The sequence below is a fragment of the Streptomyces sp. WM6378 genome (genome assembly GCF_001279695.1).
In the GTDB taxonomy this organism is placed as follows: Bacteria; Actinomycetota; Actinomycetes; order Streptomycetales; family Streptomycetaceae; genus Streptomyces.
The window spans coordinates 1-113559 of sequence record NZ_LGDD01000013.1 but is presented as its reverse complement, the minus strand read 5'-3'; the positions used below and the strand labels follow the sequence as shown (position 1 = coordinate 113559).

Sequence of the window (113559 nt, the reverse complement as noted above, 5' to 3'; positions counted from 1 at the left end):
TCCAGAGCCTGGCCGCCCACGACTGGGACCCGGTACGAACCGCCGAGGCGCTGGGCACCGTACCGGAGGAACTGACGAGGCGGATCCGCAATGCGGGCTTCGCGGCACTGCTGCGGCACCCCAGGTAACACCGGGTTCACAAACGGGCAACGGACGGGAAATGCCGGGGTGTGAGGCTGCCGGGCATACAGCAGCGCCCGCAGCGTGGCAGCGCGCAGGCACCCCGCAGCTCCCGCAAAGGATGGCTTCCGTGACGTACAAGGCCGAGTACATCTGGATCGACGGCACCGAGCCGACCGCCAAGCTCCGTTCCAAGACGAAGATCATGGCCGGTTCGCCCGTCGCCGTCGCCGAGCTGCCCATCTGGGGCTTCGACGGGTCCAGCACCAACCAGGCCGAGGGCCACGCCTCGGACCGCGTCCTGAAGCCGGTGTTCTCCTGCCCGGACCCGATCCGCGGCGGCGAGAACCTCCTCGTGCTGTGCGAGGTCCTGAACATCGACGGCACCCCGCACGAGTCCAACACGCGTGCCCTGCTGCGTCCGCTCGCCGAGCGGTTCGCGGGGCAGGAGCCGATCTTCGGCATCGAGCAGGAGTACACGTTCTTCGACGGCGACCGCCCGCTCGGCTTCCCCGTCGGCGGCTTCCCGGCCGCGCAGGGCGGCTACTACTGCGGCGTCGGCGCGGACGAGATCTTCGGCCGCGAGATCGTCGAGAAGCACCTCGACCACTGCCTCGCCGCGGGCCTCGGCATCTCCGGCATCAACGCCGAAGTGATGCCGGGACAGTGGGAGTTCCAGGTCGGCCCGCTCTCCCCGCTGGAGGTCTCCGACCAGCTGTGGATCGCCCGCTGGCTGCTCTACCGCACCGCCGAGGACTTCAACGTCTCCGCCACCCTCGACCCCAAGCCGGTCAAGGGCGACTGGAACGGCGCGGGCGCGCACACCAACTTCTCGACGAAGGCGATGCGCGAGGGCTACGACGCGATCATCACCGCGTGCGAGGCGCTCGGCGAGGGCTCCAAGCCCATGGACCACGTCAAGAACTACGGCGCCGGCATCGACGACCGCCTGACCGGCCTGCACGAGACCGCCCCGTGGGACCAGTACAAGTACGGCGTCTCCGACCGCGGCGCCTCGGTGCGCATCCCGTGGCAGGTCGAGGTGGACCAGAAGGGCTACATCGAGGACCGCCGCCCCAACGCCAACGTCGACCCGTACGTGGTGACCCGCCTCATCGTCGACACCTGCTGCACCGGTCTGGAGAAGGCCGGCCAGGTCTGAGCCGTCCACCCCGGTTTCGAAGGGCGTCTGCCGCTGGTGCGGCGGGCGCCCTTCGGGGTTCCGTCGTGGAGGGGTGGATTCCGGTCACGCTCCGCCAAGGATCCGTATCAGTCCGTGGGAGGGGCTGCTGCGCCGGGCGGATCGTCTGGTTGAATGGGGACATGGCCAGCATCCAGAACCCCGTGACAGGTCGCAGCGACCTTGAGCCGTTCTGGCCGTCCCGTCAGGACCACGACTTCGACCGGGTGTGTTGCCGCGCGACGAACGCGCCGGCCCTCTAACGCCTCGATCCACTCCAGGCCTTCGGCCCGCGCGCAACGACGTACGTCTCCTGCCGACGACTCCCCGCGCGAAAGAGCTGACCCCTCATGGCGAACACCCGTACCCTCCCCTCCGCCGACGCCCACACCCCCCTGCCGCTCGGCCGGCACCGGCTGCGGGCCGTGGACCGCGACGAGGTGGCCCGTCCTGCCCCGTCCCAGGTCATCGACTTCCTTCCGCCGGGCGCCACTTGGCTGCCCGCCCCCCAGCACACCCTGCCCGCGCTGCCGGGCCAGCCGCCGATGGTCGGCTATCTGGTGCTCGTCCCGGCCGACCAGCAGCCCGCGCTGCTCGCCGCGGCGCCCGAGCCCCTGACGCCCGTCCCGGTCGGGCCCGCCCCCTTCGGCGGGGACACGCTCGTGCGGATCGACACCGTGCGGCGCACGGCCGAGGTGGACGGGGCCCTGCTCGACCTCACCTACCTCGAATTCGAGCTGCTGGCCCACCTGGTGGCGCACCCGCACCGGGTGCACACCCGCGACCAGCTCGTCACCACGGTCTGGGGCTACGGCCACGTCGGCGACGGCCGCACGGTCGACGTCCATGTCGCCCGGCTGCGCCGCAAGCTGGGCGCGGAGCATCGCGGAGCGATCCAGACGGTGCGGCGCGTGGGGTACAAGTACGCGCCCTGACAAGGGAGTTGAAAGGCGGGGCGTCGACCGGCGCCCCGCCCCTTTGCGTGCGGCGCCCCCGTCTCCCTTCGTACGGTGCCTCGCCGACCGGGCAGAGCGCGAGGCCAAGGGGTGTTGCCGGCAACACCCCTGAAGCGGGGGCGGAGCCCAGTGACCGGCGGCGGTCGGCCCGGCGACACTGGAGGCCGGGCACTAGGGAGACGGGGAAGCACATGAACGCGGCCAAAGCACGGGACGCGCTGCTCGCGGGGGTTCGGGGCTTCGCGTTGAGCCTCGTTTCGATCGTCGGGTCGATCCTGCTGTTCACGCTCAGCGTCGTCTCCATCGCCCTCATACCCATCGGCGTCGGCGTGCTGGCCACCCCGCTGGCCATCGGGCGGGTGCGGGCCCACGCGAACTTCCGGCGCGAGCTGGCCGCCCGCTGGAGCGGGGTGCGGATCCCGTCGGCGTACCGGCCGTTGCCGCACCGGCGGGGTCTGACCGGCTGGGTCGGGCGGTGCACGGTCATGCTGCGCGACCCGGCGACCTGGCACGACCTGCGCTGGATGGTGGCCGACATGACGGCCGGGTTCCTCACCGCGCTGCTGCCGCCGACGCTGATCCTGTACATGGCGTACGGCTGGGTCCTCGCACTCGGCGTGTGGCGGCCGATCGCGGACGCGGGCGGCGACTGGTTCCTGTTCGTCCACGTCGTCAGCCAGCAGAGCGCGAACGCCGCGGCGGCGCTCGGCACCGCGATGTTCGTGCTCGCCATGTTCGTCAACCCGGCCCTGCTGCGCGGCCACTTCCAGCTGGCCCGGGCGCTGCTCGCCCCGTCCCGCGAGGCCGCGCTGGCGCGGCGCGTCGACCGGCTCACCGAGACCCGGCACGACGCGGTGGACAGCTCGGCGGCCGAACTGCGCCGCATCGAGCGGGACTTGCACGACGGGGCGCAGGCCCGCCTGGTCGCCATGGGCATGCACCTGGGCACCATCGAGGCGCTCGTCGAGACGGACCCGGCGAAGGCCAAGCAGCTCCTCGCGACGGCCCGCGAGTCCTCCGCCGAGGCACTGGCCGAGCTGCGCGACCTGGTGCGCGGCATCCACCCGCCGGTCCTGGCCGAGCGCGGACTCGCGGACGCCGTACGGGCGTTGGCGCTGCGGCTGCCGGTGCCGACCGACGTGTCGGTGAACCTGCCGCCGCGGGCCCGCGCCGGGGCGCCGGTCGAGTCGGCCGCGTACTTCGCGGTCAGCGAGGCGCTCACCAACGCGGTCAAGCACGCGGACGCGGACAGCATCTGGGTGGACCTGTCGTACGAGTCGGGCGCGCTGCGCGTGTCGGTCGGCGACAACGGCAAGGGCGGCGCGAGGACCGGGGCGGGCACCGGCCTGGCCGGGGTCGAGCGCCGGCTCGGTACATTCGACGGCGTCCTGGCCGTCAGCAGCCCCGCGGGCGGTCCCACCCTGGTGACCATGGAGATCCCTTGCGAGTTGTCCTAGCCGAGGACCTGTTCCTGCTCCGCGACGGCCTGGTCAGAATGCTGGAGGCGTTCGACTTCGAGATCCTCGCCGCCGTGGAGAGCGGCCCCGAGCTGACCCGGGCGCTGGCGGAACTGGAGCCGGACGTCGCGATCGTCGACGTCCGGCTTCCGCCGTCGCACACCGACGAGGGCCTCCAGTGCGCGCTCGCCGCCCGCCGCGCCCGGCCCGGCCTGCCGGTCCTGGTCCTGTCCCAGCACGTGGAGCAGCTGTACGCGCGCGAGCTCCTCGCGGACGGCAACGGCGGGGTCGGCTACCTCCTCAAGGACCGGGTGTTCGACGCGGCGCAGTTCGTCGACGCGGTACGCCGGGTCGCGGGCGGCGGCACCGCGATGGACCCGCAGGTCATCCAGCAGCTCCTGTCCCGCCGCGCGCAGGACGAGCCGATGGGCGGGCTCACCCCGCGCGAGCTGGAGGTGATGGAGCTGATGGCGCAGGGCCGCTCCAACGCGGCGATAGCCGAGCGTCTCGTCGTGACCGAGCGGGCCATCGCCAAGCACACGTCCAACATCTTCGCGAAGCTGGGCCTGCCGGTCTCCGACGACGACAACCGCCGGGTCCTCGCGGTGCTCGCCTACCTCGACCGCGGCTGAGGCGGGCGGGGGCCGGGGCCGGGGCCGCGACGCGACTGCGGGGTTCCGCGGCGGTTTCGGGTTAGCCTGGCAAAACAATGAACCGCATGATCACGCCCTGGGGCGAGCACGACCTGACCCGATTCCCCGAAGACCCCCGCGACCCGCTGCGGGCCTGGGACGCCGCCGACGACTATCTGTTGCGGCACCTGGCCGGGATCACGGACCTTGACCTCTCGGGGACCGTCGTCGTCACCGGCGACCGCTGGGGCGCGCTCACCACGGCCCTTGCCGAGCACGGCCCCGTCCAGATCAGCGACTCGTTCCTGGCCCAGGAGGCGACCCGGGCCAATCTGGCGCGGGCGGGCTCCGCGCCGGATTCCGTACGCCTGCTGTCGACGCGGGACGAGGTGCCCGAGCGGGTCGACGTGCTGCTCGTGCGGGTGCCCAAGAGCCTGGGGCTCCTGGAGGACCAGCTGCACCGGATCGCGCCCTCGGTGCACGCGGGCACGGTCGTCGTCGGCACCGGCATGGTCAAGGAGATCCACACCTCGACGCTGAGCCTGTTCGAGCGGATCCTCGGCCCGACGAAGACCTCGCTGGCCGAGAAGAAGGCCCGCCTCATCTTCACCACCCCGGACCCGGCGCTGGCCAGGCCCAAGAACCCGTGGCCGCTGACGTACTCCCTGGAACTGGGCATCGGCCCCGCCTCCGGGCTCGCGGTGACCAATCACGCCGGGGTGTTCTGCGCCGACCGCCTCGACATCGGCACCCGCTTCCTGCTCCAGCACCTGCCCGAGCGCACCGGCCCGGACCACGTGGTGGACCTGGGCTGCGGCAACGGCATCGTGGGTACGGCGGCGGCGCTCGCCAACCCCGAGGCGCGGATCACCTTCGCCGACGAGTCGCACCCCGCGATGGCTTCGGCCGAGGCGACGTTCCGGATGTGCGCGGGGCCCGCGCGCGAGGCCGAGTTCCGGCTGGGCGACGGCCTGGCGGACTTCGAACCCGGCACGGCCGACCTGGTCCTGAACAACCCGCCGTTCCACACCCACCAGGCGACGACGGACCGCACCTCCTCGCGCATGTTCGCGGACGCCCGCACGGCGCTGCGCGAGGGCGGCGAGCTGTGGGTGGTCGGCAACCGGCACCTCGGCTACCACGAGAAGCTCCGCCGCATGTTCGGCAACTGCGAACTCATGGCGTCCGACCCGAAGTTCGTGGTGCTGCGCGCGGTGAAGCAGGCGCGGTAAACCCTGAGGGAGTCTCAACTCCCGTGAATCTCCTGAGGCGTTGAACGCCCCACCCTTCCCATCCGTATGGAACTGCGCGCTTCAAGCGAAGGAGTTCCATGGGACGCATCTCACGCTCACCACGAAAACGGCAGGCCCTCCCCCGCCGGATGATGATGGCCGCGGCCGCACTCATCCTGGGCGGAGGCGGGCTCGTCGCGGTCAATTTCTACGCCTCCGCCAGTGAAGGTGATGCGGGCGGCCAAGGGTCGTCCGGGCACGACATGGCGCAGATGCAGATGTTGTCGACCATCGACTGTCCGGATGTGGGCAATTCCCTGTCCACCGTGCCCGATTCCGCGAAATCGCGCGTAGACCGCCGACTCGCCGACCTCGATACGCAGATCACCGACGCCTATACGAAGTTCGCCGACAACAAGGACCGCATCCAGCGCGATCCCCGCCTCGCGGACACGATGGTGCTCAACCCGCTGAAACGGCAACGCACCGATTCCATCGGCAAGATCGCGGACGCCACCGGTCAGCCGGACCTGAACGACAAGGGGCTCGCCGCCTGCACGATGCGGGCCGCGGACGCCCCGGCGTCCAATGATCAGAACGGCAACCAGGCCAACGGCCAGAACGCCGCCGACAACGTCACCGCCTCCGGCCCCGCACGCAGCGACTTCGTCGACATCCGGTCCGTGCGGCCGAACGTCGCCACCCCGCGGCCCGGGCGCGGCGCCTCCACCGGCACCTTCACCAGCGACTGCGGCCGCAACCAGAACGGAAAACGCAACCCCGACAACGTCATCGTCGCGCCGGGCGTGAGCAATGGCGCCCACCATATGCACGATTACGTCGGAAACCAGGCGACGGATGCCTTCTCCAGCGATGCCGATCTGGCCCGGGGCAACACCAGCTGCCGCAATCAGGGCGACAAGTCCACCTATTACTGGCCGGTCGTACGGATCCTGAACCAGGGCAACGACATCGACGCCAACGCGGACGGCGGCGGCAAGGACAAGAACGTCGGAAAGATTCAGACCCCGGCGCAGGCCACGATCCAATTGGTCGGAAGTCCGGTGAGCAAGGTCACCGCGATGCCCCGGTTCCTGCGGATCATCACGGGTGACGCCAAGGCGTTCACCAACGGCAATGCGAACGCCAATGCCTCCTGGAGCTGCACCGGATTCGAGAACCGCCAGCTCAAGGACAAATATCCGCTGTGCCCGCAGGGCAGCCAGGTGGTCCGTACCTTTAAATTCCAGAGCTGCTGGGACGGAAAGAACACCGACAGCGCCAATCACCGCACCCACGTCGCCTTCGCGGACAAAAGGGGTGCCTGCCCCGCCGGATTCAAAGCGATTCCCCAGCTCGTGCAGCGCATCGTCTACGACGTCCCGGCCAAGGCCGGCGCCTTCGCCGTGGACTCGTTCCCCGAGCAGCTCCACAAGCCCGTCACCGATCACGGTGACTTCATCGACGTCTTCAGCGATCAGCTGATGGGAAAGGCGGTGAACTGCATCAACACCGGGCGCTCCTGCGCCTGACCCCCCTGCGCGCGAGCGCGCGAGGAGGCAACTGCCGCTGCGCGGCCGCCTCGGTCAGTGTCCGGAATGCATGGTCCCGGTCTCGACACTGCCACCGAGCCGGCCGTGCAGTGCCGTGACCACCGGCTGTTCGCCGACCGCCACCCACTTGCGCCCGACCAGATAGACGCCGCCGTAGTCCCGCGCCTCGTTGATCCACTCCCGCTGGCCGCGGTCGGTGGCAAAGGTGGCGAGCACGTAACGGCCGTCCTTGGTCGTGCAGTTGGCCTGCCGCAGCTCGGCCGAATTCGTCGAGACGACGGGCTTGCAGTCGGCCCGGGCGGCCAGCTGCTCCAGGGTTCCGCTCGCGGTCAGGGGCGCGTGGGACGACGTACCGCAGCCGGTCACCACCGCGACGGCCACAACCACCCCAAGGGCCACTCGTGCATTGTTTCGCATCACCCCATCTTGCCTCCAACTCCCGTATAAACAAGGCGACTTGGCGATTCTCAAAACGCGAAGAGGCGGCAGGGTGGTGGCTCCACGGACGCGGGAAATTTCGCGGCACTGGGGCTCGGTCTCGGAGTGGCGGCGGCCGTGGACTACCGTTCGGATCGAAACCGGTAGATTTCACCCGCTCAGGAGCCGCCCGCACATGATCGCGATCCCCGCCACCACCGTCGCCAACCTGCGCGACCTCGGCGACACCCCGCTGTCCGGCGGCCGCACGGTCCGCTCCGGCCTGGTCTTCCGCGCCGGTCAGCTCGACCGCATGGACCCGGCGGCCGATCCGGCGGTGGCCGCGCTCGGGCTGCGTACGATCCTCGACTTCCGCACCGACGCCGAGCGCGCCGACCACCCCGACCGGGTGCCGGCCGGGGCCCGGCTCGTCGTCGCCGACGCGCTGGCCGACAAGATCTCGGCGACCGGCGCGCCCGCCGCCGCCCAGCTCAAGCACATCCTGGCCGACCCGGTCGTGGCCGAGGAGCACCTCGGCGGCGGCAAGGCGCAGGCCCTGTTCGCCGACACCTACCGCTCGCTGGTCTCGTCCCACTCGGCGCGCTCCGCCTACCGCACGCTCCTGACGGAGCTCGCCGCCGACGACGCGGGCCCGCTGCTCTTCCACTGCACGGCGGGCAAGGACCGCACCGGCTGGGCGGCGACGGTGATCCTGACGCTGCTCGGCGCCGACGAGGCGACCGTCGAGCGCGAGTACCTGTCCGTCAACCCGGCCGTGCGCCAGGCCTTCGCCCCGCTCATCGAGGGGTTCACCGCGCAGGGCGGCGACCCGGAGATCGCGCTCGCCATCATCGGCGTCGTACCGGAGTACCTGGCGGCGGCCCTCGACGAGGTCGCCGCGAAGTACGGCTCGATGGAGAAGTACGCCCGCGAGGGGCTCGGGGTGCCGGACGACGCGGTGGCCCGGCTGCGCGAACGGCTCATCGCGTGATCGACTCGCATCGGCGTCAACTCGCCTGAGGGGTCAGCCGGTTGGGTACGGGGTGACCATCTCCACATTCGCTCGTTTTGCTGAACGTGGCCCCAGAGCAGGACATCCTCAACCCACCCGCCCCCTTCGTCGGCGTCGAGCAGGCCGAGGCCGCGCTCGTCGAGCACTATCCGCGACTGGTGCGGCTCGCCTATCTCGTACTTCCGCCATCGCTCGGGCGCAACCGCCGGGTGGTGACCGCGCACGCGATCGTGCAGCGCTCACTGCCGCGCGGCCGGAGCGGCTCCGGCGACGGCCCCGACAACGGGCTGATCCCCGGGGCGCGGCGGGCCGAGGCCGGCGGCGACCCGGGGTATGTGTACGTGCGGCGGCGCGTGGTGCGCCAGGCGCTCGAAGCGGGGCTTCCGCTGCGCCGCAAGGCCTGGCCCAAGCGGGCGCAGTTCCCGCCGCTGCTGCCGCAGGTCTGGGGCCTGAGGCTGTTCCCGCGTTCGGGCGGCGCCGATGAACTCGCCCTGGACCAGCGCCTTTCCGCCCTCTCCGGGCCCGCCCGGGCGGCCTACGTGCTGCGCGGTCTTGAGCGCCTCGGCGACGACGAGGTGTGCGCGGAGCTGAACGCGGCCGGGGTCACCGAGGCGCGCCGGGCGCTGGCCGAGGCCGACACCACCGAGCCGCAGGCCGGGCTGCTGGAATCCGCCGAGTTCGACCCCTGCTCGCTCCAGGCCCGGCCCACCGATCTGATGCGGCGCCGCCAGCACGGCCGTGCCGCGCTCGCCGCCGTGGCCGCGCTCGTGGTGTGCGGGGCGCTCATCGGCCTGCCGGGCGACGGCTGGGGGCCCGACGGCGCGGCCGCGCCGCCCTACGCGCAGAACCCGGCGGCCCAGGCCGCGCTCGACCCCGGCCATCTGCTGCGGGTCGAGCCCACGGCGTGGACGACCGCGACCCGTACGGACTTCTCGGTGTGGCCGGCCCGGGGCGATCTGGTCGGCGACTCGGCGCTGCTGCGGCGGGCGCTCGCGGTGTGGGCGCGGCCGGGCGAGTCCGTGCAGGTCTCGGCGACGCCGGGCACCCCGTCGGGTCCGCCGATGGGCGCGCCCCAACTCCTGTTCGCGGGCGATGTGGACCGGGCCAGGGTCGTGCTGCTCTACGACGGGCTGCGGGTCGCCCGCTACGCCGAGCCGCGCGACGGCACGGCCGGGGCCGCGCTCGACTTCGCGCGCGTGGATGCCGCCGACACCGCGTCCGCGAGCGCGCTCGTGGTGGGCCGGACCGACGGCAACGTGCGCTATCTGACCGCGCCCTGGGTGCGCCAGGCCTCCGTACGCGATCTGCTGGCTCCGGACGCCTCCGCGCGGCCGCTGCACCGGGACAAGGACGGGGTGACCGACCCGGTCGTCTCGCCCGCCCAGGCCCAGCAGTGCACGTCCTGGGAGGCGCTCGAATTCCACGACGACAGCGGGGTGCGGCTCGTCACCGACCTCGGCGAGCTGGCTCCCGCGCGCCTGACGTGGGGGCCGCCCCACGACGCCCGCGACGTCGACGACCGCTCCGCGCGCCAGGGCTGGGCGCGGACCGCGTGCCTGCTGCCCACCGTCCGCTCGCACGGGGTGCGCTCCGTCAACGACTGGCAGTTCGCCCAGCAGGCGCTGCCCGAGAACAACGGCACCGCCGACTGGATCTGCACCCGGGCCGAGACCTGGCGGGGTGCGGGCAGCCGGGTGTTCGCCCAGTTCCAGGCGCCCTCCGCCAAGCTCGCGCCGGGTGCGATCGCGGCCCGCGCCGAGAACTCCGCGGCCTGCGGGGTCCGCGAGGCACGGGTCCTCGCCGGGGTGCTGTGGAAGTCGCGCGGCGGGAACTGGTTCGTGCTCGCGGCGGGCAGCGAGCAGGTGTCGTCGGTGACCCTGTCCGGCGGAATGACCGGCAGCGGACGGGGCAACCTGCTTGCCGTACGGGCCAAGGAGGGTGCGCGCGCCGAGCTCGACGGACGGCTCACGGACGGGACTCCGATCAGCACCCTGCGCTGAGAGCCGGTGCCTGACCGATCCGTCCAACAATCCGGTGCGCACCCCTGTCGCTGCGGCGTACCCGTCAGTACATTGACGCCATGTCTAATACGCCGCAGCCCGCTCCGGTCGCGGAGGAGCGCATCGAGCTCAGGGCCCGGAACGTCTCGTTCGAGTGGGAGAAGACCCCGCTCCACTGGATACCCGGCGACCCGTTCACCGGCCACACCATCAATGTGCTGCACCTGTTGCTGCCGGCCGGTGAGCGCTGGTTCGTGCACGTGTACAAGCAGGTGCTTCCGCACATCACGGACGACCGGCTGCGCGAGGACGTCATCGGCTTCATCGGGCAGGAGGCGATGCACTCCGCCGCGCACGACGACGTGCTCCCCCACCTGAAGAAGCTCGGCCTCGACCCGACGCCGTACACCGCGCAGGTCGACTGGCTCTTCGAGAAACTGCTCGGGGACCGGACGCTGCCGCCCGGCAGGGCGCGCGAGTGGTGGCTGATGGAGCGGGTCGCCACCATCGCGGCGATCGAGCACTACACCGCGTTCCTCGGCAACTGGATCCTCAACGCCGAAACCCTGGACCGGCGCGGCGCCGACCCGATGATGCTGGACCTCTTGCGCTGGCACGGCGCCGAGGAGGTCGAGCACCGCTCGGTGGCCTTCGAGCTGTTCATGCATGTCGACGGCGGGTACCGCCGCAGGGTGCGCACCTGGGCGACCGCGTTCACCGCGCTCGCCTTCCTCTGGCAGCGCGGGGCCCGTTTCTTCATGGCGAACGATCCGACTCTGGCGGAGGGCAGGGCGAGCTTCGGGGAGTTCTACCGGGCCGGCAGGAAGGGCATGCTGCCCTCCACCCCCGCCATGCTCAAGTCCATCCCGCGCTATCTGAGCCGCACCTATCACCCCTCGCAGGAGGGCAGCACGGCCCAGGCCGTGGCCTATCTCGCCGCCTCGCCGGGCGCCAACGGAGGCCGCTGACATGCGCCGTGCCACCACGTTCGCCCTGGCCGCCGGGGCCGCGCTGCTCACCCGGCGGGCGCTGCGCCGCCGCATCGCCGCCTCGCCGCTGTGGCCGATGCCCGCCCTGGAGGAGCCCGTCTCGGGGCGCGGCACCCGGCGTTCCACCATCACCCTGAAGCTGACCGTCACCGAGCGGACCGAGCCCGCCGAAGGCGTCGTACGGCTGCGCCTCGATGCCCTGGACGGGGCCGAGCTGCCCGCCTGGGAGCCCGGCGCGCACCTCGATCTGGTGCTGCCGTCCGGTCTCGTACGGCAGTACTCGCTCTGCGGCGACCCGGCCCACCGCACCTCGTACACCGTCGCCACCCGCCTCGTCGAGGACGGCCGGGGCGGTTCGCGCGAGGTGCACGAGCAGCTCCAGGAGGCGGTCGAGGTGTCGGTGCGCGGGCCGCGCAACCGCTTCCCGCTGGTGCCGAGCGCCTCGTACGTGTTCGTCGCGGGTGGCATCGGGATCACGCCAATGCTCCCCATGCTCAAGGCAGTTGGGGCCTCGGGCGCCGACTGGCGGCTGCTGTACGGCGGCCGTTCGCGGGCCACCATGCCCTTCCTCGACGAGATCGAGAAGCTGGGCGGGCGGGTCACGGTCGTCCCGGAGGACGAGTCCGGGCTGCCGGATCTCGCCTCCTTCCTCGCCAACTCCCCTGCTGACGCGGTCGTTTACTGCTGTGGGCCCGATCCGCTGATGGACGCGGTCACCGCCGCGCTCGGCCCCGGGCGCACCCCGCACCTGGAGCGGTTCGCGGCCGGTGCGGCCACGGCGGGCGCCGCGTTCGAGGTCGAGCTGCGGCGCTCGGGGCGCACGCTGGCCGTCCCGGCGGACAAGTCGCTGCTCGCCGCCCTGCGCGAGGAGCTGCCGGGCGTCTCGTACTCCTGTGAACAGGGCTTCTGCGGGACCTGCCAACAGCGGGTCCTGGAGGGCGAGATCGACCACCGCGACGAGCTGCTCACGGATGCGGAGCGCGACGACTCGATGCTGGTCTGTGTATCGAGGTGCCTCGGCAAGAAGCTGGTGCTCGACCTGTAGGGCCCCGTGGGTACTCTGTTCGCATGACGACCGGGGTACGGCGCAGGATGGGCGTCGACGAGCGCAGGCAGCAGCTGATCGGGGTCGCCCTTGAGCTGTTCAGCCACCGCTCGCCCGACGATGTGTCCATCGACGAGATAGCGGCGGCCGCGGGGATATCGCGGCCGCTGGTGTATCACTACTTCCCCGGCAAGCAGAGCCTGTACGAGGCCGCGCTGCGCCGGGCCGCTGACGAGCTCGCGGGCCGTTTCATGGAGCCGCACGAGGGCCCGCTCGGCGCCCGGCTGCTGCGGGTGATGGGGCGGTTCTTCGACTTCGTCGACGAGCACGGGCCCGGCTTCTCCGCACTGATGCGGGGCGGCCCGGCGGTCGGCTCAAGCACCGCGAACGCCATGATCGACGAGGTGCGCAACGCCGCCTACCTCCAGATCCTGGCGCACCTCGGGGTCCAACACCCGCCCGCCAGACTGGAGTTGGTCGTACGGTCCTGGGTCTCGCTCGCCGAGTCGACGGCGCTGATCTGGCTGGACGGGCGGCGGATTCCGCGCGGCGAGCTGGAGTTGCAGCTGGTCCACGACTTCGCGGCGCTCGCCGCGGTGAGCGCCGCCTACGACCCGGAGATGGCCGCGATCGTGCTGCCCATGCTGGCGGACGAGCCCGCCGACGGCCCGTTCGGCGAGCTGGTGGACCGACTCGCCGCCCTGCTCCCGCTGGTGCCCGCACCGCGCGTGGGCTGAGCCCTGCGGCATGATCAACGGCGGGGCGGCCCGTACCCGGTCACGCTGATGGAGAAAGGCCTCGGTCCGCGTTGAGGCGTAGGGCGAGCAGTGCCACGTCGTCCTCCAGGTCGTTGCCGAATCGGTCGAGCAGGGTGTCGCAGAGTGCCTCGGTGTCGGGCGGGGCCGCGGCCGCGGTGTGCCTGAGGTGTTCCAGTGAGTCCGCGAGGTCGGTGCCGCGGCGCTCGATGAGGCCGTCGGTCAGCATCAACAGGCCGTCGTGGGGGCCGAGTTGGAGGCACGTCGAGGGTGGATGGCGCAGGCCGAGGCCGAGCAGCGGGCCCCGCGTCTCGATGAAAGAGGCCTCGCCCCGGTGGGGCAGGAGCAGCGGCGGCAGGTGCCCGGCGTCGGCGATGCGGGCCTCGCCCGTGTCCGGGTCGATGAGGGCCAGGCACAGGGTCGCGGTCGCCTCGGGGTGGTAGAGCTGGAGCATCCGGTCCAGGCGCCGGACCAGGGCGGCCGGTTCGTGGTGGTCGGTGGCGTACGCGCGCAGGGCATGGCGGAGTTCGACCATCACGGTGGCCGCGTCCAGGGAGTGCCCGACGACGTCGCCGACACCGACCAGGAGGCCCGCGGGCGTGGTGAGCGCGGTGTAGAAGTCGCCGCCGATCTCGGCGCGGCTGGAGGCCGGGACGTAGCGCAGGGCGATGTCGGCGCCGGGCAGCCGGGGTGCGCGCTGCGGCAGGAAGCTGCGTTGCAGGGTGAGCGCGATGTGGCGTTCCTCCGCGTAGGTGCGCAGGGATTCGGCGGCGACGGCGAGGGACCGGGCGAGCCGGGAGAGCAGCGCCTCGGTCTCCTGGCCGTACGGCAGGCGGGCCGGGACGGCGAGGCAGACGGGCGGCTGGTCGGCCTGGCCGCGGGCGAGCACGAGCCGGGCCCCTTCGCTGCCGAAGAGTTCCGGCGGCCACAGCGGGGCCGGGGCGAGCACGGATCGTACGCCGGTGCAGCCCGCCATGGCTCGGCGCAGCAGCACGGCGAGCGCCGGGATCTCGGTGGTGCGGGCCGGGCGTGCGGCGCCGCCCGCGTGGAGGAAGGCGTCGGTTCCGAACACGAAGGCGGTGACCGGGCCCGAGGTGAGCGGCATGGCCGCCGCGGCGGCCGCGTCCGCGAGTTCCTGGGGGCAGCGCGCCCGGTGCAGGGCGGCGGTCGCCTCGGCGAGGTGGTTCAGCCGACCGGCCCGGGCGGCCGATTCGTGGCGCAGCCGGGCGCCGCGCAGCGCGGCCCGGATGACGGCCTGGATCTCCTCGGGCTCGACGGGCACGGTGAGGTAGGCCTCGGCGCCCGCGTCCAGGCCCCGGCTGCGGTCGTGCGGGGTGATGGAGGCCGCCGAGAAGTGCACGACGGGCATGGGCGCGATGCCGGGGTGCGACTTGAGGCGGCGGCACAGTTCGAAGCCGTCCATGTCGGGCAGGCCCACGTCCACGAGGGCGGCGTCGGGCAGCGCTCCCGCGCGCAGCCGCGCGTCGAGTTCGACGAGCGCGGCCGAGGCGGTGCCGAGCGATACGACGCGGTGGCCCGCGCGGCTGAGGACGGCGCCCATCGCACAGCGGTTGGCGTCGACGTCGTCGACCACCAGGACGGTCGTGTCGCGGGTCGTGGGCATCGTCGTACTCACCGCCGATCGTCTCCGAAGGCCCGCCGGTCAAGGGGTGTCGCTCTGCGGCACCGGCCGCCACCCACCGTAGCGCCGCAGCGTGGACAGGGGCGGCCACACGCGGCTTTCGTCAACTCCCGTCCGGCGAGTCACCCTTGAGAGCCAGCGCGAGGCCGTCGTCGAGGCCGGTGGCCACGCCTCGGTCGAAGGCCGAGTCGAACGCCCCGTCGCCGAGCGCGGCGCGCGCCCGGCGCTCGCACTGCTCGCGCACTGCGGTCAGTTCCGGCGCGCCCATCTGCGCCTTGCCGACGGTGCGCCAGCACTCCTGGCCGACGCCGAGGAACAGCGCGCCGTCCTCGCCGTCGCCCTGCGCGGTGACGGCGCAGGCCAGCAGGTCCAGGCCGATCGCGATGCCGAAGCTGTCGTGCAGGAGGCGTTTGCCGGCCAGCATGGCACGGGCGTGGGCGGCGGCCTCGGCCGGCCGGTCCAGGGCGAGCGCGCTGACCGCCAGCATGTAGTCGGCGTACGCCCGCATCCAGCGCTCGCCCCGGGCCGCGCACTCGTCGCGAAGGAGCACGGCTTCGGCGGACGCCTCGGTGTGGCGGGCCAGGTTGGTGAGGGCGTAGATCCGGGCGAGTGCGCACAGCACGCGGCCCGCCGAGAAACCGGTGTCCTGGGCAAGGGCGGGGTCGATGATCGCGAGGGCCCGCTGGGGGTCGCCCGGCATGAGGACGCTGCCGCCGTACAAGTAGGCGGCGCGCAGCCGGAGTTCGGGGTCGGTGGCGGTCCGGGCGCACTCCTCGCCGAGCCGGTGCGCCATGACGAAGTCGCCCTGCAGGAAGGCGCACATGCCGAGCGCCCACACGGCGGTGGCCCGGTACGGCCCGGGGCCCGGGCAGCCGTCCAGGGCGCGTTGCAAATAGCCGCGGCCTTCGCGCAGGCGGCCGCAGCAGAACCAGACGAACCAGAGCGAGCCCGCCATGTCGAGGGCGGCTTCGGGGTCGGTCGCGAGGAGGTGTTCGAGCGCGGTGCGCAGATCGGCGTGCTCGGCCTCCAGTCGTGCGTACCGGTCGAGTTGGCCGGGGCCCATCCAGGCCGCGTCGGCCTCGTGGGCGATCCGGCGGAAGCGTCCGGCGTGCCGGTCGGCGACCTCGGAGCTCTCGCCGAGTTCGTCGAGCCAGCGCAGGCCGTACTCGCGGATGGTGTCCAGCATGCGGTGGCCGAACCGGCCGGAGGGTTCGAGCCGGGTGCGGACGACCGACTTGTCGATGAGGCCGGCCAGGACCTGTTCGACGGCGCACGCGGGCAGCGGGCCGCCCGCGCCGACGTCCTGGGCCGCGGCGAGGTCGAACTCGCCCGCGAACACGGAGAGCCGGGCCCACAGGAGCCGTTCGAGCGGTTCGCACAGCTCGTGGCTCCAGCCGATCGCGGTGCGCATGGTCTGGTGGCGGGGCAGCGCCGCGACCCGGGTGTCGGCGAGCACCTCGAAGCGGGAGCCGAGCCGGGTGGCGAGCTGCTCGACCGACCACAACCGCAGCCGGGCGCCCGCGAGTTCGAGGGCGAGCGGGATCCCGTCGAGGCGGCGGCAGACGTCGGCGGCGGCGGCCGCGCGGGCCGGGTCCTCGAAGCTGAGGTGGGGCACGGCCTCGGTGGCGCGTTCCTTGAACAGCGCCAGCGCCTCCACCGCGACGGGCAGCGGCTCCAGGGGGAAGACACGTTCCTGCGGTCGGCCGAGCGGCTGCCGACTGGTGGCGAGGACGGTGAGCCCCGGCGAGGTCTGCAGGAGCTCGCCGATCAGGTGGCCGCAGGCGCTGATCAGGTGTTCGCAGGTGTCGAGCACCAGGAGCGGGCGTTTGTCGGCGAGCCAGGAGCAGAGTGCCTCGCAGGCGGTGCGCAGGCTCTGGTCGAAGACGTCGAAGGCGTCGGCGACGGTGGCGGCGAGTAAGTTCCGGTCCCGCAGCGGCGACAGCTCCACCCACCAGACCCCGTCGGGGTAGCGGCGCTCGACGCGCCGGACGGTCCGCAGGGCGAGCCGGGATTTTCCGACCCCGCCGGGTCCCGTGACGGTCACGAGCCTGTGCCGCTCCAGGAGGCCGTCCAGGGTGGCCAGTTCGACCGACCGACCGATGAAACTCGTGCTCTCCGCAGGAAGATTCCCCACCACGGGCACAGTCTGGACCACAGTGCGGCCCTTGCCTCAACCCGCGGCGGGGAACAACCGATTCAGGTCACCGAACGACCCGGAATGATCGGTTCAGTGTTGCTTGAAGACCGCAACAGTACGGGCCGGGACTGTGAAGCTCCCCGAACTCTGATCGTATGTGGCCGTCTTCACCACCGGATCGGCCCCGCCCGCCTGGCGCGGGTGCAGCGCGTACGGGGTGCCCGCGAGGGCGGCCACCCGCTGCGTTTGAGCCTGCGGGGTCGCGTTGAAGACGACGACCAGCGGGCCGAGCCGCATGGTGATCACACCCGGGGTCTCGCTCGTGCCGGACAGCGGGAACGAGAGCGCCGACTGGACCTGGTCCGCCGTGGCGAGCCCGAACGCGCTCTCACTGCCCCGGATCGCGAGCAGGTCCTGGTAGGCGGCCGAGGTCGCGTTGATCTGGGCGCAGCCCGGGGTCAGCGAAGGATTCGCCAACAGAGGCTTGGCATAAGGCCACTTGGACTGGTTGTCGGCGGCCATCGGCAGCCCGCGCCCGAATCCGTTGCCCGCCCGGCAGTCCCAGTGCAGCGCGTTGAACCAGTCGCCGCTGTTGAACGAATTGCGGTCGAGCGACTTCGAGCGAAGCAGGTCGCTGCCCGCCTGGGACAGGGCCGGGCCCTGCGAGAGGGCCGCGGTCGCCAGCGCCAGGACCTGCATGCGGGAGCGGTCGGCGGCCGCGGTGCCCGCGGGCAGCTTGTAGGCGAGCGCGTCGTACAGCGACTCGTTGTCGTGGGCGTCCGCGTAGGCCAGCGCGTCGCCCGGGGCGGCCGCGTAGCCCGCCGGGGCCCCGTTGTAGTCGACCTCGGAGCCCTTGACGCTGCGGCCGGAGCTGTCGGTGAAGGTGTACGCGGCGAGGTTGCCGGTCAGGCCCACCTTGAGGAGGTCCTGGTAGTGCAGGAGACGGGCCTTCTGCTCGGCCGAAGTACCGTTCGCCGTCGAGGAGTTGGGGTCGGTGTAGAGCCCGGAGGCGAAGCCCTGGACGCCCGGGTCGGCGTCGAAGGGGCCCCCGCCGCGCACCGCGTCGCGGGCCCGGTCGGAGAACGTCGCGATGCCGGTGCCCGCCATGTTCTTCTGGGTGGCCTGCACGAAGCGGGCGTCGTCGGCGACCTCGCCGAAGTTCCAGCCCTCGCCGTACATGATGATCTTCTTGCCGTCGACGCCGTCCTTCGCGAGGGTCAGCGCGTCGAGCGCCCCCCGCACGGCCAGGATGTTGGCCTTCGGGTGGTGGCCCATGAGGTCGAAGCGGAACCCGTCGACCTTGTACTGCTTGGCCCAGGTCACCACCGAGTCGACGACGAGCTTGCCCATCATGGCGTTCTCGGGTGCGGTGTTGGCGCAGCAGGTGGAGTTGGCGACGCTGCCGTCGGGCATCAGCCGCTGGTAGTAGCCCGGCACGATCTTGTCGAGCACCGAGTCGTCGGCCTGCCCGCTCGCGGCGGTGTGGTTGTAGACGACGTCCATGACGGTGCGAAGGCCGGCGTTGCCAAGACCCTGAACCATCTGCCGGAACTCGACCGTGCGGCGGGTGCCGTCGGGGTCGCTGGCGTAGGAGCCCTCGGGGACGGTGTAGTGCAGCGGGTCGTAGCCCCAGTTGTACGCGTCCTTCGCGGCCGACTTGGCGACGCAGGCCTGCTGCTCCTCCGAGTCGGGCGCGTACACCTTCAAGTCACAGGCGGGTATGGCCTGTTCGGCCTTCTTCTCGGGAATGCCCGCGATGTCGAAGGCGGGCAGCAGATGGACGTAGGACGTGCCGGACCTGGCGAGCTGGGCGAGGTGCTTCATGCCGTCGGATGCGGTGTCGGTGAAGGCCAGGTACTGGCCGGGGTGGTGCGAGGTGGGGTCCGCGATGGAGAAGTCGCGTATGTGCAGCTCCTGGATCTGGGCGTCGCGCAGCGGCACGGCGGCCGGCTTCTTGAGCGTGGCCCAGCCCTTGGGGGCGAGCTTCGGGTCGGCGAGGTCGACGACCAGGCTGCGGGCCGAGTCGGCGGTGAGGGCGGTCGAGTACGGGTCGGTGACCAGGTTGGTGACGACCTTGTGCACGCTCGGCGCCCACACCTTCACGGCGTACCGGTACGGCTTGCCCGACCAGGACGCGGGCCCGGTCACCGACCAGACGCCGGAGGTGTCGTCCCGCCGCATCGCGACCGTGCGCCCGCCGAGTTCGAGGGACACCTGCTGTGCGGTCGGCGCCCACACGGAGAGGGTGGGGCGGCCGTGGTCGAAGACCGGGCCGAGCGAGGCCTTGGCGGCGGCGCCGCTGTACAGGTCGTCGAGGACGCCCTGGGTCTGGACGCCGGTCGCCGCGAGCAGCGCCCCGTTGGCGGCCCGCTGGGTCGCGATGAGCTGCCCCTTGAGGGACTCGCGGATACGGGACCGGTCGCGGGCGTCCACGGTGAACGCCGGATAGTCCTTGAGCTGCGGGAACTTGGCCTTCTGCGCATCGCTCAGCGCGGCGGGGGTGAGCCGCAGCCACTGGCCCTCTGTGGAGAGCGCGCCGTCCTTGACGGTGATGCCGCCGCCCGGCGCGTACACGAGTTGCTCGCTGGTCGCGTCGGTCGCCTTGACCTTCCACACGGCGGTGCTCCGGTCGATCCACTGCGCCTCGGACTTGCCGAGGTCGAGCGAGACGCCGGAATTCGCCTGCGGCAGCAGGTACTTGGGCTGTCCGGCGAGCAGCCACGCCTCGTTGCCGTAGGTGGCGAGGTCGAGGGACTGGTCGTCGGGCAGGTCCTTCTGGTCGCCCTTGTGCAGGATGTAGCTCAGCGAGGTCGCGCCCTTGGCGAGCGGCACCTCGAAGGTCACTCCGTACGCGTCGCGGCCGGTAGGCATCAGCGGCTTGGACCAGTCGGTGGGCGAGGCGGCGCCGGTCCAGGTGTGCAGCCCCCAGCCGTCGTAGTCGCCGTCGGGCCGGGAGTAGTGCAGGACCACCTTGGACTTGTCCTGCGGCGGGTGGGCGCCGGGTGGGGCCTGCTCGGACTGGCCGTCCTTGCCCTGCTCCACCCACACCTCGCCGGTGCGGCCGAGGTCGATGGTGCGCTGCGGCCCGTCGGCGGTGTCGCCCTTGGCGACGGTGTACGCGAGCGAGGAGGCACCCTGCGGGAGCTTGATCCAGGCGAAGGCGCCGTAGGCGTCCCGCCCGGTGAAGGCGGCGCTCAGGCCGTCGGCCTTCAGCTGCCAGCCGTCGTAGTCGCCGGCCGGGCGCCGGTAGTGCACGACGGCGTAGTCGCGCTCGACGGCCGTCGGCTTGGCGGGCGGCGGGTTCTGCCCCGCCGTCGTGGAGGCGAGTGCGCTCGCGGTGCGTCCTGCGCTGTCGACCACAACAGCCTTGTAGCGCACGGGAGTTCCGGCCACCAGGTCCAAGTACTGCGTGACTTTGTACGGGGCGTGGTCGGCGGAGCCGAGCGTCTGCCACTTTCCGTTGCCGCTCTGCGCGGCGAAGACGACCCGGTCGAGCTGTCCGCCAGTCACGTCGGCGGAGATTTCCACCGTGCCGGTGGCGCCGGGAGCGGGGGCCTTCAGGGTGATCGGCGGCTTGGCGGCGGGCGCGGGCAGCGGGGCCGCCGCCTTCAGGACCAGCGAGGACAGCGCGGGCACGGTCACCTCGACGGCGGCGTCCGAGCCACTGCGGGCCGTGCCCGAACCCCCGTACAGCACACCGAAGTCGGCGTCGGCGGAGCCGGTCGGCACGGAGACCGTCTTCGGCTCGGTCGCGTTGTTCACGGCCACGAGGTACTCGGTGCGGGTCCCCGCGTCCGTACGCGAGAAGGCGTAGACGGAGTCCTTGGCGTAGCGCTCGGTCTGGACGCCGTCGCGCAGCGCCGGGTTGGCCTTGGTGAGGCGGGAGAGGTCGGCGATGGTGCGGTAGAGCGGGTGCGTGGGGTCGTAGGCGTCCGAGGCGTGGGTGCGGTCGGTGCCCAGCTCGTCGTCGTCCAGGTAGTCGGGGACCTTCGAGGCGAACATGGTCTGGCGGGCGTCCTTGTCGCCGCCGGCGCCGGTGAAGCCCTGTTCGTCGCCGTAGTAGACGACCGGGTTGCCCCGGCTGAAGAACATCAGCTCATTGGCGAGGCGGTCGCGCTGGAGCAGCTCGGCGTCACTGGCCCCCGGATGGTCCTGCTTGAGGAAGGTGCCGATGCGGCCCATGTCGTGGTTGCCGAGGAAGGTGACCTGCTCGTAGGCGTTCGCCTTGTCGGTGGTGTAGCGGTAGTCGTCGGCGAACAGGGAGGCGAGCTTGGTGGCCGGGGCGCCCTGGGAGGCGTACTGGCGGGCCGCGCCTTGGAAGGGGAAGTCGAGGGTCGCGTCCAGGCGGCCCCGGGTGACGTACGGGGAGGTGACGGCGGGGTCGGCGGAGTAGGTCTCGCCGAACATGAAGAAGTCCGGGCGCCCCCGCTTCTTCGCGTACGCGTCGAGGGCGGTCGCCCACTGGGTCCAGAAGCCCAGGTCGACGTTCTTGACGGTGTCGATGCGGAAGCCGTCCACGGCGAAGTCGTGGACCCACTTCTCGTAGATCCGCTCCATGCCGGAGACGACCTCGGGCCGCTCGGTCCACAGGTCGTCGAGCCCGGAGAAGTCGCCGTACTCGGCGCTCTCACCGGCGAAGGTCGAGTCGCCCCGGTTGTGGTACATCGTCGGGTCGTTGAGCCAGGCCGGGACCTTCTTCTCCTTCACGACGGGCGTGTAGGGGAAGGAGTTCGCGTCGACCTTCTTCATGCCCGCACGGTCGTCGAAGGGGCGACCGCTGGTGTCGAGGTAGGGGTAGGCGCCCTTGGGCCGGTAGCCGTACTGCTTCTCGGCGTAGTCGACGGTGTCGGCGGTGTGGTTGGTGATGACGTCGAAGAAGACCTTCATGCCCTTGGCGTGGGCGCCCGCGATGAGCCCGGCGAGGTCGGCGTTGGTGCCGAAGTGCGGGTCGACCTGAGTGAAGTCGGTGATCCAGTACCCGTGGTAGCCGGCCGAGGCGTCCTTGCCGGTGCCCTGCACGGGCTTGTTCTTGAAGATCGGGGCGAGCCAGATGGCGGTGGTCCCGAGCCCCTTGATGTAGTCGAGCTTCTGGGTGAGCCCCTTGAGGTCGCCGCCCTGGTAGAACCCCTTGTCGGTGGGGTCGTACCCGGTGTCGAGCCGCGAGCCGGTGAGTCCACCGCGATCGTTGGAGGTGTCCCCGTTGGCGAACCGGTCCGGGAGCACGAAGTAGAACTGCTCCCGGGTCGCGTCGTGCCGGGCCGGCTCGGCGGCGAGCCGCGCGTCACTGGGCGGCGCGGGCGGCTTCGGCGCGGCCGTGGCGGGCAGCGCGGGCACGAGCGCCGCACACAGGGCGGCCGCGAGCGCGACGGCCGTTCTTCGCAGGGGGATCACCGGGTGCTCCTCAGTCGTACGGGGTTCTCGGCATTCGGGGTGGAACGGCGGGGCCGCCCGGCACCCGGCGGGGCGGGAGGGGGCGCCGGGCGGCACGGTTCTCGGGGATGGAGCTAGCTCATGGGTTAACTACCGCTGCATGTACGGGAGTTGACCTGAAGGGCGAGGGCCGTGTTGGCGCCGAGCGTGGCGGTGAACTGTCCGGCCGAGTCAACCGTCACGCCCTTTTTGCTCTGCACGTCGCAGTACGCTCCGGCCGGCAGCGAGGTCTGGAAGGTGCGGGTCAGCGCGGACGGCTCGTGGTTGATGGCGACGTACGCCTTGGCACCGCGGCCGAAGGCGATCTGGTTGTTGCCGTTGTCCCACCAGTCGGTGACCGACTGGCCGCGCGCGGTGTTGTGGAAGGCGACCATGCTCTGGATCTCGGGCCACTTGTGCTGGCACTTCCAGCCGTCCGTCCAGCATGCGTTGACGGTGCCGCCGTTCGGCGGGCCCGCGTCGTTGTCGGTGAACTCGTATCCGGAGTGGACGTCGGGCGAGCCGTAGGGCCAGGCCAGCATGAAGACGTTGGCGAGGGTGTAGTTCGCGCCGTCCTTGTAGGTGAGGGTGGAGCCGTTGCGCTCGGTGTCCCAGTTGTCGACGAACACCCCGGCCTGGCTGCTGGGCAGATAGCCCCAGGCCTCGCCGAAGTTCTTGAGGTAGGCGAGCTTCTCGGAGGTGAAGACCCGCTTGAGGTCGCGCCCGTACCGGAACTCCTGGACGTCTCCGTTCGGCAGGTATTCGGTGGGCTGGACCGCCTCGCCCGCGCCGTAGATGACCTCCTGCTTCAAGTAGGCCGAGGGGTTGGTCAGTTGGGCCTTGATGGCGCCGATGTCCTCGGTGGCGATGTGCTTGGCGGCGTCGATGCGCAGCCCGTCCACGCCGAGCGAGAGCAGGTCGTTGAGGTACTGGGCGATGCGGGTGCGGACGTACGGCTCGTTGGTGTCGAGGTCGGCGAGCCCGACGAGCTCGCAGTGCTGCACGTTCCAGCGGTCGCTGTAGTTGCTGACCTGGCTGGTGCAGTCGTCCATGTCCTGGGACTGGTAGATCCCGGGGTAGTTGTACTTGGTGTACGAGGACCCGCCGGTGCCGGTGCCGGAGCCGGCGGCCATGTGGTTGATGACCGCGTCGGCCACGACCTTCACCCCGGCCGCGTGGCAGGCGTCGACCATGTTCTTGAAGGACGTGCGGTCGCCGAGCCGGCCGGCGATCTTGTAGCTGACCGGCTGGTACGAGGTCCACCACTGACTGCCCTGGACGTGCTCGGTGGCGGGCGACACCTCGACGTAGCCGTAACCGGCCGGGCCCAGGGTGTCCTTGCACTCCTTGGCGACCGAGTCGTACTTCCACTCGAAGAGCTCGGCGGTGACGTCCCGGTCACCGGGGGCCGAGGCGACGGCGGTGGGGACGCCGGGCGCGGCAAGGAAGGCCGCCGAGACGGCCGTGACGAAGGCGAGAGTTGCTGCGGTTCTCGATATCCGGTTGGGGGGCTTCATGGGGGGCGGGTCCTCCTGCGGCTCTGAGGGAGGCGATTCAGCGTGGCTTGAATGTTCTTGCAGCAAGACTGAAAGCGCTTCTGAGCAGGTGACCGTAGGAGGGCGTAAGGATCAGGTCAATGGTTTGGGCAGAATCCGGAGCGTGAGATTGCTCGTCTGCAAGGAGTTGCGCGGCACGTGAGCGTGGCGCGATCGGGAGTCAGGCGGGGGCGTAGCCCCGGGCGCGGACGAGGTCCTGGGTGAGCCGGGTGAACTCCCGGGCGGCGGCGCTGCGGTACGCGCTCTCGCGGCGCAGCAGGGCGACCGTGCGGGCGGGCAGGGGCGGATCGAGCGCGACGGGCGCCAGGTACGGGTGGTCGTGCGTGACGGCGTCGGGCAGGACGGTGGCGAGCACGGTGCGGCGCACGATCTCGGTCAGCGCCTGGATGGAGTTGGCCTCGACGGCGATGCTCGGGGTGACGCGATGGTGGCCGAGATAGGCGTCGATGTGACCCCGGGTCGCGAAGTCGCCGCTCAGCAGGGCGAGTTGACGCCCCGCCAGCTCGTGCACGGTGAGCGCTCCCTCCGGGCCCGGGGCTCCGACGACGAGACCGAGGGTCTCGGTGAACAGGGCCGTCGCCTCGATGCCGGGCAGGTGCGGGCCGTCGAAGGCGATGCCGAGGTCGAGTTCGTCGGCGAGCAGCCCGGCCTCGATGCGGTCCTGCGCCAACTCCCTTACGTCCAGGGTGATCGAGGGGTGCCGGGTGTGCAGTTCCGCGACGAGGGGGCCGACCAGGTACGCGGTGAAGGTCGGGGTCACCGCGAGGCGCAGGCTGCCGCGCGAGAGGTCGGCGATGTCCAGGACGGCACGCTCGGCGGCGGCCAGGTCCCGCAGGGCGCGCCGCGCGTAGTGGGCGTAGGTCTCCCCCGCGTCCGTGAGCCGGACCGAGCGGCCGGTGCGGTCGAGGAGCTGGACGCCGACCGCGCGCTCCAGCTGCTTGATCTGCTGGGACAGGGTGGGCTGGGAGATCCGCAGCTCTTCGGCGGCGCGGGTGAAGTTGCCCTGCTCGGCGACGGCGAGCAGGTAGCGCAGATGACGCAGTTCCGGGGCCATGGATTCAACTATAGATGTGGTCGATAGTAGACATCGAAATTGCGTCTTGGACGCTATAGCAGCTGGTCATGCATGGTGGATCTCGTCAGCCCCTCGGGGCCGGCCACCACCGAAGGGAGTGACCATGCAAAACCTCGCCGAGGGCGTCGCACAGTTCCAGCGCGGCGTCTTCCCCGCCAAGGCGGACCTCTTCGCCCACCTCGCCGCCACCCACCGCCCCAAGACGCTGTTCATCAGCTGCTCGGACGCCCGGGTGGTCCCCGAACTGATCACCCAGAGCGAGCCGGGCGAGCTCTTCGTGATCCGCACGGCAGGGAACCTGGTGCCCGCCCACACCCCGGGCCCGGACGGTGTCGCGGCCAGCATCGAGTACGCCGTCGCCGTCCTCGGCGTCAGCGACGTCGTGGTCTGCGGCCACTCCGCCTGCGGCGCGATGACCGCGCTCGCCGAGCACCACGACCTCTCCGGCATGCCCGCCATCGCCGACTGGCTGCGGCACGCGGACGCGGCCCCGGCCCGCGCGGCCGCCGTGGACCTTGCCGCCCTGGTGCGCGGCAACGTACGGGCCCAGCTCGCGAACCTCGCGACGCACCCCTCGGTGGCCCGCGCCCTGACCGAACACCGGCTCACGCTGCACGGCTGGGTCTACGACATCCCGACCGGCACGGTCGAGCGACTCGACGCCTGACCAGCCCCCCCTCAACTGACCTAACCCTCGAAGGAGTTACCCCATGACCCACGCCACGTTCGACACCACCGCCCGTCAGGCCATCGCCACCGCCGCCGTCGAGGCGAAGGTCCGCAAGGACCTGTCGTGGCAGCAGATCGCGGATGTCGCGGGCCTCTCGGTCGCCTTCGTCACCGCGGCCGTGCTCGGCCAGCACCCGCTGCCCACCGAGTCCGCGCGGGCCGTCGCCGCCCTGCTCGACCTCGACGACGACGCGGCGCTGCTCCTGACCACCATCCCGAGCCGCGGCTCGATCCCGGGCGGCATCCCCACCGACCCGACGATCTACCGTTTCTACGAGATGCTCCAGGTGTACGGCACGACGCTGAAGGCCCTGGTGCACGAGCAGTTCGGGGACGGCATCATCAGCGCGATCAACTTCAAGCTGGACGTGAAGAAGGTCGCCGACCCCGAGGGCGGCGAGCGGGCCGTGATCACCCTGGACGGCAAGTACCTGCCGACCAAGCCGTTCTGACCCGGCCCGGGGGTGGCCGCAGGGTCACCCCCGCACCCCCGCCGTGGACCCCCGTACCACCAGCTCCGGCTGGAAGACGAACTCCGTTCGCTGGACGGGGGTTCCGGTGATTTCCTCCAGGAGGGCCGACACCGCGGCCGCCGCCATCGCCTGTACCGGCTGGCGCACCGTGGTCAGCGGCGGGTCCGTGAAGGCAATGAGCTGGGAGTCGTCGAAGCCCACCACCGAGACGTCGCCCGGCACGTCGAGGCCGCGTTCGCGGGCCGCGCGCACCACTCCGAGGGCCATCATGTCGCTGCCGCAGACGATGCCCGTACAGCCCTGGCCGAGCAGCGCGCCCGCGGCGACCTGGCCGCCCTCCACGCTGTAGAGAGTGGGCTTGGTGTAAGCCGCCGCCTCCTCCTCGCGCAGCCCGAGGCGCTCGCCGAGGGCCGCCGCGAATCCCTCGGTCTTGCGGCGGGACGGCGAGTACCGCAGCGGTCCGACCGCGAGCCCGATCCGGGTGTGCCCGAGGTCGGCCAGGTGCCCCACCGCCATCCGGATCGCCGCGTGGTCGTCGAGGGAGACGAAGGGGCCCCGGATCGCCTCGTTGTACCCGTTGACCAGCACGTACGGCACGCCCCGCTCGGCCAGGGCCAGATAGCGGGCCGGGTCGGCGGAGGTGTCCGCGTGCAGGCCGGACAGGAACACGATGCCGTTGACACCGCGCTCCTCCAACTGCTCGACGAGCTCGTCCTCCGTTGCCCCGCCCGGCAGTTGGGTGCACAGCACGGGCGTGTAGCCGTGACCCGCGAGGACCTGTTCCACCGCCTGCGCGAAGGCGGGGAAGATCGGATTGGTCAGCTCCGGGGTGACCAGGCCGATCAGCCCCTCGCTGCGCCGGCGCAGCCGGGCCGGGCGCTCCCAGCCGAGCACGTCCAGGGCCGCGAGCACGCGCTGCCGGGTGGCGTCGGCGACCCCGGGCCTGCCGTTGAGCACGCGGCTGACGGTGGCCTCGCTGACGGCGGCCTGGGCCGCTATCTCCGCGAGGCGCGGCCCGGCCTGCTGCGCGGCATGGCTCACACCGTCCACCACACCGTCGTGTCGGCAGGGAGCTCGAACTGCCCGTCCACTACGGCCAGTTGGGCGCTCGCCAGGACGACGCGGCCGGGCGTCGGCAGCGAGACAGGCTCCCCCGTCAGGTTCACCGTGCACACGAAGCCCTCGCGGGCGAAGGCGAGCACGCCCTCGGGGGCGTCCAGCCACTCCACGTCGTCCCCGGCGCCGAGGCCCGGGTGGGCGCGGCGGGCAGCGATGGCCCTGCGGTAGAGCTCAAGCGTGGAGTCCGCGTCGCCGGTCTGCGCCTCGACGCTGAGCCCACCCCACGAGCCGGGCTGCGGGAGCCAGCTGCCGCCGCTGCCGAACCCGTACGAGCTGCCTTCGACGGTCCACGGGATCGGGACGCGGCAGCCGTCGCGGAAGCCGTCCTGGCCGGCCGCGCGGAAGAACGACGGGTCCTGGCGCACCTCGTCGGGCAGGTCGGTGACGTCGGGAAGCCCGAGCTCCTCGCCCTGGTAGACGTACGCCGAGCCGGGCAGGGCGAGCATCAGGAGGGTGGCCGCGCGGGCCCGGCGCAGGCCGAGCTCGCGGTCGCCCGGGGTGCGCAGCTGGGTGCCGAGGCCCTGCGGGTTGGCGAAGCGGGTGGCGTGCCGGGTGACGTCGTGGTTGGACAGGACCCAGGTGGCCGGGGCACCGACCGGGCGCATCGCGGCGAGCGAGACGTCGATGACCTCGCGCAGTGCCGCCGCGTCCCAAGGGGCGCCCAGGTACTGGAAGTTGAAGGCCTGGTGGAGTTCGTCGGGGCGCACGTAGTTCGCGGTCCGCTCGACCGTGGGCGTCCACGCCTCGGCGACCGCGATGCGCTCGCCGTCGTACTCGTCGAGGATGGTCCGCCACGAGCGGTAGATCTCGTGGACGCCCTCCTGGTCGAAGAACGGCATGATGTCGTTGCCGAGCAGCTTGAGCTGGTCGTGGCCGCCGATGTCGGGCAGCCCTGGCGCCTTGACGAGGCCGTGCGCGACGTCGATGCGGAAGCCGTCGACGCCCATGTCGAGCCAGAAGCGCAGGATGGAGCGGAACTCGTCGGCGACGGCCGGGTGGTCCCAGTTCAGGTCGGGCTGCTCGGGGGCGAAGAGGTGCAGGTACCACTCGCCGTCCTCGGTGCGGGTCCAGGCGGGCCCGCCGAAGATGGACTCCCAGTCGTTGGGCGGGAGTTCGCCGTCCGCGCCCTTGCCGGGGCGGAAGTGGTAGCGGGCCCGCAGCGGCGAGCCCGGGCCGTCCTTGAGGGCGCGCTTGAACCACTCGTGCTGGTCGGAGGAATGGTTCGGTACGAGGTCGACGATGATGCGCAGGCCCAGCTCGTGCGCGTCGCGGATCAGCGCGTCCGCGTCGAGGAGGGTGCCGAACATCGGGTCGATGGCCCGGTAGTCGGCGACGTCGTAGCCGGCGTCGGCCTGCGGGGACGCGTAGAAGGGGGAGAGCCAGACGGCGTCGACGCCGAGGTCGCGCAGGTACGGCAGCCGGCCGCGCACGCCTTCGAGGTCGCCCATGCCGTCGCCGTTGCCGTCGGCGAAGCTGCGCGGATAGACCTGGTAGATCACGGCGTCCCGCCACCACTGCGTGCCGGTCTTCCCGGTGAGGCGGTCGGGGGCGGTGAAGTGCTGGGTCATGTCGTCCTTAAGGGGGGTCTGGGGGCGTAAACCCCCGAGCCTTCGCTGTTCTTCGGGAGCCGGGGCGAGGCCCGGCTCAACCCTTGGTGGCACCCGCGGTCATGCCGGTGACCAGGTGCTTCTGCACGAGGTAGAACACGGCGGAGACGGGGATGGCGATGAGTACGGCGGTGGCGGCCATGTAGTTCCACTGGGCGTCGTGCTGGCTGACGAAGCTGAACAGGCCCACGGCGAGCGTGTACTTGCCGTCGTCGAGCATGAACGTGGAGGCGAACGCCACCTCGCCCCACGCGGTGAGGCAGGTGTAGAAGGCGGCGACCGCCAGGCCCGGGCGTGCCAGCGGCAGGATGAGCCGGAAGAAGGTGCCGAACGGGGTGAGGCCGTCGACCCGGCCCGCCTCGTCGATCTCGATGGGGATCGAGTCGAAGTACCCCTTGAGCATCCACGCGCAGTACGGCACGGCGGTGGAGCAGTACACCAGGATCAGGCCGCCGTAGGTGTCGATGAGGCCGAGGTCGCCGAGGATCTGGTACATCGGCACGATCAGTACGGCGATCGGGAACATCTGGGTGACGAGCAGCACCCACATCAGCTTCTTGTAGCCGGGGAAGCGCATCCGGGACACCGCGTAGCCGGTGGTGGCCGCGAACATCACGCCGATGACGCAGGTCAGGCCGGCGATCAGGGCGGTGTTGCCGAGCCAGGTGAAGAACCTGGTGTGCTCGGTGACGAACGCGTAGTTGGAGAAGGAGAGCTTCGACCAGATCCGGTCGGGGTGCAGGTAGTCGTCCTTGTCCGGGCCGAGCGAGATGAAGACCAGCCAGACGATCGGGAAGAGGGCGACGAGGCCGGCGACGCTCAGCGCCAGGTGCGACAGGACGGCGGTGCGGCGCCGGGCGTGGTCCCGGGAAACGACCTTGGTAGCCATGGGGGCATCAGACCTGTTCATTGCGGGCCAGCCAGCGCCGGTAGAAGGAGGTGAAGACGATCAGGATGGAGAGCAGCAGCACGCCGTAGGTGGCGGACTGCGCGAAGTCGCGGGGCTGCTGTCCGAAGCCGAGCCGGTAGGCCCAGGTGACCAGGATCTGGGCGTCCGGAGCGCCGCCGTTGCCGAAGAGCAGGAAGATGATCACGAACTGGTTGAACGTCCAGATGATGCCGAGCAGTACGACCGTGGCGCTGACCGGACGAAGACCCGGCAGGGTCACGTGGCGGAAGCGCTGCCAGGCGCTCGCGCCGTCCATCTCGGCGGCCTCGTACAGCTCAGCGGGGATCGTCTGGAGGCCGCCGAGCAGCGAGATCATCATGAAGGGCACGCCGACCCAGGTGTTGACGAGGATCGCGGCGAGCTGCTGGAAGTGCGGCTCCTCCAGCCACTGGGGCTGCGGCAGGTGGAGCGTGCCGAGTACGGAGTTCACGATGCCCGAGTCGCTGAGCATCAGGCGCCAGGAGAAGACGGTCACGAAGGTGGGGACCGCCCAGGGCAGGATCAGCACCATCCGGTAGAAGGTGCGGCCGCGCAGCTTCTGGTTGAGCAGCAGCGCGAGCGAGAGCCCGATGACGTAGTGCAGGGTCACACAGGCGACCGTCCACACGATCGTCCAGATGAAGTGCGACCAGAACCGGTCCCAGGCGGTCGGCCCCCACAGGACGTCCGCGTAGTTGTGCAGCCCGACGAACTCGTAGGTGGCGGCGATGTGGTTGGCGCCGATGGTGCGCGCCGAGTTGAGGCTGTTGGCGTCGGTGAGCGTGTAGTAGAAACCCTGGACGAGCGGATAGAGCACGAGCACGCCGAGCACGACGACGATCGGCGCGACCATCGCGTACGCGTACCAGTGCTTCTGCCAGGACTGCCTGAGGCGCTCCAGCGGCCCCCGGCGCGCCTTGGCCGCGCTCTTGGGGGCCGCGCCATCGACGGCAACGGTCATCTCGACACCTTTTCCGGGAAGTTCGGCGGACGTGCGTGCCGCCGGGCCGTCCCCTGGGGGGGAACGGCCCGGCGGCGGGGCTCACTTGGTGAAGTCGGGGACCAGCTTGGCCATGTCCTGCTGGAGGCTCTTGGTGGCGTCGGCCACGGACTCCTTGCCGTCGGCGACCTTCGGCAGCGTGGTGTCCATCGGGGTCCACAGCGAGCTGTACTCGGGCAGCTCGGGGCGCGGCTGGGCGGCGGCCAGGACGCCCTGGAAGCCGGCGATGCCCGGGTCGGCCTTGACCTGCGCGGTGTAGGCGTCCTCGCGGGTGGGCAGCGTGGAGTTCTTCAGCGCGATGGTCTCCTGGCTCTTGGCCGAGGTCATGAAGCCCACGAACTTCATCGCGGCGGCCGCGTGCGCCTTGTCGGAGCCCGCGTACACGGACAGGTTGTGGCCGCCGGTCGGGGCGCCCGCCTTGCCGGCCGAGCCGGCCGGGACGGTGGCGATGCCGAGGTTGGCCTTGTCCTTGAACGCGGAGCCCTTGTAGAAGTTGGTGATCTCCCACGGGCCCTGGACGATGGCGGCGACCTTGCCGTTCACGAAGGCGTCCTGGATGTGGGCGTACGCGTCGGCGGTGACGTCCGCCTTGTGCAGGCCGGGGCCGTCGAACAGGCCCTTCCAGGTCTCAAGTCCCTTGACTGCGGGGGCACTTGCGATGGTGACCTTCTTGGCGGCGGCGTCGACCGTGTCGGTGCCCTCGCCGTACAGGAACGGCTGCGCGTAGTACCCGGCGGTGGAGCCCCAGTAGCCGTCGACGCCGGCCTTCTGCTTGACGAGGGCGGCGTCCGCCTTCAGCTCGTCCCAGGTGGCGGGGGCCTTGGTGATGCCGGCCTGGGCGAAGAGTGCCTTGTTGTAGACGAGGGCCAGGGTGTCGGTGACCAGCGGGACACCGTAGGTCTTGCCGTCGAACTGGGCCTGCTTGATCAGGTTCGGCCGGAACTTGGCCTGGTCGGCGAGGGCCTCGGTGCCGTCCAGCGGCAGGAAGTAGCCCTTCTTGGCGAACGCGGGCGTCCAGCCGACCTCGGCGCGCAGCACGTCCGGGGCGCCCTTGGCGCCGGCGGCGGTGTCGAACTTGTTCTGCGCCTGGTCGAAGGCGACGTTGACGTACTTCACCTTGATCGTCGGGTTCGCCTTCTCGAACTCCGTGACCAGCGCCTGGTACGTGGGCGCCTCGTTCGTGGCGTTCGAGGTGTCCCACCAGGTGATGGTGACGGGGCCGTCCGCCTTGCCGCCGTCACTGTCGCTGCCACCGCAGGCCGTCGCCGCGAGCGCGAGGGTCGCCGCGAGCGCGGTGGCCGCTATGCCACGTCGCATGAGAACTCCTTCACTGGGTGCCGCTCCATCACGGCGCCGGATCGCCAGGAACGTAACAAGGATGAAAGGAGTCCGAAAGACCTTGCGAAGAATTTCTGCAAGGCCGGGTGATCGTTACGTCAGCGTGTCCGCACGGTTGCCGTTGTGCGCCTTGTCAAAGCCGGTGCGCCTGGTCCATGTGCGCCTGCGGAGACGTTGCAAGGGTTCCGCAAGACCTTGCAAGGCTGTTACTTTTCGAGGGCCATCGGCGTTGATCCCGTAGATGCAGGGTTTTCGAGAGGGACCACACATGACGCAGGAACTGACGACGGCCGCCGTCGCCCAGGAGCCCCCCGCCCCCCGGGCCGGCTGGTGGCGCGACGCCGTGATCTACCAGGTGTACGTACGCTCCTTCGCGGACGGCGACGGCGACGGCATCGGCGACCTGCCCGGCATCACCGCCCGCCTCCCCCACGTGAAGGACCTGGGCGCGGACGCGGTCTGGCTCACCCCCTTCTATCTGTCGCCGCAGGCGGACGGCGGCTACGACGTGGCCGACTACCGGACGGTGGACCCGCTCTTCGGCTCGCTGTCCGACGCGGACGACCTGGTGCGCGAGGCCCACCGGCTCGGCCTGCGCGTCATCGTCGACGTCGTCCCCAACCACACCTCCGACCAGCACCCCTGGTTCCGCGCGGCGCTCGCCGGCAGCCCCGAGCGCGCGCGCTACCACTTCCGCCCCGGCAGGGGCGCGGACGGCCAACTCCCGCCCAACGACTGGGAGTCGGTGTTCGGCGGGCCCGCCTGGACGCAGGCCCCCGACGGCGACTGGTACCTGCACCTGTTCGCGCCCGAGCAGCCCGACCTCGACTGGGACCACCCCGAGGTGCGCGCCGAATTCGACTCGGTGCTCCGCTTCTGGCTGGACCTCGGCGTCGACGGCTTCCGCATCGACGTCGCCCACGGCATGGTCAAGGCGGCGGGCCTGCCCGACATCGGCGCGAGCGAGCAGGCCAAGCTCATCGGCAGCCAGGTGCTCCCCTTCTTCGACCAGGACGGCGTCCACGAGATCCACCGCGCCTGGCGCGAGCTGCTCGACGGCTACGACGGCGAGCGCATCGCGGTCGCCGAGGCCTGGGCCCCCTCCCCCGAGCGCCTCGCCCTGTACGTACGCCCCGACGAACTGCACCAGGCCTTCAACTTCCAGTTCCTCAACTGCAGTTGGGACGCGGATCAGATGCGCGAGACGGTCGACGCCTCGCTCGCCGCGACCGGCGCGGTCGGCGCCCCCACGACGTGGGTGCTCTCCAACCATGACGTCGTGCGCCATGTCACCCGCTACGGCGGCGGCGAACAGGGCCTGCGCCGGGCCCGCGCCGCGGCCCTGTTCACCCTGGCCCTGCCGGGCTCCGCCTACCTCTACCAAGGGGAGGAGCTCGGCCTGCCCGAGGTCACCGACCTGCCCGACGAGCTGCGCCAGGACCCCGCCTTCCACCGCGCGGCCGGCCAGGACGGCTTCCGCGACGGCTGCCGCGTCCCGATCCCGTGGACGGCGGACGGACCCAGCTACGGATTCGGCGAGGCGGCGCCCTGGCTCCCGCAGCCCGACTCGTGGCGCGGGCTCAGCGTCGCCTCCCAGTCGGGAGACCCGCACTCGACCCTGGAGCTCTACCGCGCGGCGCTCGCCCTGCGCCGCGAGCTGCCGGGCCTCGGCGACGGCGCGATGGACTGGATCGCGGCGCCACAGGGCGTGCTCGCCTTCGCCCGGCCGGGCTTCGTCTGCACCCTCAACACCCTGGGCCACGAGGTCCAACTCCCGCTCCCCGGGCAGCCGCTGCTCACCAGCGGCGCCGTCGAGTTCGACGGCGCGAACGCCCTGCTGCCGGCCGAATCCGCGGTCTGGTGGGCAATCTGACGTGCGACCGGTACAGTCCAATCCCGTGACCGCACGGCTCGCCGACATCGCAGCCCAGGCGGGGGTCAGCGAAGCCACAGTCAGCCGCGTGCTCAACGGCAAGCCCGGTGTGGCCGCGGGCACCCGTGAATCCGTTCTCGCCGCACTCGACGTGCTGGGCTACGAGCGGCCCGTACGACTGCGCCGCCGCAGCGCGGGGCTCGTCGGCCTGATAACGCCGGAACTGGAAAACCCGATCTTTCCCGCCCTCGCCCAGGTCATCGGCCAGTCGCTGACCCGGCAGGGATACACGCCGGTGCTCGCCACCCAGACGCCCGGCGGATCCACCGAGGACGAGCTCACCGAGATGCTGGTGGACCGGGGCGTCTCCGGGATCATCTTCGTCTCCGGGCTGCACGCGGACACCACCGCCGACATGGAGCGCTACGAGCAGCTGCGTGCCCAGGGCGTCCCGTACGTCCTGGTGGACGGCTTCTCGCCGAAGGTGCAGGCGCCGTTCATCTCCCCCGACGACCGGGCCGCGATGCGCCTCGCGGTCACCCACCTCGCGGCGCTCGGCCACACCCGGATCGGCCTGGCGGTCGGCCCCAAGCGGTTCGTTCCCGTCCTGCGCAAGATCGAGGGCTTCACGGCCGGCATGCAGGACCGGCTCGGGCTGACGACCGCCGAGGCCGAGTCACTGATCCAGCACTCGCTGTACACGCTGGAGGGCGGCCAGGCCGCGGCCTCCGCGCTCATCGCGCAGGGCTGCACCGCGGTGGTGTGCGCCAGCGACATGATGGCGCTCGGCGCGATCAGGGCCGCGCGTCAGGCGGGCCTGGAGGTGCCCCGCGATGTCTCCGTGGTGGGCTTCGACGACTCTCCGCTGATAGCGTTCACCGACCCGCCGCTGACCACCATCCGCAAGCCGGTGACCGCGATGGGTCAGGCAGCCGTCCGCGCCCTCCTCGAAGAGGTCGGGGGCACGCCCGCCCCGCACAGCGAGTTCGTGTTCATGCCCGAGCTCGTCGTACGCGGTTCAACCTCCGGAGCCAGACCCCGAAGCCGACCCTGACGTACGCCGGGAAACGTCGTCCTCAGGGAGTAGCAGGTGCGGAGCGAACCCGACCGGAGGATGATCGGCGGAGGGTATGTGCATCTGGCAGACTCTCTTCTCATGGGTGAAATGACCGTGAAGACTCTGGAAGGCCGGACGGCCGCTCCAACGAACGAGCCGTCGGCCTCACCCAACAGCACCGAACCAGGACGAACCGGATTTTCCGCCCGATTGAGGGGTGTGCGCTCGCCGCGCCGCCCCCGCATCTGGTTCGAAGTGCTTCTGATCGCGGTGAGTTACTGGGTGTACTCACTGATCCGCAACGCGGTGCCGGAACAGAAGGCGCAGGCGCTCAAGAACGCCGACTGGATCTGGAGCGTCGAGCACCACCTCGGCATCGCGGTGGAGCAGTCGGTCAACCACGCCGTGAATTCGGTGACATGGCTCATCGTCGGCATGAACTACTACTACGCGACACTGCACTTCATCATCACCATCGGTGTTCTGGTGTGGCTGTTCCGTAGTCACCCGGGCCGCTACGCGGCGTCACGGCTCGTACTCTTCGCGACGACGGGCGTGGCCCTGGTCGGCTACTACTTCTTCCCGCTCGCACCGCCCCGCCTGATGAACGGCGGGGGCTTCGTCGACACGGTCCTGGTGCACCACACCTGGGGCTCGATGGCCTCGGGCGACCTGAAGAACATGTCGAACCAGTACGCGGCGATGCCGTCCATGCACATCGGGTGGTCGACCTGGTGCGGCCTGACGATCTTCGCGCTGGCGTCCGCGCCCTGGGCGAAGATCCTGGGCCTGCTGTACCCGACGGCCACGCTGGTGGTGATCGTCTCCACGGCGAACCACTTCTGGCTGGACGCGGTGGGCGGCCTGCTCTGCCTGACCTTCGGCTTCCTGGTCTCGCGCACCTGGTACGGCGCCCTGCCGCGTCAGCTGCCCCGGCTGGTGGAGCCCAAGCGAGGGGGCTCTGTTCCTCGGCGCCGGGAACCGAAACCGAGCGCGTCCCGCGTATAAGGGGTCTGGGGGCAGAACCCCCAGCGACCCCGCCGCGCGCTAGAGGTGCGCCCCGTAGAACAACTCCTCCACCACCGCCCGCGCCCTGCGCGTGAGCCGCCGATAGTCCTCCAGCATGTCCCCGACGTGCCCCGGCTCGTACCCCAGGTAACGGCCGACCGCCGCCAGCTCCCGCCCGTCGGAGGGGAACGTGTCCCCGGCCCGGCCCCGCACCAGCATGACGCCGTTGCGCACCCGTGTGGCCAGCACCCACGCCTCGTCCAGTATCGACGCGTCCTCGGTGCCGATGAGCCCGGCCGCGTGCGCGGCGGCCAGGGCCTGTCGGGTACGGGTCGTCCGCAGGCCGGGCTCGTCCCAGCCGTGCCGCATCTGGAGGAGCTGGACCGTCCACTCGACGTCGGACAGGCCGCCCCGGCCGAGCTTGGTGTGCAGGGTGGGGTCGGCGCCGCGCGGCATCCGCTCGGACTCCATGCGGGCCTTGAGGCGGCGGATCTCGCGCACCGCGTCGTCGCCGAGGCCCTCCACCGGGTACCGCAGCGGGTCGATCAGGTCGATGAAGCGCGCCCCGAGGTCGGCGTCGCCCGCCATCACCTCGGCGCGCAGCAGCGCCTGGCTCTCCCAGACCAGCGACCAGCGCCGGTAGTACGCCTCGTACGACTTGAGCGAGCGGACCAGCGGCCCGGACTTGCCCTCCGGCCTCAGGTCGGCGTCGATCAGCAACGGCGGGTCTGCGGTGGGGAGTTGGAGGAGTCGGCGCATCTCAGCGACGACGCGGTTGGCAGCACTCGCGGCCTCCTGCTCGTCGACGCCCTCGCGGGGCTCGTGCACGAACAGGACGTCCGCGTCCGAGCCGTAGCTCAGCTCGTGGCCGCCGAAGCGGCCCATGCCGATGACCGCGAACCGGGTGGGCAGGGTGTCGCCCCACTCGGCCCGCACGGCGGCGCGCAAGGCACCCGCGAGGGTGGCCGCGTTCAGGTCGGTGACCGCGTTGCCGACCCGGTCGACGAGCGCGCCCGGGTCCTCCTCGGCGGGGCTGTCCTCGGTCCCGTACGAGCCGATGAGGTCGCCCGCGGTGGTGCGGAACAGTTCGCGGCGGCGCACCCCGCGGGCGGCGGCGACCGCGCCCTCGGCGGTCTCGGCGCGGCCGACCGCGGCGAGGACCTCCTGCTCCAGGTGGTCCCGGCCGCGCGGTACGAGCCCGTCCGGGTCGCCCAGGATGGCGACCGCCTCGGGGGCGCGGAGCAGCAGGTCGGGGGCGAGCCGGCCGGCCGACAGGACGCGGGCCAGGTTCTCGGCGGCGGCGCCCTCGTCGCGCAGGAGCCGCAGGTACCAGGGGGTCTTGCCGAGCGCGTCGGAGACCTTGCGGAAGCCGAGCAGTCCGGCGTCCGGGTCGGCGGAGTCCGCGAACCAGCCCAACAGGACGGGCAGCAGGGTGCGTTGGATGGCGGCCTTGCGGCTCACCCCGGAGGACAGCGCCTCCAGGTGGCGCAGGGCGGCCGCCGGGTCGGCGTAGCCGAGCGCTTCGAGGCGGTGGGCGGCCGCGCGGGCGCTGAGCCGGGTCTCTCCGGGCGCGAGCTGCGCGACGGCGTCCAGGAGCGGCCGGTAGAAGAGCTTCTCGTGCAGGCGGCGCACGACGGACGCGTGCCGCTTCCACTCCTTGTTGAGGCTGACGACCGGCTCGGTGCGCAGGCCGAGCGAGCGGCCGAGCCGGCGCAGATCGGCCTCGTCCTCGGGCACGAGGTGGGTGCGGCGCAGCCGGTAGAGCTGTATGCGGTGCTCCATGGCGCGCAGGAAGCGGTACGCCTCGTCCATCTGCGCGGCGTCCGCGCGGCCCACATAGCCGCCGGCGGCGAGCGCCGCGAGCGCGTCCAGGGTGGTGCCGCTGTGCAGGGTGGCGTCGCTGCGGCCGTGCACCAACTGGAGGAGCTGGACGGCGAATTCGACGTCGCGAAGGCCGCCGGGGCCGAGCTTGATCTCGCGCTCGACCTGGGCGGCGGGGATGTTGTCGACGACCCGGCGCCGCATCTTCTGCACGTCGGCGACGAAGTTGTCCCGCTCGGCCGCCTGCCACACCAGCGGTGAGACGGCCTCGACGTAGTCCTGGCCGAGCTCGGGGTCGCCCGCGACCGGCCGGGCCTTGAGCAGCGCCTGGAACTCCCAGGTCTTGGCCCAGCGCTGGTAGTAGGCGAGGTGGCTGGAGAGCGTGCGCACCAGTGGGCCGTTGCGGCCCTCGGGGCGCAGGTTGGCGTCGACGGGCCAGATGACGCCCTCGACGGTGGTCTCGGAGCAGATCCGCATGAGGTGGGCGGCGAGCCGGGAGGCGGCCCGCATCGCCTTGCCCTCGTCGACGCCGTTGGCCGGTTCGGCCACGAAGATCACGTCGACGTCGGAGACGTAGTTGAGCTCGTGCCCTCCGCACTTGCCCATCGCGATCACCGCGAGCCGGCACTGGGCGGCGTCGGCGGGGGCCGCGGTGCGGGCGATGGCGAGCGCGGCGCGCAGGGTGGCGGTGGCGAGGTCGGCGAGCTCGGCGGCGGTCTCGGCGATGTCGGTGGTCCCGCACACGTCACGGGCCGCTATGGCGAGCAGGCACCGCCGGTAGGCGACGCGCAGCGTCACGGGGTCGGTGGCCTCGGCCAGGCCCCGCTCGAACTCGGCGACCCCGGGGTGCAGGTCCGCCGCCTCGTAGGTGACCAGGGCGTGCCAGTCGCGGGGGTGGCGGGCCAGGTGGTCGCCGAGCGCCTCGGAGGCGCCGAGCACCCCGAGCAGCCGGTCGCGCAGCGGCTTCGCGGTGACCAGGGTGTCCAGCAGGGCGCGCCGCTCGTCGGCGTCCTGCGCCTCCACGATGCGGACGAGCCCGAGCAGCGCCAGATCGGGGTCTGCGGTGGCGCCGAGCGCGTCCAGGAGCACCGGGTCGGACCGTACGGGGGCGAGCTCTGGGGTCTCCAGTAGCCGCTCGGAGGCCGAGGGGTCGGTGAAGCCATGCCGCAGCAGCCGCGTGAAGGTACTGCTCCTGCGCCCCGGCACCGTCATCTGGCCGCCTCCCACGTGTACGTACGCCCGCACGCCCGGCCGGGGGTTCCCGGAACCGGCCCACCCGATCAAGACCCGGATTCCGAGCCTAGCCGCAGTGGGGCCGCCGAGCCCCGGCGAGGTGGTCCCGGGTGGCCGGACCGGGGCGGCCCGTCGGGGCGGCCCGTCGGGGTCGTCCTCCCGCCCCCGGAAGGGGCGTCCGGCACCGGAGCGAGGGCCGGCGACACAGGACCTTCGGCCCTGACGACCACCCCCAACGTCCCTCACCACAGGTGACGCCCCACCCACATAGGGCAACGTTCCGGACATTTCGCAGGCGAACTGCCCCCTTCTCACACCCAGTTCACGAGGGTATGTGTCGGATTTGATGCGATATAGGGGTAATTCGGGGTGATCAAGGCCACACGATTTGCCATCGAGTCCAAATGAACCCGATTCTTGGACCTTTCGTCTTCCTTGCCGATCAGGTTCTGACCAGCTCTGATCGAGCACTCACGACCGGGCTTTCGGCGAGGCAGTGCTCACGCACCGACCTCGGCCGCCCAGGCCGCCCGCACCGAAAGACCGCACCCATGAAGTCCAGGCTGCCGCTGCGCTCCGCGCTGCTGTCCCGCCGTGGCGCCGTCGCCGGCTCCGCGCTCGCCGCCGTGCTCATCACGGGCGGCGTCTTCGCCGAACTGGCAATGTCCGACACCGAGGGTTCGGACACCCCCGGCGGCCACGCCTCGGGCACGCCCGCGGCGGCCGCGTCGGGCCCGGTGCGGCCCGCGACCGGCTCGGTGATGCAGGTCATCGCCCACCCGGACGACGACCTGTTCTTCATGAACCCGGACACCGGCCAGTCGCTGCGCTCGGGCCGCCCCATGACGTCGGTGTACGTCACGGCCGGCGAGGCGGACGGCGTGAACGCGCCGCCGCCGAAGAAGCCGGGCGGCCCCAAGCCCCTGGTCGACAAGGCGAAGTACTCCGAGGCCCGCCAGAACGGCATACGCGGGGCGTACGCGCAGATGGCCACCGGCGACCGGGGCAGCTCGTGGACCCGCACCTCCATACCCACCGCCGGCGGCGGCACCGCCGAGGTCGACACCCTGAACGCCCGCCCCGACATCCACCTGGTGTGGGTGCAGCTGCGCGAGGCCGGCAGCATCAACGGCAACCAGCCGCACAGCCTGCGCGGCCTGTGGAACGGCCAGGTCGACACGCTCACCTCGCAGATAGCCTCCGGCAGCCCGGCCAAGCCCTTCACGTACACGAAGGAGCAGGTCGTCAAGACGCTCGCCGGTCTGATGGAGCGCTTCCTCCCCACCCACGTGCGCACCCTCGACCCGACCCCGGGCAAGGAGGGCAAGCTGCACAAGATCGTGGACCACCAGGACCACATCTACAGCGCCCGCTTCGCGCAGGCCGCGCTCCAGCTGTACGCGAAGTCCGTGAACCACCCGAACTTCAGCGTGCAGACGTACTTCGGCTACAACACCAGCTATCTGCCACACACCTTCGCCAAGCCGGCCGCCGACGCCAAGGCCGACATCGTCAAGACGTACGCCTGGATGAACCCGAACGACAACTACTGCGACAGCGCCGCCGGCTGCGGCGACCGCAAGGTGTCGGTCCGCCCGTACGGCAACGGCTGGGCCCAGTCGGTCCGTTACTCCCGCACCAACTCCACCTCCTGGCTGCAGGCCGGCATGGACGGGAGCCTGTGGGCGTTCGGCGTGCTCGACCAGCGCCTCGCGGTGTGGCACAAGGCGCCGGGCGCAGCCGCCTGGGGCGAGCCCAGGATGCTGCCCGGCGACGGCATGGACTCCGGTGTGAGCGCTACGCGCCTGCCGGACGGCCGACTCGCGGTGTTCGGCACCCGCACCCTGTTCGGCGCCGAGCTGACCGACTACCGCCGTGAGGTCGTGGCCGCGGTCCAGACGACGCCGGGCGGGGACTTCGGGCCGTGGCGTTCGCTCGGCTCGCCCGACCACAGCGGCACCAACGGCGTGTTCGACATGTCCACCCCGACCGCGGCGGTGGACGGCACCGGCAAGCTCTCGGTGTTCCTGCGCGGCGGCGACCGCCAGCTGTACTCGGCGAACCTGGCCGAGAACGGCGCCTGGACCCCGTGGGCCGTCCACGGCGGTGTCAACATGGCGGGCGACCCGGTCGCCACCGCCGACGGCGCGGGCCGCATCCACGTCTTCTCCAGCACCCCGAAGACGGTGCTGACCTGGGCGCAGCCGAAGGCGGGCGAGCCGATGCCGGTGCGCGCCACCGAGACGAAGCTGCCGCCGAACACGACGGGCCTGTCCGCCCGCCCGGAGGGCGACGGGGTGCGGGTGTACTTCCGCAAGGTGGACTCGGGCAACGTCCAGAGCGTGCTGTTCACCGGCGTGACCCCGTCCGCGGTCACCGACCTCGGCGACACGTCCGGCTACGGCACGGTCGGCGTGGCGGGCCCGCTGCTCACCGGCCGTACCGCGTCCGGCGCGCTCGCCACCCTGGAGCCGGGCGCGGAGGACCCGCAGTGGAAGTCCGACGGCAGCATCCTGTTCACCGGCTCGCCCTCGGCCGTCGCCGAGGGCCAGGACACCGCGGCGGCCGCGATCGGCCTGGACGGCCAGCTGTACTGGACGCAGACCGCGGGCGCCGAAGGCCCGGCCTCCCCCTGGAAGCCCGCCGCGAACTGACCGCGGCGGACTGTTCGGCAAGGCCGTCGACAACCGCTCAGCGCGCCAGCGTCTTCTCGCGCCCGGCTGCCGTCTTCGGGACGGGCGCGGGCACGGGCGCCTGGGGCCTGGGCACCAGCCACCCCGGAAGGCGCGGCTCCACCAGGGGCCGGGCCAGCGCCCGCACCGGCGGCGTCGACAGCAGGACGACCACCCCCACCGCGAGCCCGCTGAGCACCAGCTGGCCCGCGAGCCCCGACTCCCGTACGACGCGGAAGTACCCGTAGTGCTGGGCGACCCGGATCAGGATCCCGTGCAGCAGGTACGGGTAGAGGGTGACCGCGCCCAGTGCCGTGATCCACATCCGGCGCCCCGGCACCAGCGCCAGGAACGACCCCACGAGCAGCGCGCCCACCGCGAACAGGGCCAGCCTGAGCAGCAGATACCGGACGGGCGAGACGTGCAGCGCGCCGTTGCCGACGTCCATCGACAGCCAGTCGTCGCTCGGGGCCGGTGACAGGCGGTAGGCGAGCGCGAGAGCGCCGACGAAGACCGGCACCGCGATGCGGCGGGCCGTGCGGGTGCGCAGCCGGGCGAAGTGTTCGGGGCGCAGCCTGAGCCCGAGGACGAACCAGGGCAGGAACATCAGGACCCGGGGCAGCGCCAGGTCCTCGCCGATCACGGTGGTGCCCGCGGCGAGCGAGACGACGACCGCGATGGCGACCGGGTGGCGCACGGCGTTCCAGATCGGGGTGGACAGCCGCCAGACGAACAGCGCGATGAGGAACCACAGCAGATACGTCGGCGAGGTCGGCGTGATCGCGAGCTCCGTGCCGCGCAGCCAGTGGTAGACGAGGCTGTAGAGGGTCTCGAAGATCAGGTAGGGCGCGAGGACCCCGGTGAGCAGCCGGCGGATCTGGTCGGGACGGCCGGTGAAACTGCGCGAGAAGTAGCCGGAGAGCAGGATGAAGGCCGGCATGTGGAAGCCGTAGACCAGGTTGTGCACGGCTCTGAGCCCGTGCGTGTGGGGCGAGAACACCTGCTCCCAGCTGTGGCCGAGCGCGACCAGCACGATGAGCAGGAACTTTGCGTTGTCGAAGAAGGGCCTGCGGTCGGGGGCGGGTGGAGCGGGAGGACCGTGGTGGGGGGTGGAACTGGTCATCCACCCCAAGGTAGGGGGACAGGAGTCGCTCATGGGGTTGCCACAGCTTTGGGCACGGGACGTTCCCCGGGTCTTCACCCACTTTCACCTTCCAGGTTGACATGCACACCCCTAACCTCCGGGGTGCACCGCAACCCGCCCCCGGGTGCACCCGGCCTCCGGGTGCAGCCATCCCCCTCAATCCGGAGGTAGCCGTGTCCGGCGAGCCCAAACCGCGCCGCACCCGCACCGCCCTCTTCTCCGCCGTGGGCCTCGTGGCCGCATCCGCCGGCCTGTGGGCCGGCCTCGGCGGCACGTCCTCCGCGGCCTCCGCGGCGAGCGTCCCCACCCCCGACCACGTGGTGGTCGTGGTCATGGAGAACCACGCCTACAACCAGGTCATCGGCAGCTCCAGCGCCCCGTACATCAACTCGCTGAAGTCCGGCGGCGCGAACCTGTCGGCCTCGTACGCCGAGACCCACCCGAGCCAGCCGAACTACTACGCCATGTTCTCCGGCTCCACGCAGGGCGTCACCGACGACAGCTGCGTGACCCCCGGCTTCTCCTCCGCGCCGAACCTCGCCTCCGAGCTGATCGCGGCGGGCAAGACGTGGGCCAGCTACAACGAGTCGCTGCCCAGCCAGGGCTCCACGACCTGCTCCAGCGGCAAGTACGCGCAGAAGCACAACCCGTGGTTCGGCTTCTCGAACGTGCCGACCTCCTCGGCGTACACCTTCGCCCAGTTCCCCACCGACTACTCGACGCTCCCCCAGGTCTCGTACGTCACCCCGAACCTGTGCAGCGACATGCACGACTGCTCGGTCTCCACGGGTGACACCTGGCTGAAGAACAACCTGGGCGCGTACGCGACCTGGGCCAAGACCCACAACAGCCTGCTCGTCGTCACCTTCGACGAGGACAACCGGCTCGCCGGCAACAAGATCCCGACGGTCTTCTACGGCCAGCCGGTGACGCCGGGTTCCTCGTCCTCGACGACGTACAACCACTACAACGTGCTGCGCACGATCGAGGACATGTACGGCACCTCGCACGCCGGCGAGGCCGCCAACTCCACCGACATCACGGGGATTTGGGCAAGCTGACGTGTACGTAGCGGACAGTCGCGGCACTCCTGCCGCCGCTGCCGACGCCGCCCGGGTCACTTCCGGGCGGCGTTCGGCGATCGCCCCCACCGTGTTCGCGCTCGGCACGGTCAGTCTCATCACGGACGTCTCCTCGGAGATGGTCACCGCCGTGCTCCCGCTGTACCTGGTGACGGGCCTCGGCCTGTCCCCGCTCGGCTTCGGCCTGCTCGACGGCGTGTACAACGGCTTCAGCGCGCTTGTCCGGCTCGTCGGCGGCCACCTCGCCGACCGGGGCGGCCGGCACAAGACGGTCGCGGTGCTCGGCTACGGCCTCTCCGCGCTGTGCAAACCCCTTCTCCTGGTGGCGAGTTCGCTGCCGCTGATCGGCGCGGTACTCGCCGCCGACCGCACCGGCAAAGGGCTGCGCACCGCGCCGCGCGACGCCCTGATCTCCCTCGCGTCCGCGCCACAATCGCGCGGCCGGGCCTTCGGGGTGCACCGGGCCATGGACACGGCGGGAGCCATGCTCGGCCCGCTGACCGCCTTCCTGATCCTGCGTCAGGCGGCGGACGGCTACGACGCGGTGTTCACGGTCAGCTTCTGCGTGGCGGCCGTCGGCGTCCTGGTCCTGCTCCTCTTCGTCCCCTCCCGCGCCCCCGTCGCCGCACTCCCGGAGGACGCCCCGCGCGTCTCCCTGAAGGCTGCCCTGGCGCTTCTCCGCGTCCGGACGGTACGTCAACTCACCCTGGCTGCCCTGCTGTTGGGCCTGGCGACGGTAAGTGACTCCTTCGTCTACCTCCTGCTCCAGCACCGGCTCGGCGTGCCCGACCGCTGGTTCGCGCTGCTCCCCCTCGGCACGGCGGCCGCCTTCCTGCTCCTCGCCGTGCCGCTGGGCCGTCTCGCCGACAAGGTGGGCCGCTGGCAGGTGTTCCTCGGCGGCCACGCGGCCCTGCTCCTCGCGTACGTCCTGCTCCTGACCGGCTGGCAGAGCCCGGCGCTCCCCTTCCTCACGCTGGCCCTGCACGGCGGGTTCTACGCGGCGACCGACGGCGTCCTGATGGCGGCGGCCGCCGGGTCCGTCCCGGCCGGACTCCGCTCCTCCGGGCTCGCGTTGATCCAGACCGGCCAGGCCACGGCCCGCTTCGTCTGCTCGATCGCGTTCGGCGCGGCCTGGACGGCGTGGGGCGACAGGATGGCGCTGAGCACCGCCGCGGCGGCCCTGACCGCGTGCGCGGCGGGCGCGTTCCTGCTCCGCCCCTCGAACTCCCCGAAAGAAGACCGGCCTTGACCCTGCGCAACAAGATCCTGGTCCTCGTGGCGGCGCTCGCCGTCCTCGCGGGAGTCGCGACCGCGTCCGTACTGCACGCGGCGGGCCGCGAGGACCGGAAGAACCAGACGCAGGCAGGCGGTCCCCCGGTGGCCGCAGGAAAGGTGTCGCTGACACCCGATGCCACTCGGAAGATCGTGTTCCGCAACATGGCGTGGGGCCCGCACCGCGACGAGCTGGCCACGGTCCCGGCCGCCGACCCGGCGGGCCCGCGCACGGCCTCCGGCGTGAAGTGCCTGCGCTTCTACGCGGCGGCGGGCACGGGCATCTGCCTCCAGGCCGAGCGCGGCGCGATGCAGGACTCGTACCGCGCGGTCGTCCTGGACGCCCAGCTCAAGGAGCGGGCGCACTACACCCTCCCCGGCATCCCGACCCGCGCCCGGGTCTCGCCCAGCGGGCACTGGGTGGCCTGGACGGTGTTCGTGGGCGGCGACTCGTACGCGGGCACGAACTTCTCCACCCGCACGGCCGTCCTCGACACCAGGACGGGCCAACTCACCTCGTCTCTCGAAGACTTCAAGGCCTACCTGGACGGCAAGGAGCACCACGCCGCCGACACCAACTTCTGGGGCGTCACCTTCGCCGCCGACGACCAGCACTTCTACGCGACGATGGCGACGGGCGGCCACACCTATCTCGTACGGGGCGACCTCGCGGCGCGCACGGTGACCTCCCTGCACGCGAACGTCGAGTGCCCCTCCCTCTCCCCCGACGGCACCCGGATCGTCTACAAGAAGCGGGTGCCGGGCCGGCCCGCCGACGCGCCCTGGCACCTGTACGCGCTGGACCTGGCGACGATGCGCGAGACCGCGCTCGCGGAGCCGAGGAGCGTGGACGACCAGGCGGTCTGGCAGGACGACCACACGGTCGCCTACTCCCTGGCCGGCGACTACGGCAGCGACCTGTACACGGTCCCGGCCGACGGCACGGGAAAGCCCCGCCGCCTGCTGACTGCGGGGCTCGCCCCGGCGTACCTGGGCTGACGCACGTCCCTTTCGCGGGCTACTCCTTGCGGGCGCGGTAGAAGTCCCGCTCCATCTCGCGCGCCTCGACCATGACGTGCAGCCGCCGCCCCGCGATGCCGGTCACATGCTTGCGGGCGATCTCCAGGACGGTCTCGCTCAGCTCCTCGATGGCTTTCGGGGTGCGCCCGGAGAGGATCGCGACCTGGATGAAGACGGCGTCGATGTCGTCCTCGGCGGCGCCGAAGTACGACTCCTCGATGCGCCGGAACCGGGTCTTGAAGGCCTCGGTGGAGGCGTTGATCGACGCGGGCGCGACCTCGTGCACCTCACGGGCGAAGGCTTCCCGGTCGAACGTGGCGGCGAGCCGCTCGGAGTACTCGACGGTGACGAATGGCATGACCGATTCCCTTGCTGTGGCAGGTGAGTTGACGGGTCGAGGTGTTCAGTCGGCGGCCTTGCGGGCGGCGTAGTGGCGGGCGGCCCGTACCCGGTTGCCGCACTTGGTGGTGCACCAGCGGCGGGCCGCGTGGGAGCGCAGGAACCAGCGGGTGCAGCCCTGGGCTCCACAGGGCGCGAGCTGGCCGGCGTCCGCCCCGGTGAGCAGGTCGGCGCCGTCCTCGGCGAGCGCGCAGAGGGCGGCGCCGACCGGGTTCGCGGTGTCGGGTTCGTCGGCGCGGTGCGGCGCGCGGCCGGTCCAGACGAGGCGGGGCGTGGGGGGTGCGGCGGCCAGCGCGGTGTTGAGCGCGTCCAGGCTCGGCGCGGGCGGCGAAACCCCCTCGGCCCGGGCCCCGAAGAGCTCCCGCAGCGCCTCGCGGAGCGCGCGCAGGCGTCCGGCCTGACGGCCACTCAGAACTATCTGGTCCGCCAGGAGTTCATGACGCACGAGCCAGAGCCGCGCGGCGTCGGCGTCCTCCAGGAGGTCCACCTGGCCGTGGCTGAGCGCGAACCGGGTGTTCACCAGGGCGAGGGAGAGGAAGCGTTCCTCGCCGGGGACCGGCAGCTGATGGAGGTAGTGCGGCGCGTCATGATCCACGCATCTCATGCTAACGCTTGCCGTTGTCCGTGAGAAGGTCTACGTTCCCCTCACGGCAAAACAATGGATACAGCGTGAGAAGCAGGGGGCACCGAAAGATGACGTACACCGACGTGACCACCGTGACGGGGTTCGACGTGGACAGGGTCCGCGAGGACTTCCCGATCCTCGGCCGCACGCTCGACAGCGGGGCGCCGCTGATCTACCTGGACTCGGGCGCCACCACCCAGAAGCCGCTCCAGGTCCTGGACGCGGAACGGGACTTCTACCTGAGCCACAACGCGGCCGTGCACCGCGGCGCCCATCAGCTCTCGGTCGAGGCGACCGACGCGTACGAGGGCGCGCGCCGCAGGATCGCCGCGTTCGTCGGCGCGGCGGACGACGAGATCGTCTTCACCAAGAACACCACCGAGGGCATCAACCTGGTGGCGTACGCGCTGGGGAACACGGGCCGGCTCGGGCCGGGCGACAGGATCGTGGTGACGGTGATGGAGCACCACGCGAATCTGGTGCCCTGGCAGCAGCTCGCCGAGCGGACCGGGGCGCGGCTCGCGTGGTTCGGCCTGACCGACGACGGCCGGCTCGACCTGGACGGCCTCGACGACCTCGTGGACGAGTCGACGAAGGTGGTCGCCCTGACCCATCAGTCGAACGTCCTGGGCACGCTGAACCCCGTCCGCACGATCGCGGACCGGGCGCATGCGGTGGGCGCGCTGGTGGTGGTGGACGGCGCCCAGTCGGTCCCCCACCGACCGGTGGACGTGACGGAACTGGGCGCGGACTTCCTGGCCTTCTCCGGCCACAAGATGCTGGGCCCGAGCGGCGTGGGCGTCCTGTGGGGCCGCGCCGACCTGCTGAACGAGCTGCCCCCGTTCCTGACGGGCGGCTCGATGATCGAGGTGGTCGAGATGGAGCGCTCGACGTTCCTGCCGCCCCCGCAGCGCTTCGAGGCGGGCGTCCCGATGACCGCCCAGGCGGTGGGCCTGGCCGCGGCGGTGGACTACCTGGAGGCCCTGGGAATGCGGGAGGTCGCGGCCCACGAGGACGCCCTGACCGCCCTGGCCCTGAACCTCCTGGGCGAGATCCCCGGGGTCCGGATCATCGGCCCCGCGGACCTGACCGGCCGAGGCTCGGCGGTGTCCTTCGTGGTCGAGGACATCCACCCCCACGACGTGGGCCAGATCCTGGACGCCCGAGGAGTGGCCGTCCGCACGGGCCACCACTGCGCCCGCCCCCTGACCCGCCGCTACGGCCTGGCGGCGACGACGAGGGCGAGCTTCTACGTCTACAACACCCCGGAGGAGGTGACGGCCCTGGCGGAGGGGGTTCGGGCGGCTCAGAGGTACTTCGCCTGAGCGGCCCCGGCGATCAGCAAGAGGGCCCCGCGGGCCCCCGCGCCACCTGCCAACTCCCTTACAGCACAGGCAAGTTCTTCCGCAGCTCGAAAGCCGTGACCTCGGACCGGTACTCCTCCCACTCCTGCTTCTTGTTCCGCAGGAAGAAGTCGAAGACGTGCTCGCCCAGCGTCTCCGCCACCAGCTCGCTGCGTTCCATCAGGGCGATCGCCTCGCCCAGGTTCTGCGGGAGGGGTTCGATGCCCATGGCGCGGCGTTCGGCATCGGTGAGGGCCCACACGTCGTCGTCGGCGCCTGCCGGGAGTTCGTAGCCCTCTTCGATGCCCTTCAGGCCCGCCGCCAGGAGGAGGGCGTAGGCGAGGTACGGGTTGCAGCCCGAGTCCAGGGAGCGGACCTCGACGCGGGCGGAACCGGTCTTGCCGGGCTTGTACATCGGGACGCGGATGAGGGCCGAGCGGTTGTTGTGGCCCCAGCAGATGTACGAGGGGGCCTCGCCGCCGGCGCCCGCCGTGCGCTCCGAGCCGCCCCAGATGCGCTTGTAGGAGTTGACCCACTGGTTGGTGACCGCCGCGATCTCGGCGGCGTGCTTCAGGAGGCCCGCGATGAAGGACCGGCCGACCTTCGAGAGCTGGTACTCGGCGCCCGACTCGTAGAACGCGTTCCGGTCGCCCTCGAAGAGGGAGAGGTGGGTGTGCATGCCCGAGCCCGGGTACTCCGAGAACGGCTTGGGCATGAAGGTGGCCTGGACGCCCTGTTCGAGGGCGACCTGCTTCATGACCAGGCGGAACGTCATGATGTTGTCGGCCGTGGAGAGCGCGTCCGCGTAGCGGAGGTCGATCTCCTGCTGGCCCGGCGCACCCTCGTGGTGGCTGAACTCGACCGAGATGCCCATCGATTCGAGCATGGTGATCGCCTGGCGGCGGAAGTCCATGCCGACGTTCTGCGGAGTGTGGTCGAAGTAGCCCGAGTTGTCGGCCGGGACCGGGCGGGTGCCGTCGAGCGGCTTGTCCTTCAGGAGGAAGAACTCGATCTCGGGGTGGGTGTAGAAGGTGAACCCGAGGTCTGAGGTCTTGGCCAGGATGCGCTTGAGGACGAAGCGCGGGTCCGCGAAGGACGGGGAGCCGTCGGGCATCCGGATGTCGCAGAACATCCGGGCCGTGCCGGGGGCCTCCGCGCGCCACGGCAGGATCTGGAAGGTGGACGGGTCGGGCCGGGCGATCATGTCGGACTCGTAGACGCGGGCGAAGCCCTCGATGGCCGAGCCGTCGAAGCCGATTCCCTCGTCGAAGGCCTGCTCCAGCTCGGCCGGGGCGACCGCCACCGACTTGAGGAAGCCCAGCACATCGGTGAACCACAGGCGCACGAACCGGATGTCGCGCTCCTCGAGAGTCCGGAGCACGAACTCCTGCTGCTTGTCCATAGCCACATCCTTGCAGTTCAGACGGCCTGTGCACCATGACCCCGTCAAGAACGGGGACGACGGGCGGATCCTCAGTATCGAGGCGCGGGATTACCTCCACATTACGCACCCGGTATGACCTACAGCACGTCCCCTCCCCGCGGGTGCCCCTGAGGGCTTCACGCGTGAGGATGTGGTGGATACTCGCTCCTCGTTGCCCGCAGAACGGCCCAGCACCACGGCCCGGCACAACGGCCCGGCACAACAGTCCGGCACCACGGCTCGGCAGAACGGCTTAGGAGAACCTCGCATGACCGGCACCCAGGTGGATCCTCCGGATACCGCCGTCGCAACCCCCGACCGGCGCCGCTGGCGCGGCTGGCTGCTCGACGGGCTGAGCGAGCGCTCCGCCCGCCACCCCGGCCCGCACGGCACCCCGCCGGCCGAGCACAAGGGCCACCGCTGGTGGCGGGTCATGTGCCTGACCGGTGTCGACTACTTCTCCACGCTCGGCTACCAGCCCGGCATCGCGGCGCTCGCCGCCGGGCTGCTCTCGCCGCTCGCGACGCTGGTGCTCATCGCGCTGACGCTGGGCGGAGCGCTGCCGGTGTACCGGCGGGTCGCGAAGGAGTCGCCGAACGGCGAGGGCTCGATCGCCATGCTGGAGCGGCTGCTGCCCTGGTGGGCGGGGAAGATCTTCGTCCTGGTGCTGCTCGGCTTCGCCGCCACCGACTTCATGATCACGATCACGCTTTCGGCCGCGGACGCCTCCGCGCACGTCGTGGAGAATCCTTTCGCTCCGAGCTTCCTGCACGGCTCCAACCTCTGGATCACGCTGGCGCTCGTCGCGGCGCTCGGCGCGGTCTTCCTCAAGGGGTTCAAGGAGGCCATCGGCATCGCGGTGGCGCTCGTCGGCGTCTATCTGGCGCTGAACCTCGTGGTCCTCTCGACCGCCGTCTGGAAGATCGCCACCGAGCCGGTCGTGATCGGCAACTGGTGGGACGCGATGACCGCCGAGCACTCCTCGCCGCTCGCGATGATCGGCGTCTCGCTGCTCGTCTTCCCGAAGCTCGCGCTCGGCATGTCCGGGTTCGAGACGGGCGTGGCGGTCATGCCGCAGATCCAGGGCGACGACTCGGACACGTACGACAAGCCCCTCGGCCGGGTCCGTGACACCCGCAAGCTGCTGACCACGGCCGCGCTCATCATGAGCGGCTTCCTGCTCGTCTCCAGCCTCGCGACGACCATCCTGATCCCGGAGTCCGAGTTCAAGGCCGGGGGCGGCGCCAACGGCCGCGCGCTGGCCTACCTCGCCCACCAGCACCTCGGTGAGGGCTTCGGGACGGTGTACGACATCTCGACCATCGCCATCCTCTGGTTCGCCGGGGCCTCGGCGACCGCGGGCCTGCTCAACCTCGTACCGCGCTATCTGCCGCGGTACGGCATGGCGCCCGAGTGGACGCGTGCGGTGCGGCCGCTGGTCCTGATCTTCGTGGCGATCGCCTTCTTCATCACCTGGTGGTTCGACGCCGACGTCGACGCGCAGAGCGGCGCGTACGCCACCGGTGTGCTGGTCCTGATGCTGTCGGCCTCGTTCGCCTCGACGGTCGCCGTGCACCGGCGCGGCAAGCGGGGCGCCGCCCTGGGCTTCGGGGTGGTCACCGCGGTCTTCGCGTACACGCTGGTCACGAACGTGATCGAGCGGCCGGACGGCATCAAGATCGCGCTGCTGTTCATCGTGGGCATCGTGGTGTCGTCGTTCGCCTCGCGGGTGCACCGCGCCTTCGAACTGCGGGCGACGGCAGTGACCTTCGACGAGTGCGCCGCCCGGTTCGTGGACGAGGCTGCGCAGAGCGGGCCGCTGCGGATCATCGCCAACGAGCCGCAGGAGCACTCGACGCGGGAGTACCGCGCCAAGGAGTACAGCCAGCGCGAGGAGACGCACATCCCGGACGGCCGGCCCGTGCTGTTCCTGGAGGTGTTCATCCAGAACTCCTCCGACTTCACCACCGAGCTCACCGTCCACGGCGACGAGAAGCACGGGGTGCGCCGCCTGCGCGTCGAGGGCGCGGTCGTGCCCAACACCATCGCCGCCGTGATGATGGAGCTGCGCGACCGGACCGGCGAGGTGCCGCACGCCTACTTCAACTGGACCGAGGGCCACCCGCTCAGCCATCTGCTGCGCTTCCTGGTGTTCGGCGACGGCGAGGTCGCCCCGGTCACCCGCGAGGTGCTGCGCCGGGCCGAGCCGGACCTGCGCCGCCGCCCCCGGGTCCACGTGGGCTGAGCGTCCCCTTTCGGGCCCGCTGTTTTCGGCCGGTGAGCCACCCGGCCTGCCGTGAGCCGCACTCCCTCCCCTACCATCTGCGCCCATGGGGGGAGTGCGGCTCACGCGCATCACGCGTCCCGTGGCGCTGCTGAGTGCCATGGCGACGCTGCTCGCCGCGCTCTTCATCTGCCTCGCGGCGGGCGGCGGCGAGAACCCGGCCCGCCTCCCCCAAGCTCTCAACTTCGTTCGAGCAGGGGGGACCCCCATCGGCCCGCCGGCCGGCGGCCCCGCGCAGTACAGCTGCCCGTACGACCAGGGCGACTGCGGACTCTTCCCGCACACCGGCCCGGCCGTGCTCACCACACCCCCGACGGACGCGCCGACCCCGGCCGCGGTCCATGACGTACGCCCCGTGACGCCCCGCGCGGGCGCCGCCCCCGTACGGTTCGGGGCCCGGCCGCGCGCGCCGGACCTGCACGTCCTTCAGGTGCTGCGGACCTAGGGGGCACCGCAGCCACGCTTGGCTGCTCCTGCCCTCAACTCCCCATCCCCAGAAGGACGTTACGGACACATGGCCATTCAGGACGACCCCAACACCTCCCGCAGAGCGCGTATGGAGGAGCTGCGCCGCGTCGAGCAGGCCCGGCAGCGGCGCGGCAGGATCGTGGTGATCTCCTCGGTCACCGCCGCCGTCGTCGCGGTCGCGGGCCTGGTCGGATTCGGCGTGTACGAGTTCGGCAAGTCGGGCGACAGCGGCAGCAAGGCCGCCGACAAGACGCAGACGGAAGCTCAGGCTCAGGGCGGCACCGACGCCAAGGCGCAGATCGCGGGCGAGAAGGACTGGGATCCCAAGAAGCTGACCCGCAACCACGTGACCACCAAGGTGAATTACCCGATGAAGCCGCCGGTGGGCGGCGACCACGACCAGGTGTGGATGAACTGCGGCGGCGACGTCTACTCCAAGCAGGTCCCGGACATGAACGCCGTGCACTCCCTGGAACATGGCGCGGTGTGGGTGACGTACACCGACAAGGCGTCGGCCGCCGAGGTGAAGAAGCTCGCCGACAAGGTGTCGAAGACGCCGTACTCGCTGATGAGCCCGTACAAGGACCAGGCCGGGGCGATCATGCTGAGCGCCTGGGGCAAGCAGCTCACCGTGAACGGCGCGGACGATCCCCGGGTGAGCGAGTTCTTCACCAAGTACGTGCAGGGCTCGCAGACGCCCGAGCCGGGTGCCCCGTGCACGGGCGGGCTGGGCGAGCAGTGATCCGCCGCTACTGGGGGCTCGCGGCCGCGCTCGCCCTCGCGCTGGTGTTCGCGGCGGCCGCCGTGCTCGTCTCCTCGGGCGGCAGCCGGGCCACCGCCGAGGCCAAGTCCCGTACGCCGACGGCCACTTCGGCGGACGCGGGATTCGCGCGCGACATGTCGACGCACCACCAGCAGGCGGTGGAGATGTCCTTCATCGTGCGCGACCGCACCTCGGACGAGGAGGTGCGACGCCTCGCGTACGACATCGCCAACACTCAGGCCAACCAGCGGGGCATGATGCTCGGCTGGCTGGACCTGTGGGGGCTGCCGAAGAACGAGGCGTCCCAGCTGCCGATGGCATGGATGGGCATGGGCATGGAACCGGGCGCCGACGGCGCGCTGATGCCGGGCATGGCCACCAACACCGATCTGGACAAGCTGCGGGGGCTCAGCGGCAAGGACGCCGAGGTGCTCTACCTCCAGCTGATGACCGAGCACCACAAGGGCGGCATTCACATGGCGCAGGGCTGTGTCGAGCGCTGCACGGTCGGCCCGGAGAAGCAGTTGGCGCAGGGGATGGTCGACTCGCAGCAGTCGGAAATCGACCTGATGGCACAAATGCTGAAGAAAAGGGGCGCCACGGCACGTACCGACTGACGGCTCAACTGACCGAGGGTAAACGCTCTTTGGCGTTTCTTGGTGATCACATGCCCCCCGCATGAACCGTTCCTGACAAGAGTGACGCATTACATGCGCGCATCAGACAGCGCACGTACAGCATGCGAAGACCTCACGCAGGGGGTTACATGAGAACCAGCCGCGCCAGGCGGCGCGCCGGTGTGAGCATGGCAGCGACACTGCCTTTGCTCGCCGGCGCGCTCGCCCTCGGCATACCGTCCGCCCAGGCGGCCGACCCGGTCCCGAGCGGACGGGCGGCCCTCGCGGGCACCCAGCCCGTCTGGGCCACCGGCTCCGCCGACCAGGGTGCCACCGCCGCAGCAACCAAGGTCAACGCCCGGGTGTACCTCGCCGGGCGGGACGCGAAGGGCCTCGACGCGTACGCCGCGGCCGTGTCCGACCCGCAGTCGGCGTCGTACGGCAAGTACCTCAGCGCCGACCAGGCGCAGCAGCGCTTCGGCGCCACCCAGGAGCAGATCGACGCGGTCACCAAGTGGCTGAAGTCGTCCGGACTGACCATCACGGGCTCCACCCAGCACTACATATCGGTGTCCGGTGACGTTGCGGCGGCGCAGAAGGCGTTCGCCACGCAGCTGCACAACTACCGCAAGAGCGGCCGGACTTACCACGCCCCGTCCAAGGCCGCCTCCGCGCCGAACGCGCTCGCGGGCGCCGTTCTGACGGTGACCGGCCTGGACAACGCGCCGCACCAGTCGACTCACGAGGACACCCTGCCGGGGCCGGGCGTCGGCTTCCGCAACGCGGGGCCGTTCTCCAGCTACTACGGCCAGAACGTCGCCAAGACGCTGCCGGACGCGTACGGCACCAAGGTTCCGTACGCCGTGCACGGCTACACCGGCCAGCAGCTGCGGGCCGCGTACGGCGCGGGCAAGTACACCGGCAAGGGCGTGACCGTCGCGATCACCGACGCGTACGCCTCGCCGACCATGGCGTCGGACGCGGCGACGTACGCCAAGCGCAACGGCGACAAGGCCTACAAGAAGGGCCAGTACACCGAGGTCCTCCCGGCGGCCTACAACAGCGTGGACGACTGCAAGGCATCCGGCTGGTACGGCGAGGAGTCCCTGGACGTCGAGGCCGTGCACGCGGTCGCGCCCGACGCGAACATCGTGTACGTGGGCGGCGCGTCCTGCAACGACCCGGATCTGCTCGACGCCCTCAACAAGGTCGTCGACAAGCGGCTCGCCGACATCGTCTCCAACTCGTGGGGCGACATCGAGGCCAACGAGACCCCGGACATCGCGGCGGCGTACGACCAGACGTTCAAGCTCGGCGCGATCGAGGGCATCGGCTTCTACTTCTCCTCCGGCGACAACGGCGACGAGGTCGCCAACACCGGCAAGAAGCAGGTCGACACCCCCGCCAACTCGGCTTGGGTGACGGCGGTCGGCGGCACCTCGCTGGCGGTCGGCAAGAACGACAAGTACCAGTTCGAGACCGGCTGGGGCACCGAGAAGGCCGCCCTCGCCGCGGACGGCAAGAGCTGGACGAACTTCCCCGGCGCCTACACCGGCGGCGCGGGCGGCGGCACCAGCTCCACCGTGAAGCAGCCGTTCTACCAGCACGGCATCGTGCCGGACTCGCTGGCGAAGGCGAACGGCGCGACCCGGATGCGCACGGTTCCGGACATCGCGGCCGTGGCCGACCCCAACACCGGCTTCCTGGTGGGCCAGACGCAGTCCTGGCCCGACAAGTCGGTGAAGTACGACGAGTACCGCATCGGCGGCACCTCGCTCGCCGCCCCGGTCACTGCGGGCATCCAGGCGCTGGCCCAGCAGGCCCAGCACTTCCCGATCGGGTTCGCGAACCCGTCGATCTACGCGCGCTTCGGCTCGCCGCTCTTCCACGACGTGACGGACCACCCGCTGGGTGCGAAGCGTGACCTCGCGGTCGCGCGTGTCGACTTCGCGAACGGCGTGGACGCGTCGGGCGGCCTGCTGACGTCGGTCCGCTCCCTCGGCAAGGACAGCTCGCTGTCCGCGACGAAGGGGTACGACGACGTGACGGGTGTGGGTTCGCCCGCGCCGGGTTACGTGGCGTCGTACGGCTTCCCGTTCCGCCGCTGACCCCTTCACCAGGGTCACACCCCGCCCTCGGCCACGCGCTGGCCGGGGGCGGGGTTTTGCGTTCCCCCTCCAGAGGAGCTCGTTCGGCTGCGGCCGGCGCTCGCCCTGGGGCTCCGCCCCAGACCCCAGTCCGGCCCCGCCCCACCCCTTCCCGAAACCCGCCGGGGGGGGAGTTCGTCTGGCTGCGGGCCGTGCGTGGCTGGTCGCGCAGTTCCCCGCGCCCCTGGCCGGGTTGGTCCTGGCAGGGTGCGTACCCAAGCCCGCCCTGACTTCTTGAGTGCCGCCCATGTGGGCATACCCAGCCCGTCCGGCGATTGAGGACGAGCGCCCTCAAGGCGCGAACGGGGTCTGGGGCGGAGCCCCGGAAGCCACCGTCACCCACCCACACCCCCGGAGGGTCTCGGGAAGGGGCGGGGAACTATCCAGGAGGCACCGCTCGCGCCACCGCCCCCGGGTCGTCCAGCATCACCAAGTGGCCTGCGGCCTCGGCCAGTTGGAAGGTGGCGCCCAGCGTCGCCGCCAGGCCGCGCTGGCGGTGGATCCAGGCCTCGCCCCCGGCGCCGCCCGCCAGCACGGTGACCGGTGCCGCCGGGAGGCTCAACCGGCGCCGCAGGGACAGGAGTTCCGCCGCCACCGCCCCGTACCGCGCGTTCTCCAGGATCATTCCGCGCAGCACCCGCGACGTGCCGTAGCAGCGCCGTACCAAGGCGCGCGGGGCCGGATCGCCCCCGCCCGTGCGGGAGGCGCGGACCGCGGCCCGGCGGACCGCGGGGCCGAGCGCGGCGGGCACTCCCGTGCCGCAGAGCGCCGCCCCCACCGCCCGCGCGAAAGCGAGCCGCAGACCCGGGGCGGCCGGAGGACGCGCGGCCTCCTCGATGCTGGAGTCGACCAGGACGAGGCCCGCCGTACGGGCCGGGTACAGCCGCGCGAAGGCCTCCGCATGGAACCCCGCGATGGAGTGGCCGACCACCGTCACCGGACCGGCCGCACCCAGCGCGTCGAGCAGCCCCGCGATCCGGTGCGCCTCCCCCGCGGCGGTCGGCGGCACCACGGCCGGCCCGGAGAGCCCGTGCCCGGGCCGGTCGAAGCGTACGACCGTGTGGTCCGGGGTGAGCAGCGGCACCACTGGATCCCAGTCGAACCAGCTCATGCCGAGCCCGGCGCTGAGCACCACCGATGGCCCGGCGCCCTCGACCATCACGTGGTGCGCCACCCCGCCGACCTTCAGGAACGCCATGCCCGCCCCTCCCTCGCCACGCAAACCGCCAGCACCCCCAGCCAGACCGCCACCACCAGCACCTGAAGCCGCTGGCCCGCGCCCAGGGCCCAGGTGCCGCGGCCCGCCTGGAAGGCCGCCACCGATGCCAGCGTCCAAGCCGTGGCGGCCAGTTCGAGGGTCACCAGCGCCGGGCCGAGGCGCGCCGCGAGCAAGGGCCACCAGCCGTAGCGGCGGGCCGCGACGGTGAGGGCCACCACGCCGGCCAGCGCTCCCAGCATCGCCAGGCTGCTGCTCACCGCGTGCGCGGTGTGCGTCGCCGGGACCAGGCCCGCCGTTTCGCGGGCCGCGCACACCGGGTCGGCGGTCGGGGCGCAGCTCAGCGGGAGGCGGGAGTCGACCGCCGTGGCCGCGCCGAACAGGGCGAGCCCCGACCAGCCCGCCAGCGACCAGCGCCGCCGGTCGCAGCGCCAGAGCGCGCACACCGCGGCGGCCAGGACCAGGAGTCCCGCCGTCAGGTCGGTGGCGCGGAAGAGCCCGCCCAGCGGCTGGTCGGCCGCGGCGAGTTCACTCACGTACGCCTGGATCGGGTCGAGGCCGGTCTGGAAGACGAGCTCAAGGACCCAGGCCGTGTACGCCAGGGCGCCGAGCGCGAGCAGGACCGCGACGGGCCGGGTTCGCACACCACTGCGGGACATAGTGGGGCCAATGTTACGGGGGCGGCCGCGGTTACTGGTGGTCCGGATGCACCCAGCTCGGCTTGCGGAACTTCAGGAAGGCCAGCGGCGCGAGGATGCCGAGCGCCAGGAGGCCGCCGCCGACGATCAGCAGGTACCGCCAGAGCGGCTGGTTGCCGAACCGGTCCGGCGGTACGAACCCGATGCACAGCGCGGCCACCGACGCCACGAACCCGATGCCCGCGACCCACGCGACCGCGGGCACCCGGAACCCCCGCTCCACCTCGGGCCGGGTCCTGCGCAGCCTGACCACCGCCACGAACATCAGCAGGTAGGCGATGAGGTAGATCTGGACGGTGATGACGGAGAACATCCAGTAGGCGCTCGACACGTCGCCGCTGAACGCGTACAGGATGCCGATCAGGGTGGTGATGACACCCTGCGCGACCATGATGTTCTGCGGGGTGCCGTACTTGTTCAACCGCTGGAACACCGGCGGCAGATAGCCCTCCTGGCGCGAAAGCAGCACCAGCCCCTTGGCGGGTCCCGCGAGCCAGGTCAGCATGCCGCCGAGCGCGGCCGCCACCAGCATCACGCCGACGACCTTGGTCATCCAGCCGATGTGGAAGTGGCCGAAGAAGGCCTGGAAGGCCTGCATCAGACCGGCCGTCAGGCTCAGCTCCGACGACGGCATCACCCAGGAGATCGCCAGGGCCGGAAGGATGAAGATCAGCAGCACCAGGCCGGTCGCCAGGAACATCGATTTGGGGTACTCGCGCTTGGGGTCGCGCAGCGAGGACACATGGACGCCGTTCATCTCCATGCCCGCGTACGACAGGAAGTTGTTGACGATCAGGACCAGGCTGGCGAGCCCGGTCCACGGCGGCAGCCAGTGCGAGGCGCTCATCGGCGCCGCCGACGGGTTGCCCTGGCCGAGGAAGACGAAGCCGAGGACGACCAGGACCACGCCCGGGATGAGCGTGCCGATGACGAGCCCCAGGGAGCTCAGCCCCGCGACCGTCTTCGTACCGCGCGAGGAGATCCACACGCCGGTCCAGTAGATGACGACGATGACGATCGCGACGTACGGCCCGTTCTCGGCCAGCTTCGGGTTGATGACGTACGCGAAGGTCGAGGCGACGTACGCGAGCAGGCTCGGGTAGTACGCGATCGTCATGGCGAACTGGCACCAGACCGCGAGGAACCCGAGCGGTTTGCCCAGCGCCTCGCTCACCCAGCGGTAGATGCCGCCGGTCCAGCCCGAGGCGAGTTCGGCACCGACCAGCGCCGTCGGCAGCAGGAAGACGAGGGCCGGCAGGAGGTAGAGGAAGATCGCGGCGAGGCCGTAGATGGCCATGGACGGGGAGGGGCGCAGGCTCGCGACGGATGCCGTCGTCATGAGGCCCAGCGTCACCCACGAGACGAACTGCCGTTTTGTCCCTCCGTCCGCGACGAGTTCTTCATCGGAGGCGTCCGTGGTCGTCATGCGCCCATCCTCGGCTCGGCGGCGGGGTCCCGCACGTCGGGCCGTAGGGTGATCCGAAAAAATGGATCACCGAAGGACTCCCCATGACCGTGCCCGTCAACTCCCCCGGCCAGCCGCAGTGGGGGCCGCCGTCATCCGGCCGCCCGGGTCCGCCGCAGGCTCCCGCGCAGCAGGCCCGTAACGGTCTCGGCGCCGCGTCCCTGGTCCTCGGCGTCTTCGGGGTGGCCTTCGGGCTCGTGCCCTTCCTGTTCTGGCTGTCGGGCACGCTCGGAGTCCTGGCCGTGGTCCTCGGGCTCGTTGGGCACGGGCGGGCACGCGAGGGACGGGCCACCAACAAGGGCGTGCCGCTGGCCGGGAGCGTGCTCGGTGGCGTCGCGACCGTGCTCGGGATCTTCGGGCTTCTGGTCACCGTGGTGTTCGTGAAGGACGCCGCCAAGGGTGCGGGCGGCGGCATATCCCCGGCGCCGTCGCGCGCCGCCTCGTCCTCGGCGCCCGGTCCGAAGCCGTCACCGAGCGCCCCGCCCGCCCAGCAGCCGCAGCCGTTCGGGGCGACGCACACCTACCCGGACGGCGTGCAGGTCACCGTCTCCCGGCCGGCCCCGTACGCGCCGGACGCGTCCGCGTCGGGCCATCGCAAGGGCAACCGGGCGATCCGCTTCACCGTCACCATCGTGAACGACAGCGACGCGTCGATCGACGTCACGTCGGCGGTGCCGACCGCGCGCGGCTCGGACGGCATCGAGGTCGAGGCCATATACGACGACGAGCACGCGACGAGCATGTTCGCGGGCGCCCTGGAGCCGGGCGGCCGCGCCAGGGGCGAGTTCGCCTTCTCGATGCCGCCCGGGTCCAAGACCGTGGACTTCCAGATCGGGCCGCAGACGCTGAAGTACGACGAGACGGTGTGGAGCGGGCCGGTCGTCGCGGGAAGCAGCCCAGGTACCGGAAGCGGCACCGACACCGACCCGAGCCCGGTCACCGACTGACCCTGCCGCGGGAGGGGCACTGGCCGCGCCTCCGCCCGGCTCATGGGGCGCCCCGAACGGCGCCCCGTATCGCCGCTCCCCACCCCATCGCGTCGCATTGACGATTACACTGGGCCGCGTGCCTCAACTACGTCTCGCCCTGAATCAGATCGACTCGACCGTCGGGGACATCTCCGGCAACACCGAGGCGATCGTGCACTGGACACGGCACTCCGCCGAGCAGGGGGCGCACCTCGTCGCGTTCCCCGAGATGATGCTGACCGGCTACCCCGTCGAGGACCTGGCCCTCAGGTCGTCCTTCGTCGAGGCGTCCCGGCGGGCGCTCACCGCGCTCGCGGCGCGCCTGGCGGCGGAGGGCTTCGGGGAGATCCCCGTGGTCGTCGGGTACCTGGACCGCTCCCCCGTCGCAAGCCCCCGGCTCGGCCAGCCGGCGGGCGCTCCGCAGAACGCGGCGGCGGTGCTGCACGGCGGCCGGGTCGTGCTGGCCTTCGCCAAGCACCACCTGCCCAACTACGGCGTGTTCGACGAGTTCCGCTACTTCGTGCCGGGCGACACCATGCCCGTGGTGCGGGTGCGCGGCATCGACGTGGCCCTCGCCATCTGCGAGGACCTGTGGCAGGACGGCGGCCGCGTCCCGGCCACCCGCTCGGCGGGCGCGGGACTCCTGATCTCCATCAACGCCTCGCCGTACGAGCAGAACAAGGACGACTCCCGGCTCGACCTGGTCCGCAAGCGCGCCCAGGAGGCCGGCTGCACGCTCGCGTACGTGGCGACCATCGGCGGCCAGGACGAGCTGGTCTTCGACGGCGACTCGATCGTCGTCGACGCGAGCGGCGAAGTCGTGGCGCGGGCACCGCAGTTCAGCGAGGGCTCGGTCGTCCTCGACCTGGAACTCCCGGCCGCGGGCCCGGCCCCGTCCGGCGTGGTCGACGACGGTCTTCGCATCGACCACGTGGTGGTCTCCGAGGAGCCGGTCCCGGCGTACGAGCCGGAGCTGACCGGCGGTTACGCCGAGCGGCTCGACGACGATGAGGAGGTCTACTCGGCGCTGGTCGTGGGCCTGCGCGCGTATGCCGCGAAGAACGGCTTCCGGTCCGTCCTGATCGGCCTGTCCGGCGGCATCGACTCGGCGCTGGTCGCCGCGATCGCCTGCGACGCGCTGGGCGCGGCGAACGTGTACGGCGTGTCCATGCCGTCGAAGTACTCCTCGGACCACTCCCGGGGCGACGCGGCCGAGCTGGCGCGGCGTACCGGGCTGAACTTCCGCACCGTCCCCATTGAGCCGATGTTCGACGCCTACATGGGCTCGCTCGGCCTGACCGGGCTCGCCGAGGAGAACCTCCAGTCGCGGCTGCGCGGCACGATGCTGATGGCGCTCTCCAACCAGGAGGGCCACATCGTGCTCGCCCCGGGCAACAAGTCCGAGCTGGCGGTGGGCTATTCGACGCTGTACGGCGACTCGGCGGGCGCGTACGGGCCGATCAAGGACGTCTACAAGACCTCGGTGTTCCGGCTCGCCGAGTGGCGCAACCGCGCGGCGGCCGAGCGCGGCCAGACCCCGCCGATCCCGGAGAACTCCCTCACCAAGCCCCCCAGCGCCGAGCTCCGCCCGGGCCAGGTCGACACGGACTCGCTGCCCGACTACCCGGTCCTGGACGCGATCCTGGCGATGTACGTCGACCGGGACCAGGGCGCGGACGCGATCGTGGCGGCCGGGTACGACCCGGAGCTGGTGGGGAGGACGCTGCGGATGGTGGACACGGCGGAGTACAAGCGGCGGCAGTATCCGCCGGGTACGAAGATCTCGGCGAAGGGGTTCGGCAAGGACCGCCGGCTTCCCATCACCAACCGCTGGCGCGAGTTGGGGTGAGCTACCGGAGGCCGGGAGCCCGGGCGGCTACACCTGCAAGCGCGCCGCGATCGGCAGATGGTCGCTCTTCGTCTCCGGCAGGGTCCACGACGACTTCGGCTCGATGCCCTTGACCATGATCTGGTCGATGCGGGCCATCGGGAACGGGGCCGGCCACGTGAAGCCGAAGCCGTCGCCCGCGGCGCCCTGGGTGGAGCGCATCTGGGCGGTGATGTTGTTCAGGGAGCGGTCGTTCATCGTGCCGTTGAGGTCGCCGAGCAGGACCACCTTCTTGATCGGCTCGGCGGAGATCGCCTCACCCAGCGTGTAGGCGCTGTTGTCGCGCTGGTTGGCGGTGAACCCGGCGTTCAGCTTGACCCGTACCGAGGGCATGTGGGCGACGTACACCGCGACGTCGCCGGTCGGGGTCTTCACCGTCGAGCGCATCGCGCGCGTCCAGCCCATCTTGATGTCGACGGGCCTGCTGTCGCTGAGTTCGTACTTGGACCAGAGGCCCACCGTGCCCTGCACCGAGTGGTACGGGTAGAGGTCGGCCAGCGCCTTCTTGTACGTCTCGACCTTGTCGCCCGGGATCTCCTCCAGGGCCAGGACCTGCGCGCCGGAGGCGGCGACCTGGCGGGCGGTGCCGGCCGGGTCGGCGTTCTCGGCGTTCACGTTGTGGGTGGCCACGACCAGGTTGCCGCCGGAGCCCTGCTTGTCGGTGAGGAGGCCGCCGAACACGTTGAGCCAGACGATCACCGGGAGCAGCAGCGCGATCAGCGCGGTCGCCGAGCGGCGCCACAGCGCGAGCCCGAGGAGGACCGGCAGGAACACGCCGAGCCACGGCAGGAAGGTTTCTGAGAGCGAGCCGAGGTTGCCCACCGAGTTGGGGATCCGGGCGTGCAGGAGCATCACCAGGGCGATCAGCACGGCGAGCCCCGCGAGGACCAGGCCGCGGCGCCAGATGCCGGGATCGCCCCGCCAGTTGTCGACCAGGCGCCGGAACCGGGACCCGGTGCGCTCGCCCTCCGCGCTGCCGTCGCCCGTCTCCGTCATGTACGCCCGCGCCATTCCGCTGTCCTCACTGCTGTTTCCGCACATCGTCCCCGCCGTTCGACCCTAGGCGAAAACGGGTGGGATTCCCTGCTGCCGTACTGCCCGTACGACATCCGTACGCCCCGCAGGACGACCGGGCGGGGCGGCGGGTTCCAGGGCGGGGCCGCAGCTAGGGCCCCTGTGACACAACGCGCATATTCAGCGGGGCGGGCGCAGCCCTTCGAGGACGGCGTCCACGATGCGCGCGGCGAGCTCGGGGCCGGGCAGTTCGTTGCCGGGCCGCATCATGGTGCGCACCAGCATCGGGGCGACGAAGAGGTCGGCGGCCATGTCGAGGTCGAGCCCGGCGCGCAGCTCGCCGTTCTCGACGCCCCGCCGCAGCACCTCGTCGAGGAGCTCGCGGCGGGGGTCGATGACGATGCTGTGGTACTTCGACCAGAGCTTGGGATAGCTCTGCATCTGCGCGAAGACGTTGTGCAGCAGGGCGGAGGACTGCTTGGCGACGCTGCGCCGGCGCACGTTCTCCACCATGCACACGAGGTCGTCGCGCAGGGAGTGGCCGGGCAGCGGCGGGGCCGGCGACTCCATGGACTGGACGACCTCGACGTACAGCTCCTCCTTGCCGGCCCAGCGCCGGTAGATGGTGGCCTTGCCGACGCCCGCGGTGCGGGCGATGCGTTCGATGGAGAGGTCGGCGAGCGAGACGCCTTCCTCAAGCAGCTTGATCACGGCTTCCAGGATCTGGCGTTCCGCGGCCTCGGAGCGGGGCCGCCCGCGCCTTGGTTCGCCGGCCTTGTGCTGCTTGTCCATCAGGGTCACGCCCGCTCCGCTTCTTCTCGCCGTCCCGCCGATTGTCCCGGAGGCCCGGCCTCCTAGCCGCGCGCGGCCTCGGTGGGCCGGTCCTCGGCCTTGGGCGCCGGGGCCGCGGGCGGCTTCGGCGGCAGGAACAGGGCGACGACGACCGCGCCGAGCAGGGCCACGCCGGACGAGGCGAGGGCCGTGACGTGCATGGCGTGGATGAAGGCGTCGTTGGCCGGGGCGATCAGTGCCTTGCCCGCGGGGCCCATCTTCTCGGCGATGCCGAGGGTCGCCTCGATGGATTCGCCGGCCGCCTTGCGCGCCCCTGCGGGGACCGCGCCGAGGTGGCCCTGGATGTCACCGCGGTAGACGGTGGAGAGCAGCGAGCCGAGCACGGCGACGCCGAGTGCGCCGCCGACTTGGCGGAAGGTGTTGTTGACGGCCGAGCCCGAACCGGCCTTCTCGCGCGGCAGCGACTGCATGATCGACACGGTGACGGGCGGCATGATGTGTGCCATTCCGGCGCCCTGGACGAAGAACACGACCTCCATGACCCAGATCGGCGTGTTCGCGTCGAACAGGCCGAAGGCCGCGAGGCCGATCGCCACCAGGATCAGTCCGGCGGTGCAGACGGCCCGGGCGCCGAACCGGTCGACGACCAGGCGGGCCCGCGGCGCGAAGATCATCTGGGCGGCGGCGAGCGGCAGGATGAGCAGGCCGGACTGGAGCGCGCTGTAGCCGCGCACGCTCTGCATGTAGAAGACGGAGAAGAATGTCACGCCCATCAGCGCGAAGAAGGTCAGCGCGATGGCGACGACGGCGGCCGAGAACGCGGGCTTCTTGAAGTAGTTGATGTCGATGGCCGGGTGGTCGACGCGCTTCTCGTACAGGACGAAGCCGACCAGGACCGCGACCCCGCCGAGGATCGTGGCGAGCACCGTCGTATCGGTGAAGTCCGCGAGCTGGCCGCCGTGGATGATGCCGTACACCAGCAGGACGAGGCCGACCACGGAGAGCAGCACGCCCACCGGGTCTAGCCGGCCGGGGTTGGGGTCCCTGGAGTCCGGCACGAGGACGACCATCGCGATCAGGGCGATGATCACGACCGGCACGTTGACCAGGAAGACCGAGCCCCACCAGAAGTGCTGGAGCAGGACGCCGCCGGTGATCGGGCCGATCGCGATGGCGAGGCCGACGCCGCCGGCCCAGATGCCGATGGCCTTGGGCTGCTCCTCGCGCTCGAAGACGTTCATGAGGACGGCGAGGGTGGCGGGCATCACGAAGGCGCCGCCGAGGCCCATCAGGGCGCGGAACGCGATGAGCTGGTCCGGCGAGTTCGAGAAGGCGGCGAGCACCGAGCCGAGGCCGAAGACCGTGATGCCGAAGAGCAGGATCTTCTTGCGGCCGAGCCGGTCGCCGAGCAGGCCGGAGGTGAAGAGCAGCCCGGCGAAGACCAGCGTGTAGGCGTTGATCGCCCATTCCAGCTCGCTCTGGGTGGCGCCGAGGCCGGTGGGGGCGGGGCTGGCGATCGTCTTGACGGCGACGTTCAGGATCGAGTTGTCGAGGACGACGATCAGCAGGCTGAGCATCAGGACGGCGAGGATCGCCCAGCGTCGGCGGTGGACGGCTTCGGGTATCCGAGGTGCGGCCGGGGCGCCGGACGCGGCAGGCGTGGTTGACATGCCGTCCAGCCTAGAGCTATTTCGATACGAGACCGTCTCGTATAGCAAGGTCTTTGCTTTTCGGACACCGGTTCGTGTTCGTGGCCGATACGGCTTCCTGGGACACCCTTCCCGGCACGGGGCACGGGATGCCACCATGGATGTGGTCCGGAGACGCCGTAAGGGCGCTTCGAGATGACGAACAGGAGCCGTTGCGATGACGCAACAACTTCAGGCTGCCCCCAAGGCACCCGACAGCAGCAATCCCAAGGCGCTGTACGGAGGCAAGGGCACCCGGCGCATCACCGTGCACGACATCGCCGCCGCCAAGGCGCGCGGCGAGAAGTGGCCCATGCTCACCGCCTACGACGCGATGACCGCGTCCGTCTTCGACGAGTCCGGGATCCCGGTCCTCCTGGTCGGCGACTCGATGGGCAACTGCCACCTCGGTTACGAGACGACCGTCCCGGTCACCATGGACGAGATCACCCTGCTTTCCGCGGCCGTCGTACGGGGCACCTCGCGCTCCCTCGTGGTCGCCGACCTGCCCTTCGGCTCGTACCAGGAGGGTCCGGTGCAGGCGCTGCGCAGCGCCATGCGCCTGGTCAAGGACGCGGGGGTCGGCGCGGTCAAGCTGGAGGGCGGCGAGCGCAGCCACGAGCAGATCCGGCTGCTCGTCGACTCGGGCATCCCGGTCATGGGCCACATCGGCCTCACCCCGCAGTCCGTGAACACGCTGGGCTACCGGGTGCAGGGCCGGGGCGACGAGGCGGCGCACCAGCTGCTGCGCGACGCCAAGGCGGTGCAGGACGCGGGCGCCTTCGCGATCGTCCTGGAGCTGGTCCCGGCCGAGCTCGCCGCCGAGGTCACGCGCATCCTGCACATCCCGACCGTCGGCATCGGCGCGGGCGTGGAGTGCGACGCGCAGGTGCTCGTCTACACCGACATGGTGGGCCTGACCGGCGGAAAGACCCCCCGCTTCAGCAAGCAGTACATGAACCTGCGCGAGTCGCTCGGGGACGCCGCGAAGGCCTTCGCGGGCGAGGTCGTCGGCGGGGCGTTCCCGGCCGAGGAGCACACCTTCCACTAGCCACTGCGGTCACGACGACAGTCCGCCGACTTCCCCCATCGGCGGGCTGTCCGTCGTCTGTGGGCCCGGTTGTCCACAGGGCCGTAGGCGGCCGCAGGCCGGTTGTCCCCAGGCTGTCGGTGCCCTGTCGGTGGATTGTCGGTGGCGGCTGGCACCTTGATGGACATGACGCGAATCGACAAGAACCCCATCGACAGCGGGACCGGCGTCGCCGCCGGCACCGCCGTCTCCGTACGGGGGCTGGTGAAGCACTTCGGCGACACCAAGGCGCTGGACGGCGTCGACCTGGACGTCCGCGAAGGCACCGTGCTCGGTGTCCTCGGACCGAACGGCGCCGGCAAGACCACCCTCGTACGCTGCCTGTCCACCCTGCTCGTGCCGGACGCCGGCAGCGCCACCGTCGCCGGCTTCGACGTGGTGAAGCAGCCCCGCCAGCTGCGCCGCACCATCGGCCTGACCGGGCAGTACGCCTCGGTCGACGAGAAGCTGTCCGGCCGCGAGAACCTTTACATGATCGGCCGGCTGCTCGACCTGTCCCGCAAGGACTCGCGGACCCGCGCGGACGAGCTCCTGGAGCGCTTCTCGCTCACGGACGCCGCCAAGCGGCCCGCGATGACCTACTCGGGCGGCATGCGCCGCCGACTCGACCTGGCGGCCTCCATGATCGGCCACCCGGCCGTCCTCTACCTGGACGAGCCGACCACGGGCCTCGACCCGCGCACCCGCAACGAGGTGTGGGACGAGGTGCGGCGCATGGTCGCCGAGGGCGCCACCGTGCTGCTCACCACGCAGTACATGGAGGAGGCCGAGCAGCTGGCCAGCGAACTGACGGTCATCGACCACGGCAAGGTCATCGCCAACGGCGGGGTCAACGAGCTGAAGGCGAAGGTCGGCGGCCGCACCCTGCAGATCCGGCCCGCCGACCCGGACCAGCTGGGCGCGATGGCGCGGGCCGTCACCGAGGCGGGCCTGGACGGCGTCTCAGGCACCCAGGTCATCCCCGACGAGGGGGTGCTCAACGTGCCGATCCTCAGCGACGAGCAACTGACCGCCGTGGTCGGCCTGTTGGGGGCGCGCGGCTACGGCATCGCCCACATAGGCACCCACCTGCCCAGCCTGGACGAGGTGTTCCTGGCCATCACCGGCCAGAAGACCGGCGACGCCCAGGACATCCACCGTGAGACCGAGGAGGTCGCGGCATGAGCACCACCACCACTGTCGAAGCGCCTGCCCAGCAGACCCCTTCGCGTCCGCGGCGGGCCACCGGGTCCGACGACGTACGGATCGGGATGCGCGCGAACCTGCGCCACATCGGCGCCCTGGCGCGCCGCAACATGCTCCAGATCAAGGCCGACCCGGAGTCGATGTTCGACGCCGTGCTGATGCCGATCATCTTCATCCTGCTGTTCGTGTACGTCTTCGGCGGCGCGATGTTCGGCAGCGGCAACCAGGAGGCGTACGTCAACTACCTGGTGCCCGGCCTGATGGCGATGATGGGCCTCAACATCGCGATGGCGGTCGGCACCGGCGTCAACGACGACTTCAAGAAGGGGGTGATGGACCGCTTCCGGACGATGCCCATCGCCCGGTCGTCCGTCCTCATCGCCAAGATGGTCGTCGAGGTCGGCCGCATGCTGGTGGCCACCACGATCCTGCTGATCATGGGCTTCATCCTGGGCCTCAGCATCAGCACCTCGGTGTGGGGCCTGCTCGCGGCGGTCGGCCTGTCGCTGGCGTTCGGCGCGTCCCTCATGTGGATCTTCATCCTGCTCGGACTCACCATGAAGACGGCCCAGGCCGTCCAGGGAGTGGCCATGCTCGTGCTGATGCCGCTGCAGTTCGGTTCGTCCATCTTCGCCAAGCCGACCACGATGCCGGGCTGGTTGCAGTCCTTCACCGACTACAACCCGCTGTCCAACCTGGCGGACGCGGCCCGCGGCCTGATGACCGGCGGCCCCGTCGCCCACTCCGCGCTGATGACGCTTGCCTGGTCGGTGGGCATCACGCTGGTGATGGCTCCGCTGGCGGTCGCCAAGTTCCGCAAGCGCACCTGAGCCTGACGGTACGTCAGTTCTTGCGATCGCGCCGCACGAGGGCGGTGGCCTCCTCCACGGAGAGGCCACCGCCCTCGGCGTACGCGGTCTCGTACGCCCCGTCGTCGAGCAGGGCGCGAGCGGCCCGCTCGGCCTCGGCCCGCTGTTCCACCTGTACGGGCGGCACGAAGTGGCCGGCCGGGAGCAGCGCGTCGTGCGCGCCGACGAGCCGGGCCGCGTCCGCGCCGTCGCCGCGGCCGCCGAGTCCGGCGATCGCGCAGGCCGCGGTGAGCATGTGGACGGCGATCATCTCGGGCGCGACCATCCGCGAGAGCGGCCCCTGGGCCCGGTCGAGCGCGACCAGGGCGCCGGCGAGCCCGTCGGCGTACCGGCCCTGCACGTTGTCCAGCCAGGCCCGCACGCCCAGGACGAACCCCTCGAACAGGACGAGGCTGGCGGAGCTGAACTCCCTCAGCATCACCTCGGCGTGCTCGCGCGCCTCGTCGATCCGGCCGGTGCGGCCCAGCCACATGGTGAGGAAGAGCCGGGCCGCGGGCCGGGCCTCGACGCCCGCCCGGTTCCCGTCGGCGAGGATCTCGCGCAGCATGGCCTCGCCGCGCTCGCCCTCCCCCATCTCCAGGAGGACGGAGGCGAGCCGCGCCTTGAGGAGGGTGACCTGGGCCTGGGCGCCGAGCTGCTCGGCGTAGCCGAGGGCGGCCGTGAAGTCCTCGGCGGCCGGGCCGAATTCACCCCGCTTCTCGCGCGCCTCGCCCCTGGCACCCAGTGCCTCGGCCGAGCCCCAGGCGTCGCCGAGGCGCCGGAAGACGAGGAGGGCGGCGTCGGCGTCGGCGGTCGCGTCACCGGCCCACTCGGTCCGGTTGGCCAGGACGTTGGCGCGCATCTGGAGGGCGGCGGCCAGCTCCCACTCGTAGCCGAGCTCCTCGCTGGCCTCCACCGTGACGTCGAGGACCTCCTTCAGCCGGGCCTGGTCGCCGGTGAGCACCACGGGGAAGAACCAGAGCGAGCCCGGCATCCGGCAGGTCTGCGGCAGGCCGGGGCGGTAGGCGGAGGCGATCGCGCGGAGCCGTTCGGCGGCTTCCGGGGTCGTCCACTGGTCCATCTCGTGGTCCATGGTGGCCAGTTCGACGAGCCGCACGCCGCGCCGCGCCTCCTGGAGCACCTCGGGGTCGAGCGGCGGCGGGGCGTCCGTGCACTGGACGTAGACCGGCGGCGCGGGCGTCACGGGCGGCGCGAACGGGTCGGGCCCCAGCGCCGCCGCCTCCTTGGCCCAGTGGCGCGACTCGGCGCGCAGGTCGCGCATCTGCCAGTACCAGAACAGGGCGTGCACCAGGCAGAGCGCCTCCTCCTCGTCGCGCAGCGCGACGCAGCGGCGCAGCGCGGTGCGCAGGTTCTCGTACTCGCGCTCGAAGGCGTCGATCGCGGTCCGCTGCCCGGGGCCGCGCAGGCCGGCGTCGGTGCGGCGGGCGAATTCGCGGTAGTGCGTGAGGTGGCGGCGCTCGGCGGCGGCGCGGTCGCCTGCGCCGTCGAGCCGCTCCGTCGCGTACTCGGCGACGGTTTCGAGCAGCCGGTAGCGCATCTCGCCGGTGTCGTCGGGCGCGGCCACGACGAGCGACTTGTCGACGAGGGAGCCGAGCACGGCGGGCACGTCCGGGGCGTCCAGGCCGCCGTCCTCGGCGCACACCGCCTCGGCCGCCGCCAGGTCGCAGCCGCCCGCGAAGACGGCGAGGCGGCCGAGCACCGCGCGTTCGGGCGCCTCCAGGAGGTCCCAGGACCAGTCGACGACGGCCCGCAGGGTCTGCTGCCGGGGCAGCACCGTGCGGCTGCCGCTGGTGAGCAGGCGGAACCGGTCGTCCAGACGGTCCGCGATCTGACGAGGCGTCAGTATTCGGAGGCGGGCGGCGGCCAGCTCGATGGCGAGCGGGAGCCCGTCAAGGCGGCGGCAGATCTCGGCGGCGGCGTCCGGATCGCCCTCGACGCGGAAGCCGGGCCGGGCCGCGGCGCCCCGCTCGGCGAGCAGCCGCAGCGCGTACGGCGTGGGCAGCGGCTCGACGGGCCGCACCAACTCCCCCGGCACGCCCAGCGGTTCGCGGCTGGTGGCGAGGACGACCAGGTGCGGGCAGCGGGCCAGCAGGTACTCGGCGAGTTCGGCGGCGGCGCCGATCACGTGCTCGCAGTTGTCCAGGAGCAGCAGCATGCGGCGCGGCCCGCAGTGCTCGGCGAGCCGGACCACGGGGTCGTCGGCGTGCCGGTCGGCGGCCCTGAGCTCCTCGGCGCCGGCCGAGTGCAGCACCGTCTTGCGGGCGCCGACCGCGGTGAGCACGGCGGCGGGCACCCCGGCCGGGTCGTCGACGGGCGCGAGTTCGGCCAGCCACACCCCGTCCGGCCAGCACTCCGCGGCACTGTCGGCGGCCTCCTGCGAGAGCCGGGTCTTGCCGGCCCCGCCGGGCCCGAGCAGGGTGACGAGGCGTGCGGATTCGAGGTCGCCGCGGATGTCCGCGAGCTCGGCCTCACGCCCGACGAAGGAGGTGAGCCGGGCCCGCAGATTGCCGTGCACCGGGGCGGCGGGCGCGGGGACAGCGGCCGGGTTCAGCAACTCGGCGTGAATGGCGCGGAGTTCGGGCCCGGGGTCGGCGCCGAGCTCCTCGGCGAGCGTGGTGCGCACGCTCTCGTACGCGGCGAGCGCCTCGGCGGGGCGGCCCGCCGCCCGCAGCGCGCGGATGCGCAGGGCGTGCAGCGGCTCGTCGAGCGGGTGACTCCCGCAGAGCGCGGCGAGCTCGGCCAGCGTCTCGCCGGCCCGGCCGAGCACGAGGGCGGCGGCGAGCCTCAGCCGCCGGGCATCGAGCCTGCGGGCCTCGGCGCGGGAGGCGAGGGCGCCGGGGTCGGGCAGGTCGGCGAGCGCGGATCCCGTCCACAGCGCGAGCGCGTCGTCGAGCAGGGTCGCGGCCTTCGCCGGGTCGCCCTCCTCCAGGGCGCGGGCGCCGTCGGCGGTGAGCCGCTCGAAGCGGTGGAGGTCGATGTCGTCGGGCTGGGCCGCGAGCCCGTATCCGCCGCTGTCCGCGGAGAAGACCGCGTCATGGCCCAGTGCCCGGCGCAGCCGACCGACGAGCGCCTGGAGCGCGGCCGGGGCGTCGGCGGGCGGTTCGTCGCCCCACACCTCGCCGACGAGGACGCCCACCGGGGCGGCCCGGCCCGGCCGCAGCGCGAGCACCGTCAAGAGCGCGCGCAGCCGCGCACCGCCGAGGGAGACGGGGCTGCCGTCGAGGTGGTGGACCTGGGTGTTGCCGAGAATCCGGTAGCGCACGCCCCCATTCTCATCGACGCGGCAAGGCCCGGGGCCCGGGGTGCGGAACTCCCGCCCGCTCCCGAGACGTTTGACGCGCGGAGCCCGAGCCCGATATCGGACGCGATCCAGACACGGGCTCTCAGCCCCTGTACGGTCGGGCGCGTCCTCTCGACCGTCCCACCAGCCACTGGAGCCCACCGCATGGCCACCGCAACCTCCCGCCACCACGACCGGCGGATCAGCCCGGTCTTCCTCGGGATCGTCGCCGTCATGGCGGTCTCCGGGTGGGCGGTGTGGACGAGTTACGCCTCGTCCCGCGGCCTGGCCGTGTTCCTGTTCGTGACGTCCGCCTGGGTCGTCTCGCTGTGCCTGCACGAGTACGCGCACGCCCGCACCGCACTGCACGGCGGGGACATCACGGTCGGCGCCAAGGGCTACCTCACGCTCAACCCGCTGAAGTACACGCACGCGCTGCTGTCGATCGTGCTGCCGGTGATCTTCGTGATCATGGGCGGCATCGGCCTGCCCGGCGGCGCCGTGTTCATCGAGCGGGGCCGCATCCGGGGCCGCTGGAAGCACAGCCTGATCTCGGCGGCGGGCCCGCTCACCAACGTCCTGTTCGCGATCGTGTGCACGGCCCCGTTCTGGCTGCACGCGCTCGACGGAGTGCCCGCCGACTTCCGCAACGCGCTGGCCTTCCTGGCACTGCTCCAGGTGACGGCGGCGCTCCTGAACTTCCTGCCGGTGCCGGGCCTGGACGGGTACGGGATCGTCGAGCCGTGGCTTTCGCACTCGACCCGGCGCCAGGTCGAGCCGTTCGCGCAGTTCGGGCTGCTCGCGGTGTTCGCGATGCTCTGGATCCCCCAGATCAACCAGGAGTTCTTCCGGCTGGTCTACGCGATCCTGGACGGGCTCGGGGTGTCCGACGTGGACGCGGCGACGGGCCGCAGCCTCTACCAGTTCTGGCCGGACCTCTCACTCACTCCGCAGCGCTAGCCGAGCGCCCCCGGCGCAGGTAGTACCAGCACATGTTGGACGAGAGTCCGACGAGCAGCACCCAGATGATTCCGAGCCAGCTGCCCTGGGCGAAGGAGACCACGGCCGCGGCGACGGCGAGGACACAGACGACGAGGGCGTACAGAGCGAGGCGGGGCATGGAGGTCGGCTCCTGTCGGGTACGGCTGCTTTTCGGCACTGCGGTCGAGCGGGACGAAAGGGACGGGCGGGTGCCCTCGGCACCCACCCGTCCAGTGTCCACCATGCCCGGGCGTCCTCAGACGTCGGTGACCCGCAACCCCGCGTGGGCCTTGTAGCGGCGGTTCACCGAGATCAGGTTGGCGACGAGTGACTCCACCTGGTGGGCGTTTCGCAGCCGCCCGGCGAAGACCCCGCGCATGCCGGGGATCCGGCCGGCCAGCGCCTGTACGAGGTCGGTGTCGGCGCGCACCTCGCCGAGCACCATCACGTCCGTGTCGATCTCCTCGACGGACTCGTCCTGGAGCAGCACCGCGGAGAGGTGGTGGAAGGCCGCCGTCACCCGGGAGTCCGGCAGCAGGGCGGCCGCCTGCTGGGCCGCGCTGCCCTCCTCGGGCTTGAGGGCGTACGCGCCCTGCTTGTCGAAGCCGAGCGGGTTCACGCAGTCGACGACGAGCTTTCCGGCCAGCTCCTCGCGCAGCGACTCCAGCGTCTTGGCGTGGCCGTCCCACGGCACGGCCACGATCACGATGTCGCTGCGCCGCGCGCACTCGGCGTTGTCGGCGCCCTCGATGCCGAGGCCGAGCTCGTCGGCGGCGGTCCGCGCCCGCTCGGCGGCGCGCGAGCCGATGATCACCTTCTGGCCGGCCCGGGCCAGCCGGTAGGCCAGGCCCCGGCCCTGGTCGCCGGTGCCGCCGAGCACGCCGACGACGAGGCCGGAGACGTCCGGAAGCTCCCAGGGGTCCTTCGCGGCGGGCTTCGATGCGGTACCGGCGTTGTCAGTGGAAGTCATGAGGGCGACCCTACTCGGCCGTAGCGGCGCCCTTCATTCGGATGACGAAGCCCGGTTCCGGCCCGCGGCCGCGCCGGATGCGGCAGGCTGCCGGCCATGGATGCCGTACGGGTCGCACTGCTGCGGGAAGTGCTCGCCGGGACGGAGTGGCTGCGGGCCACCCGCCGCTTCGGGGGCGTCCTTCGTTCGTCCGTCGTACCGCACGGCGGAGGGCTGCTCCTGGTCGGCACCGAGCGCTACGAGCCCTGGCACCTGGCCGCCCACCTCACCGACGAGGCGGCCTGGTCGGGCCTTTTGGAGCTGAGCCCGACGCTGGTGCGCCACCGCGTCGAGCCGGGCGGGCCGCCCCATCTGTCCGTCGGGCTCGGCCGCCTGGAGGCGGCCCGGCGCGGCGAGACGCTGCTCGTGGTGGCGCCCGAGCGGCCCGCCGAAGGCCTGCTCGAACGCGTCCACGACGCGCGCCGGGCGGGCGCGACCGTGCTCGCCCTGGACGGCGGCGACCGCGAGGTGCAGGGGCTGGTCCACGAGTCCCTGACGGTGGCGCCGGACGCGGAACTCGACCTGGACACCGTGCAGCACCTGGTCAGCGCCGCCGCGGGCGAGAACACCCTGCCCCCGCAGCGCGGCCCGCGCCGCTTCCGCGACCGCCTGACCCAGCTCGCCGACCACCTGACGGCGCCGCCACCGGCCCGCTGGTAACCGTCAGCGGGTCAGCGGCGGCTCACTCTTCGCCGTCCTGCGGCGCCGACTTGTCGTGCCACTTGGGGTCGTTCTCCCACTCCAGGTTCCGCTCCTGCGCGCTCTGCATGGCGTGCTCGGCCTCCTCGCGCGTCGCGTACGGCCCGAAGCGGTCCTTGGCCGGGCACTCGGGGCCCTCCTCGACCTTGTGGTGGACCAGGCAGTAGAACCACTCGCCGGGTTTGCCGACCGTGCGCTTCTTGAACAGAGCCATGGGTGCCTCTTTCCTGGGACGGTGGCCGGGTGCCTCAAGGCCATGCTGCCCCACACCCGCTCGATAGACTCGCCGGCATGTCTGGCCAGCCGAAGTCGCAGTCCCTGCTCGTGCCCGGGGAGATCTCTCCGGCCCGTTCCGTCCCGGGTCGTATCCGGCGTCCCGAGTACGTCGGGAAGCCCATGCCCACGCCGTACACCGGCCCCGAAGTGCAGACCGCCGAAACGATCGAGCTGATGCGGACCGCGGGCCGGATCGCGGCGCGGGCCATGGAGGAGGCGGCCAAGCACATCGCGCCGGGGGTGACGACGGACGAGCTCGACCGGGTCGCGCACGAGTTCATGTGCGACCACGGCGCCTACCCCTCCACGCTCGGCTACCGCGGCTTCCCCAAGTCGCTGTGCTCCTCGGTCAACGAGGTCATCTGCCACGGCATCCCGGACTCGACCGTCCTCAAGGACGGCGACATCGTGAACCTGGACGTCACCGCGTACATCGGCGGCGTGCACGGCGACAACAACGCCACCTACTTCTGCGGCGACGTCGACGACGAGTCGAAGCTGCTCGTCGAGCGGACCCGGGAGTCCCTCAACCGCGCGATCAAGGCGGTTCGGCCGGGCCGCCAGATCAACATCATCGGCCGGGTCATCGAGTCGTACGCCAAGCGCTTCGACTACGGCGTCGTACGGGACTTCACGGGCCACGGCATCAGCACGGCCTTCCACTCCGGCCTGATCGTGCCGCACTACGACGCCCCGCACGCGACCACCGTGATCAAGCCCGGCATGACCTTCACCATCGAGCCGATGCTGACGCTCGGCACCCACGAGTACGACATGTGGGAGGACGGCTGGACGGTCGTCACCAAGGACCGCAGGCGCACGGCCCAGTTCGAGCACACGCTGGTGGTCACGGAGACGGGCGCGGAGATCCTCACGCTGCCGTAGTCCCGTGCCGCCGGACCCGGGCCGGGTGGGATTTTTTGATCGAGTGTTGCGCCCCCGGCCCACGGGGTACGTTTTTACCGACAGGACGTCGGGAACCAGTTGACTTAGGTAAGCCTAACTTGAGACGATCCAACTGGTTCCCGCACCCCTCGGTCCCCGGAGGCCCGCCTTGACCACCACCGCGACCACGCCCTTCTCCACCCTCATCCGTACTGCCTCGCACGAGCAGCACACGGAGGCGGAGACGTCGACGTTCATGGGCGATCTGCTCGGCGGCCGGCTCGGGGTCGACGCGTACGCCCGCTACACCGAGCAGCTCTGGTTCGTGTACCGGGCCTTGGAGGAGGGCGCCTCCGCGCTCACCACCGACCTGGTGGCGGGGCCGTTCATACGGCCCGAGCTGATGCGCACGGCCTCCCTTGAGCGGGACCTGGCCCATCTGCGCGGCGCCGACTGGCAGCGCGGCGCGACCCCGCTGCCCGCGACGGCCGCGTACGCGGCGCGCGTCGCCGAATGCGCGCGGACCTGGCCCGCCGGATATGTGGCGCACCACTACACGCGCTATCTCGGCGACTTGTCGGGCGGGCAGATCATTCGCGACAAGGCGGAGCGGACGTGGGGGTTCGCCCGCAAGGGCGACGGCGTACGGTTCTACGTCTTCGAGGGGATCGCCAACCCGGCGGCGTTCAAGCGGGGTTATCGCGTACTGCTCGACGCCCTGCGCGCGGATGAGCTGGAGAAGCGGCGGGTTGTCGAGGAGTGCAAGCGAGCTTTTGCTTTGAACACGGCTGTGTTCAGGGAGCTGGGGGAGGAGTTCCCGCTCAGCGCGTAGCGCTCCGCGAGGGGGCGGATTTTGGGTGCGGGGCGGTTGGGGGGCTTTTGCGCAGTTCCCCGCGCCCCTAAACCCGTTGTCCGCTGCGGGCCGTGCGTGGTTGCTCGCGCGGTTCCTCGCGCCCCTGTAGGGCACCCAGTACCCGTTGGCGGAGCCGGGCGATGTCAGGACGGGGTGCGGGGCATGGCGCGTTCCAGCAGTACCCGGCCCCCTAGCTCGATCGTGTCGTCCGGGCCCGGGGCCGTCAGGAGTTGGGAGCCCCGGCCCTGGGTGATGTTCAGGGCTCGGCCCAACTGGCGGGTCAGCAGGAGGGCGGCCGCTCCCGTCGCCTCGTCCTCGTCGATTCCGTCGCCCCGGCCCGGGAACGCCCTCGCCCTCACCCGGCCTGCCGCCTCGTCCTGCCAGGACCAGGCGTATATCCACTCCCCCGGCTCAGGGACCGCCAGCGCGTCCACCTCGGCAGCCGAGGCGTACTGGCGCAGGGTGCGCGGTGGGGCCCAGCCGGCGCGGGCCGTGATCCAGGTGAACTCGCCGTCCTGGCGGGCGAAGACGTCACCCACGGGGAGTTCCAGGACGTCCAGGTCGAGGAGCCACGCGGCGCCGACCACCGGATGCCCGGCGAACGGAAGGCGCAGTCCCGGGGTGTAGATGTCGACGGTGCCGCGCTCGGGGTCGTCCACGAACACGGTCTCGCTGAAGCCGAGTTGACGCGCCAGCTCCTGCCGGGCCGCCTCGCCGGGCACGTCCGCGCCTTCGCGCACCACTGCGAGGGCGTTGCCGTGCCGGCCGTCGGGGCCGCAGAAGACCCTGAGCACGTCGATCAGTACGTCTCGTTCACTCACGGACGCATTGAAGCAGCAGGCAGGGCCGCGCCCTCCGGTCGGGGGTGCGGCCTGTCCGTCGAGAGGGTCAGGCCCGGCGGCGCCTGGCGGCGAACAGCATCGCGCCGCCGACGGCGGCCACCGCACCGGCCGCACCGAGCAGGGCGCCGGTCGGGATGTCGGCGCCGGTCGCGGCAAGGGCGGCACTCCCGCCGACCGAGGCGCCGACCGTGCCGGACGGGGTGGTGGACGCCGTTCCCGTACCGGAGCCGGACCCCGTACCGGAGCCGGACCCCGTGCCGGAGCCCGCGGACCGGGTCGAGCCGCTGGCCACAACTCCCCTGCCCCGGCTGCCCGTCACCGTGAGGTCCGCGGACGGCAAGCAGGTCGAGGTGAGGTCCGCCGACCGGATCGGCCGCTCACCGGCTCCCTCGGCGAGCTCGTGTTTCACGCTCGGGCTCGGCAGACACGTGGTGGCCAGGGACATCACAGCCATCTTCGAACAGGCCGCGACGCTGCCGGTGGTGACGCGGGCGCACGACGTCTCGGCCGAGGGCGTCCTGTCCCCGAGGCCGACGCTGGTGCTCGCCGAGGCCACGACGGGACCGGCCGAGGCGGTCGACCAGATCCGGGCCGCCGGGATACCGCTGGCCGTGGTCGAGCCCGCCAAAAGCCTCGCCGACGTGGACCTCAGGATCGAGGCGGTGGCCGCCGCCCCGGGCGTGCCCGGCGCCGGAGCCGAGCTCAAGTCGCGTACGGATCAGAGGATTTCGGCGGCGCGGGCGCCGCACCCAAGGGCCGGGCGAAGCCCCGGGTCTCCTTTCTCCATCTGCGCGGTTCGGCCTCCGTCCGTCTCGGCTGCGCCGTCGTACTGATGGCCCGCACGGTGGTCGCGCCCGCCGAACTGCCGCTTGGCGTCCTGACCGCCCTGTTCGGCAGCCCGTTCTTCTTCTGGCTCCTGCGCAGGACCCGGCGCAAGCACGGCGGTTGGGCATGAGCGCCCTGAAGTCCCTCTTCTCCGCACGCGGCCCGCGGGCCCTTCCCGTTCCGCCCGAGCCTGGTCAAGTAGCCCTGGAAGCAAGTGGGTTGAGGGTGGAATTGGGCGGGCGTCCGGTGCTCGACGGGGTCGGCCTCCAGGTCCGGGCCGGCGAGGTCGTGGCGCTCGCCGGGCCCAACGGGGCGGGCAAGTCGGCGCTGCTCGCCGTCCTCGCGGGCGATGTGCCCGCAAGCTCGGGGGCGTACGGATCGACGGGCGGCCGCTCGCCGGCCGGCCCGCGCCCGAACTCGCCCTGCGCAGGGCCGTACTGCCACAGCAGGCCTCGCTCTCCTTCCCCTTCGCGGTCGAGGAGGTCGTCCGGATGGGCCGGGCGCCGCGGGCCGGGACCGTACGCGAGGACGAGGACGACACGGTGGTGGCGGACGCGATGGCGGCCACCGAGGTGGATCTGCCGCGAGCGGGCCCGTGCCGGGGACGCCGTCGTGGTCGTCCTGCACGACCCGGGTCTGGCGGCGGCGCACGCGGACCGGGTCGCCGTGCTGCACGACGGGCGGCTCGCGGCCGAGGGGCCGCCCCGCGAGGTGCTGGACGCGGAGCTGATCGGCCGGGTCTACCGGCAGCCCGTGGAGGTGCTCGCGCATCCCCGCACGGGCGCGCCGCTGGTCGTGCCCCGGCGCGACCCGTGACCAGGCCGTGACCGGTGAGAGCTGAATCACGCACCCAGTGGGTATCGGTGAGGTAAGGCTCGGTTAAGTTAGGTCAGCCTCAGTCGACCTGTTCGACCCTGACCCAGCGTGGAGCCCGCATGCGACCCGTCCGTACCTCCGTAGTCACCGCCGCCGCTGCCGTCGCGGCCCTGACCGCCGTCACGGGCTGCGCCGACAAGAGCGACGCCAAGTCGGGTGGCGCCGGTGACGCGATCCAGGTGACCGCCACCGACAGCTCCTGCAAGCTCTCGAAGACCGACTTCCCCGCCGGTCACGTCAAGTTCGACATCGAGAACAAGGGCTCCAAGGTCACCGAGGTCTACCTGCTCTTCCCCGACGACCGCATCGTCGCCGAGCGCGAGAACATAGGCCCGGGCCTCAAGCAGCAGCTCACCGCCGAGGTCAAGGCCGGCTCCTACGAGGTCGCCTGCAAGCCCGGCATGAAGGGCGACGGCATCCGCCAGAAGGTCAACGTCACCGGCGGCGCCGCCGTCAAGCGCAACCCGCAGCTGGACACGGCCGTCGCCGAGTACCGCAAGTACGCCCAGGAGCAGGCCGACGAGACGCTGCCCAAGGTCAAGGTCTTCACCGACGCGGTGCGGGCCGGCGACCTGGAGGCCGCCAAGAAGGCGTTCGCCCCCTCGCGCCTGGGCTGGGAGCGCACCGAGCCGGTCGCCGAGTCCTTCGGTGACATCGACCCGTTGACCGACACCCGCGAGGACGGCCTGGAGAAGGGCCAGAAGTGGACCGGCTGGCACCGTCTGGAGAAGTCCCTCTGGGCCGACAACAAGATCGGCCCGGACGAGAAGGACCTCGCCACCCAGCTCGACAAGGACCTGGCGGACTGGCAGAAGCGGGTCGGCACCGCCGAGATCACCCCGACCTCGATGGCCAACGGCGCCAAGGAGCTCCTCGACGAGGTCGCCACCGGGAAGATCACCGGTGAGGAGGACCGCTACAGCCACACCGACCTGTCCGACTTCAAGGGCAACGTCGAGGGCGCGCAGAAGGCGTACGAGCTGCTCAAGCCGGTCGCCTCGAAGAACGACCCGGCGCTCACCACCGAGCTGGACAAGCAGTTCGCGGCCCTGAACACGCTGCTCGACAAGTACCGCACGGACCAGACCTCCTACGACTTCACCTCGTACGACAAGGTCGGCGAGGGTGACCGCAAGCAGCTCTCCGACACGGTGAACGCGCTCGCCGAGCCGCTGTCGAAGCTCGCCGCCGCCGTCACGAAGTAACGCCCGGAGCCAGGAGGAGATCCGTCATGAGCGAAACGACCGAGGCCACCGGCCCCGGCAGGGCCCCCTCGCGCCGGGCGCTGCTCGGCTGGGGCGGCGCGGGGCTCGCGCTCGGCGCGGCCGCGGCCGGCGGCACTGTCGCCCTCGTCAAGGGCGGCGGCAGCGACGCCGTGCCCGCCGCCGACACGGGCGCCGCGGTGCCCTTCCACGGCGACCACCAGGCCGGCATAGCCACCGCCGTCCAGGACCGGCTGCACTTCGCCGCCTTCGACGTGACGACGAAGGACCGCGCCGAACTCGTCCAGCTCCTCAAGGACTGGACGGCGGCGGCCGCCGCGATGACCGAGGGCAAGCCGGTCGGCGAGGGCGCCTACGGCGGGCTCGCCGAGGCGCCGCCGGACGACACCGGCGAGGCGCTCGGCCTCAAGCCGTCCCGGCTGACCCTGACCTTCGGCGTCGGCCCCTCCCTCTTCGCCAAGGACCGCTTCGGCCTCGAAGGCAAGCGGCCCGAGGCGCTGGTCGACATCGAGCAGTTCCCCGGCGACAACCTGGACGCGGCGCGCAGCGGCGGCGACCTGTGCGTGCAGGCCTGCGCGGACGACCCGCAGGTCGCGGTGCACGCGATCCGCAACCTGGCCCGCATCGGCATGGGCAAGGTCGCCATCCGCTGGTCGCAGCTCGGCTTCGGCAAGACGTCCTCGACGACGCCGGACGCGCAGACCCCGCGCAACATGATGGGCTTCAAGGACGGCACCCGGAACGTCTCGGGCACCGACGCCAAGGCCCTCGACGACCACGTCTGGGTCGGCGCCAAGGACGGCGGCGACTGGATGACCGGCGGCTCCTACCTGGTGGCCCGCCGCATCCGGATGCACATCGAGACCTGGGACCGCACCTCGCTCCAGGAGCAGGAGGACGTGTTCGGCCGCGACAAGGGCGAGGGCGCCCCGGTCGGCAAGGCCAAGGAGCGCGACGAACCGTTCCTGAAGGCGATGAAGCCGACCGCCCACGTCCGCCTCGCGCACCCCGACTCCAACGACGGCGCCCGGATCCTGCGCCGCGGCTACTCCTTCACGGACGGCACGGACGGCCTCGGCCGCCTGGACGCGGGCCTGTTCTTCCTGGCCTACCAGCGCGACGTACGCAAGGGGTTCCTGCCGATCCAGCGCGCTCTGGCCCGCCATGACGCGCTCAACGAATACATCCAGCACGTGGGTTCGGCGATTTTCGCGGTCCCGCCGGGCGTCCGCGACAAGGGCGACTGGTGGGGCCGGGGACTCTTCGGCTGAGAGGGAGACATGTTCGCCAACTATCTGATCGGCCTGCGCGAGGGTCTCGAAGCGAGCCTGGTCGTGTGCATCCTGGTCGCGTACCTGGTGAAGACCGACCGCCGGGACGCCCTGAAGCCGGTGTGGATCGGTGTGGGCGTGGCCGTCGTCGTGGCATTCGCGTTCGGCGCCGGGCTCGAATTCGGCTCCCAGGAGATGACGTTCAAGGCCCAGGAGGCGCTCGGCGGTTCGCTGTCGATCGTCGCCGTCGGCCTGGTCACCTGGATGGTGTTCTGGATGCGGCGCACCGCGCGGCACCTGAAGACCGAGCTCCACGGCAAGCTCGACTCGGCGCTGCGCATGGGCACCGGCGCGCTGGTCGCGACCGCGTTCCTCGCGGTCGGCCGGGAGGGCCTGGAGACCGCGCTGTTCGTGTGGACCTCGGTGCACGCCGCCGGTTCCGAGAACGGCACCTCCGAGCCCATGATCGGCGCCCTGCTCGGCCTGGCCACCGCGGTGTTCCTGGGCTGGCTGTTCTACCGCGGCGCCCTGAAGATCAACTTGGCGAAGTTCTTCACGTGGACCGGCGGCATGCTGGTGGTCGTCGCGGCGGGCGTCCTCGCGTATGGAGTGCACGACCTCCAGGAGGCGGACTTCCTGCCGGGCATCAACTCCCTTGCCTTCGACATCAGTTCGACGATCGAGCCGGACAGCTGGTACGGCACCCTGCTCAAGGGCGTCTTCAACTTCCAGCCCGATCCGACCGTCGTCCAGGTCGCGGTCTGGGCGCTGTACCTGATCCCCACGCTCGTGTTGTTCTTCGCCCCGGTAGGGTTCCGGAAGTCCGAGGGGACGACGAGGGTCGAGGGGCAGAAGGCGGTTCATGAGCAGGGTGAGTCGGCTGACGGCGGGGCTCGTGACGGTGACCGTACTGACGGTGACCGCGAGCGGCTGCGTGACGGTGCACGGGGAGCGGGAAGTCGTACCGTCGGCGACGAAGGCTGAGGCCGCCGAGGCGCTCACCGCGTTCACCGACGCCTACAACAAGGCGGACAAGGCGTACGACCCGGCCCTGGACGCGGGCCGGGTCACCGGCGCGTTCGGCGCCACCACGCAGGCGGGCTTCACGGCCGCACATGCGACGAACCCGGGCGGCAACGCCCGGCACTCGGCGCTGACCCTGACGGACGCCAAGTACACCATCCCCAAGCAGGCCGGCTGGCCGCGCTGGTTCGTCGCCGACACCGACTCCAACCGTGACCAGGACGACAAGGGCCCGAACGACACCCGCTGGCTGCTGCTCTTCATACGCAGCGGCCCCGAGCAGGTGTGGAAGCTCGCCTACCTCTCCATCCTGGGCGTCAAGGACGTCCCCGCCTTCAAGACGGACAGGGACGGCTGGGCCGAGCCGGTGAGCCCCGACGACCCCTCGCTCGCGGTCGCCCCCAAGGACTTGAGCGCGGACTACGCCTCCTACCTCCAGGACGGCAAGCCGCCCGTGTTCGCGGACGGCGAGCACACCAGCGGCTGGCGCGACGCCCGCCAGAAGAGCGCGGTACGGTCCGGCCGGATCAGCCAGTTCCTCGACCAGCCCCTGACCGAGGGCGACTTCGCCCCGCTGGGTCTGCGCACCACGGACAACCGGGCCCTGGTCTTCTTCGCGGCCCGCCACTTCGAGCGCCAGACCGCCGCGAAGGGCGTCCGCCTGGACATCTCCCCCGACGAGAAGGCCCTGCTGACCGGCCAGGTCAAATCCTCCCTGACCAGGGAGTGGATCTCCAACGAACTGGCCCTGGTCCCGCCCCAGGGCAAGGTCCTGGTGGCGAACCGGGTGCAGGGGGTTGTGGCGATGAAGGGCGAGTAGCGCGCAGCGGGGGACTGATTGCGCAGTTCCCCGCGCCCCTAAACCCGATGTCCACTGCGGACCGTGCGTGGCTGGTCGCGCAGTTCCCCGCGCCCCTAGCAGGGTTGGTACTGGCCCGCGCGGGCATCTTCAGCCCGTCCGGCGTTCCTACCGGCCCAGGGGCCAAGCTGCCGCGTGGGGGCCCGCGTCCCCCGCGTACCGCGCACACGCATCCGTCAGCGCCTCAAGCAGCGTGAGCGGATCCACCAGCGCGTGTTCCGGCCCCCGGACCCACCCCACCTCAAGCTCCCCCGGCAGCCGCGCGGGCGGTACGAGGACGTAGCTCCCCCGGCAGTGCCACCGCAGCCCCGGATGCTCGTCCATCGTCTCGGGGTGGCAGTCGAGCTCGCAGGGCCACCACTCGTCCTCGTCCTCGGGCGTACCCCGGGTCGCGGTGAAGAAGAGCATCCGCCCGTGGTCGCCGTCACCGGCGGCCTCGGCGACGGGCCCGACGTCGATCCCCTCGGACAGGAGCCGGGCGAGCGCCTCGCGCCCCGCTTCGAGCGGTACGTCGAGCACGTCGTGGACCATGCCGGTCGCGGTGATGAAGTTGGCCTCGGGCTGGCCGAGCGCCCAGCGCTCGATCTGCGCGCGGTCGGTGGTGGACTGCGTCTGCCAGGCGAAGGAGACGGGGTGGCGGGCGGGCGTGGGACACCCCATCCGCTCGCAGGAACACGAGTAGCCGACGGGGTACGCGGCGGGCGCCAGGGGCAGGTCGGCGGCGGCCACGGCCAGCAGCAGGCCGAGCCGGCCCTGGTCCGCGCCCGGAGCGTCCTTGGGCCGCCTGCGCAGCCAGCGGGACAGTTTGCTCTCCTCGCCGCGGGAACGGCCGAACTCAGCGCCCATCTATCCCCTCACCTCACCGTCGACCCCGAGGGACTTTCATCCACTAGGGACTCTTGTCCACGAGGAACATCGTCCCACCATCCTGCTCCCCGGGTGACCGCACCGGACATCCGGGGTGTGTGACATGACCCGCCCGTGACCAACGGGCGGCCTCCGGGCGAGCGGCGCGGGTCGATTCCGCGGCGGGTCCGGGGCGGGGCCCCAGGAGGCGGTCCAGGGGGTGGGCCAGGGGAAAAATACCCGGACGGTTCACTGCGCGGACGCCCGTCACGGCGGACCATGGGCTGCACGCGGCCGCGCACCCGTGCGGCCCAAGTCGCCCGTGAGGAGCCCTCATTGCCTCGTGAAGCCCGTGACCTCAGCACCCCGAGAACCGCCCGACCCCGGCGCTATCTGATGTGCCCACCGGCACACTTCAAGGTCACGTACTCCATCAACCCCTGGATGGACCCCGAGAAGCCGGTCGACCTGCCGCTGGCCCTGGCCCAGTGGGAGGACCTGCGCGACCGGTACCGCTCGCTCGGCCACACCGTCGAGCTGCTCGACCCCCGTCCCGAGCTGCCCGACATGGTCTTCGCCGCCAACGGGGCCACCGTGATCGACAACCGGGTGCTCGGCGCCCGCTTCGCGCATCCCGAGCGCGCGGCGGAGGCCGAGGTCCACCTCGACTGGTTCCGGGCGCACGGCTTCACCGCCGTCCACGAGCCCTCGCACATCAACGAGGGCGAGGGCGACTTCGCCGTCACCGACTCGTACCTGCTGGCCGGGCGCGGCTTCCGGTCCAGCCCGCTGTCGCACGACGAGGCCCAGGAGTTCTTTGGCCGCCCTGTCATCGGGCTCGATCTCGTCGACCCGCGCTACTACCACCTGGACACGGCCCTGTGCGTCCTGGACGACTCGGCCGACGAGATCATGTACTACCCGCCGGCCTTCTCGCCCGGCAGCCGGGCGGTGCTGTCCCGGCTGTTCCCGCACGCGCTGATCGCCGAGGAGCCGGACGCTGCGGCGCTCGGGCTCAACGCGGTGAGCGACGGACTCCACGTCCTGCTCCCCCACGGTGCCACCGGCCTCTTCGACCCGCTGCGCGCCCGCGGGTACGAGCCGATCGGCATGGACCTGGGCGAGCTGCTCAAGGGCGGCGGCAGCGTGAAGTGCTGCACCCAGGAACTGCGTTCCTGACTAGGAGGGCGACTGAGCGGAGTGGGGCGGCCAGGGGTCGCCCCACTCGGCATCCCGGGCCGCCCGGTACAGCGCACCGTGCCGCTTGCTGACCGTCTCGCGGCGCAGCTGCTCCTCGGCCGTGCACAGGTCGAGCAGCACCTGCCCCTTGCGGATCTGCGGCCGCCGGGTGACCCGAGCCGAGGCGGGTTCGGGGGTGATGGGGGTCCCTCCCTGCTCCTTGAGAGCTTGGGGGAGGCTGGCGGCGACGTAGCTGAACTTCTCGTCCTCGTACGCCAGTGAGCCGCCCTTGACCTGGCGGTGCAGCGAGGAGCGGCTGACCCGGGCCGAGAAGTGGCACCAGTCGGTGCCGGGCTCGATGGGGCAGGCGGCGCTGTGCGGGCAGGGCGCGGCGACGCGCAGGCCGGCCGCGATGAGGCGGTCGCGCGCCTCGATGATGCGGGCGTAGCCGTCGGGGGTGCCGGGCTCGACGATGACGACGGCGCCGGTGGCCGCCGCGGCTGCCGCGTCGACCAGGGTGCGGCGGTCGTCGGGGGTGAGCTCGTTCAGGACGTACGAGACGGTGACGAGGTCGCAGTTGCCCAGGGTGAGGGCCGAGCCGATGCGGGCGCGTTCCCAGCGGGCGGTGCGCAGGCCGGGCAGCCCGGAGGCCTCGGCGAGTTCGCGGCCGATGGCGAGCGCGGGCTCCGCCCAGTCCAGGACGGTGGTGGCCACGGGGGTGTCCGCCTCCTCCCAGGCCTCGGCGACCGCCCAGCTCGCGGCGCCGGTGCCGCCGCCGATGTCGGTGTGCGTGGCGGGCGTCCACCGCCCGGTCGCGTCCCGGAACGCGTCGAGCGCGGAGCGCACCGCCTCGAAGGTGGCGGGCATCCGGTACGCGGCGTAGGCGGCGACGTCGGAGCGGTCGCGCAGCACCGGGGCGTGGGTGGGGACGACGCCGCGGTAGTGGCTGATCAGCCGGTCGACGGCGCCCGCGGCCTGCGAGGGAGGAAGACCGTCGAGCAGTCCGGCGAGCGCCGAGCGCAGGACGTCCGGGACAGGGAGGGAGTGGTTCACCGGGTTCACCGGAGGAGTCTACTTTTGCCGCGCCGGGTCCCCGGACGCCGCCGCGAGGGACTCGTTCCTGCGCTGCCAGGGCCGGCACAGGAGCAGGAAGCAGAGCAGGGCGGCGACGGCCGAGGCGAGCTGGACGACCGCCATCGGCACGGCCGTCGCCTCGCCCGCGATGCCGACCAGCGGCGATGCGACCGCGCCGACCAGGAACGAGGACGTGCCGAGCAGCGCGGAGGCGGAACCGGCCGCGTTCGGGGTGCGCATCAGGGCCAGGGCGTTGGTGTTCGGCAGGGCGAGACCCATCGCCGACATGAGCACGAACAGACCGGCCGCGATCGGCGCGAGGCCCACCTCGCCGAACACGCCGGAGGTCATGAGGAGCAGCGCCGTCGCCGCCAGGGTGATGACGGCGAGCCCGAAGCCGAGCGCCTTGTCCAGGCTGACCCGGCCGATGAGCAGCTTGCCGTTGATCTGGCCGACGACGACCAGGCCGACCGAGTTCAGGCCGAACAGCAGGGAGAAGGTCTGCGGGGAAGCGCCGTACAGATTCTGCACCACGAAAGGCGAGGCAGCGATGTAGGCGAACAGGGCGGCGAAGGCGAGGCCGCCCGCGAGCATGTAGCCGGTGAAGACCCGGTCCTTCAGCAGGCCGCCCATGGTGCGCAGGGCCTCTCCGACGCCGCCGGAGTGGCGCCGGTCCGCGGGCAGCGTCTCGTGCAGCCACTTCCACACGACGCCGGTGAGCAGCACGCCGATCACGGTCAGCACGGCGAAGACGCCGCGCCAGTCGGTCAGCCGCAGCACCTGTCCGCCGATCAGCGGGGCCACCACGGGAGCCACGCCGGAGATCAGCATCAGGGTGGAGAAGAACCGGGCCATCTCGACGCCGTCGTAGAGGTCGCGCACCACGGCGCGGGCGATCACGATGCCCGCGGCGCCGGCCAGCCCCTGCAACAGCCGGAAGCCGATGAGGAGTTCGGCGTTGGGCGCGAAGGCGCAGACCGCGGTGGCCAGGACGTACACGACCATGCCGATGAGGAGCGGCCGGCGGCGTCCCCACTTGTCGCTCATCGGGCCGACGACGAGCTGGCCGAGCGCCATGCCGGCCAGGCACGCGGTGAGGGTGAGCTGGACGGTCGCGGCGGGTGAGCGCAGCGCGTCGGTGACCTCCGGCAGGGCCGGCAGGTACATGTCCATGGAGAGCGGCGGGAGCGCGGTGAGCCCGCCGAGCACCAGCGTGACCAGGAGACTCGTGCGGCGGACGGCCGCGCTCGCGACGGCACCGGGTGCCTTCGCGTCGGCCGTGGTCGATATGTGGCCCTGGGTGTCCTGGCCGCCGCTCTCCGGCATCGGTTTCTCTCCTGGAAGTTGAATCGAATAACCATGCTCTCAGCCGGACCCGGATGACGGGACCACCCGGGAGGCACGGGAAAGGAGGGACGGGTCACACGGCTCCCCCATGAGTGGCAGGCGCCTCCCACATCGCGGACGAGCCGTCTCCCGCACGGGCCGCTCCCGTACGCTCCGGGCTCATGGACATCAGCTCGCAAAAGCCCCGGAAGTCTGCCGTCGTGACTGGTGCCGGGTCCGGCATCGGCCGTTCCGTGGCCCTCGCGCTGGCCGGCGCGGGCTGGTCGGTGGCCCTGGCCGGGCGTCGTACCGAGGCCCTGGAGGAGACCGCGGCGCTGGCAGGCAAGGACGCCGACGTGCTCTGCGTCCGTACGGATGTGACCTCGCCGGACGAGGTCGGCGCGCTGTTCGCCGCGACCGGGGACGCGTACGGGCGGGTGGACCTGCTGTTCAACAACGCGGGGACGTTCGGGCCCGGCGGGGTGCCGGTCGAGGACCTGTCGTACGAGGCGTGGCGCTCGGTGGTCGACGTGAACCTGACCGGCGCGTTCCTGTGCGCGCAGGCGGCGTACCGGGCGATGAAGGAGCAGGATCCGCAGGGCGGGCGGATCATCAACAACGGCTCGATCTCGGCGCACGCCCCGCGGCCGGACTCGGTGGCGTACACGGCGACGAAGCACGCGATGACGGGGCTCACCAAGTCGCTGTCCCTGGACGGGCGCCGGTACCGGATCGCGGTGGGGCAGATCGACATCGGCAACGCGGCGACCGAGATGACGCAGCGCATGCAGACCGGGATCCCGCAGGCCAACGGGGAGTTGGCGGTGGAGCCGGTGATGGACGCGCGGGACGTGGCGCGGACGGTCCTGCACATGGCGGAGCTGCCGCTGGAGGCGAACATCCAGTTCGCGACGGTGCTGGCCACGGCGATGCCGTACATCGGCCGGGGCTGAACCCACCTCGCCCACACCGGCCGGGCTGAACCGACCTCGCCCACCTCGGCCGGGGCCGAGCCGTTCCCGGGTGGCCGGAATAGGCGGTCCGGTACGGCAGTTGAGGCGATCATGACGAACGACGCGCAGTCCTACGCTCAGCCCGAGATCCTCCGCTACGCCGCCTTCTGCGCCGACCCCGCCGGGGGCAATCCGGCCGGGGTCGTCCTGGACGCCTCGGGGCTCGACGACGCCGGGATGCTGGCGATCGCCGCCGAGCTCGGCTACAGCGAGTCGGCGTTCCTGACGGCGCCGCCGGAGGGGCTCGGGGAGCCGGGGCGGGCGTTCACGCTGCGGTTCTTCAGCCCGAAGGCCGAGGTGCCGTTCTGCGGGCACGCCACCGTGGCGACGGCGATCGCGCTCGGCGAGCGGATCGGCACCGGGGAGCTGACCTTCGCGACCCCCGCCGGTACGGTTCCGGTGACCGTCGCCGAGGACGCGGCGACCGGCGGCCTGCGCGCCACCCTGACCAGCGTCGAGCCGCACTCCGAGGCCGTCGACGAGAAGGACCTCGCCGAGGCGCTGGCCGCCCTCGACTGGCCGGCCGAGGACCTCGACGCCGCGATCGTGCCCCGGATCGCCTTCGCCGGCGCCCGCCACCTCGTCCTTGGCGCGGCCACCCGCGAGCGCCTCGCGGACCTCTCCTACGACTTCGACCGGCTGACCGCGCTGATGCACCGCCTCGACCTCACCACCGTCCAACTGGTTTGGCGCGCCTCGGAGTCGGTCTTCCACGTCCGCGACCCGTTCCCGGTCGGCGGGGTCGTCGAGGACCCGGCGACGGGCGCCGCGGCGGCCGCGTTCGGGGCGTACGCGCGTGAACTCGGCCTGGTCGCCGAGGAGTCGGAGCTGACGCTCCATCAGGGCGAGGACCTCGGGCGCCCCGGCGTGCTCACCGTGACGCTGCGCGCGGGCGACGCCCGGGTGCGGGTGAGCGGCGCGGGCGCCCGCATCCCGGCGTGACGCGGCGACCGGGCGGGCTCAGGCCTGCCCGGTCTCGAAGCGGCTGACCTTGCCGCCGTCGACGGTGAAGCGCCAGGCGGTGCGCATCTCGCCCCAGGTGTCGTTGCGGTAGTTGGCGACCAGGCCGAGCCCGTCGTGCGTCTGGTTCTCGATGTCCATGTGACCGCCGGAGGAGAAGACCTCGCGCTCGGTCCAGTCGGCGATGTCGCGGTCCGCACCGTCGTCGGACATGGTGGCCCCGGGCGTCAGGGCGGCGGCGAAGGCCTGGCGGTCACCGGAGTTGAGCGCGCCGACGAAGGCGCGGACGGCCGGTTCGGTCAGCTTGTCGAGGGCGATGGTCACGGTCTTCTCTCCCGGTCGGTACGGAACGATTCATCCCCCAGGACACCCCACCTCGCCCCGGTGCGCCATCGGTGCGCCGCCGGATGGCACCGTGGGCGGGTGTTCATCCGCGGGCCGGTGGGGGCTGGGCGCTCCCCCAAGTTCTCGGCTTCGCTCGAACAGGGGGGACCCCCATCGCGGCGGAGCCGCACCCTGTCACAGCCCCGCGCCCCTGCAGGGGACCCAGCACTGCCTACGCCGCCGGCAGGCGCAGGGTGGTCACCGCCCCGCCCGTCGCTGCGTTGGAGAAGGTCAGAGTGATGCCGAGGACCTCCGCCTGGCCGGCTGCGATCGTGAGGCCGAGGCCGTGGCCCCTTCCCCGGCCGGGGTCGCCGGTGCGGAAGCGCTGGGGGCCTCGGTCGATCAGCTCCGCGGGGTAGCCGGGGCCGTGGTCGCGGATCTCGACGACCGGGCCGTTCACCGTGAGGGTCACCGGCGGCGCCCCGTGCCGGTGGGCGTTGACGACGAGGTTGGCGATGATCCGGTCGAGCCGGCGCCGGTCGGTGCGTACGGTCGCATCGCGTACGACGTGGACGTCGCAGTCCAGCGCCGTGGCGCGGGCAGCGCGTTCGACCAACGGGCCCAACTCGTGCTCGGCCAGCTCGGGTTGCTCGGCGCCCGCGTCGAGCCGGGAGATCTCCAGGAGGTCCTCGGTGAGGGTGTGCAGCGCCTTGAGCCGGTCGTTGATCATCTCCTTGGGGCGGCCCTCGGGCAGCAGCCCGGCGGCGGCCAGCATCCCGGTGAGCGGGGTGCGCAGCTCGTGGGCGACGTCGGCGGTGAAGCGCTTCTCCGACTCCAGGCGGCGCTGCAACGACGCGGCCATCGAGTCCAGGGCGACGGCGACCGCCGTCACCGCGTCGCGTTCGGCGGCCTTGCCCCCGGGCGGGATGCCGGTGCGCACATCGAGGTCGCCCTCGGTGATCCGGCGCGCGACGGTGGCCGTGTGGCGCAGCCGCCGGCTGATCCGCCCGGCGAAATAGGTCCCGGCCAGTGTGACGCTGCCCGCCGCGAGCAGCGCGGAGCCGAGGATCGCGGTGTCCATCTGGCGCAGGTGGTCGCGGGTGCTCGCGTACGGGATGGACACCGCGAGGACGTGCCCGCCGGCCGGGGCCGCCGCCCACATGACCGCCTTGCCGTCCTGCTCGCCGACCATCAGCCCGCGTCCGCCGCCTATCGCCAACTGCCTTAGCGCGCCCGGGAGTTCGACCGGGTCGAGGATGGCGCCGTGCCCGTCGGTGGTCTCGGTGCCGTACGCGTACTCCTTGAGCGCGGCGTCCAGGCTCCCCCGCGCCTCCTTGCGGACCTCGTCCACCCGCTGCCGGGTCAGCACGTTGTGCACGAGCACGCCGAGGATCGCGGCGACCGCGCAGGCCACCCCGGCCACGGTGAGCACGATCTTCCAGCGCAGGCCGTACGTCCAGCCCGGCCGCAGCCGCTCCTGCCAGGCCGTCACGAGGGGCCGCCGGGTGTGGGCGAGTGCGTGACGCAGGGGAGGCCGGAGGCCTGCTTGAGGGCGCGGCAGGTGTCGAGCTTGAGCTCGATGAGGGCCATCATCCGGCCGTCCCAGCCGTAGTGCGAGACGTACACGAACCTGTCGTTGGAGGTGGGTTCGCGGATGGCGAGGTGCCCGGCGGCGAGCTCGACGCCTTCGAGGACCGCGCGCCGCGAGAAGACGCGGGTGACGACGCCGTCCACCACGTGGTAGACCCGCATCTCGCTCGCCCGCCCGTCGATGTCGACGGCGGTGATCAGCTCCGCCCGCCCGTCGCCGGTCAGGTCCCGCAGCACCGGCTCGCGCACCCCGCAGTCGGCGGCCCGCACGCAGCCCGCGACGCGCTCGGCGGCCCGGCGGTCCACGAGTCGGCCGGTGCCCTGGTCCTCGCGTTCGGTGGCGGTGAGGTCGGCCTTGACGACGGCGAGCGGGTCGGCGTCCCGCATGTCGCCGGAGGTCACCTTCGGCACGCCGGGCACGGCGAAGGGCCGGCCGCGCTGCTGCTCGGGGCCGGCCGGGGAGGGCCGCGCCTGCGGCCACAGCGGTTCCGGCGGAGCCACGCTCGCCGCCGCCCCGTCGCGGTGCAGCCCCTCCATGTCCGCGCAGCCCGTCAGCACGGCGACGAGGCAGCCGGCCAGGAGGAGCCACCGCGCGGGACGGTGGTCGGGGCCGGCGCGCTCAGCCAAGCTGTCCGAGCATGCCGGTGACGGAGTTGAGCGCGTTGTGCAGCGAGGGGGCGACCGCCGTATCAGCGAGACAGAACCCGAACCCGGCGCAGATGAGCGCGTGGGAGATCTTGGTGCCGCCTTTGCGGCAGAGGAAGAAGGCGCTCGCCGCGAGCGCCAGCATCACGGGAAAGTGGAAGGAAGGCACGGCGTCTCTCCTCGTGTCCCCGAGTCGAACTCTGCGGCACCCCCGCCGCCTCGAACGGCGCGCGGGCTTCCGGTCGGTACCGCAGATCACGCTACGACGGCGATGGGCGTTCCGCCACACGGAGGATGAGCGAGGGGTTACGTGGGGTGATGGGGGCAGGCGGGAGGGGTGCGGTGCCGGGCGGTTGCCGGGCGGAAGGCCTGCGCCCCGGCTGGCAGAGGAAGGCGCGCGCCCGGCCACCGGCAAGCGGAAGGCGCGAGGCACCGGCGGGCAGGGAAAGCCGCCATTCCAGGCCCAGCGGGAGAGGCGGAAGGCGCGAGTCACGGCGGGCGGGAGCTGCCCCGGTCCAAACCCGGCGGGAGAGGTGGGGCAGACGAGTCGGGCTGTACGCCGGGTTCTGTACCCCGGGACCTCGCGGTCGTCGGGGCGACGGCCATCCATCTAGGACCGGCGTTGCCGCCGGCCTCGTGCGGTCTACCCGCGGACTCGGGCAGGCTGCCCTCGATCGTCCGCGCAGAGCCGCGTTTTACGGCGGCCCCTCTTGACCTTGCTCCGGGTGGGGTTTACCTAGCCGCCTGAGTCACCTCAGGCGCTGGTGGTCTCTTACACCACCGTTTCACCCTTACCAGGGACCGCCCTCTTTAAAGGAGCGCGGTCCCGGCGGTCTGTTCTCTGTGGCACTGTCCCGCGGGTCACCCCGGGTGGCCGTTAGCCACCACCCTGCCTTGTGGAGCCCGGACGTTCCTCGGGAAGATCCAGAGGATCTCCACGCGGCCGCCCGCCCGGCTCGTCTGCCGTGCCGACCATGCTACCCGGCGCGGAGCGACGGAGCGGCCGCCGCCCCCGCGCCAAGTGATCGAGGACAGTCCGGCTTGACCCTGCCGCAGCGTCAACGTTTCTACTGGAGCCATGCGGATCTCGGAGATCGCCGCGCTGGTAGGGGTGACCACGCGGGCGGTCAGGCATTACCACCACCTCGGCCTGCTGCCGGAACCGGCCCGGCTTGCCAACGGCTACCGGCAGTACTCGGTGCGGGACGCCGTCGCGCTCGCCCGCATCCGGCGGCTGACCGAGCTCGGCCTCGGCCTCGACGAGGTGCGGGACGTGATCGCCGACGACGCGGGGCACGAACTGGTCGACGTACTGGGCGAGTTGGACGCGGACCTGGCCCGCCAGGAGGCGGAGATCCGGGACCGTCGGGCCCGCCTCTCCATGCTGCTCGCCCGCGCGAGACAGGGGCGCCTGACGACCGAGGACGAGCTCTCCCCCGAACTGGCCGATTTCTTCGCGGAGTTGGGCACCCGTGAGACCACATCACCGATGGCCGCCAAGGACCGCGAGCTGCTCGCCCTCATGGAGACCGCCACGGCCCCCGAGGAGCGGGACCGGCTGATGGCCGCCGTGCGGTCCACGGCCGCCGCGCCGGGCGCCGCCGAGCGTGCACACGAGGTGTACGCGCTGCTCGACGCACTGGCGGACGTGGACCTCGCGGACCCCCGGGTGGACGCGGCGGCGCGGGCGCTCGCCGACTGCCTCCCGCCCGAGCTGACGACGGAGATCTCGGCGACCACGGCCCCGGCCGACCAGACCTTCCTCAAGGCCTTCCTCGCCGACTTCGCCCCCGCACAGGCGGAGGCGGTACGTCGAGCGATGCTGCTGGTTTCGAAGAAAACGAAGGAATCGAAGGAATCGGAGAAGGCGGAGAAGGGCGGGGCGGCGGAATGACACGCGACTTCCTCCCGGACTCGGTCCGCCGACTGGCCGCGCACGAGGCGCGGGTCCTGAGGAGCTTCGGCCTGTGGATCGTCCGGCGACGGCATCAAGTGGGGCCGGGTGACCGGGCGTTCGGGTACGCGAGCCCGCAGGCGGCGACGGTGTACGGGCTGGCCTTCGTGTGCGTCGTCGAAACGATCGGGGTGTCGTTCATGGTCCGCGACTGGCCGGCCGTGCACGCGGTCCTCCTGTTCCTGGACGTGTACACGGTCGTCCAGGTCCTCGGCATACAGGTCGCGGCCGTGACCCGGCCGCACGTCCTGACCCCGGACGCCCTGCGCGTGCGCGCGGGAGCCCGGGCGGACCTGGTCATCCCGCTGGCCCAAATAGCCCGTATCCGAAGGGAGTTGAAGTTCCAGGGCGCGGGCGGCACGGTGCCGGACGACGTCCTGGAACTGTCCGTCGGCTCGCAGACCTCCCTGACGGTGGAGCTGACCGAGCCGATCACCCACGTACAACTCCTGGGAAAGCGGCGCGAGGTGACGGTCGTACGGTTCCACGCGGACGAGTCGGGCGAGCTGGCGAAAGCGCTGACGGCGGCGGTCGCTTAGGGACTGTCGGCCCTCACGCGGGGGCGAACAGTACCTTGGCGCTGCCGGGGTCGGCCTGGGTCAGGCGGACCCTCAGGCGCTCGCCCAGCGGGAGCGGCTCGTCGCCGCCCTCGATGCGGGCCACCACCGCCGGGTCGGCCAAGTGGACGGTGCCGACGGCCGGTTGCTGTTCCTTCACGTCGACGACCGTCGCATCGAACACCTCGCCCACCCGGTCCTTGAGCAGCGCCGCCTCGACGATGTCCACGCACTCGCGTTCCACGGTGTTGGCCCGGCTCGTGCCCTGCGCCATCTCCTTGGGGAGCTCTTCGAGCGCGGCGGTCACCCAGTCGGGCGGGTCCTGGCCCGCCACCGCGGCGAGGCAGAGCTCACCGGCGTACCGGTCGACGAGGCGGCGCAGCGGGGCCGTGCAGTGGGTGTACGGGGCGGCCACCGCGGCGTGGATGGCGAGCTCGGGCACGGCGTGGCCGGTGAACGCCGTGTACCCGGCGCCGCGCAGCAGCGTCGTGCACTCCTGGAGGAAGGCGGCGTGGTTCGGCTCGCGCGGGTCGAGGGAGCGGACGACGGCGGCGTACGGGACGTGGTGCGGCCAGTCGATGTGCAGCGCCGCCGCCGAGCGGCGCAGCCGCGCGACCGCGCCGTCCGGGGCGCTGGGCAGGGTGCGCAGGATTCCTGTGCCGTACGCCAGCATGAGCTGGGCGCCCGCGATGCCGGTGAGCAGGGAGATCTGGGCGTTCCAGCCGTCGGCGGGCAGCGGGGCGCGGTAGGTGAGGTCGTAGCGGTGGTCGTGCTCGACGATCTCCTGCTCGGGGACGTTGAGCGAGATGCCGCCGCGGGCGACTTCCTGCTGCTCGCGCAGGGTGCCGATGTCGCGGAGCAGGGCGAGGGAGGCGGGGGCGGTGCCGGTGTCGAGCTGTTTCTGAACGCCCTCGTAGTCGAGTTTGGCGCGGCTGCGGACCAGCGCGCGGCGCACGTCGGTGGCGGTGGTCGCGCCGTCCGCGTCCAGGTCGATCTGCCAGAGCAGGGCCGGGCGGGTCTGGTCGGGGAGCAGGCTCGCGGCGCCCTCGGAGAGGAGGACGGGGTGCAGCGGGGTCTTCTCGTCCGGGAAGTAGAGGGTGGTCACCCGGCGGTGCGCCTCGGCGTCCAGGGCGCCGCCCGGGGTGACGAACGCGGCGACGTCGGCGATCGCGTAGTGCACCCGGTACCCGCCACCCGGCCTGCGCTCCAGGTGCATGGCCTGGTCGAGGTCGGTGGAGGTGGGCGGGTCGATGGTGAAGAACTCGATGCCGGTCGCGTCGTGGGAGGGCAGCCGCGGGTCGCGTGCGGCGCGTTCCGCCTCGGCGACGACGTCGGCGGGAAAGTCCGCGGGGACGTCGAGCGTCGTACGCAGTGCGGTGAGCGCGGCACGCAGCGGGGCCTCTGCTGCGCCGGTCACGTGGAGGCGGCGGCGGGGCATGTCTTGAGCGTAGGGGCGGGCGGGGGGTGAGGCACGTTTTGCCCTGCCGGGCCGCTCCGGGCAGGAAACAGCCGGGCCGGGCGGTACCCGGCCACCCCGTACCCTGGCGCGAGGGGCCGCACCCCCTCCCCGTACGTACAAGAAGGAGAATCGCCGTGCTGGTGCTGTTGCCGCCCTCCGAAGGAAAGGCCGCTTCGGGGCGCGGGGTGCCCCTGAAGGCGGAGTCGCTGTCCCTGCCGGGGCTGGCCCGGGCCCGCGCGGCGGTCCTCGACGAGCTCGTCGAGCTGTGCGTCGGTGACGAGGGCAAGGCGCGCGAGGTGCTCGGGCTCAGCGAGGGCCTGCGCGGCGAGGTCGCCAAGAACGTCGAGCTGCGCACCGCGGGCACCCGCCCGGCCGGGGAGATCTACACCGGCGTCCTGTACGACGCCCTCGGCCTCGCCACCCTCGACGCCGCCGCCAAGCGCCGCGCCGGCAAGGCGCTGCTCGTCTTCTCGGGGCTGTGGGGCGCGGTCCACACCGGTGACCGGATTCCCTCCTACCGCTGCTCGATGGGCGTGAAGCTGCCGGGTCTGGGGGCGCTCGGGGCGTACTGGCGGACCGTGATGGACCCGGTCATGACCGAGGCAGCGGGCGAGGGCCTGGTCCTGGACCTGCGCTCCTCCGCGTACGCCGCCGCCTGGAAGCCGAAGGGCGCCGTCGCGGGCCGCACGGCCACCGTGCGGGTGCTGCACTCCCAGATGGTCGACGGCGTGGAGAAGCGCTCGGTCGTCAGCCACTTCAACAAGGCGACGAAGGGCCGGCTCGTCCGCGACCTCCTCACTGCCGGGGCCGACCCCGCCGACCCCGCCGAGCTCGTGACGGCACTGCGCGACCTCGGTTACGTGGTCGAGGGCGAGGCCCCCGCCAAGGCGGGCCGCGCCTGGGCCCTGGACGTGGTCGTGACGCAGATTCACTAGCCCACAGCCGCGCCCGTTGCAGCATCCGCAACGGGCGTTGCACAGTCCACACGCCCCCGGCAGGATGGGCGCATGACGTCCTCCGCCATGTCCTCCCCCGCCGCTGCCTCCGTCCTGGATCTCGCCCCCGTCGTCCCCGTCGTGGTGATCGACGACGCCGGCGACGCGGTGCCGCTCGCGCGGGCGCTGGTGGCGGGCGGGCTCCCGGCGATCGAGGTGACCCTGCGCACGCCGGCCGCCCTGGACGCGATCCGGGCGATCTCGGCCGAGGTGCCGGACGCGGTGGTCGGGGCGGGCACCGTGATATCGCCGGGCGGCGTCCGCGACGCGGTGGACGCCGGGGCCCGCTTCCTGGTGAGCCCGGGCTGGACCCGTGACCTCCTGGACGCGATGAAGGCGTCCGGCCTGCCGTTCCTGCCCGGGGTCGCGACGGCGTCGGAGGTCGTGGCGCTGCTCGAACAGGGCGTGACGGAGATGAAGTTCTTCCCGGCCGAGGCGGCGGGCGGCACGGCCTACCTCAAGTCCCTCGCGGCCCCGCTCCCCCGCGCCCGCTTCTGCCCGACCGGCGGCATCTCCCTGGCCTCGGCCCCCGACTACCTGGCCCTGCCCAACGTGGGCTGCGTCGGCGGCACGTGGATGCTTCCGCCGGACGCGATGACGGCCCGAGACTGGCCCCGGGTCGAGACCCTGGCCCGCGAGGCGGCAGCACTGCGAGTCCGCTGACGTCGCCGGGTGCGCTGGGGCTCCGCCCCAGACCCCGGGATGCCCCACCCCGCCTCTTCCCGAAACCCGCCGGGGGCTGAGGAAGGGGGAAGCCGGTTTCCTGGGGCTCCGCCCCAGACCCCGTTCGCGCCTTAAGGGCGCTCGTCCTCAATCGCCGGACGGGCTGAAATGCCCCGGTGCGGGCCAGCACCGACCCTGCTAGGGGCGCGGGGAACTGCGCAAAAAGCCCCAGCAAGCCGCACCCAAATGACCCGCACCCCCCAGCGGAGCGCTACCGCAGGTGCCCCGTGTCGTTCAGCAGCCGCACCGACGCATTGCCGTCCGCGTAGTACGCCACCGCCGACAGCGAGGCCGCCGACAGTTCCATCCGGAACAGGGACTCCGGCGGCGCCCCCAGGGCCAGCCTCACCAGGGTCTTGATCGGGGTCACATGGGTCACCGCGAGCACCGTGCGCCGGGGGTACGCGGCGATCAGCCGGTCCCGGGCCGCCGAGACGCGCCTGGACACCGTGGCGAAGCTCTCGCCGCCGCCCGTCGGGGCCGCCTTCGCGGAGCCGAGCCAGGCGTCGAGGTCGTCCGGGTACCGCTCGCGGACCTCCCCGAAGGTCAGCCCCTCCCACGCCCCGAAGTCCGTTTCGCGCAGGCCCTCTTCGATGTGGACGTCGAGTCCGAGCCGGGCCGCCACGGCCGCCGCGGTCTCGCGGCACCGCCGCAGCGGGGACGACACGATCGCCTGGATGGTGCCGCGCTCGGCGAGCGCGGCGGCGACCCGCTCGGCCTGGCCGCGCCCGACGGCCGACAGCTCGGGGTCGGATCCGCCGCTCCCGGAGAACCGCTTCGAGGGCGTCAGCGCCGTCTCACCGTGCCGGAGCAGTACGAACGTGGCCGGAGCGCCCAGATCGGCCGACGCCCCCCAGCCGACGGTCGGCGCCGCCTCAACGGGCTTGTCCGGTACGGAAGTTGAGGGAGAACCCCCGGCGGTGACGGGAACCCCCGCCGGAACCGACGCACCCGCGAGCGCCGCCCGCGCCCTGGCCGCGCCCGCCGCCGCGTCGCCGACCACCCGGGCCGCGCTCGCGTCGGCGGAGGCGGAGAGGTCGGCCGTGGAGGCCGACGGCTCCCACTGGCGCCCCCGCTTGCCCGCGTCCATCGCCTCGTTGGCGAGCCGGTCGGCGTGCTTGTTCCGCTCGCGCGGGATCCACTCGTACGACACCTGCGAGGACGGCAGGATGCGCCCGGCCTCGGCCGCGAGCGGCTTCATGTCCGGGTGCTTGATCTTCCAGCGGCCCGACATCTGCTCGACGACGAGCTTGGAGTCCATGCGGACCCGCACCCGCGCCGCCGGGTCGAGCTCCCGTGCGGCGCGCAGCCCCGCGATGAGCCCCTTGTACTCGGCGACGTTGTTCGTGGCGACGCCGATGAACTCGGCGGCCTCCGCGAGCGTCTCGCCGGTCGCCGGGTCGAGGACGACCGCGCCGTAGCCGGCGGGACCCGGGTTGCCCCGGGAGCCGCCGTCGGCCTCGACGACGAACTGCCGTACCGCGTCAGGCACTTACAGACCCGATTCCGAGGTGCGCACCAGGATGCGGCGGCAGTTCTCGCAGCGCAGGACCGTGTCGGGGGCGGCCGCCTTGACCTCGTTGACCTCGGTGATGTTGAGCTCCAGGCGGCAGCCCTCGCAGCGGCGCTGGTAGAGGCGGGCAGCGCCGACGCCGCCCTGCTGCTCGCGGAGCTTGTCGTAAAGCTTGAGGAGGTCGGCCGGTACGGAACCGGCGACGATCTCGCGCTCCTTGGTCACCGAGGCGGCCTCGGTGTCGAGCTCGGCGAGCGCGGCATCGCGACGGGCGGTCGCGTCGTCGGTCTTGGCCTGCACGGAGGAGACCCGCTCGGTCAGCTCGGCGGCGCGCTCCTGGGCGGACTCGCGGCGCTCCATGACTTCGAGGACGACGTCCTCCAGGTCGCCCTGGCGCTTGGCGAGCGAGGCGATCTCGCGCTGGAGGCTCTCCAGGTCCTTCGGCGAGGAGACGGCACCCGAGTCGAGGCGCTGCTGGTCGCGGGCGGCGCGCTGGCGCACCTGGTCCACGTCCTGCTCGGCCTTGGTCTGCTCGCGGGCGGTGTCGCTCTCCTCGGTCTGCGAGGCGACGAGGAGGTCACGCAGCTGCGTGAGGTCCTTGTTCAGCGATTCGATCTCGGCGTGCTCGGGCAGCGACTTCCGCTTGTGGGCGAGCTGCGACAGGCGGACATCCAGCGCCTGTACGTCGAGGAGGCGGATCTGGTCGGCGGGCGCGGCGTTCAGTTGGGGGCTCCATCAATAGAAGGGGAGGTGTGGTGGGCGGACCACGGGTCGGTGACCGTCTTCGAGACGTGGACCCGCAGGTCCCAGCCGTGGCGGTCGGAAATCTCGTCGAGCTGGGCGGCGGCCTGCTCGCACCAGGGCCACTCGGTGGCCCAGTGCGCGGCGTCGACCAGGCCCAGCGGTGAGTGCTGGGTGGCCTCGGAGACCGGGTGGTGGCGCAGGTCCGCGGTGAGGAAGGCGTCGGCCCCCGAGGCGCGTACGGCGTCGAAGAGGCTGTCGCCGGAGCCGCCGCTGACGGCGACCGTACGCACCGTCGCTTCGAGGTCGCCCGCGACGCGGATGCCCTGCGAGGTGGCGGGCAGCCGGGCGGCGGCGCGGGCGGCGAACTCTCCGAGCGTCATCGGGGGGTCGAGCTCACAGATGCGGCCGAGGCCGCGGCGGCCCGACGGGTCGCTCGCGTCGGGCACGAGGGGCCGTACGACCCGCAGGTCGAGCGCGCCCGCGAGGGCGTCGCTCACGCCCGGGTCGGCGGTGTCGGCGTTGGTGTGCGCGACGTGCAGGGCGATGTCGTGCTTGATCAGGGTGTGCACCACGCGGCCCTTGAAGTGACCGGCGGCGACCGTGGTGGTGCCGCGCAGATAGAGCGGGTGGTGGGTGACGACCAGGTCGGCGCCCAGCTTGAGGGCCTCGTCGACGACGTCCTGCACGGGGTCGACGGCGAACAGGACCCGGCTCACCTCGGCGTCCGGGGCGCCGCAGACGGTGCCGACGGCGTCCCACCCCTCGGCCCGCTCGGGCGGCCAGAGGGCGTCGAGCGCGGCGATGACTTCAGACAGACGGGGCACGGAGACAGGTTACCTGCGCTCCGCGCCCCGCAGGTCGGCCGCGGGTGCTGGCTATCGCCGGTCGGCCGCCGGGGCTACTTCTTGACGAGGAAGCCGCGCAGGTCGTCCAGGACGGAGTCGGCGGCGGTGACGCCGAGGCCGAGGTACCAGGTCTCGTCCTTGACGTCCTTGGCCTGCCCGGCCTTGACCGCCTTCAGGTTCTTCCACAGCGGGTTCGACTCGGCGCTGTCCCGCTTGGACTTCTTCGGGTCGCCGTAGACGCCCGTGAAGATCCAGTCGGCGTCGGCCCGGTCGATGGTCTCCGGGCCGACCTCGGTCGCCAGGTCGACGGCCTGCTGGTTCTTGGGGCGGGGGATGCCCGCGTCATCCAGGATCGTGCCGATGAAGGAGGCCTTCGCGTACAGGCGCACCTTGCCCGGCATGTAGCGGAGCATCGTGACGGTCGGCTTGCTGGCGCCGAGGTCGGCCCCGAGCCGCTCGGCCTTCGTCTCGTACGCGGCGAGCTTCGCCTTGGCCTCGGCGGTCCTGTCCAGCGCGGCGGCGTTGAGCAGGTAGTTCTGCTTCCACGGGAAGCCGGGGCGGATCGAGAAGACCGTCGGGGCGATCTTGGAGAGTTCCTTGTACTTGTCGGCGGCGCGCAGCTGGCTGCCCAGGATGAGGTCCGGCTTCAGGGCGGCGATCGCCTCCAGGTTGAGGCTGTTGATCGTGCCGACGTTCTCCGGGTCGCCCGCGCCCTTCTTGAGGTAGCTGGGGATGCCCTCGTCGCCCTCGGTGGGGGCGTAGCCGACCGGCTGGACGCCGAGCGAAACAACGTTGTCGAACTCGCCGACGTCCAGGACGACGACGCGCTGGGGCCGGGCCTTGATCTGGGTGGCGCCCATGGCGTGGTTGACGGTGCGCGGGAACTGGCCGGGCGCCGCGTCGGTGCCCATCCTGGCCGTCTTGTCGGCGGCTGCCGCGAAGTCCTTGCCGCCCTGCGCGACGGACTTCTTGCCGCCCGCGTCCGCCTTGCCCGAGGCCGACGCAGAGGCTTTGTCCCCGCCGTCGCCGCCCGAGCAGGCCGCGAGGGAGAGTCCGGCGGCCACGGCGAGGGCTACGGCGGCGGTGCCGCGGCGGCGTAGGGACATCACAGGCTCCTGTGCAGCGCGAGGGATCGCCGACCGAAAGCATTCGGCCAGCGTGGCTTAGGTTCGCCTAACCTTACATAAACCGTTCCTGCACATCCGTCTCCCCCTCCACAGGCGAATCGCCCGACAGCCACCCTTTGGTGTGAAGCGAGTGGTCTCGCGTTGTTCGGCAGGAAGTGCGAAAACTAGCTTCGGGGGCCGGAGGTGAGCCATCTGATGACGGCTTTGGCCATCGAGACCGCTGCCGAGGGCGGCGCGGTCAGGAGTACGGGATTCGCGATCACCGCGAACGGTTCGTACGCCGCGAGGCTGGTGCGCGACGCGGGGGCGGGGGCGGCCTGGTTCCCCGAGCGCTGGACGCTCGACGGCCCCGAGCCGTACGCGGTGCCGCTGCCGGGCAACCAGCCGGAGGAGCCCGACGCCGGGGTGCTGCCCATGGCGGACGGCCGGGTGCTCATCCACCGCAGGATCGCCGACCGGCACGCCTTCGCACTGCTCTACCCCACCGGACCCGCGACCGGCGAGCTGCCGCTGGGCGCGGTCCACGCCGGGGCGGGCGGGCTCACGCTGCTCCCGCCGTCCCCGGACGGCAGCTGCGCCTACGCGCTCGCGGCCGGCCCGGACGGCACGGCGCTGTGGCTGGTGGCGGGCGGCGCGTTCGGCCCCGAGCTGGTCGCGCGGATCAAGGGCCGCTGCTCGGGCGGTGCGTGGCTGGACCGGACAGGGCGGATGCTCTCCCTGGACCGCGAACTGGACGGCCGCACCAAGGCCGTCGCCGTCGACCTGGAACGCGGCGGCGAGGTCACCGAGCTGCTCCAGATCACCGAGGACAGCAACGACCGGCTGCTGCTCGCCGACGCCGACAGCGGGCTCCTCCTGATCCGCTCGGACGCCCCGGGCCACGACCGGCTCGGCTGGGGCGTGCTCGGCTCCGCCCTCCCGGTGCGCTTTCCCGAATGCCTGCGCCTCGCGGACGCGGCGGTCACGCCGTTCGCCATACAGCCGGGCCAGGTCCTCACGCCGGAGTCCTGCGCGGTGGCCCTGCGCATCGACGCGGCGGGCGGCACCTGGGTCGGCATCTGGCGCCCGGCGGGCCGCCGCCTTCATCAACTGGCAGCGCCACAAGGGTGGTTGGCGGGCGCCGGGCTCTGGACGCCGGAGGGGGTCCTGCGGCTTCCGTACGCCACGGACGCGACCCCGTGCGCACTGCTCGACCTGCCCGCGCCACCGGACCCGGCACCCGCCCCGCCCGCCCCGCCACCGGCGCCCGCCAAGCCCGCCGCGGCCAAGCCCGTACCGCTCGGGCAGGCACCGCTGACCGGGCGTCGGCCGCTGTCGGGAGATCGTTAGAATCGGCGCCCTGTACGAGGCACAGTGAAGACGACTACGGGGTGACCACAGCTCATGTCCAACCAGACCGACACCCGTCCGCAGGAGACGGGGAGCGGGACCGACAGCAATGGCAGGCACCGGGGCGGGGCGGCCTCCACCGAGGACTCGATGACGCCGGCCCACGGACGCCACCGGCGCGAGGAGACCGCGGGCAGCAACGCCTGAGCGGGCGAACGGGCGAGGCCCCCGGGGTGGTTCAACCCCGGGGGCCTCGCCTTTCCCCGTTCATGTCAGCCGCGCGTCAGCCGCGCTTGAGTCCGAGCACCTCGGCCGCCGCGAAGGTCTCGTTCGGGGGCCTGTCCTCGTAGTAGGGGGAGATCAGCTCGTCGAGCTCCTCGTACGAGAAGGCCTCCTTCGCGGTGTCGAACTTGGCGGCCACCCTGGGGCGTTCGACGATGGCGACCATGCCGCCGTGCACCACCAGGAGCTGCCCGTTGACCTTGGCGGCGGCGGGCGACGCCAGATAGCCGACGAGCGGCGAGACGTGCTCGGGCGCCAGCGGGTCGAGCTGCCCCTCCCCCGGCTCGGCGAACCCGGCGAACACGTCCTCCGTCATGCGCGTACGGGCCCGCGGGCAGATCGCGTTCGCCGTGACCCCGTACTTGCCGAGCGCGAGCGCGGTCGAGGTGGTGAGGCCGACGATGCCGCCCTTGGCCGCCGCGTAGTTGGGCTGGCCCGCGGAACCGGCGAGGAAGGCCTCGGAGGAGGTGTTGACGATGCGGCCGTAGACCGGGCCGCCCGCCGCCTTGGACCGCTCGCGCCAGTGCGCGGCCGCGAAGTGGGTGGTGTTGAAGTGCCCCTTGAGGTGCACGTGGATCACCGAGTCCCACTCGGCCTCGCTCATCGAGAAGATCATCCGGTCCCGCAGGATGCCCGCGTTGTTGACCAGGATGTCGAGCTTGCCGTACGTGTCGATCGCCAACTGGACGAGATCACCGGCCTGTTGGTGGTCGGCCACGTCCCCGGTGTGGGCGATCGCCTGCCCGCCCGCGGCCCGGATCTCGGCGGCGACCTCCTCGGCCGGGCCCTTCGACGCCTGGCCCGAGCCGTCCCGCCCGGGCTGCCCGAAGTCGTTGACGACGACGGCCGCGCCGAGCCGGGCGAGTTCGAGCGCCTCGGCCCGGCCGAGCCCGCGCCCGGCCCCGGTGACGATCGCGGACAGGCCTTCAAGTGGCAGTGCTGCCATGCCGGTTGGATCCTCTCGCTGTGGGGTGGATCAGACGGTTGATCGGTCGGGTGGGTCAGATCTCGATGCACGTACGGAGGGCTTCTCCGCTGCGCATCTGGTCGAGCGCGTCGTTGATCCCGGCGAGCTGCACCCGGTGGGTGATCAGGCCCTCCAGGTCGATCCGGCCCGCCCGCCACAGCGCGATGGCCCGCTCGTAGGACCGGAGCACGTCGCCGCCGCCGTACATGGACGGCAGGATGCGCTTCTCGTCGAAGAACAGCTCGAACATGTTGACCTGGAAGAAGTCGTCCATGGCGCCCGCGCCGACCACGCACAGGGTGCCGCCGCGCCGGGTGTTCTCGTATGCGGTGCGAGCGGTCGCCGAGCGGCCGACCACCTCGAAGACGTAGTCGAAGCCCTCGCCCGCGGTGACGCGCTGCTTGGCGTCGGCGAACTCCTCGGGCGAGACCGCCTCCGTGGCGCCGAACCTGAGCGCCGCCTCGCGCCGCGACGCGACCGGGTCGACGGCGACGATCTGGGCCGCGCCCTGCACCCGGGCGCCCTGGATGGTGGAGATGCCGACCCCGCCGCAGCCGATGACGGCGACGGACGACGCGGCCTCCACCTTCGCGGTGTTGATGGCCGCGCCAAGGCCGGTCGTCACGCCGCAGCCGATCAGGGCCGCGATCTCGTACGGCACGTCGTCGGGGATCGGGACCGCGCAGCCGGCCGCGACGACGACCTCCTCGGCGAAGGTGCCGGTGCCGGCGAAGCCGAACACGTCGCCGCCGGGCCGCTTGAAGTTGGGGGTCCCGGCGTTCATGAAGCCGGCCAGGCACAGCTGGGTCTGGCCCCGCTTGCAGGACGGGCAATCCCCGCACGCGGGCAGCCAGCACATCAGGACCCGGTCGCCCTGCTTGAGGCCGGTCACCCCGTCGCCGACGTCGATGACCTCCCCGGCCCCCTCGTGGCCGGGCACGAACGGCGCGGGCTGCGGCAGCACGCCGCTCATCGCCGAGAGGTCGGAGTGGCAGAGCCCGGTGGCGCGGACGCGGAGCTTGACCTTCCCGGGGCCGAAGCCGGTCGCCTCCACGTCGTCGAGCACGTCGAGCTTGTCCTGGCCTATCTCGTGCAGTACGGCTGCGCGCATGGTGCGGCTCCCCTCGAAGTCCCCTCAAGTACCGGAAAAGAAAGTTCAGTTGTGTTCGACGACCGTGTCGGCCAGGACCGGCGCGTCGTCCCGCTCGACGGCCGTCACCGACACCTGGACGCGGCCGGGCCCCGACCACATCCGGATGCGCAGGGTCTCCCCCGGGAAGACGACCCCGGTGAAGCGGGTGGCGTACGAGCGCACCCGGGTCACATCGCCGCCGAGCAGCGTGTCCACGACGGCCTTGAGCGTCATGCCGTACGTGCAGAGTCCGTGCAGGATCGGCCGGTCGAAGCCAGCGAGCTTGGCGAAGTCGGGGTCGGCGTGCAGCGGGTTCCAGTCCCCCGAAAGCCGGTAGAGGAGCGCCTGTTCCTCGCGGACCGGGCGCTCGACGGTGTGGTCCGGGGCCCGGTCGGGCTGCTGGAGGCGGGCGGAGGGGCCCCGGTCCCCGCCGAAGCCGCCCTCGCCGCGCACGAAGATCTGCGCGTCGCTGGTCCACAGCGGGCCGTCCGCGTCGGCGGCCTCGGTGCGCAGGACCAGGATGGCGGCTTTGCCCTTGTCGTAGACGGCGGCGACCTTGGAGGTCGAGGTGGCCTTGCCCCGTACGGGGATCGGCCGGTGCAGCGTGATGGTCTGCCCGCCGTGCAGGACCGCCGCGAGGTCCACGTCGACGCCGGGCGCGGAGAGCCCGCCGACCACGCCCATGCCGGCGCCCGCGACGGTCGCGAAGGACGGCAGCACGTGCAGCCGGGACTCCAGGGTGTAGCGCAGCTCGTCCGGGTCGGTGGCGGGCGTGCCCGCCCCGAGCCCGAGGTGGTAGAGCTGTACGTCCTTGTGGTCCCAGGTGATCTCGGTGGACCGGGGCTCGGCGGCGACCGCCTTCGCGGCATCAATGGGCATGTGGATGCTGCTCCTTGAGCGTTGTGCGGGCACGGGAAAAGACCTCGGTGCGGCCGTCCGCACCGTCGGCCGCACCGAGGTCGTACTGGACCGGACCGAGGACCCGTTCTTCGTTCTAGAACGCGTTCTAGGCCGATGGCCCCTAGGTATAGCGCACGCCCCGGCAGTTGTGAAGGCTCCTGACGTTGCGTCAGATCTGCTGGCGGGGCCGCCCCGTGCCACTTTCGGCGGGGGTACCCCATGACATTTGTCCTGCCCAGGTCCGTACAAGCGCATCTGGGGCGGGACCCTCCCGCTCCGTAGCGTCTCTGGCATGACGCAGACGACGACACACAGCGACGCGACCGTGGTCCGCTTCAGCGGGGTGGTCAAGTCCTACGGGGCGGTCCGGGCCGTGAACGGGGCCGAGCTGAGCATCGGGCGCGGCGAGACCGTGGCGCTGCTCGGCCGCAACGGGGCCGGCAAGTCCACCACCATCAGCCTGCTGCTCGGCCTGAACGAGCCCGACGCGGGCGAGGTGCGGATCTTCGGGCGGACCCCGGAGCGGGCGGTACGGGCCGGCCTGGTCGGGGCGATGCTCCAGGAGGGCAGCCCGATCCCCCGGGTGACCGTGCGCGAGCTGGTGTTCTTCATCGGCAGCATGTATCCGAAGCCGATGCCGGTCGCCGAGGCGCTCGCCCTCGCGGGGCTCGCCGAATTCGGTGACCGCAGGGTCGACAAGCTCTCCGGCGGCCAGACCCAGCGGGTCCGGTTCGCCATGGCCCTTGCCGGAAACCCCGAACTGCTGCTGCTCGACGAGCCGACGGCCGCCCTCGACGTCGAGGCGCGCCGCGCGTTCTGGGAGTCGATGCGCACGTACGCCGACCGCGGCAACACGGTCATGTTCTCCACCCACTACCTCGAAGAGGCCGACGACAACGCGGACCGGATCGTCGTCATCGACCAGGGCCGCATCGTCGCCGACGGGCCCGGCGAGACCGTCAAGCGGGCGGCCGGCGGCAGCCTCGTCTCCTTCGACCTCGCGGGCATGCCGACCGAGGGCCTGTCGCTGCTGCCCGGCGTGGCCGCCGTCGAGATCCACGGCGACCGGGCCCGGCTGCGCACCGACGACTCGGACGCCACCGTCGTCGCCCTGGCCTCCATGGGCGCCGTCCGCCGCCTCGAAGTGGCCCCCGCCAGCCTCGAAGACGCCTTCCTCTCCCTCACCGCGCGCGAAAGCGAGACCGTCTGATGTTCGAGTACATCAAGCTGGAGATGCGGCGCACGCTCCGTGACGCCTCGTTCGTGATCTTCGGTATCGGGATGCCGGTGCTGATGTATCTGCTCTTCACCAACATCGGCGGGGCCGGCAACGGCGATGACTGGAAGGTCCAGTCGATGATCGGCATGGCGGCCTACGGAGCGCTCGGCTCGGCCCTGGGCGTCGGGACCGGGGTCGCCTCGGACAAGTCGATCGGCTGGCTGCGGCAGATGCGGATCGCCCCGCTCGCGCCGACCCGGGTGGTGACCGGGCGGGCGATCAGCGGCTCGGTGACCGTACTGCCCGGCATCCTCGCCGTGTTCCTGTCCGGGGCGCTGATCAACGGCGTGCGCCTGGACGCCTGGCAGTGGGGCGTCCTCACGCTGCTCCTGTGGATCGGGGCGCTGCCCTTCACGATGCTCGGCCTCGGCAACGGCTACCGGCTCTCGGCCCAGGCCACCGGCGTGGTCAACGTGGCCTGCCTCATGGGGCTCGCGATCCTCGGCGGCCTGTGGTTCCCGGTCTCGGCCTTCCCCGGCTGGCTGCGCCACATCGCCGAGTACACTCCGACCCACCGCTTCGCCGAGCTCGGCTGGGCCACCTCGCAGGGCCACGCCCCGGGTGCCGCCACCATCGCGCTGATAACAGCCTGGCTGGTGGTCTTCGGTTCGTACGCCGTGGTTTCCTACCGTCGGTCCGCACGGACCGCGTGAGCGTTGGACACCGGGACCGGGTGAGCTCATGAACCATCAGTACGGGGAGAACACGATGCCATCACTGCTGCCGAAGCTGCCGCCACGGGGCGAGAAGGCCGACGAGTTCCCCGGCCCGCCCGCCAACGGCTACACCTTCCTGCCGTGGCTGCTCATGGGCACCGGCGCCGTCGTCGAGGTGGCCAAGGGCAAGGTGGCCCACCCCTGGCTCGGCGGCCTCGCCATCGTCGCCTTCGCCGTCCTGTACGCGATGGTCGCCTTCCGCGCGCTCGACAAGCAGCGGCGCGAGGAGCGGGCGACACTGATCCTGCTCGGCGCGCTCGCCGCCGTCACCTACGCCATGGGGATCGGCTACGGCGGCGTCTGGCTGCTGTTCTTCCCGCTGGCCTCGCTGGCCTCGGGCGCGGCGCTGCGGGACCGGCGGCTCGGCTTCGTGATCATCACGCTCGCGGGTTCGGTGGGGGTGATCTCGGGGATCAAGACGGGCGACCCCTGGGACAACATGACCATCGCGTACGGCACGTTCCTGTCGGGTCTGGTGATCTCGGCCCTGCTCTCCCTCTCCGAGACGGTGCGTGAACTGCGCGACACCCGGCAGGAGTTGGCTCGTACCGCGGTGGAGAAGGAGCGCCTGCGCTTCTCGCGCGACCTGCACGACCTGCTCGGCCACACCCTCTCGGTCATCGTGGTGAAGTCCGAGGCCGCCCGCCGGATCGCCCGGCGCGACCTGGACGCGGCGCTCGGCCAGGTCGCCGACATCGAGTCGGTCGGCCGCCAGGCCCTCACCGAGATCCGCGAGGCCGTCACCGGATACCGCGAGGGCAGCCTCGCCACCGAGCTCGACCGGGCCCGCTCGGCGCTGAGCGCGGCCGAAGTGGAGCCGGTGGTACGCCAGTCGGGCCCGCCGCTGCCCGCGCAGGCCGAGGCGCTGCTCGGCTGGGTGGTCCGCGAGGCGGTCACCAACGTCGTACGCCACAGTGCCGCGAGCCGCTGCGAGATCGTGGTCGAGGGCACGCCGGAGCGGGTGACCCTGACGGTCACCGACAACGGCAAGGGCGCGCCGGCCGCGCCGGCCCCCACGCCCCGGATCGGCGGCACGGGCCTGAAGGGCCTGACCGAGCGCCTCGCCGCGGCGGGCGGCTCGCTGACCGCGGGCCCCGCGCCCCGCGCCGGCTTCCAGGTGAGCGCCGAACTCCCGGTGGACCCCGCGGACGCGGCCCTGGACGACGAACTGACCAGCGCCCCCGGCCACCGCTGACGCCCGGCCGCGCATACCCTTTCCCCGTGGACGAGATGCCCCAGGATCACCGACCCGCCAAATCCGTACGAGTGCTGCTCGCCGAGGACCAGGGAATGATGCGCGGCGCGCTCGCCCTGCTGCTCGGCCTCGAAGAGGACATGGAGGTCGTCGCCCAGGTCTCGGCGGGCGACAAGATCGTCCCCGAGGCGCTGGTCTCGCGCCCCGACGTGGCCCTGCTCGACATCGAACTGCCGGGCATGAGCGGCCTGGACGCGGCCGCCGCCCTGCGCGAGGAGGTCCCGGACTGCCGGGTCCTGATCCTCACCACGTTCGGCCGCCCCGGCTATCTGCGCCGCGCGATGGAGGCCGGCGCGGCCGGGTTCCTCGTGAAGGACGGCCCGGTCGAGGACCTCGCGGAGGCGATCCGCCGGGTGCTGCGCGGCGAGACGGTCATCGACCCGGCGCTCGCGGCCGCCGCCCTCAGCGCGGGCCCGAGCCCGCTGACCGCCCGCGAACGCGACGTCCTGAACGCCTCGGTGGACGGCGCGACGGTCTCCGACATCGCGGGCAAGCTGCACCTGTCGGAGTCGACGGTGCGCAACTACCTGTCGTCCGCGATCGGCAAGACGGGCACCCGCAACCGCATGGAGGCGGTGCGGTCGGCTCGCCAGCAGGGCTGGCTGTAGACCTCAGCGCTTGACGGGGCTCGCGGCCCGGGGCAGCCACACCAGGGCGAGTACGACGCTGCCGAGCAGTACGAATCCGCCGACGCGGAAGGCGAGCGCGTACCCGGCGGTGAGGGATTCGGCGCTCTGGACGATCCCTGTCCTGGACGCGGCCACCGTGGACAGCACGGCGAGCCCGAGCGCCCCGCCCATCGTGCGGGACGTGTTGATGAGCCCCGACACGAGCCCGGCCTCGCTGGGAGCGGCGCCCGAAGTGGCCAGCGCGGCAAGGGGAGTCGTGGCGAGCCCGGCGCCGGTCATCATCAGGATGCCGGGCACGAGGATGGACATCCAGTACGGATCGTCCGCCCGCATCATGGACTGCCACCCGAACCCGGCCGCGGTCACCAGGACACCCAGCACGGTCAGGTTCCGCGCGCCGGTCAGGGGCATGATGCGCGGCGCCAGCTTCGAGCCGACGACGACGCTGAGCGAACTGGGAATGAGCGCGAGCCCGGCGCCCAGCGGGGTGTAGCCGAGCACGTTCTGGGCGTACAGCGTCATGAAGAACCAGGTGCAGAACATCGCGGAGCCGCACACGAACATCACGGCGTTGGCGGCGGAGACGGCCCGCAGCCGGAACAGGCGCAGCGGCATGAGGGGCGCGGCGGTGCGGGCTTCGACGAGGAGGAAGACGAGCAGCAGCGTCACGCCGCCGATGAGCGGGGCGAGGGTCTCGACGGCACCCCACCCCGACTGTTCCGTCTGGACGATGCCGTACGAGAGGGTGGCGAGGCCCGCCGTGACGAGGACGGCGCCGGGCAGGTCGAGCCGGTGGCGCTGCCCGGCCCGGGACTCGGTGATCCAGAGTGCGGCGCCGAGCAGCACGAGGGCGCCGACGGGCACGTTGATGAGGAGCACCCAGCGCCACGACAGGGCGTCGGTGAGCACGCCCCCGACGAGCCCGCCCGCCGCACCGCCGCCCGCGCCGACGGCGGCCCAGGTCCCTATGGCCCGGGTGCGGGCGGCGCCCTCGGGGACGGCGGCGGTCAGGATGGTGAGGGTGGCGGGCGCGAGCACGGCCGCCCCGAGTCCCTGCGCGGCCCGGGCCACCAACAACTGCCAGCCCTCCTGCGCGAGCCCCCCGCCGAGACTGGCCGCGGTGAAGAGCCCGAGCCCTACGAGGAACATCCGCTTGCGCCCGTACAGGTCGCCCGCGCGACCGCCCAGCAGCATGAACCCGGCGAAGGCGATGGCGTACGCGTTGACCACCCACTGCAGCCCGCCGGCGCTCATGCCGAGGCCGGTGCGCATGGAGGGAAGGGCCACGTTGACGACGGACACGTCGAGCACGACGAGGAATTGGCCCGCACAGGCGGCGAGAACGACCGGCCAGGTGCGGGGGGTTCGGGTGGGGGCGGATATGTGGGTGTCAGCGGGGGCTTGGGACATGCGGGTCATGGTCGCATGGGCCGGGTGCCCGTTACACGCTTTTCCCCCACCCCGCCCCTTCCCGCTGTGACACCCTGCGGCTCCGCCGCCTGGCCTCCGGGGGTGAAGGACCCTGGGGTTCCGCCCCAGACCCCGTATCGCGCCTTAAGGGCGCTCGTCCTCAAACGCCGGACGGGCTAAAGATGCCGGTGCTGGCCAGGGCCAGCGCTGCTAGGGGCGCGGGGAACTGCGCGACCAGCCCCGCACGGTCCGCAGCCGAACGACACGCGCACTCAGCCCCCCACCCCCGGAGGGTCTCGGGAAGGGGCGGGGTGGGGAAGGCTACCGGCGTAGCAGCGTCACCACCGCCGCCCCGCCCAGCCCGATGTTGTGCGCGAGCCCCACCCGTGCCCCCGGCAC

The 113559-nt window shown here is 71.8% G+C and carries 97 protein-coding genes, 1 other RNA gene and 2 pseudogenes (1 of these 100 only partly in view); 55 read left to right on the top strand and 45 right to left on the bottom strand.

Translation table 11 applies throughout. The annotated features are described in order from the left end of the window. The 7 genes from ADK54_RS03355 to ADK54_RS03325 form a co-directional block, all read left to right on the top strand. A protein-coding gene (locus ADK54_RS03355) for an ARPP-2 domain-containing protein (RefSeq protein WP_053723973.1) crosses the window boundary here: on the top strand, positions 1–128 show its 3' portion. It extends 967 nt beyond the left edge of the window; 128 of the gene's 1095 nt are visible here — the last part of the coding sequence; its start codon lies off the left edge, out of view; the stop codon is at positions 126–128. Positions 129–250: 122 nt separating this feature from the next. Further along, on the top strand, positions 251–1282 hold the full coding sequence (gene glnII, locus ADK54_RS03350) for a glutamine synthetase (RefSeq protein WP_053723972.1): 1032 nt from the start codon (positions 251–253) through the stop codon (positions 1280–1282). A gap of 368 nt (positions 1283–1650) precedes the next feature. After that, a complete protein-coding gene (locus ADK54_RS03345; RefSeq protein WP_053723971.1) occupies positions 1651–2235 on the top strand; it encodes a winged helix-turn-helix domain-containing protein in 585 nt (194 codons plus the stop codon). 212 nt (positions 2236–2447) lie between these two features. Beyond that, positions 2448–3713 carry a sensor histidine kinase gene (locus tag ADK54_RS03340; protein WP_053723970.1) on the top strand — a complete coding sequence of 422 codons (1266 nt, stop codon included), beginning with the start codon at positions 2448–2450 and terminating at the stop codon, positions 3711–3713. Next, entirely contained in the window at positions 3698–4345 is a 648-nt protein-coding gene (locus tag ADK54_RS03335) for a LuxR C-terminal-related transcriptional regulator (protein ID WP_053723969.1), read from the top strand. The genes ADK54_RS03340 and ADK54_RS03335 overlap by 16 nt, the downstream gene beginning before the upstream one ends. 86 nt (positions 4346–4431) lie before the next feature. Continuing rightward, on the top strand, positions 4432–5577 hold the full coding sequence (locus ADK54_RS03330; RefSeq protein ID WP_053723968.1) for a methyltransferase: 1146 nt from the start codon (positions 4432–4434) through the stop codon (positions 5575–5577). Positions 5578–5726: 149 nt separating this feature from the next. Then, complete coding sequence (locus tag ADK54_RS03325) at positions 5727–7109, top strand: DUF1996 domain-containing protein (protein ID WP_420717258.1); 1383 nt, start codon at positions 5727–5729, stop codon at positions 7107–7109. A gap of 54 nt (positions 7110–7163) precedes the next feature. Here the strand turns inward: ADK54_RS03325 and ADK54_RS03320 are convergent, their stop codons facing one another. Further along, positions 7164–7547 (bottom strand): hypothetical protein, encoded by a 384-nt coding sequence (locus ADK54_RS03320; protein ID WP_107090447.1) that lies wholly within the window; start codon positions 7545–7547, stop codon positions 7164–7166. A gap of 196 nt (positions 7548–7743) precedes the next feature. Here ADK54_RS03320 and ADK54_RS03315 point away from each other — a divergent pair, with 196 nt between their 5' ends. The 5 genes from ADK54_RS03315 (at position 7744) to ADK54_RS03295 (ending at position 13330) form a co-directional block, all read left to right on the top strand. Then, entirely contained in the window at positions 7744–8538 is a 795-nt protein-coding gene (locus ADK54_RS03315) for a tyrosine-protein phosphatase (RefSeq protein ID WP_053723965.1), read from the top strand. Between the two features lie 77 nt (positions 8539–8615). Continuing rightward, the gene (locus tag ADK54_RS03310; protein WP_053723964.1) at positions 8616–10559 is read left to right on the top strand and encodes a hypothetical protein; all 1944 of its coding nucleotides are present in this window, start codon (positions 8616–8618) and stop codon (positions 10557–10559) included. A gap of 80 nt (positions 10560–10639) precedes the next feature. Continuing rightward, positions 10640–11527, top strand: a complete 888-nt coding sequence (locus ADK54_RS03305; RefSeq protein ID WP_053723963.1) for a metal-dependent hydrolase — start codon at positions 10640–10642, stop codon at positions 11525–11527. A 1-nt stretch (position 11528) separates the two neighbouring features. Continuing rightward, entirely contained in the window at positions 11529–12593 is a 1065-nt protein-coding gene (locus tag ADK54_RS03300; protein ID WP_053723962.1) for a PDR/VanB family oxidoreductase, read from the top strand. Positions 12594–12616: 23 nt separating this feature from the next. Then, positions 12617–13330: a TetR/AcrR family transcriptional regulator gene (locus ADK54_RS03295; RefSeq protein WP_053723961.1), complete on the top strand. Its 714-nt coding sequence runs from the start codon at positions 12617–12619 to the stop codon at positions 13328–13330. A gap of 40 nt (positions 13331–13370) precedes the next feature. Here the strand turns inward: ADK54_RS03295 and ADK54_RS03290 are convergent, their stop codons facing one another. From ADK54_RS03290 to cynR, 5 genes are all read right to left on the bottom strand, one after another. Continuing rightward, complete coding sequence (locus ADK54_RS03290) at positions 13371–14972, bottom strand: fused response regulator/phosphatase (protein WP_053723960.1); 1602 nt, start codon at positions 14970–14972, stop codon at positions 13371–13373. A gap of 121 nt (positions 14973–15093) precedes the next feature. Next, positions 15094–17127 (bottom strand): ATP-binding protein, encoded by a 2034-nt coding sequence (locus ADK54_RS03285; protein ID WP_053723959.1) that lies wholly within the window; start codon positions 17125–17127, stop codon positions 15094–15096. Between the two features lie 90 nt (positions 17128–17217). Beyond that, complete coding sequence (gene pulA, locus ADK54_RS03280) at positions 17218–22518, bottom strand: pullulanase-type alpha-1,6-glucosidase (protein WP_053723958.1); 5301 nt, start codon at positions 22516–22518, stop codon at positions 17218–17220. A 125-nt stretch (positions 22519–22643) separates the two neighbouring features. After that, positions 22644–24053, bottom strand: coding sequence for an alpha-amylase (locus ADK54_RS03275; RefSeq protein ID WP_053723957.1), 1410 nt, complete (start codon positions 24051–24053; stop codon positions 22644–22646). Between the two features lie 199 nt (positions 24054–24252). Beyond that, entirely contained in the window at positions 24253–25146 is an 894-nt protein-coding gene (gene cynR / locus ADK54_RS03270; RefSeq protein WP_053723956.1) for a transcriptional regulator CynR, read from the bottom strand. Positions 25147–25270: 124 nt separating this feature from the next. Between cynR and ADK54_RS03265 the strand changes: the two genes are divergently transcribed. Continuing rightward, positions 25271–25834: a carbonic anhydrase gene (locus ADK54_RS03265; RefSeq protein WP_053723955.1), complete on the top strand. Its 564-nt coding sequence runs from the start codon at positions 25271–25273 to the stop codon at positions 25832–25834. Between the two features lie 43 nt (positions 25835–25877). Continuing rightward, positions 25878–26348 carry a cyanase gene (gene cynS / locus ADK54_RS03260; RefSeq protein ID WP_053723954.1) on the top strand — a complete coding sequence of 157 codons (471 nt, stop codon included), beginning with the start codon at positions 25878–25880 and terminating at the stop codon, positions 26346–26348. A 24-nt stretch (positions 26349–26372) separates the two neighbouring features. Here the strand turns inward: cynS and ADK54_RS03255 are convergent, their stop codons facing one another. From ADK54_RS03255 to ADK54_RS03235, 5 genes are all read right to left on the bottom strand, one after another. Continuing rightward, a complete protein-coding gene (locus ADK54_RS03255; protein WP_053723953.1) occupies positions 26373–27422 on the bottom strand; it encodes a LacI family DNA-binding transcriptional regulator in 1050 nt (349 codons plus the stop codon). Continuing rightward, the gene (locus tag ADK54_RS03250) at positions 27407–29056 is read right to left on the bottom strand and encodes a glycoside hydrolase family 13 protein (protein ID WP_053723952.1); all 1650 of its coding nucleotides are present in this window, start codon (positions 29054–29056) and stop codon (positions 27407–27409) included. The genes ADK54_RS03255 and ADK54_RS03250 overlap by 16 nt, the downstream gene beginning before the upstream one ends. Positions 29057–29132: 76 nt before the next feature. Further along, positions 29133–29984: a sugar ABC transporter permease gene (locus ADK54_RS03245; protein WP_053723951.1), complete on the bottom strand. Its 852-nt coding sequence runs from the start codon at positions 29982–29984 to the stop codon at positions 29133–29135. Positions 29985–29991: 7 nt separating this feature from the next. Further along, positions 29992–30984 carry a carbohydrate ABC transporter permease gene (locus ADK54_RS03240; protein WP_053723950.1) on the bottom strand — a complete coding sequence of 331 codons (993 nt, stop codon included), beginning with the start codon at positions 30982–30984 and terminating at the stop codon, positions 29992–29994. Positions 30985–31065: 81 nt separating this feature from the next. Further along, positions 31066–32340 carry an extracellular solute-binding protein gene (locus ADK54_RS03235; RefSeq protein ID WP_053723949.1) on the bottom strand — a complete coding sequence of 425 codons (1275 nt, stop codon included), beginning with the start codon at positions 32338–32340 and terminating at the stop codon, positions 31066–31068. 289 nt (positions 32341–32629) lie between these two features. Between ADK54_RS03235 and ADK54_RS03230 the strand changes: the two genes are divergently transcribed. The 3 genes from ADK54_RS03230 to ADK54_RS03220 all read left to right on the top strand — a co-directional run bounded on the left by ADK54_RS03230 (position 32630) and on the right by ADK54_RS03220 (position 36299). After that, complete coding sequence (locus ADK54_RS03230) at positions 32630–34234, top strand: glycoside hydrolase family 13 protein (protein WP_053723948.1); 1605 nt, start codon at positions 32630–32632, stop codon at positions 34232–34234. A 25-nt stretch (positions 34235–34259) separates the two neighbouring features. Further along, positions 34260–35288 (top strand): LacI family DNA-binding transcriptional regulator, encoded by a 1029-nt coding sequence (locus ADK54_RS03225; protein ID WP_053723998.1) that lies wholly within the window; start codon positions 34260–34262, stop codon positions 35286–35288. 102 nt (positions 35289–35390) lie between these two features. Beyond that, complete coding sequence (locus ADK54_RS03220; protein WP_078966093.1) at positions 35391–36299, top strand: phosphatase PAP2 family protein; 909 nt, start codon at positions 35391–35393, stop codon at positions 36297–36299. Between the two features lie 39 nt (positions 36300–36338). Here ADK54_RS03220 and ADK54_RS03215 read toward each other — a convergent pair whose 3' ends face one another. Beyond that, positions 36339–39332, bottom strand: a complete 2994-nt coding sequence (locus tag ADK54_RS03215) for a bifunctional [glutamine synthetase] adenylyltransferase/[glutamine synthetase]-adenylyl-L-tyrosine phosphorylase (protein ID WP_053723997.1) — start codon at positions 39330–39332, stop codon at positions 36339–36341. A 572-nt stretch (positions 39333–39904) separates the two neighbouring features. Here ADK54_RS03215 and ADK54_RS03210 point away from each other — a divergent pair. Next, a complete protein-coding gene (locus tag ADK54_RS03210; RefSeq protein ID WP_053723946.1) occupies positions 39905–42007 on the top strand; it encodes a PIG-L family deacetylase in 2103 nt (700 codons plus the stop codon). A 37-nt stretch (positions 42008–42044) separates the two neighbouring features. Here ADK54_RS03210 and ADK54_RS03205 read toward each other — a convergent pair whose 3' ends face one another. After that, the gene (locus tag ADK54_RS03205; RefSeq protein WP_063801890.1) at positions 42045–43148 is read right to left on the bottom strand and encodes an acyltransferase family protein; all 1104 of its coding nucleotides are present in this window, start codon (positions 43146–43148) and stop codon (positions 42045–42047) included. A gap of 194 nt (positions 43149–43342) precedes the next feature. Here ADK54_RS03205 and ADK54_RS03200 point away from each other — a divergent pair, with 194 nt between their 5' ends. The 3 genes from ADK54_RS03200 to ADK54_RS03190 are packed head-to-tail and all read left to right on the top strand — an operon-like array spanning position 43343 to position 46522. Beyond that, a complete protein-coding gene (locus tag ADK54_RS03200) occupies positions 43343–44230 on the top strand; it encodes an alkaline phosphatase family protein (protein ID WP_053723945.1) in 888 nt (295 codons plus the stop codon). A 1-nt stretch (position 44231) separates the two neighbouring features. Next, positions 44232–45500, top strand: coding sequence for an MFS transporter (locus ADK54_RS03195; protein ID WP_234391902.1), 1269 nt, complete (start codon positions 44232–44234; stop codon positions 45498–45500). Then, the gene (locus ADK54_RS03190) at positions 45497–46522 is read left to right on the top strand and encodes a TolB family protein (protein WP_053723944.1); all 1026 of its coding nucleotides are present in this window, start codon (positions 45497–45499) and stop codon (positions 46520–46522) included. Before ADK54_RS03195 ends, ADK54_RS03190 begins: the two co-directional genes overlap by 4 nt. A gap of 19 nt (positions 46523–46541) precedes the next feature. Here the strand turns inward: ADK54_RS03190 and ADK54_RS03185 are convergent, their stop codons facing one another. Together ADK54_RS03185 and ADK54_RS03180 are read right to left on the bottom strand one after the other, a co-directional pair. After that, positions 46542–46901: a 5-carboxymethyl-2-hydroxymuconate Delta-isomerase gene (locus tag ADK54_RS03185; RefSeq protein WP_053723943.1), complete on the bottom strand. Its 360-nt coding sequence runs from the start codon at positions 46899–46901 to the stop codon at positions 46542–46544. Positions 46902–46946: 45 nt separating this feature from the next. Further along, on the bottom strand, positions 46947–47546 hold the full coding sequence (locus ADK54_RS03180) for a CGNR zinc finger domain-containing protein (protein ID WP_199826851.1): 600 nt from the start codon (positions 47544–47546) through the stop codon (positions 46947–46949). 89 nt (positions 47547–47635) lie between these two features. Here ADK54_RS03180 and ADK54_RS03175 point away from each other — a divergent pair, with 89 nt between their 5' ends. Next, positions 47636–48892, top strand: a complete 1257-nt coding sequence (locus ADK54_RS03175; protein ID WP_053723941.1) for a cysteine desulfurase — start codon at positions 47636–47638, stop codon at positions 48890–48892. Positions 48893–48950: 58 nt separating this feature from the next. Here ADK54_RS03175 and ADK54_RS03170 read toward each other — a convergent pair whose 3' ends face one another. Next, a complete protein-coding gene (locus tag ADK54_RS03170) occupies positions 48951–50312 on the bottom strand; it encodes a glutamine synthetase family protein (protein ID WP_053723940.1) in 1362 nt (453 codons plus the stop codon). 289 nt (positions 50313–50601) lie between these two features. On the opposite strand from ADK54_RS03170, the gene ADK54_RS03165 reads away from it, so the two are divergent. The 5 genes from ADK54_RS03165 to ADK54_RS03145 all read left to right on the top strand — a co-directional run bounded on the left by ADK54_RS03165 (position 50602) and on the right by ADK54_RS03145 (position 56573). Further along, the gene (locus ADK54_RS03165) at positions 50602–52578 is read left to right on the top strand and encodes an amino acid transporter (RefSeq protein ID WP_053723939.1); all 1977 of its coding nucleotides are present in this window, start codon (positions 50602–50604) and stop codon (positions 52576–52578) included. 85 nt (positions 52579–52663) lie between these two features. Then, on the top strand, positions 52664–53062 hold the full coding sequence (locus ADK54_RS03160) for a hypothetical protein (protein WP_053723938.1): 399 nt from the start codon (positions 52664–52666) through the stop codon (positions 53060–53062). Between the two features lie 69 nt (positions 53063–53131). Continuing rightward, positions 53132–53827 (top strand): DUF3105 domain-containing protein, encoded by a 696-nt coding sequence (locus ADK54_RS03155; RefSeq protein WP_053723937.1) that lies wholly within the window; start codon positions 53132–53134, stop codon positions 53825–53827. Continuing rightward, positions 53824–54465, top strand: coding sequence for a DUF305 domain-containing protein (locus tag ADK54_RS03150; RefSeq protein WP_053723936.1), 642 nt, complete (start codon positions 53824–53826; stop codon positions 54463–54465). The genes ADK54_RS03155 and ADK54_RS03150 overlap by 4 nt, the downstream gene beginning before the upstream one ends. A gap of 149 nt (positions 54466–54614) precedes the next feature. Beyond that, positions 54615–56573: a S53 family peptidase gene (locus ADK54_RS03145; RefSeq protein WP_078966091.1), complete on the top strand. Its 1959-nt coding sequence runs from the start codon at positions 54615–54617 to the stop codon at positions 56571–56573. Positions 56574–56991: 418 nt separating this feature from the next. On the opposite strand, the gene ADK54_RS03140 is transcribed toward ADK54_RS03145, so the two are convergent. From ADK54_RS03140 to ADK54_RS03130, 3 genes are read right to left on the bottom strand one after another with little or no spacing between them, the layout of a single operon-like run. After that, positions 56992–57810, bottom strand: a complete 819-nt coding sequence (locus ADK54_RS03140; protein WP_053723934.1) for an alpha/beta fold hydrolase — start codon at positions 57808–57810, stop codon at positions 56992–56994. Further along, positions 57798–58487 (bottom strand): DUF998 domain-containing protein, encoded by a 690-nt coding sequence (locus tag ADK54_RS03135; RefSeq protein ID WP_053723933.1) that lies wholly within the window; start codon positions 58485–58487, stop codon positions 57798–57800. Before ADK54_RS03135 ends, ADK54_RS03140 begins: the two co-directional genes overlap by 13 nt. Positions 58488–58518: 31 nt before the next feature. Then, on the bottom strand, positions 58519–59952 hold the full coding sequence (locus tag ADK54_RS03130; RefSeq protein ID WP_053723932.1) for an APC family permease: 1434 nt from the start codon (positions 59950–59952) through the stop codon (positions 58519–58521). A gap of 83 nt (positions 59953–60035) precedes the next feature. Here ADK54_RS03130 and ADK54_RS03125 point away from each other — a divergent pair, with 83 nt between their 5' ends. Then, entirely contained in the window at positions 60036–60938 is a 903-nt protein-coding gene (locus ADK54_RS03125; protein WP_053723931.1) for a DUF4190 domain-containing protein, read from the top strand. Between the two features lie 118 nt (positions 60939–61056). Continuing rightward, a complete protein-coding gene (locus ADK54_RS03120; RefSeq protein ID WP_053723930.1) occupies positions 61057–62808 on the top strand; it encodes an NAD+ synthase in 1752 nt (583 codons plus the stop codon). A 27-nt stretch (positions 62809–62835) separates the two neighbouring features. Here the strand turns inward: ADK54_RS03120 and ADK54_RS03115 are convergent, their stop codons facing one another. The 3 genes from ADK54_RS03115 to ADK54_RS03105 all read right to left on the bottom strand — a co-directional run bounded on the left by ADK54_RS03115 (position 62836) and on the right by ADK54_RS03105 (position 66323). Then, a complete protein-coding gene (locus tag ADK54_RS03115; protein WP_053723929.1) occupies positions 62836–63858 on the bottom strand; it encodes an endonuclease/exonuclease/phosphatase family protein in 1023 nt (340 codons plus the stop codon). A gap of 183 nt (positions 63859–64041) precedes the next feature. Continuing rightward, positions 64042–64653 carry a TetR/AcrR family transcriptional regulator gene (locus tag ADK54_RS03110; RefSeq protein WP_053723995.1) on the bottom strand — a complete coding sequence of 204 codons (612 nt, stop codon included), beginning with the start codon at positions 64651–64653 and terminating at the stop codon, positions 64042–64044. 62 nt (positions 64654–64715) lie between these two features. Then, the gene (locus ADK54_RS03105) at positions 64716–66323 is read right to left on the bottom strand and encodes an MFS transporter (RefSeq protein WP_053723928.1); all 1608 of its coding nucleotides are present in this window, start codon (positions 66321–66323) and stop codon (positions 64716–64718) included. 196 nt (positions 66324–66519) lie between these two features. On the opposite strand from ADK54_RS03105, the gene panB reads away from it, so the two are divergent. From panB to ADK54_RS03090, 3 genes are all read left to right on the top strand, one after another. Then, positions 66520–67392, top strand: coding sequence for a 3-methyl-2-oxobutanoate hydroxymethyltransferase (gene panB / locus ADK54_RS03100; protein ID WP_053723927.1), 873 nt, complete (start codon positions 66520–66522; stop codon positions 67390–67392). A gap of 165 nt (positions 67393–67557) precedes the next feature. Further along, positions 67558–68595 (top strand): ATP-binding cassette domain-containing protein, encoded by a 1038-nt coding sequence (locus ADK54_RS03095; protein ID WP_053723994.1) that lies wholly within the window; start codon positions 67558–67560, stop codon positions 68593–68595. Beyond that, complete coding sequence (locus tag ADK54_RS03090) at positions 68592–69446, top strand: ABC transporter permease (protein ID WP_053723926.1); 855 nt, start codon at positions 68592–68594, stop codon at positions 69444–69446. The genes ADK54_RS03095 and ADK54_RS03090 overlap by 4 nt, the downstream gene beginning before the upstream one ends. A 13-nt stretch (positions 69447–69459) precedes the next feature. On the opposite strand, the gene ADK54_RS03085 is transcribed toward ADK54_RS03090, so the two are convergent. Beyond that, positions 69460–72747: a BTAD domain-containing putative transcriptional regulator gene (locus ADK54_RS03085; RefSeq protein ID WP_053723925.1), complete on the bottom strand. Its 3288-nt coding sequence runs from the start codon at positions 72745–72747 to the stop codon at positions 69460–69462. Between the two features lie 183 nt (positions 72748–72930). On the opposite strand from ADK54_RS03085, the gene ADK54_RS03080 reads away from it, so the two are divergent. Then, the gene (locus ADK54_RS03080) at positions 72931–73725 is read left to right on the top strand and encodes a site-2 protease family protein (RefSeq protein WP_053723924.1); all 795 of its coding nucleotides are present in this window, start codon (positions 72931–72933) and stop codon (positions 73723–73725) included. On the opposite strand, the gene ADK54_RS46620 is transcribed toward ADK54_RS03080, so the two are convergent. Continuing rightward, positions 73709–73885, bottom strand: coding sequence for a hypothetical protein (locus tag ADK54_RS46620; RefSeq protein ID WP_199826850.1), 177 nt, complete (start codon positions 73883–73885; stop codon positions 73709–73711). The two genes, ADK54_RS03080 and ADK54_RS46620, sit on opposite strands and share 17 nt — an antisense overlap. Before the next feature lie 117 nt (positions 73886–74002). Continuing rightward, positions 74003–74716, bottom strand: a complete 714-nt coding sequence (gene npdG / locus ADK54_RS03075) for an NADPH-dependent F420 reductase (protein ID WP_053723923.1) — start codon at positions 74714–74716, stop codon at positions 74003–74005. Between the two features lie 96 nt (positions 74717–74812). Here npdG and ADK54_RS03070 point away from each other — a divergent pair, with 96 nt between their 5' ends. Then, positions 74813–75415 carry a hypothetical protein gene (locus ADK54_RS03070; RefSeq protein ID WP_053723922.1) on the top strand — a complete coding sequence of 201 codons (603 nt, stop codon included), beginning with the start codon at positions 74813–74815 and terminating at the stop codon, positions 75413–75415. 22 nt (positions 75416–75437) lie between these two features. Here the strand turns inward: ADK54_RS03070 and ADK54_RS03065 are convergent, their stop codons facing one another. Continuing rightward, positions 75438–75668, bottom strand: a complete 231-nt coding sequence (locus ADK54_RS03065) for a hypothetical protein (protein WP_053723921.1) — start codon at positions 75666–75668, stop codon at positions 75438–75440. 77 nt (positions 75669–75745) lie between these two features. Between ADK54_RS03065 and map the strand changes: the two genes are divergently transcribed. Beyond that, positions 75746–76615: a type I methionyl aminopeptidase gene (map, locus tag ADK54_RS03060; RefSeq protein ID WP_053723920.1), complete on the top strand. Its 870-nt coding sequence runs from the start codon at positions 75746–75748 to the stop codon at positions 76613–76615. A 169-nt stretch (positions 76616–76784) separates the two neighbouring features. After that, on the top strand, positions 76785–77447 hold the full coding sequence (locus ADK54_RS03055) for a heme oxygenase (biliverdin-producing) (protein WP_053723919.1): 663 nt from the start codon (positions 76785–76787) through the stop codon (positions 77445–77447). 164 nt (positions 77448–77611) lie between these two features. Here the strand turns inward: ADK54_RS03055 and ADK54_RS03050 are convergent, their stop codons facing one another. Together ADK54_RS03050 and ADK54_RS47170 are read right to left on the bottom strand one after the other, a co-directional pair. Further along, complete coding sequence (locus tag ADK54_RS03050) at positions 77612–78289, bottom strand: PhzF family phenazine biosynthesis protein (protein WP_053723918.1); 678 nt, start codon at positions 78287–78289, stop codon at positions 77612–77614. A 67-nt stretch (positions 78290–78356) separates the two neighbouring features. Then, on the bottom strand, positions 78357–78602 hold the full coding sequence (locus tag ADK54_RS47170; RefSeq protein WP_053723917.1) for a hypothetical protein: 246 nt from the start codon (positions 78600–78602) through the stop codon (positions 78357–78359). Here ADK54_RS47170 and ADK54_RS03040 point away from each other — a divergent pair. The 6 genes and pseudogenes from ADK54_RS03040 to ADK54_RS03020 all read left to right on the top strand — a co-directional run bounded on the left by ADK54_RS03040 (position 78499) and on the right by ADK54_RS03020 (position 84348). Then, positions 78499–79265, top strand: a pseudogene (locus tag ADK54_RS03040) (iron chelate uptake ABC transporter family permease subunit). The gene ADK54_RS47170 and the pseudogene ADK54_RS03040 overlap by 104 nt on opposite strands. Beyond that, positions 79262–79951, top strand: a pseudogene (locus tag ADK54_RS03035) (ATP-binding cassette domain-containing protein). The pseudogenes ADK54_RS03040 and ADK54_RS03035 overlap by 4 nt, the downstream one beginning before the upstream one ends. 119 nt (positions 79952–80070) lie before the next feature. Next, positions 80071–81216: an iron uptake system protein EfeO gene (gene efeO, locus ADK54_RS03030; RefSeq protein WP_053723915.1), complete on the top strand. Its 1146-nt coding sequence runs from the start codon at positions 80071–80073 to the stop codon at positions 81214–81216. A gap of 26 nt (positions 81217–81242) precedes the next feature. Continuing rightward, positions 81243–82505: an iron uptake transporter deferrochelatase/peroxidase subunit gene (gene efeB, locus ADK54_RS03025; RefSeq protein ID WP_053723914.1), complete on the top strand. Its 1263-nt coding sequence runs from the start codon at positions 81243–81245 to the stop codon at positions 82503–82505. 9 nt (positions 82506–82514) lie between these two features. Further along, positions 82515–83489, top strand: a complete 975-nt coding sequence (gene efeU, locus ADK54_RS42840) for an iron uptake transporter permease EfeU (RefSeq protein ID WP_078966090.1) — start codon at positions 82515–82517, stop codon at positions 83487–83489. Then, positions 83377–84348 (top strand): hypothetical protein, encoded by a 972-nt coding sequence (locus ADK54_RS03020; protein ID WP_078966089.1) that lies wholly within the window; start codon positions 83377–83379, stop codon positions 84346–84348. Before efeU ends, ADK54_RS03020 begins: the two co-directional genes overlap by 113 nt. Positions 84349–84495: 147 nt before the next feature. Here the strand turns inward: ADK54_RS03020 and ADK54_RS03015 are convergent, their stop codons facing one another. Further along, the gene (locus ADK54_RS03015; protein ID WP_053723912.1) at positions 84496–85233 is read right to left on the bottom strand and encodes a bifunctional DNA primase/polymerase; all 738 of its coding nucleotides are present in this window, start codon (positions 85231–85233) and stop codon (positions 84496–84498) included. 336 nt (positions 85234–85569) lie between these two features. On the opposite strand from ADK54_RS03015, the gene ddaH reads away from it, so the two are divergent. Next, positions 85570–86412, top strand: a complete 843-nt coding sequence (gene ddaH, locus ADK54_RS03010) for a dimethylargininase (protein ID WP_420717257.1) — start codon at positions 85570–85572, stop codon at positions 86410–86412. On the opposite strand, the gene ADK54_RS03005 is transcribed toward ddaH, so the two are convergent. Further along, positions 86413–87465 (bottom strand): small ribosomal subunit Rsm22 family protein, encoded by a 1053-nt coding sequence (locus ADK54_RS03005; protein WP_053723993.1) that lies wholly within the window; start codon positions 87463–87465, stop codon positions 86413–86415. An 18-nt stretch (positions 87466–87483) separates the two neighbouring features. Next, positions 87484–88812, bottom strand: a complete 1329-nt coding sequence (locus tag ADK54_RS03000; protein ID WP_053723910.1) for a multidrug effflux MFS transporter — start codon at positions 88810–88812, stop codon at positions 87484–87486. 182 nt (positions 88813–88994) lie between these two features. Between ADK54_RS03000 and ADK54_RS02995 the strand changes: the two genes are divergently transcribed. Further along, on the top strand, positions 88995–89765 hold the full coding sequence (locus ADK54_RS02995; RefSeq protein WP_053723992.1) for an SDR family oxidoreductase: 771 nt from the start codon (positions 88995–88997) through the stop codon (positions 89763–89765). Positions 89766–89876: 111 nt separating this feature from the next. Continuing rightward, positions 89877–90767, top strand: a complete 891-nt coding sequence (locus ADK54_RS02990) for a PhzF family phenazine biosynthesis protein (RefSeq protein WP_053723909.1) — start codon at positions 89877–89879, stop codon at positions 90765–90767. 18 nt (positions 90768–90785) lie between these two features. Here ADK54_RS02990 and ADK54_RS02985 read toward each other — a convergent pair whose 3' ends face one another. From ADK54_RS02985 to rnpB, 5 genes are all read right to left on the bottom strand, one after another. Beyond that, on the bottom strand, positions 90786–91109 hold the full coding sequence (locus ADK54_RS02985) for a nuclear transport factor 2 family protein (protein WP_053723908.1): 324 nt from the start codon (positions 91107–91109) through the stop codon (positions 90786–90788). Between the two features lie 232 nt (positions 91110–91341). Beyond that, positions 91342–92601, bottom strand: coding sequence for a sensor histidine kinase (locus tag ADK54_RS02980; RefSeq protein ID WP_234391901.1), 1260 nt, complete (start codon positions 92599–92601; stop codon positions 91342–91344). Continuing rightward, positions 92598–93326 carry a hypothetical protein gene (locus ADK54_RS02975; protein WP_063801889.1) on the bottom strand — a complete coding sequence of 243 codons (729 nt, stop codon included), beginning with the start codon at positions 93324–93326 and terminating at the stop codon, positions 92598–92600. The genes ADK54_RS02980 and ADK54_RS02975 overlap by 4 nt, the downstream gene beginning before the upstream one ends. Continuing rightward, a complete protein-coding gene (locus ADK54_RS45580) occupies positions 93319–93513 on the bottom strand; it encodes a hypothetical protein (protein WP_159047604.1) in 195 nt (64 codons plus the stop codon). Before ADK54_RS45580 ends, ADK54_RS02975 begins: the two co-directional genes overlap by 8 nt. Before the next feature lie 370 nt (positions 93514–93883). Then, an RNA gene (gene rnpB / locus ADK54_RS03440) (RNase P RNA component class A) lies at positions 93884–94303 on the bottom strand. 119 nt (positions 94304–94422) lie between these two features. On the opposite strand from rnpB, the gene ADK54_RS02970 reads away from it, so the two are divergent. Together ADK54_RS02970 and ADK54_RS02965 are read left to right on the top strand one after the other, a co-directional pair. After that, a complete protein-coding gene (locus ADK54_RS02970; RefSeq protein ID WP_053723907.1) occupies positions 94423–95238 on the top strand; it encodes a MerR family transcriptional regulator in 816 nt (271 codons plus the stop codon). Next, positions 95235–95837, top strand: coding sequence for a hypothetical protein (locus tag ADK54_RS02965; protein ID WP_053723906.1), 603 nt, complete (start codon positions 95235–95237; stop codon positions 95835–95837). Before ADK54_RS02970 ends, ADK54_RS02965 begins: the two co-directional genes overlap by 4 nt. Positions 95838–95850: 13 nt before the next feature. Here ADK54_RS02965 and ADK54_RS02960 read toward each other — a convergent pair whose 3' ends face one another. Then, positions 95851–97293: an RNB domain-containing ribonuclease gene (locus tag ADK54_RS02960; protein WP_053723905.1), complete on the bottom strand. Its 1443-nt coding sequence runs from the start codon at positions 97291–97293 to the stop codon at positions 95851–95853. Between the two features lie 155 nt (positions 97294–97448). Between ADK54_RS02960 and yaaA the strand changes: the two genes are divergently transcribed. Next, entirely contained in the window at positions 97449–98249 is an 801-nt protein-coding gene (yaaA, locus tag ADK54_RS02955; protein WP_053723904.1) for a peroxide stress protein YaaA, read from the top strand. A gap of 72 nt (positions 98250–98321) precedes the next feature. Next, positions 98322–98972 carry a bifunctional 4-hydroxy-2-oxoglutarate aldolase/2-dehydro-3-deoxy-phosphogluconate aldolase gene (eda, locus tag ADK54_RS02950; protein WP_053723903.1) on the top strand — a complete coding sequence of 217 codons (651 nt, stop codon included), beginning with the start codon at positions 98322–98324 and terminating at the stop codon, positions 98970–98972. 271 nt (positions 98973–99243) lie between these two features. Here eda and ADK54_RS02945 read toward each other — a convergent pair whose 3' ends face one another. From ADK54_RS02945 to ADK54_RS02930, 4 genes are all read right to left on the bottom strand, one after another. After that, complete coding sequence (locus ADK54_RS02945) at positions 99244–100524, bottom strand: bifunctional RNase H/acid phosphatase (RefSeq protein WP_053723902.1); 1281 nt, start codon at positions 100522–100524, stop codon at positions 99244–99246. After that, positions 100525–101268 carry a zinc ribbon domain-containing protein gene (locus tag ADK54_RS02940; RefSeq protein ID WP_053723901.1) on the bottom strand — a complete coding sequence of 248 codons (744 nt, stop codon included), beginning with the start codon at positions 101266–101268 and terminating at the stop codon, positions 100525–100527. Next, on the bottom strand, positions 101265–102113 hold the full coding sequence (locus ADK54_RS02935; protein WP_053723900.1) for a Nif3-like dinuclear metal center hexameric protein: 849 nt from the start codon (positions 102111–102113) through the stop codon (positions 101265–101267). The genes ADK54_RS02940 and ADK54_RS02935 overlap by 4 nt, the downstream gene beginning before the upstream one ends. A gap of 74 nt (positions 102114–102187) precedes the next feature. Beyond that, positions 102188–103240 (bottom strand): ABC transporter substrate-binding protein, encoded by a 1053-nt coding sequence (locus ADK54_RS02930; protein WP_053723899.1) that lies wholly within the window; start codon positions 103238–103240, stop codon positions 102188–102190. A 216-nt stretch (positions 103241–103456) separates the two neighbouring features. Here ADK54_RS02930 and ADK54_RS02925 point away from each other — a divergent pair, with 216 nt between their 5' ends. Next, positions 103457–104590, top strand: a complete 1134-nt coding sequence (locus ADK54_RS02925) for a hypothetical protein (RefSeq protein ID WP_053723990.1) — start codon at positions 103457–103459, stop codon at positions 104588–104590. A gap of 54 nt (positions 104591–104644) precedes the next feature. Then, complete coding sequence (locus ADK54_RS46610; RefSeq protein ID WP_199826849.1) at positions 104645–104797, top strand: hypothetical protein; 153 nt, start codon at positions 104645–104647, stop codon at positions 104795–104797. A gap of 76 nt (positions 104798–104873) precedes the next feature. Here the strand turns inward: ADK54_RS46610 and ADK54_RS02920 are convergent, their stop codons facing one another. The 3 genes from ADK54_RS02920 to ADK54_RS02910 are packed head-to-tail and all read right to left on the bottom strand — an operon-like array spanning position 104874 to position 107850. Continuing rightward, positions 104874–105818, bottom strand: a complete 945-nt coding sequence (locus tag ADK54_RS02920) for a 3-oxoacyl-ACP reductase (protein ID WP_053723898.1) — start codon at positions 105816–105818, stop codon at positions 104874–104876. 55 nt (positions 105819–105873) lie between these two features. After that, positions 105874–106950, bottom strand: a complete 1077-nt coding sequence (locus ADK54_RS02915; protein WP_053723897.1) for a Zn-dependent alcohol dehydrogenase — start codon at positions 106948–106950, stop codon at positions 105874–105876. A gap of 45 nt (positions 106951–106995) precedes the next feature. Further along, on the bottom strand, positions 106996–107850 hold the full coding sequence (locus ADK54_RS02910; RefSeq protein ID WP_053723896.1) for a MaoC/PaaZ C-terminal domain-containing protein: 855 nt from the start codon (positions 107848–107850) through the stop codon (positions 106996–106998). A gap of 313 nt (positions 107851–108163) precedes the next feature. Here ADK54_RS02910 and ADK54_RS02905 point away from each other — a divergent pair, with 313 nt between their 5' ends. The 4 genes from ADK54_RS02905 to ADK54_RS02890 are packed head-to-tail and all read left to right on the top strand — an operon-like array spanning position 108164 to position 111729. Continuing rightward, positions 108164–109081: an ABC transporter ATP-binding protein gene (locus ADK54_RS02905; RefSeq protein ID WP_053723895.1), complete on the top strand. Its 918-nt coding sequence runs from the start codon at positions 108164–108166 to the stop codon at positions 109079–109081. Then, positions 109081–109803 carry an ABC transporter permease gene (locus tag ADK54_RS02900; protein WP_053723894.1) on the top strand — a complete coding sequence of 241 codons (723 nt, stop codon included), beginning with the start codon at positions 109081–109083 and terminating at the stop codon, positions 109801–109803. The genes ADK54_RS02905 and ADK54_RS02900 overlap by 1 nt, the downstream gene beginning before the upstream one ends. Before the next feature lie 55 nt (positions 109804–109858). Continuing rightward, positions 109859–111061: a sensor histidine kinase gene (locus ADK54_RS02895; RefSeq protein ID WP_078966096.1), complete on the top strand. Its 1203-nt coding sequence runs from the start codon at positions 109859–109861 to the stop codon at positions 111059–111061. Positions 111062–111096: 35 nt separating this feature from the next. Continuing rightward, the gene (locus ADK54_RS02890; protein ID WP_053723989.1) at positions 111097–111729 is read left to right on the top strand and encodes a response regulator transcription factor; all 633 of its coding nucleotides are present in this window, start codon (positions 111097–111099) and stop codon (positions 111727–111729) included. Positions 111730–111732: 3 nt separating this feature from the next. Here the strand turns inward: ADK54_RS02890 and ADK54_RS02885 are convergent, their stop codons facing one another. Continuing rightward, entirely contained in the window at positions 111733–113169 is a 1437-nt protein-coding gene (locus ADK54_RS02885; RefSeq protein WP_078966088.1) for an MFS transporter, read from the bottom strand. Positions 113170–113559 lie beyond the last annotated feature (390 nt).

What these genes read in the sequence shown, in the direction of transcription:
- ADK54_RS03345 (WP_053723971.1), top strand. Translation starts at nt 1,651, where the DNA reads ATGGCGAACACCCGTACCCTCCCCTCCGCCGACGCCCACACCCCCCTG.
- ADK54_RS03340 (WP_053723970.1), top strand. Translation starts at nt 2,448, where the DNA reads ATGAACGCGGCCAAAGCACGGGACGCGCTGCTCGCGGGGGTTCGGGGC.
- ADK54_RS03330 (WP_053723968.1), top strand. Translation starts at nt 4,432, where the DNA reads ATGATCACGCCCTGGGGCGAGCACGACCTGACCCGATTCCCCGAAGAC.
- ADK54_RS03325 (WP_420717258.1), top strand. Translation starts at nt 5,727, where the DNA reads ATGATGATGGCCGCGGCCGCACTCATCCTGGGCGGAGGCGGGCTCGTC.
- ADK54_RS03320 (WP_107090447.1), bottom strand. Translation starts at nt 7,547, where the DNA reads ATGCGAAACAATGCACGAGTGGCCCTTGGGGTGGTTGTGGCCGTCGCG.
- ADK54_RS03315 (WP_053723965.1), top strand. Translation starts at nt 7,744, where the DNA reads ATGATCGCGATCCCCGCCACCACCGTCGCCAACCTGCGCGACCTCGGC.
- ADK54_RS03305 (WP_053723963.1), top strand. Translation starts at nt 10,640, where the DNA reads ATGTCTAATACGCCGCAGCCCGCTCCGGTCGCGGAGGAGCGCATCGAG.
- ADK54_RS03300 (WP_053723962.1), top strand. Translation starts at nt 11,529, where the DNA reads ATGCGCCGTGCCACCACGTTCGCCCTGGCCGCCGGGGCCGCGCTGCTC.
- ADK54_RS03295 (WP_053723961.1), top strand. Translation starts at nt 12,617, where the DNA reads ATGACGACCGGGGTACGGCGCAGGATGGGCGTCGACGAGCGCAGGCAG.
- ADK54_RS03290 (WP_053723960.1), bottom strand. Translation starts at nt 14,972, where the DNA reads ATGCCCACGACCCGCGACACGACCGTCCTGGTGGTCGACGACGTCGAC.
- ADK54_RS03275 (WP_053723957.1), bottom strand. Translation starts at nt 24,053, where the DNA reads ATGAAGCCCCCCAACCGGATATCGAGAACCGCAGCAACTCTCGCCTTC.
- cynR (WP_053723956.1), bottom strand. Translation starts at nt 25,146, where the DNA reads ATGGCCCCGGAACTGCGTCATCTGCGCTACCTGCTCGCCGTCGCCGAG.
- ADK54_RS03265 (WP_053723955.1), top strand. Translation starts at nt 25,271, where the DNA reads ATGCAAAACCTCGCCGAGGGCGTCGCACAGTTCCAGCGCGGCGTCTTC.
- cynS (WP_053723954.1), top strand. Translation starts at nt 25,878, where the DNA reads ATGACCCACGCCACGTTCGACACCACCGCCCGTCAGGCCATCGCCACC.
- ADK54_RS03250 (WP_053723952.1), bottom strand. Translation starts at nt 29,056, where the DNA reads ATGACCCAGCACTTCACCGCCCCCGACCGCCTCACCGGGAAGACCGGC.
- ADK54_RS03245 (WP_053723951.1), bottom strand. Translation starts at nt 29,984, where the DNA reads ATGGCTACCAAGGTCGTTTCCCGGGACCACGCCCGGCGCCGCACCGCC.
- ADK54_RS03240 (WP_053723950.1), bottom strand. Translation starts at nt 30,984, where the DNA reads ATGACCGTTGCCGTCGATGGCGCGGCCCCCAAGAGCGCGGCCAAGGCG.
- ADK54_RS03235 (WP_053723949.1), bottom strand. Translation starts at nt 32,340, where the DNA reads ATGCGACGTGGCATAGCGGCCACCGCGCTCGCGGCGACCCTCGCGCTC.
- ADK54_RS03230 (WP_053723948.1), top strand. Translation starts at nt 32,630, where the DNA reads ATGACGCAGGAACTGACGACGGCCGCCGTCGCCCAGGAGCCCCCCGCC.
- ADK54_RS03220 (WP_078966093.1), top strand. Translation starts at nt 35,391, where the DNA reads ATGGGTGAAATGACCGTGAAGACTCTGGAAGGCCGGACGGCCGCTCCA.
- ADK54_RS03215 (WP_053723997.1), bottom strand. Translation starts at nt 39,332, where the DNA reads ATGACGGTGCCGGGGCGCAGGAGCAGTACCTTCACGCGGCTGCTGCGG.
- ADK54_RS03210 (WP_053723946.1), top strand. Translation starts at nt 39,905, where the DNA reads ATGAAGTCCAGGCTGCCGCTGCGCTCCGCGCTGCTGTCCCGCCGTGGC.
- ADK54_RS03205 (WP_063801890.1), bottom strand. Translation starts at nt 43,148, where the DNA reads ATGACCAGTTCCACCCCCCACCACGGTCCTCCCGCTCCACCCGCCCCC.
- ADK54_RS03185 (WP_053723943.1), bottom strand. Translation starts at nt 46,901, where the DNA reads ATGCCATTCGTCACCGTCGAGTACTCCGAGCGGCTCGCCGCCACGTTC.
- ADK54_RS03180 (WP_199826851.1), bottom strand. Translation starts at nt 47,546, where the DNA reads ATGAGATGCGTGGATCATGACGCGCCGCACTACCTCCATCAGCTGCCG.
- ADK54_RS03175 (WP_053723941.1), top strand. Translation starts at nt 47,636, where the DNA reads ATGACGTACACCGACGTGACCACCGTGACGGGGTTCGACGTGGACAGG.
- ADK54_RS03170 (WP_053723940.1), bottom strand. Translation starts at nt 50,312, where the DNA reads ATGGACAAGCAGCAGGAGTTCGTGCTCCGGACTCTCGAGGAGCGCGAC.
- ADK54_RS03165 (WP_053723939.1), top strand. Translation starts at nt 50,602, where the DNA reads ATGACCGGCACCCAGGTGGATCCTCCGGATACCGCCGTCGCAACCCCC.
- ADK54_RS03160 (WP_053723938.1), top strand. Translation starts at nt 52,664, where the DNA reads ATGGGGGGAGTGCGGCTCACGCGCATCACGCGTCCCGTGGCGCTGCTG.
- ADK54_RS03155 (WP_053723937.1), top strand. Translation starts at nt 53,132, where the DNA reads ATGGCCATTCAGGACGACCCCAACACCTCCCGCAGAGCGCGTATGGAG.
- ADK54_RS03145 (WP_078966091.1), top strand. Translation starts at nt 54,615, where the DNA reads ATGAGAACCAGCCGCGCCAGGCGGCGCGCCGGTGTGAGCATGGCAGCG.
- ADK54_RS03140 (WP_053723934.1), bottom strand. Translation starts at nt 57,810, where the DNA reads ATGGCGTTCCTGAAGGTCGGCGGGGTGGCGCACCACGTGATGGTCGAG.
- ADK54_RS03135 (WP_053723933.1), bottom strand. Translation starts at nt 58,487, where the DNA reads ATGTCCCGCAGTGGTGTGCGAACCCGGCCCGTCGCGGTCCTGCTCGCG.
- ADK54_RS03130 (WP_053723932.1), bottom strand. Translation starts at nt 59,952, where the DNA reads ATGACGACCACGGACGCCTCCGATGAAGAACTCGTCGCGGACGGAGGG.
- ADK54_RS03125 (WP_053723931.1), top strand. Translation starts at nt 60,036, where the DNA reads ATGACCGTGCCCGTCAACTCCCCCGGCCAGCCGCAGTGGGGGCCGCCG.
- ADK54_RS03115 (WP_053723929.1), bottom strand. Translation starts at nt 63,858, where the DNA reads ATGGCGCGGGCGTACATGACGGAGACGGGCGACGGCAGCGCGGAGGGC.
- ADK54_RS03110 (WP_053723995.1), bottom strand. Translation starts at nt 64,653, where the DNA reads ATGGACAAGCAGCACAAGGCCGGCGAACCAAGGCGCGGGCGGCCCCGC.
- ADK54_RS03105 (WP_053723928.1), bottom strand. Translation starts at nt 66,323, where the DNA reads ATGTCAACCACGCCTGCCGCGTCCGGCGCCCCGGCCGCACCTCGGATA.
- panB (WP_053723927.1), top strand. Translation starts at nt 66,520, where the DNA reads ATGACGCAACAACTTCAGGCTGCCCCCAAGGCACCCGACAGCAGCAAT.
- ADK54_RS03095 (WP_053723994.1), top strand. Translation starts at nt 67,558, where the DNA reads ATGACGCGAATCGACAAGAACCCCATCGACAGCGGGACCGGCGTCGCC.
- ADK54_RS03090 (WP_053723926.1), top strand. Translation starts at nt 68,592, where the DNA reads ATGAGCACCACCACCACTGTCGAAGCGCCTGCCCAGCAGACCCCTTCG.
- ADK54_RS03080 (WP_053723924.1), top strand. Translation starts at nt 72,931, where the DNA reads ATGGCCACCGCAACCTCCCGCCACCACGACCGGCGGATCAGCCCGGTC.
- ADK54_RS46620 (WP_199826850.1), bottom strand. Translation starts at nt 73,885, where the DNA reads ATGCCCCGCCTCGCTCTGTACGCCCTCGTCGTCTGTGTCCTCGCCGTC.
- npdG (WP_053723923.1), bottom strand. Translation starts at nt 74,716, where the DNA reads ATGACTTCCACTGACAACGCCGGTACCGCATCGAAGCCCGCCGCGAAG.
- ADK54_RS03070 (WP_053723922.1), top strand. Translation starts at nt 74,813, where the DNA reads ATGGATGCCGTACGGGTCGCACTGCTGCGGGAAGTGCTCGCCGGGACG.
- ADK54_RS03065 (WP_053723921.1), bottom strand. Translation starts at nt 75,668, where the DNA reads ATGGCTCTGTTCAAGAAGCGCACGGTCGGCAAACCCGGCGAGTGGTTC.
- map (WP_053723920.1), top strand. Translation starts at nt 75,746, where the DNA reads ATGTCTGGCCAGCCGAAGTCGCAGTCCCTGCTCGTGCCCGGGGAGATC.
- efeO (WP_053723915.1), top strand. Translation starts at nt 80,071, where the DNA reads ATGCGACCCGTCCGTACCTCCGTAGTCACCGCCGCCGCTGCCGTCGCG.
- efeB (WP_053723914.1), top strand. Translation starts at nt 81,243, where the DNA reads ATGAGCGAAACGACCGAGGCCACCGGCCCCGGCAGGGCCCCCTCGCGC.
- efeU (WP_078966090.1), top strand. Translation starts at nt 82,515, where the DNA reads ATGTTCGCCAACTATCTGATCGGCCTGCGCGAGGGTCTCGAAGCGAGC.
- ADK54_RS03015 (WP_053723912.1), bottom strand. Translation starts at nt 85,233, where the DNA reads ATGGGCGCTGAGTTCGGCCGTTCCCGCGGCGAGGAGAGCAAACTGTCC.
- ADK54_RS03000 (WP_053723910.1), bottom strand. Translation starts at nt 88,812, where the DNA reads ATGCCGGAGAGCGGCGGCCAGGACACCCAGGGCCACATATCGACCACG.
- ADK54_RS02995 (WP_053723992.1), top strand. Translation starts at nt 88,995, where the DNA reads ATGGACATCAGCTCGCAAAAGCCCCGGAAGTCTGCCGTCGTGACTGGT.
- ADK54_RS02990 (WP_053723909.1), top strand. Translation starts at nt 89,877, where the DNA reads ATGACGAACGACGCGCAGTCCTACGCTCAGCCCGAGATCCTCCGCTAC.
- ADK54_RS02970 (WP_053723907.1), top strand. Translation starts at nt 94,423, where the DNA reads ATGCGGATCTCGGAGATCGCCGCGCTGGTAGGGGTGACCACGCGGGCG.
- ADK54_RS02965 (WP_053723906.1), top strand. Translation starts at nt 95,235, where the DNA reads ATGACACGCGACTTCCTCCCGGACTCGGTCCGCCGACTGGCCGCGCAC.
- ADK54_RS02960 (WP_053723905.1), bottom strand. Translation starts at nt 97,293, where the DNA reads ATGCCCCGCCGCCGCCTCCACGTGACCGGCGCAGCAGAGGCCCCGCTG.
- eda (WP_053723903.1), top strand. Translation starts at nt 98,322, where the DNA reads ATGACGTCCTCCGCCATGTCCTCCCCCGCCGCTGCCTCCGTCCTGGAT.
- ADK54_RS02930 (WP_053723899.1), bottom strand. Translation starts at nt 103,240, where the DNA reads ATGTCCCTACGCCGCCGCGGCACCGCCGCCGTAGCCCTCGCCGTGGCC.
- ADK54_RS02925 (WP_053723990.1), top strand. Translation starts at nt 103,457, where the DNA reads ATGACGGCTTTGGCCATCGAGACCGCTGCCGAGGGCGGCGCGGTCAGG.
- ADK54_RS46610 (WP_199826849.1), top strand. Translation starts at nt 104,645, where the DNA reads ATGTCCAACCAGACCGACACCCGTCCGCAGGAGACGGGGAGCGGGACC.
- ADK54_RS02920 (WP_053723898.1), bottom strand. Translation starts at nt 105,818, where the DNA reads ATGGCAGCACTGCCACTTGAAGGCCTGTCCGCGATCGTCACCGGGGCC.
- ADK54_RS02915 (WP_053723897.1), bottom strand. Translation starts at nt 106,950, where the DNA reads ATGCGCGCAGCCGTACTGCACGAGATAGGCCAGGACAAGCTCGACGTG.
- ADK54_RS02910 (WP_053723896.1), bottom strand. Translation starts at nt 107,850, where the DNA reads ATGCCCATTGATGCCGCGAAGGCGGTCGCCGCCGAGCCCCGGTCCACC.
- ADK54_RS02905 (WP_053723895.1), top strand. Translation starts at nt 108,164, where the DNA reads ATGACGCAGACGACGACACACAGCGACGCGACCGTGGTCCGCTTCAGC.
- ADK54_RS02900 (WP_053723894.1), top strand. Translation starts at nt 109,081, where the DNA reads ATGTTCGAGTACATCAAGCTGGAGATGCGGCGCACGCTCCGTGACGCC.
- ADK54_RS02895 (WP_078966096.1), top strand. Translation starts at nt 109,859, where the DNA reads ATGCCATCACTGCTGCCGAAGCTGCCGCCACGGGGCGAGAAGGCCGAC.
- ADK54_RS02890 (WP_053723989.1), top strand. Translation starts at nt 111,097, where the DNA reads ATGCCCCAGGATCACCGACCCGCCAAATCCGTACGAGTGCTGCTCGCC.
- ADK54_RS02885 (WP_078966088.1), bottom strand. Translation starts at nt 113,169, where the DNA reads ATGACCCGCATGTCCCAAGCCCCCGCTGACACCCACATATCCGCCCCC.